Annotated in this window: 105 protein-coding genes, 3 pseudogenes and 1 riboswitch (2 of these 109 only partly in view); of the genes and pseudogenes, 52 read left to right on the plus strand and 56 right to left on the minus strand. The window is 72.0% G+C overall.

Annotated elements, in window-relative coordinates:
- The 3 genes from CLV43_RS27480 to CLV43_RS27490 all read left to right on the plus strand — a co-directional run.
- Positions 1-1,960, plus strand: partial view of a right-handed parallel beta-helix repeat-containing protein gene (locus CLV43_RS27480; protein ID WP_106190364.1) — the 3' portion only. The gene continues 1,358 nt to the left of window position 1, outside the view; only the last 1,960 of its 3,318 coding nucleotides appear in the window; the start codon falls outside the window, past its left edge; it ends in the stop codon at positions 1,958-1,960.
- A 135-nt stretch (positions 1,961-2,095) separates the two neighbouring features.
- Entirely contained in the window at positions 2,096-3,691 is a 1,596-nt protein-coding gene (locus CLV43_RS27485; protein ID WP_106190366.1) for a hypothetical protein, read from the plus strand.
- 216 nt (positions 3,692-3,907) lie between these two features.
- Complete coding sequence (locus CLV43_RS27490; RefSeq protein ID WP_170156034.1) at positions 3,908-6,142, plus strand: ATP-binding protein; 2,235 nt, start codon at positions 3,908-3,910, stop codon at positions 6,140-6,142.
- A gap of 128 nt (positions 6,143-6,270) precedes the next feature.
- Here CLV43_RS27490 and CLV43_RS27495 read toward each other — a convergent pair whose 3' ends face one another.
- The 5 genes from CLV43_RS27495 to CLV43_RS27520 form a co-directional block, all read right to left on the minus strand.
- Entirely contained in the window at positions 6,271-6,492 is a 222-nt protein-coding gene (locus tag CLV43_RS27495) for a hypothetical protein (protein WP_170156035.1), read from the minus strand.
- Between the two features lie 188 nt (positions 6,493-6,680).
- Positions 6,681-8,105, minus strand: a complete 1,425-nt coding sequence (locus CLV43_RS27500; protein WP_245887054.1) for a cytochrome P450 — start codon at positions 8,103-8,105, stop codon at positions 6,681-6,683.
- Between the two features lie 876 nt (positions 8,106-8,981).
- Complete coding sequence (locus CLV43_RS27505) at positions 8,982-9,329, minus strand: hypothetical protein (protein WP_106190374.1); 348 nt, start codon at positions 9,327-9,329, stop codon at positions 8,982-8,984.
- A 766-nt stretch (positions 9,330-10,095) separates the two neighbouring features.
- Positions 10,096-10,677, minus strand: coding sequence for a TetR/AcrR family transcriptional regulator (locus tag CLV43_RS27515; RefSeq protein ID WP_106190376.1), 582 nt, complete (start codon positions 10,675-10,677; stop codon positions 10,096-10,098).
- A gap of 4 nt (positions 10,678-10,681) precedes the next feature.
- Positions 10,682-12,226, minus strand: a complete 1,545-nt coding sequence (locus CLV43_RS27520; protein WP_106190377.1) for an MFS transporter — start codon at positions 12,224-12,226, stop codon at positions 10,682-10,684.
- 129 nt (positions 12,227-12,355) lie between these two features.
- Between CLV43_RS27520 and CLV43_RS27525 the strand changes: the two genes are divergently transcribed.
- The 6 genes and pseudogenes from CLV43_RS27525 to CLV43_RS49475 form a co-directional block, all read left to right on the plus strand.
- A complete protein-coding gene (locus CLV43_RS27525) occupies positions 12,356-12,853 on the plus strand; it encodes an SRPBCC family protein (RefSeq protein ID WP_106190379.1) in 498 nt (165 codons plus the stop codon).
- Positions 12,850-13,698, plus strand: a complete 849-nt coding sequence (locus CLV43_RS27530; protein WP_106190381.1) for a helix-turn-helix transcriptional regulator — start codon at positions 12,850-12,852, stop codon at positions 13,696-13,698. The genes CLV43_RS27525 and CLV43_RS27530 overlap by 4 nt, the downstream gene beginning before the upstream one ends.
- A gap of 336 nt (positions 13,699-14,034) precedes the next feature.
- Positions 14,035-14,472 carry a hypothetical protein gene (locus CLV43_RS27540; protein WP_106190384.1) on the plus strand — a complete coding sequence of 146 codons (438 nt, stop codon included), beginning with the start codon at positions 14,035-14,037 and terminating at the stop codon, positions 14,470-14,472.
- A complete protein-coding gene (locus CLV43_RS27545; protein ID WP_106190385.1) occupies positions 14,472-15,167 on the plus strand; it encodes an alpha/beta fold hydrolase in 696 nt (231 codons plus the stop codon). Before CLV43_RS27540 ends, CLV43_RS27545 begins: the two co-directional genes overlap by 1 nt.
- A 312-nt stretch (positions 15,168-15,479) precedes the next feature.
- Positions 15,480-16,868 carry an alkaline phosphatase gene (locus tag CLV43_RS27550; protein WP_106190387.1) on the plus strand — a complete coding sequence of 463 codons (1,389 nt, stop codon included), beginning with the start codon at positions 15,480-15,482 and terminating at the stop codon, positions 16,866-16,868.
- A 55-nt stretch (positions 16,869-16,923) separates the two neighbouring features.
- Positions 16,924-17,043 (plus strand): annotated as a pseudogene (locus CLV43_RS49475) (IS630 family transposase); the annotation flags it as partial.
- A 15-nt stretch (positions 17,044-17,058) separates the two neighbouring features.
- Here the strand turns inward: CLV43_RS49475 and CLV43_RS47940 are convergent.
- Complete coding sequence (locus tag CLV43_RS47940; protein ID WP_170156010.1) at positions 17,059-17,544, minus strand: hypothetical protein; 486 nt, start codon at positions 17,542-17,544, stop codon at positions 17,059-17,061.
- A gap of 319 nt (positions 17,545-17,863) precedes the next feature.
- Here CLV43_RS47940 and CLV43_RS27560 point away from each other — a divergent pair, with 319 nt between their 5' ends.
- The gene (locus CLV43_RS27560) at positions 17,864-18,010 is read left to right on the plus strand and encodes a tautomerase family protein (protein WP_106190389.1); all 147 of its coding nucleotides are present in this window, start codon (positions 17,864-17,866) and stop codon (positions 18,008-18,010) included.
- Positions 18,011-18,136: 126 nt separating this feature from the next.
- On the opposite strand, the gene CLV43_RS27565 is transcribed toward CLV43_RS27560, so the two are convergent.
- The 6 genes from CLV43_RS27565 to CLV43_RS27590 form a co-directional block, all read right to left on the minus strand.
- On the minus strand, positions 18,137-18,448 hold the full coding sequence (locus CLV43_RS27565; protein WP_245887055.1) for a cupin domain-containing protein: 312 nt from the start codon (positions 18,446-18,448) through the stop codon (positions 18,137-18,139).
- Positions 18,384-19,655 carry an MBL fold metallo-hydrolase gene (locus CLV43_RS27570; RefSeq protein WP_245887039.1) on the minus strand — a complete coding sequence of 424 codons (1,272 nt, stop codon included), beginning with the start codon at positions 19,653-19,655 and terminating at the stop codon, positions 18,384-18,386. Before CLV43_RS27570 ends, CLV43_RS27565 begins: the two co-directional genes overlap by 65 nt.
- A 209-nt stretch (positions 19,656-19,864) precedes the next feature.
- On the minus strand, positions 19,865-20,584 hold the full coding sequence (locus CLV43_RS27575) for a TetR/AcrR family transcriptional regulator (protein ID WP_245887040.1): 720 nt from the start codon (positions 20,582-20,584) through the stop codon (positions 19,865-19,867).
- A 25-nt stretch (positions 20,585-20,609) separates the two neighbouring features.
- Positions 20,610-21,371 (minus strand): SDR family NAD(P)-dependent oxidoreductase, encoded by a 762-nt coding sequence (locus CLV43_RS27580; RefSeq protein ID WP_106190395.1) that lies wholly within the window; start codon positions 21,369-21,371, stop codon positions 20,610-20,612.
- A gap of 50 nt (positions 21,372-21,421) precedes the next feature.
- Positions 21,422-21,853: an ester cyclase gene (locus tag CLV43_RS27585; RefSeq protein ID WP_106190397.1), complete on the minus strand. Its 432-nt coding sequence runs from the start codon at positions 21,851-21,853 to the stop codon at positions 21,422-21,424.
- Between the two features lie 389 nt (positions 21,854-22,242).
- A complete protein-coding gene (locus CLV43_RS27590) occupies positions 22,243-22,899 on the minus strand; it encodes a TetR/AcrR family transcriptional regulator (RefSeq protein WP_106190399.1) in 657 nt (218 codons plus the stop codon).
- Positions 22,900-22,959: 60 nt separating this feature from the next.
- Here CLV43_RS27590 and CLV43_RS27595 point away from each other — a divergent pair, with 60 nt between their 5' ends.
- Positions 22,960-24,165: a cytochrome P450 gene (locus CLV43_RS27595; RefSeq protein WP_106190640.1), complete on the plus strand. Its 1,206-nt coding sequence runs from the start codon at positions 22,960-22,962 to the stop codon at positions 24,163-24,165.
- Positions 24,166-24,202: 37 nt separating this feature from the next.
- Complete coding sequence (locus tag CLV43_RS27600) at positions 24,203-24,397, plus strand: ferredoxin (RefSeq protein WP_106190401.1); 195 nt, start codon at positions 24,203-24,205, stop codon at positions 24,395-24,397.
- Positions 24,398-24,684: 287 nt separating this feature from the next.
- Here the strand turns inward: CLV43_RS27600 and CLV43_RS27605 are convergent, their stop codons facing one another.
- Positions 24,685-25,323: a TetR/AcrR family transcriptional regulator gene (locus CLV43_RS27605; RefSeq protein WP_245887041.1), complete on the minus strand. Its 639-nt coding sequence runs from the start codon at positions 25,321-25,323 to the stop codon at positions 24,685-24,687.
- Between the two features lie 74 nt (positions 25,324-25,397).
- Here CLV43_RS27605 and CLV43_RS27610 point away from each other — a divergent pair, with 74 nt between their 5' ends.
- The 3 genes from CLV43_RS27610 to CLV43_RS27620 all read left to right on the plus strand — a co-directional run bounded on the left by CLV43_RS27610 (position 25,398) and on the right by CLV43_RS27620 (position 30,806).
- Complete coding sequence (locus tag CLV43_RS27610; protein WP_106190405.1) at positions 25,398-26,612, plus strand: cytochrome P450; 1,215 nt, start codon at positions 25,398-25,400, stop codon at positions 26,610-26,612.
- Positions 26,609-26,800, plus strand: a complete 192-nt coding sequence (locus CLV43_RS27615; protein ID WP_106190407.1) for a ferredoxin — start codon at positions 26,609-26,611, stop codon at positions 26,798-26,800. The genes CLV43_RS27610 and CLV43_RS27615 overlap by 4 nt, the downstream gene beginning before the upstream one ends.
- A 277-nt stretch (positions 26,801-27,077) precedes the next feature.
- Entirely contained in the window at positions 27,078-30,806 is a 3,729-nt protein-coding gene (locus CLV43_RS27620; RefSeq protein WP_170156036.1) for an nSTAND1 domain-containing NTPase, read from the plus strand.
- Positions 30,807-31,314: 508 nt separating this feature from the next.
- Here CLV43_RS27620 and CLV43_RS27625 read toward each other — a convergent pair.
- From CLV43_RS27625 to CLV43_RS27635, 3 genes are read right to left on the minus strand one after another with little or no spacing between them, the layout of a single operon-like run.
- A complete protein-coding gene (locus CLV43_RS27625) occupies positions 31,315-31,668 on the minus strand; it encodes a DUF308 domain-containing protein (protein WP_245887042.1) in 354 nt (117 codons plus the stop codon).
- Positions 31,669-31,677: 9 nt separating this feature from the next.
- On the minus strand, positions 31,678-32,334 hold the full coding sequence (locus tag CLV43_RS27630) for a response regulator transcription factor (protein ID WP_106190411.1): 657 nt from the start codon (positions 32,332-32,334) through the stop codon (positions 31,678-31,680).
- Positions 32,331-33,518 (minus strand): sensor histidine kinase, encoded by a 1,188-nt coding sequence (locus CLV43_RS27635; protein ID WP_170156037.1) that lies wholly within the window; start codon positions 33,516-33,518, stop codon positions 32,331-32,333. Before CLV43_RS27635 ends, CLV43_RS27630 begins: the two co-directional genes overlap by 4 nt.
- Positions 33,519-33,633: 115 nt before the next feature.
- On the opposite strand from CLV43_RS27635, the gene CLV43_RS27640 reads away from it, so the two are divergent.
- Complete coding sequence (locus CLV43_RS27640) at positions 33,634-34,602, plus strand: alpha/beta fold hydrolase (protein WP_106190413.1); 969 nt, start codon at positions 33,634-33,636, stop codon at positions 34,600-34,602.
- A gap of 229 nt (positions 34,603-34,831) precedes the next feature.
- Positions 34,832-35,602, plus strand: coding sequence for an aminoglycoside phosphotransferase family protein (locus CLV43_RS27645; protein WP_245887043.1), 771 nt, complete (start codon positions 34,832-34,834; stop codon positions 35,600-35,602).
- Between the two features lie 162 nt (positions 35,603-35,764).
- Here the strand turns inward: CLV43_RS27645 and CLV43_RS27650 are convergent, their stop codons facing one another.
- Positions 35,765-37,267, minus strand: a complete 1,503-nt coding sequence (locus CLV43_RS27650; protein ID WP_106190415.1) for an FAD-dependent monooxygenase — start codon at positions 37,265-37,267, stop codon at positions 35,765-35,767.
- A gap of 81 nt (positions 37,268-37,348) precedes the next feature.
- Between CLV43_RS27650 and CLV43_RS27655 the strand changes: the two genes are divergently transcribed.
- From CLV43_RS27655 to CLV43_RS27675, 6 genes and pseudogenes are all read left to right on the plus strand, one after another.
- Positions 37,349-38,005: a TetR/AcrR family transcriptional regulator gene (locus tag CLV43_RS27655; protein WP_106190417.1), complete on the plus strand. Its 657-nt coding sequence runs from the start codon at positions 37,349-37,351 to the stop codon at positions 38,003-38,005.
- Positions 38,006-38,113: 108 nt separating this feature from the next.
- Positions 38,114-39,139 carry an AsnC family transcriptional regulator gene (locus CLV43_RS27660; protein ID WP_106190419.1) on the plus strand — a complete coding sequence of 342 codons (1,026 nt, stop codon included), beginning with the start codon at positions 38,114-38,116 and terminating at the stop codon, positions 39,137-39,139.
- A gap of 206 nt (positions 39,140-39,345) precedes the next feature.
- Positions 39,346-39,837, plus strand: a pseudogene (locus CLV43_RS49480) (FAD-dependent monooxygenase); the annotation flags it as partial.
- 323 nt (positions 39,838-40,160) lie between these two features.
- Positions 40,161-40,298, plus strand: a pseudogene (locus CLV43_RS49485) (FAD-dependent monooxygenase); the annotation flags it as partial.
- A 30-nt stretch (positions 40,299-40,328) separates the two neighbouring features.
- Complete coding sequence (locus CLV43_RS27670; protein WP_106190423.1) at positions 40,329-40,880, plus strand: aromatic-ring hydroxylase C-terminal domain-containing protein; 552 nt, start codon at positions 40,329-40,331, stop codon at positions 40,878-40,880.
- 44 nt (positions 40,881-40,924) lie between these two features.
- Entirely contained in the window at positions 40,925-42,136 is a 1,212-nt protein-coding gene (locus CLV43_RS27675; RefSeq protein WP_106190424.1) for an FAD-dependent oxidoreductase, read from the plus strand.
- Positions 42,137-42,256: 120 nt separating this feature from the next.
- On the opposite strand, the gene CLV43_RS27680 is transcribed toward CLV43_RS27675, so the two are convergent.
- On the minus strand, positions 42,257-42,997 hold the full coding sequence (locus CLV43_RS27680; RefSeq protein ID WP_106190426.1) for an alpha/beta fold hydrolase: 741 nt from the start codon (positions 42,995-42,997) through the stop codon (positions 42,257-42,259).
- A 107-nt stretch (positions 42,998-43,104) separates the two neighbouring features.
- Positions 43,105-44,304, minus strand: a complete 1,200-nt coding sequence (locus tag CLV43_RS27685) for a cytochrome P450 (protein WP_245887044.1) — start codon at positions 44,302-44,304, stop codon at positions 43,105-43,107.
- A gap of 189 nt (positions 44,305-44,493) precedes the next feature.
- Between CLV43_RS27685 and CLV43_RS27690 the strand changes: the two genes are divergently transcribed.
- From CLV43_RS27690 to CLV43_RS27700, 3 genes are all read left to right on the plus strand, one after another.
- Complete coding sequence (locus CLV43_RS27690; protein ID WP_245887045.1) at positions 44,494-45,060, plus strand: TetR/AcrR family transcriptional regulator; 567 nt, start codon at positions 44,494-44,496, stop codon at positions 45,058-45,060.
- A gap of 138 nt (positions 45,061-45,198) precedes the next feature.
- Positions 45,199-45,954, plus strand: coding sequence for a class I SAM-dependent methyltransferase (locus CLV43_RS27695; protein ID WP_106190430.1), 756 nt, complete (start codon positions 45,199-45,201; stop codon positions 45,952-45,954).
- 262 nt (positions 45,955-46,216) lie between these two features.
- A complete protein-coding gene (locus CLV43_RS27700) occupies positions 46,217-46,519 on the plus strand; it encodes a hypothetical protein (RefSeq protein WP_106190431.1) in 303 nt (100 codons plus the stop codon).
- Between the two features lie 28 nt (positions 46,520-46,547).
- Here the strand turns inward: CLV43_RS27700 and CLV43_RS27705 are convergent, their stop codons facing one another.
- A complete protein-coding gene (locus CLV43_RS27705; protein WP_170156038.1) occupies positions 46,548-46,892 on the minus strand; it encodes a winged helix-turn-helix transcriptional regulator in 345 nt (114 codons plus the stop codon).
- 117 nt (positions 46,893-47,009) lie between these two features.
- Between CLV43_RS27705 and CLV43_RS27710 the strand changes: the two genes are divergently transcribed.
- Entirely contained in the window at positions 47,010-47,948 is a 939-nt protein-coding gene (locus CLV43_RS27710) for an NmrA family NAD(P)-binding protein (protein WP_106190435.1), read from the plus strand.
- A 5-nt stretch (positions 47,949-47,953) separates the two neighbouring features.
- Here the strand turns inward: CLV43_RS27710 and CLV43_RS27715 are convergent, their stop codons facing one another.
- Complete coding sequence (locus CLV43_RS27715) at positions 47,954-48,382, minus strand: Rrf2 family transcriptional regulator (RefSeq protein ID WP_106190436.1); 429 nt, start codon at positions 48,380-48,382, stop codon at positions 47,954-47,956.
- A gap of 81 nt (positions 48,383-48,463) precedes the next feature.
- Here CLV43_RS27715 and CLV43_RS27720 point away from each other — a divergent pair, with 81 nt between their 5' ends.
- The 4 genes from CLV43_RS27720 to CLV43_RS27735 all read left to right on the plus strand — a co-directional run bounded on the left by CLV43_RS27720 (position 48,464) and on the right by CLV43_RS27735 (position 52,512).
- The gene (locus CLV43_RS27720; RefSeq protein WP_106190438.1) at positions 48,464-49,321 is read left to right on the plus strand and encodes an NAD(P)H-binding protein; all 858 of its coding nucleotides are present in this window, start codon (positions 48,464-48,466) and stop codon (positions 49,319-49,321) included.
- Positions 49,318-50,511 carry a multidrug effflux MFS transporter gene (locus CLV43_RS27725; RefSeq protein WP_106190440.1) on the plus strand — a complete coding sequence of 398 codons (1,194 nt, stop codon included), beginning with the start codon at positions 49,318-49,320 and terminating at the stop codon, positions 50,509-50,511. Before CLV43_RS27720 ends, CLV43_RS27725 begins: the two co-directional genes overlap by 4 nt.
- The gene (locus CLV43_RS27730) at positions 50,508-51,263 is read left to right on the plus strand and encodes an MBL fold metallo-hydrolase (protein ID WP_106190441.1); all 756 of its coding nucleotides are present in this window, start codon (positions 50,508-50,510) and stop codon (positions 51,261-51,263) included. Before CLV43_RS27725 ends, CLV43_RS27730 begins: the two co-directional genes overlap by 4 nt.
- A 241-nt stretch (positions 51,264-51,504) precedes the next feature.
- Positions 51,505-52,512: a prenyltransferase/squalene oxidase repeat-containing protein gene (locus CLV43_RS27735; protein WP_106190443.1), complete on the plus strand. Its 1,008-nt coding sequence runs from the start codon at positions 51,505-51,507 to the stop codon at positions 52,510-52,512.
- 19 nt (positions 52,513-52,531) lie between these two features.
- Here the strand turns inward: CLV43_RS27735 and CLV43_RS27740 are convergent, their stop codons facing one another.
- From CLV43_RS27740 to CLV43_RS27770, 7 genes are all read right to left on the minus strand, one after another.
- On the minus strand, positions 52,532-53,362 hold the full coding sequence (locus tag CLV43_RS27740) for an ECF transporter S component family protein (RefSeq protein WP_245887046.1): 831 nt from the start codon (positions 53,360-53,362) through the stop codon (positions 52,532-52,534).
- Positions 53,359-54,966: an ABC transporter ATP-binding protein gene (locus tag CLV43_RS27745; RefSeq protein WP_106190648.1), complete on the minus strand. Its 1,608-nt coding sequence runs from the start codon at positions 54,964-54,966 to the stop codon at positions 53,359-53,361. The genes CLV43_RS27740 and CLV43_RS27745 overlap by 4 nt, the downstream gene beginning before the upstream one ends.
- The gene (locus CLV43_RS27750; protein ID WP_211304595.1) at positions 54,963-55,991 is read right to left on the minus strand and encodes a CbiQ family ECF transporter T component; all 1,029 of its coding nucleotides are present in this window, start codon (positions 55,989-55,991) and stop codon (positions 54,963-54,965) included. Before CLV43_RS27750 ends, CLV43_RS27745 begins: the two co-directional genes overlap by 4 nt.
- A gap of 92 nt (positions 55,992-56,083) precedes the next feature.
- A complete protein-coding gene (locus CLV43_RS48610) occupies positions 56,084-56,929 on the minus strand; it encodes an ABC transporter substrate-binding protein (RefSeq protein ID WP_211304576.1) in 846 nt (281 codons plus the stop codon).
- Positions 56,926-58,329, minus strand: coding sequence for a prenyltransferase/squalene oxidase repeat-containing protein (locus CLV43_RS27760; protein ID WP_106190449.1), 1,404 nt, complete (start codon positions 58,327-58,329; stop codon positions 56,926-56,928). The genes CLV43_RS48610 and CLV43_RS27760 overlap by 4 nt, the downstream gene beginning before the upstream one ends.
- 132 nt (positions 58,330-58,461) lie before the next feature.
- A riboswitch (cobalamin riboswitch) is annotated at positions 58,462-58,540 on the minus strand.
- A gap of 103 nt (positions 58,541-58,643) precedes the next feature.
- On the minus strand, positions 58,644-59,171 hold the full coding sequence (locus CLV43_RS27765) for a flagellar hook-length control protein FliK (RefSeq protein WP_211304577.1): 528 nt from the start codon (positions 59,169-59,171) through the stop codon (positions 58,644-58,646).
- Positions 59,172-59,528: 357 nt separating this feature from the next.
- A complete protein-coding gene (locus CLV43_RS27770; protein ID WP_106190450.1) occupies positions 59,529-61,022 on the minus strand; it encodes a carboxylesterase/lipase family protein in 1,494 nt (497 codons plus the stop codon).
- A 95-nt stretch (positions 61,023-61,117) separates the two neighbouring features.
- Between CLV43_RS27770 and CLV43_RS27775 the strand changes: the two genes are divergently transcribed.
- The 3 genes from CLV43_RS27775 to CLV43_RS49495 all read left to right on the plus strand — a co-directional run bounded on the left by CLV43_RS27775 (position 61,118) and on the right by CLV43_RS49495 (position 63,060).
- Positions 61,118-61,705: a QsdR family transcriptional regulator gene (locus CLV43_RS27775; protein ID WP_106190452.1), complete on the plus strand. Its 588-nt coding sequence runs from the start codon at positions 61,118-61,120 to the stop codon at positions 61,703-61,705.
- 30 nt (positions 61,706-61,735) lie between these two features.
- A complete protein-coding gene (locus tag CLV43_RS49490; RefSeq protein WP_245887047.1) occupies positions 61,736-62,737 on the plus strand; it encodes an NAD-dependent epimerase/dehydratase family protein in 1,002 nt (333 codons plus the stop codon).
- A 65-nt stretch (positions 62,738-62,802) separates the two neighbouring features.
- Positions 62,803-63,060 (plus strand): carboxylesterase family protein, encoded by a 258-nt coding sequence (locus CLV43_RS49495; protein ID WP_146174926.1) that lies wholly within the window; start codon positions 62,803-62,805, stop codon positions 63,058-63,060.
- Between the two features lie 18 nt (positions 63,061-63,078).
- Here the strand turns inward: CLV43_RS49495 and CLV43_RS27790 are convergent, their stop codons facing one another.
- From CLV43_RS27790 to CLV43_RS27825, 8 genes are all read right to left on the minus strand, one after another.
- Positions 63,079-64,092: a ketopantoate reductase family protein gene (locus tag CLV43_RS27790; protein WP_106190455.1), complete on the minus strand. Its 1,014-nt coding sequence runs from the start codon at positions 64,090-64,092 to the stop codon at positions 63,079-63,081.
- Positions 64,089-64,814: an alpha/beta hydrolase gene (locus CLV43_RS27795; RefSeq protein WP_106190457.1), complete on the minus strand. Its 726-nt coding sequence runs from the start codon at positions 64,812-64,814 to the stop codon at positions 64,089-64,091. The genes CLV43_RS27790 and CLV43_RS27795 overlap by 4 nt, the downstream gene beginning before the upstream one ends.
- Before the next feature lie 39 nt (positions 64,815-64,853).
- Positions 64,854-66,203 carry an FAD-binding oxidoreductase gene (locus tag CLV43_RS27800; protein WP_245887048.1) on the minus strand — a complete coding sequence of 450 codons (1,350 nt, stop codon included), beginning with the start codon at positions 66,201-66,203 and terminating at the stop codon, positions 64,854-64,856.
- The gene (locus CLV43_RS27805; RefSeq protein WP_106190654.1) at positions 66,200-67,030 is read right to left on the minus strand and encodes a sulfurtransferase; all 831 of its coding nucleotides are present in this window, start codon (positions 67,028-67,030) and stop codon (positions 66,200-66,202) included. Before CLV43_RS27805 ends, CLV43_RS27800 begins: the two co-directional genes overlap by 4 nt.
- 243 nt (positions 67,031-67,273) lie before the next feature.
- Positions 67,274-68,149, minus strand: a complete 876-nt coding sequence (locus tag CLV43_RS27810; protein ID WP_106190459.1) for a LysR family transcriptional regulator — start codon at positions 68,147-68,149, stop codon at positions 67,274-67,276.
- A 166-nt stretch (positions 68,150-68,315) separates the two neighbouring features.
- On the minus strand, positions 68,316-68,951 hold the full coding sequence (locus tag CLV43_RS27815) for a nuclear transport factor 2 family protein (protein WP_106190460.1): 636 nt from the start codon (positions 68,949-68,951) through the stop codon (positions 68,316-68,318).
- 49 nt (positions 68,952-69,000) lie between these two features.
- On the minus strand, positions 69,001-69,738 hold the full coding sequence (locus tag CLV43_RS27820) for a helix-turn-helix transcriptional regulator (protein WP_342749815.1): 738 nt from the start codon (positions 69,736-69,738) through the stop codon (positions 69,001-69,003).
- Between the two features lie 413 nt (positions 69,739-70,151).
- Complete coding sequence (locus CLV43_RS27825; RefSeq protein WP_106190463.1) at positions 70,152-71,033, minus strand: nucleoside hydrolase; 882 nt, start codon at positions 71,031-71,033, stop codon at positions 70,152-70,154.
- A gap of 39 nt (positions 71,034-71,072) precedes the next feature.
- Here CLV43_RS27825 and CLV43_RS27830 point away from each other — a divergent pair, with 39 nt between their 5' ends.
- The 11 genes from CLV43_RS27830 (at position 71,073) to CLV43_RS27880 (ending at position 82,789) form a co-directional block, all read left to right on the plus strand.
- A complete protein-coding gene (locus CLV43_RS27830) occupies positions 71,073-74,240 on the plus strand; it encodes an AfsR/SARP family transcriptional regulator (RefSeq protein WP_245887056.1) in 3,168 nt (1,055 codons plus the stop codon).
- Positions 74,241-74,431: 191 nt separating this feature from the next.
- Positions 74,432-75,736 carry a sensor histidine kinase gene (locus CLV43_RS27835; protein ID WP_106190466.1) on the plus strand — a complete coding sequence of 435 codons (1,305 nt, stop codon included), beginning with the start codon at positions 74,432-74,434 and terminating at the stop codon, positions 75,734-75,736.
- Entirely contained in the window at positions 75,733-76,410 is a 678-nt protein-coding gene (locus CLV43_RS27840) for a response regulator (RefSeq protein ID WP_106190468.1), read from the plus strand. The genes CLV43_RS27835 and CLV43_RS27840 overlap by 4 nt, the downstream gene beginning before the upstream one ends.
- A 91-nt stretch (positions 76,411-76,501) precedes the next feature.
- Positions 76,502-77,383 carry an ABC transporter ATP-binding protein gene (locus CLV43_RS27845; protein ID WP_106190656.1) on the plus strand — a complete coding sequence of 294 codons (882 nt, stop codon included), beginning with the start codon at positions 76,502-76,504 and terminating at the stop codon, positions 77,381-77,383.
- Positions 77,380-78,447 (plus strand): ABC transporter permease, encoded by a 1,068-nt coding sequence (locus CLV43_RS27850; RefSeq protein WP_106190469.1) that lies wholly within the window; start codon positions 77,380-77,382, stop codon positions 78,445-78,447. Before CLV43_RS27845 ends, CLV43_RS27850 begins: the two co-directional genes overlap by 4 nt.
- A gap of 135 nt (positions 78,448-78,582) precedes the next feature.
- Positions 78,583-79,179 carry an SDR family NAD(P)-dependent oxidoreductase gene (locus CLV43_RS27855; RefSeq protein WP_170156039.1) on the plus strand — a complete coding sequence of 199 codons (597 nt, stop codon included), beginning with the start codon at positions 78,583-78,585 and terminating at the stop codon, positions 79,177-79,179.
- An 89-nt stretch (positions 79,180-79,268) separates the two neighbouring features.
- Entirely contained in the window at positions 79,269-80,030 is a 762-nt protein-coding gene (locus tag CLV43_RS27860; protein WP_106190657.1) for a DinB family protein, read from the plus strand.
- A gap of 108 nt (positions 80,031-80,138) precedes the next feature.
- Positions 80,139-80,726 (plus strand): SRPBCC family protein, encoded by a 588-nt coding sequence (locus tag CLV43_RS27865; RefSeq protein ID WP_106190473.1) that lies wholly within the window; start codon positions 80,139-80,141, stop codon positions 80,724-80,726.
- A gap of 89 nt (positions 80,727-80,815) precedes the next feature.
- The gene (locus CLV43_RS27870) at positions 80,816-81,382 is read left to right on the plus strand and encodes a TetR/AcrR family transcriptional regulator (protein ID WP_106190474.1); all 567 of its coding nucleotides are present in this window, start codon (positions 80,816-80,818) and stop codon (positions 81,380-81,382) included.
- A gap of 122 nt (positions 81,383-81,504) precedes the next feature.
- Complete coding sequence (locus CLV43_RS27875; protein WP_106190476.1) at positions 81,505-81,885, plus strand: hypothetical protein; 381 nt, start codon at positions 81,505-81,507, stop codon at positions 81,883-81,885.
- Between the two features lie 4 nt (positions 81,886-81,889).
- Complete coding sequence (locus CLV43_RS27880; RefSeq protein ID WP_106190478.1) at positions 81,890-82,789, plus strand: pyridoxamine 5'-phosphate oxidase family protein; 900 nt, start codon at positions 81,890-81,892, stop codon at positions 82,787-82,789.
- 67 nt (positions 82,790-82,856) lie between these two features.
- On the opposite strand, the gene CLV43_RS27885 is transcribed toward CLV43_RS27880, so the two are convergent.
- Positions 82,857-84,092: a GDSL-type esterase/lipase family protein gene (locus tag CLV43_RS27885; protein ID WP_106190479.1), complete on the minus strand. Its 1,236-nt coding sequence runs from the start codon at positions 84,090-84,092 to the stop codon at positions 82,857-82,859.
- 290 nt (positions 84,093-84,382) lie between these two features.
- On the opposite strand from CLV43_RS27885, the gene CLV43_RS27895 reads away from it, so the two are divergent.
- Complete coding sequence (locus CLV43_RS27895; RefSeq protein WP_170156040.1) at positions 84,383-87,640, plus strand: DUF7507 domain-containing protein; 3,258 nt, start codon at positions 84,383-84,385, stop codon at positions 87,638-87,640.
- Between the two features lie 46 nt (positions 87,641-87,686).
- Here the strand turns inward: CLV43_RS27895 and CLV43_RS27900 are convergent, their stop codons facing one another.
- Positions 87,687-88,118, minus strand: a complete 432-nt coding sequence (locus CLV43_RS27900) for a hypothetical protein (protein WP_106190482.1) — start codon at positions 88,116-88,118, stop codon at positions 87,687-87,689.
- 46 nt (positions 88,119-88,164) lie between these two features.
- A complete protein-coding gene (locus CLV43_RS27905; protein ID WP_170156041.1) occupies positions 88,165-89,436 on the minus strand; it encodes a COG1470 family protein in 1,272 nt (423 codons plus the stop codon).
- 141 nt (positions 89,437-89,577) lie between these two features.
- Between CLV43_RS27905 and CLV43_RS47945 the strand changes: the two genes are divergently transcribed.
- Positions 89,578-90,195, plus strand: a complete 618-nt coding sequence (locus CLV43_RS47945) for a Pvc16 family protein (RefSeq protein WP_170156042.1) — start codon at positions 89,578-89,580, stop codon at positions 90,193-90,195.
- A 2-nt stretch (positions 90,196-90,197) separates the two neighbouring features.
- Entirely contained in the window at positions 90,198-90,593 is a 396-nt protein-coding gene (locus tag CLV43_RS27915; RefSeq protein WP_106190659.1) for a PAAR domain-containing protein, read from the plus strand.
- Positions 90,594-90,600: 7 nt separating this feature from the next.
- On the opposite strand, the gene CLV43_RS27920 is transcribed toward CLV43_RS27915, so the two are convergent.
- The gene (locus CLV43_RS27920; protein ID WP_106190487.1) at positions 90,601-91,152 is read right to left on the minus strand and encodes a phage tail protein; all 552 of its coding nucleotides are present in this window, start codon (positions 91,150-91,152) and stop codon (positions 90,601-90,603) included.
- Between the two features lie 31 nt (positions 91,153-91,183).
- The gene (locus CLV43_RS47950; protein WP_170156011.1) at positions 91,184-92,092 is read right to left on the minus strand and encodes a discoidin domain-containing protein; all 909 of its coding nucleotides are present in this window, start codon (positions 92,090-92,092) and stop codon (positions 91,184-91,186) included.
- A 38-nt stretch (positions 92,093-92,130) separates the two neighbouring features.
- On the opposite strand from CLV43_RS47950, the gene CLV43_RS48620 reads away from it, so the two are divergent.
- The gene (locus CLV43_RS48620) at positions 92,131-92,448 is read left to right on the plus strand and encodes a hypothetical protein (RefSeq protein WP_211304579.1); all 318 of its coding nucleotides are present in this window, start codon (positions 92,131-92,133) and stop codon (positions 92,446-92,448) included.
- Positions 92,449-92,661: 213 nt separating this feature from the next.
- Here CLV43_RS48620 and CLV43_RS27935 read toward each other — a convergent pair whose 3' ends face one another.
- The 11 genes from CLV43_RS27935 to CLV43_RS27985 form a co-directional block, all read right to left on the minus strand.
- Positions 92,662-94,620, minus strand: coding sequence for a putative baseplate assembly protein (locus CLV43_RS27935; protein ID WP_106190490.1), 1,959 nt, complete (start codon positions 94,618-94,620; stop codon positions 92,662-92,664).
- A 1-nt stretch (position 94,621) separates the two neighbouring features.
- Entirely contained in the window at positions 94,622-95,026 is a 405-nt protein-coding gene (locus CLV43_RS27940) for a GPW/gp25 family protein (protein ID WP_106190491.1), read from the minus strand.
- Positions 95,027-95,036: 10 nt separating this feature from the next.
- Positions 95,037-96,917 carry a VgrG-related protein gene (locus CLV43_RS27945; RefSeq protein ID WP_106190493.1) on the minus strand — a complete coding sequence of 627 codons (1,881 nt, stop codon included), beginning with the start codon at positions 96,915-96,917 and terminating at the stop codon, positions 95,037-95,039.
- Entirely contained in the window at positions 96,914-98,188 is a 1,275-nt protein-coding gene (locus tag CLV43_RS27950) for a phage tail protein (RefSeq protein ID WP_106190495.1), read from the minus strand. The genes CLV43_RS27945 and CLV43_RS27950 overlap by 4 nt, the downstream gene beginning before the upstream one ends.
- Positions 98,185-98,667: a phage tail protein gene (locus CLV43_RS27955; RefSeq protein WP_106190496.1), complete on the minus strand. Its 483-nt coding sequence runs from the start codon at positions 98,665-98,667 to the stop codon at positions 98,185-98,187. The genes CLV43_RS27950 and CLV43_RS27955 overlap by 4 nt, the downstream gene beginning before the upstream one ends.
- Positions 98,664-100,907, minus strand: coding sequence for an eCIS core domain-containing protein (locus tag CLV43_RS27960; protein WP_146174930.1), 2,244 nt, complete (start codon positions 100,905-100,907; stop codon positions 98,664-98,666). Before CLV43_RS27960 ends, CLV43_RS27955 begins: the two co-directional genes overlap by 4 nt.
- Positions 100,908-100,952: 45 nt before the next feature.
- Positions 100,953-101,135 carry a DUF6760 family protein gene (locus tag CLV43_RS50335; RefSeq protein ID WP_106190661.1) on the minus strand — a complete coding sequence of 61 codons (183 nt, stop codon included), beginning with the start codon at positions 101,133-101,135 and terminating at the stop codon, positions 100,953-100,955.
- Positions 101,132-101,533 carry a hypothetical protein gene (locus tag CLV43_RS27970; RefSeq protein WP_106190500.1) on the minus strand — a complete coding sequence of 134 codons (402 nt, stop codon included), beginning with the start codon at positions 101,531-101,533 and terminating at the stop codon, positions 101,132-101,134. Before CLV43_RS27970 ends, CLV43_RS50335 begins: the two co-directional genes overlap by 4 nt.
- Positions 101,534-101,634: 101 nt before the next feature.
- Positions 101,635-102,087, minus strand: coding sequence for a phage tail protein (locus tag CLV43_RS27975; RefSeq protein WP_106190501.1), 453 nt, complete (start codon positions 102,085-102,087; stop codon positions 101,635-101,637).
- A 49-nt stretch (positions 102,088-102,136) separates the two neighbouring features.
- Positions 102,137-102,571 carry a hypothetical protein gene (locus tag CLV43_RS27980; protein ID WP_106190503.1) on the minus strand — a complete coding sequence of 145 codons (435 nt, stop codon included), beginning with the start codon at positions 102,569-102,571 and terminating at the stop codon, positions 102,137-102,139.
- A 3-nt stretch (positions 102,572-102,574) separates the two neighbouring features.
- Complete coding sequence (locus tag CLV43_RS27985) at positions 102,575-104,092, minus strand: phage tail sheath family protein (protein ID WP_106190504.1); 1,518 nt, start codon at positions 104,090-104,092, stop codon at positions 102,575-102,577.
- Between the two features lie 376 nt (positions 104,093-104,468).
- On the opposite strand from CLV43_RS27985, the gene CLV43_RS27990 reads away from it, so the two are divergent.
- Both CLV43_RS27990 and CLV43_RS27995 read left to right on the plus strand, forming a co-directional pair.
- The gene (locus CLV43_RS27990; RefSeq protein WP_106190506.1) at positions 104,469-105,518 is read left to right on the plus strand and encodes a hypothetical protein; all 1,050 of its coding nucleotides are present in this window, start codon (positions 104,469-104,471) and stop codon (positions 105,516-105,518) included.
- A 46-nt stretch (positions 105,519-105,564) separates the two neighbouring features.
- Positions 105,565-107,112, plus strand: coding sequence for a hypothetical protein (locus tag CLV43_RS27995; RefSeq protein WP_146174931.1), 1,548 nt, complete (start codon positions 105,565-105,567; stop codon positions 107,110-107,112).
- Between the two features lie 27 nt (positions 107,113-107,139).
- Here CLV43_RS27995 and CLV43_RS28000 read toward each other — a convergent pair whose 3' ends face one another.
- Complete coding sequence (locus CLV43_RS28000; protein ID WP_106190509.1) at positions 107,140-109,944, minus strand: helix-turn-helix transcriptional regulator; 2,805 nt, start codon at positions 109,942-109,944, stop codon at positions 107,140-107,142.
- Between the two features lie 331 nt (positions 109,945-110,275).
- Here CLV43_RS28000 and CLV43_RS28005 point away from each other — a divergent pair, with 331 nt between their 5' ends.
- Positions 110,276-110,902 (plus strand): response regulator transcription factor, encoded by a 627-nt coding sequence (locus tag CLV43_RS28005; protein WP_146174932.1) that lies wholly within the window; start codon positions 110,276-110,278, stop codon positions 110,900-110,902.
- A 26-nt stretch (positions 110,903-110,928) separates the two neighbouring features.
- On the opposite strand, the gene CLV43_RS28010 is transcribed toward CLV43_RS28005, so the two are convergent.
- The 3 genes from CLV43_RS28010 to CLV43_RS28020 all read right to left on the minus strand — a co-directional run.
- Complete coding sequence (locus CLV43_RS28010) at positions 110,929-111,777, minus strand: NYN domain-containing protein (protein WP_106190512.1); 849 nt, start codon at positions 111,775-111,777, stop codon at positions 110,929-110,931.
- Positions 111,778-111,819: 42 nt separating this feature from the next.
- Complete coding sequence (locus tag CLV43_RS28015; RefSeq protein WP_106190514.1) at positions 111,820-113,391, minus strand: lipase family protein; 1,572 nt, start codon at positions 113,389-113,391, stop codon at positions 111,820-111,822.
- Positions 113,392-113,558: 167 nt separating this feature from the next.
- Positions 113,559-114,373, minus strand: partial view of an ATP-binding cassette domain-containing protein gene (locus CLV43_RS28020; RefSeq protein ID WP_106190516.1) — the 3' portion only. Its footprint extends 1,567 nt past the window's final position; 815 of the gene's 2,382 nt are visible here — the last part of the coding sequence; its start codon lies off the right edge, out of view; it ends in the stop codon at positions 113,559-113,561.

Consider the following 114,373-nt stretch of genomic DNA (forward strand, 5'->3'; position numbering starts at 1 on the left):
ACACGGTGTGCACCTGCTGAGCGGTTCGCGCGGCGATGTGCGTGGTTGCGAGGTCACGGGGAGCGCGGGTGACGGGCTGCTGCTCGACACCGAGGAAGCCGTGACCGTCGTGGACACCACGAGCACCGGGAACGGGGGCAGCCCGGTGCGCAAGGCGGTCGAGCACGAGCGCCTCTCGGTCAGCGGGCTGGTCACGGACCCGGCTCCGCGGCCCCTGACCCGGCCCGGGGCCGCTCCGACGGCGCCGCGGGCGTCCGAGGACGAGCCGACGCTGGGTGGCGCGATGGGAGCCGAACTGGAGGGGCCGCTCGCCGAGCTGGACACGCTGATCGGCCTCGACGGGGTGAAGCGCGAGGTGCTCGGCCTGATCAACCTGATCAAGATGGCCCAGAAGCGCCAGCGGATGGGGTTGCCCATGCCGCCGATGTCGCGGCACCTCGTGTTCGCGGGACCTCCCGGCACCGGCAAGACCACGGTCGCGCGGCTCTACGGTTCCGTGCTCGCCGAACTGGGCATCCTGAAGCGCGGGCACATGATCGAGGTCGCCAGAGCCGACCTGGTGGGCCAGTACATCGGTTCCACGGCCATCAAGACCACCGAAGTCGTCACCAAGGCGATGGGCGGCGTGCTGTTCGTCGATGAGGCGTACACCCTGTCCAGCGGGTCCGGTGGGAGCGGGCCCGACTTCGGGCAGGAGGCCATCGACACGCTGATGAAGATGATGGAGGACCACCGCGACGAGATCGTGGTGATCGTGGCGGGCTACTCCGAGCTGATGGAGCGGTTCCTCGCCTCCAACCCCGGCCTCGCCTCCCGCTTCTCCCGCACGATCGAGTTCCCCAACTACAGCGTCGACGAACTCGTCACGATCACGGCCAACCTGTGCCGGAAGCACTACTACGAGTTGACCGACGACGCGGTGGACACCCTCACCGACTACTTCGAGCGCGTGCCCAAGAACGACACGTTCGGCAACGGCCGCGTGGCGCGCAAGTTGTTCGAGGCCATGGTGAACAACCAGGCGTCGCGGCTGGCGCTGAAACCGCCGGGCAAGGACACCGAGCTGAGCAGGCTGACCGGCAAGGACCTCGCGAGCGAGCTCGTCGCGCTCGGCGAGGTCGCGCCGAGCGCGACGCCGCCGGACGCGAACACCGACCCGGTCGCGGCGGTGCGGGCCACACTGGGATGGCAGCGGTTCGCCGGCCTGTCCGGGTTGGCCGACGTGCGGGAAGCCGCCGGTCGCACCCTGGTCGCCCTGTGCGGCCTCAAGGTGCGCAACAAGGGCATGGGACACCGCGCCAACATCGCGCTGTCCGGCAGGAAGGGCATGGGCAGGCGTGCGGTCGCGGCACTCTACGCGCAGAGCCTGGCCGAGCTCGGACTCGTGCGCGCCGGCCACGTGACCAGGCTGTCGCTCGGACGCGACCTGTGTCCGCGCTGGCCCGGCCAGGCGGTGAGCCTGGTGTCCGCGGCGTTCGACGACGCCACCGGCGGGGTGCTCCTGCTGGACGCCGACGGTGACTGGACGGCCGATCCGGGCGAGCAACGGACGGAAGCCGTGGACGCGCTGACCGAGGCGATGCGGCGCGACCCGGCGGGTCCCGTGGTGCTGCTGTCGGGCGACGACCGTTCGCTGACCAGGGTGTTCGAGGTCTCGGCCGGGCTGGGCGACTGCTTCGCCGAGCGATGGGTCTTCGAGGACTACGACGTGGACCAGCTGACCGCGCTCGCCGTGCGGCAGCTCGCGCGCTGCGGCCACCGGGTGCCGGAGCCTGTGGCGGAGGCCCTGCGCGGGCTGCTGGCCATCGGCGAGAACACCGCCCGTGACGCGCACCAGCTCGCTCAGCGCCTCGCCACCACCGCGGCGTCCCGCACCCTGGCGGAGGCCGACCTGCGCGCGCTGACGATGTCAGCGCTCCCGTCGTTGTCACTGGACGAAGGTCTCGCGTCGGTGAGCTGACCGCCGTCCACGACTACCGGATCGATGGAGCAGACATGGTGGGGGATCAGTACCTGGTCCGATTACCTCTGGGCGCGTCTTCCAGGGGATACGGTCGTGGGCGTTGACCCGGGGTCGTCTGTCGGCGGGAGGGGCATGACCGCGTTGATCCCCCCGGACGGGTCCGACCACCCGCCCTCGCCCTGGGTGGTGCGCCACGGTGGAGCCGCCAGGACCGCGCGTGATCGCCTGGCCGAGAACGCCGAGGGCGAGCGCGTTGTCGGAGCTGCCCGCCGCAGTGCCGTCGTCACCCCCGTCGGTGGTGCGGATGAACTCGTGACGACGCTGGACGCGACGCTCGGGGTGGTGGCGGTGACGAGCGGGACCTTCGGGCGCGTCGTCGGCTACGCCCGCGAAGGCGAACAGCGGCTGGACGTGCACCTGCTCTTCCCGGACCGCACGACGTTCTCACTGGCGCACAAGGCCGTTCGCGTGGACGCGGCCGCTGTGGCCTTCGACGGCGATCGCGTGGTCGTGCGCACCGCTCTGGTGACCGCCGAGCGACGGCACACCGGTGTGCACGTCCGGTTGCCGGGCTCGGACGCGGAGTCGGTGCACGACCTGGCCAGCGGCGAGGTTCGCGCGAGCACCGCGAGCGGGCACCGCGTCACCTCGCGGGTCGAGGCGGACTCGGCGTCGTTGGCGGTCAGCGACGACGTCATGGTGCGGGTGATGGGGGATGACGCGGTGCAAGCACTGCTCGCTGGCGGCCACACGACGCTCCAGCTGGAAGCCGGTGCGCGCCACGTCGAGCTGACCTGTGCCGACGGCACCGCGAGCATCTCCACCGCCGCAGGCGCCGTGATGATCGCCTGCTCGCGCAGTGGTCGGCGGGTGAAGGTCGACCGCGACGAGCTGACCGTCCAGTCCGCGGACGCGAGCGCGGGTGTGCGCTGGGACCGGGGGACGAGCACCTTGTCCGACGGCGGGGACGTGCCGCTCGACGGCCTGCACCTGCGCTGGTCCGATCGCGGCCTGGAGTTCGACCTCGGCGATGGGTTCACCGTCGTGGTCGCCGACCGAGTCCGGATCAGCTGGTGCGGCAAGACCTTCTCCGTCGGACAGGAAGACGTGATCATCGCCGACGAGGAGGAGAACTGGTACGTCGCGGCGGACGGCAGCCTCGGCACGGGCGCCTGCATGGTCACCACGGGACCGACGATCGACGGTTCGACGGAGGTGTTCGTGCGGTCGGTGGACCACGGCTGGTCCGCCTCCATGTGGTCGCACGGGACGTTCGTGGACGACGGCGCTGGTCTGCGGACCGTGCTGGATGAGCACGGAGCGGTGTTCACTCCCGCCTCGAGGACCGACAGCGCGGTGGTGTCCCAGCGTGACGAGAGGCGTCTCGTGGTCAACGCGGCGACCGCACGGGTGGAGATCGGGCACAGCGGGGGAGTCCTGCTGAAGTCGGGTCTCGCCGAGCTGCGTGTGCTCCCCACCTCTGACGGACGTGCGTTGAGGTCGACCATCGCCTGCGGTGACCTGTTCTCGGTGGTCGTGACCGACTGCGAGCGCGACGGGCTGGTGTGGCGGACGACCCACCGGAGCAGTTCGGTCAGCCACCTCGTTCGCGGTGCGGGCGAACTCGTGGTGCGCAACTCGCCCAGCGGGTCGGTGATCACCGCGACGGTCGACGAGGTGCGAGTGGTGCCGTTCGGCGCCAGCACCGAGCACGTCATCACCGTTTGAGGCCTACGCGCACCATTCCACCCCTGCGCGACGTGGCAGCCCGTGCTCGCTTCCACCGGGCGCACTCGCATTGTCCGCTGGGATGTTTCGCGGTGCGGGGAAGTGCCGTCGGTCTCAAATCGCTCGGCGGAACGATTACTCGAACGGGGGAGCTGAGCGGTGAATTCACCTGGGTATACCAGTCGTGTCGATGGGCTCACCGGTTACGTTGGCGTGGTGGAGGAGATCCTGCTGTCGAACTTCGGCGAACTTCTGTTCCAGTATCGAAAACGGGCAGGTCGGAGTCAGCAGGAACTCGCGCGGCTGTCCGGGGTCAGCGTGCGGGCGTTGCGGGAGCTCGAGCACGGGAGGGCGCGAGCGGCCCAGCGCCGGTCAGCGGAAGTGCTGGCGGACGCGCTGGGACTTGAGGGTGGTGACCGGGCCGGTTTCCTGAAGGCCGCGCAGGACGGACGCAGGCGTGGTGTGCAGCCGCCACCCGGCTCGTTGTGGGTCGACCTGCCGCTGTTGCCGGTCGAACAGGTCGGGAGGGACGAGGAGGTCGACCGGCTCCGGCAACTCCTCGCCGTCAGCGCCACCGTGGCGATCGTGGGGCAGCCGGGGGTGGGCAAGACCGTGCTGGCCGTGCTCGCGGCACATCGGTTGCGTCAGCAGTTCCCGGACGGTTGCTTCGCCATCGACCTGCGCGGTGTCGATGACGAGCCACTGCGAGTGCGGATGGTGTTCGACCGCCTGCTCAGGGCGTTCGGGTTGGCGCCTGCCGAGATCCCGGCGACCGAGGCCGAGCAGGCGGGCGTCTACCGGGCGACGCTGGCCAAGCGACGTGTGCTGGTGTTGTTGGACAACGCTTTCAACGAGGCGCAGATCCGGCCCCTGCTCACCTCGGCGTCGGACAGCCGCGTTCTCGTCACGTGTCGTCGCACGCTGGCCGGGCTCGAAGGAGTGCGCTGGTTGCACCTGGGACCGCTGTCCGAACTCTCCGCCCGCGAGCTGCTGCACGCTTTTGTCGGTCAGGACCGGATCGACGCGGAGTCGGAGGAGACGAACGAGCTCGTCGCGTTGTGCGGCAACCTGCCGTTGGCGTTGCGAATCGTCGGCGACCGCCTGGCGACCAGGCTGCAGTGGTCGATCGGCTACCTGGTCGACCAGTTGCGGGACGAGGGCACCAGGCTCACTTCGCTGTCCGCCGGTGACCTCCAGGTCCGACGGGTGTTCGAGGTGTCCTACCGCAGGCTCTCACCCCCCGCGCGCGCCCTGTTCTGCCGACTGGCGGTGGTGCCGGGAACGGACTTCGGCATCGAACTCGTGACGGTGGCCGGCGAGCTGACCGAATGGGACGCGATGGGCGTGCTCGACGAGCTGGTGGACGCGAGCATGTTGCTGACAGGACCGCAAGAGGGCCGGTTCCGGTTCCACGACCTGCTGCGGATCTTCGCGAAGGAGCGGTGGAAGGCGGAGCACGAGTCCGGCGAACGGGACAGGATCACCCGCGCGACGGTGTCCCACCTGCTGGGGGCGGCTTCCGCGGCAGGGATGCGGTTCTACCCGGACCCTCCGCCTGACGAGGTCTTCGACTCGTTCGACCAGGCCCGTGACTGGCTCGACCTCGAAAGGTCCAACTGGCTCGCGGCGGTGCGCAAGGCAGCGCGGATGGGGTGGCACGCCGAGGTTCTCGCGCTGGCCAGGGCGATGCACTGGTACTCCGACTCCTACTGGACGGTGCTGCCGTGGGAAGAGGTCTTCCGGCTCGGGCTGGCCGCGGCCCGTGCGCTGGACGATGCCTCTGCCGAGGCCCAGCAGCTGAACTTCGTGGGCTGGGCGATGCGGAAGGTGCAGGACGACGGGGCGGCGCTCGAGTGCCACCTGGAGGCTTTGCGGGTGGCCACCGAGAACGGCGATCTGCTGGAGCAGACGTGGGCACTTGCCTACGCGGGTACGAATCGCCTGCGCCTCGGCCAGCGCGAGGAGGCGTTGACGGATCTGCGGCGAGCTGTCGAACTGGCCGCGGACTTCGATTTCTGGACCGTCCAGCTACCCGTGGGTCACCGGTACGGCTTCCTCCTGCTGGACAGCGGCCGAGCAGCCGAAGGCCTCGCCGTCCAACAGGGGGTGTACGCGCACGCCGAACGACTTCTGAGCGCCGAGCGGCACGAGGGCCGTTTGCTGATCGCAGCCCAGGTGCTCGAGGGAGTCGCCCAGTGCCAGTACGCGCTGGGGCGGTGGGAGGACGCGGCGGCCGGGCACGCCGCCGCGCGCCACGTCTACGTCGACAGCGGTTCGGATGTTCTTGCCGTGCGCGCCGGACTACGGGAAGGCCAGTGCTGGATCGCGGCGGGCGACCACGAGAAGGCTCACGACGCGTTGGACTTCGCCCTTGTCCTGTCCGAGGAGAAGGCGTTGCCGACTTGGTCTGCCGAGGTGCGTGCCGCGCTCGCGCGGTTGTCGTCCTCGTGACCAGCCCGGTCCTCATGGCCGGGATTGATGCCGCCGATCCTCGCCGTAGGCACGGATCGGCGGCATCAAGGGAGTCCGCTCGGGTGCCGCGATGGATCAGGGCAACCGCGTCGAATGACCAGCCGGGCTCAGTACTCCACCCATAGCTGGACGTAGTCGGGGACGTCGCCGCGGCATTCGTGGTTGTGGCCGGGGTAGCTGTTCTGCGCCTTGTAGTGGCAGGAGAACGTCGCGAGCGCCGCTTCAGTCGCATTGGTCGCCCGCCACGACTGGACGTAGACCCAGATTCCGGCCGCCTGTGCCGATGTCGGAGTCACTGCGGCGAGGCCGGCGAGGACGGACAGGGCCATGGCGATGCTGGTGGCAACTTTTCGCATTCGAACCTTCCAGGGCTTGATGCCGGATGATCTTTCAATTCGGAACGTAACAGCGCCCTTGAGGAGACGGTGAAAAGGAAGTACGCACGGCCATCTTCGTTGCCCGATCCGGCCGAATGGCTCGACACGCGACGTCGACCCGGTAGCTGAACCGTGTCGACTCAACCGGTTTTCGTCGGCACGCACAGCGGGGTGAGCACCGCGCGCAGGGGAGCACTGGGGTAGATCTGGTGCACCCGGCACAGTCGCCCACGTGCGTCGTCGAGCAGTTCCACGTCGAATCGCGTGAGCAGTTCCGCCAGCAAGCCCGCGGTGAGAACCTTGTTGAACTGCTGTGCGACACAGCTGAAGGGACCACGCCCGAACGACGCCGTCCTGGGTGCCGGCTCCTGGAGGTGCCGGTCGGGGTCGTAGTCGTCGGGACGGTCGTGCACGCGCGTGCTGTCGCGGTTGATCACGCCCGGCGCGACGACGACGGACGAGCCCGCGGGCAGGTGGTAGCGCACCCCTTCCCGCTCGAACTCCAGCGGCTTCCGCAGGAAGCGGATCAGCAAGGACACGGGGTTGAGCCGCACCGTCTCCAGCAGGCACCTCGCCAGCAGTTCCCGCCGCGCCGCGGGGGTGTCGGCCCCGTGCACGCGCTCCACCAGCGCCGGTCTGGCAAGCACGTCGACCAGGGTCCAGTAGTTGTAGGTGCCGGGGTACGAGGTGGCGTACCAGATCACGGCCATGAACATCCAGCGCGCGTCGGCGACGCTCAGCGGCTGTCCGTCGACCCGCACCCGGTCGATCGCGGTCAGCAGCGGCGAGCTCGCGCTGTCGAACCGACCCAGTTCGGCGCTCAGCAAGCGGTGCAGTCCGCGCGTGGCGTGGTACTCCGGCATGGCGTAGTGCATCGGCGTCATCGCCAGGGCGGCGCGGAGGACGTCGCTGCCGTCGACGATCTTCCGGTACAGGCCGGTCAGCCGCGGGCCTACCGCGGACCAGAGCTGGTCACCCGCGAAATAGCGGCCGACCACCTCGTACACCAGGGGATGCACGGCTTCGGTCAGGTCGACGGTGCGCGGCCAGGCGGCCACCCGCTGTTCGACCACGTCGGCGATCAGGTCCGGCAACCGGGCTATCCGTTCCTGTGACAGCATTTCGGCGATCGTGCGCCGGGCGATCAGCACGAGGCGCTGCAGTGACTCGGTGTCCCGCCCGGTACGCGGGAACCAGTACCCCATGGTGGGCACCTTGCTCAGCACGGCGCCGAGCGTGGCGTGGTCGGCAGGCAGGTTCATGACCATGGCGTAGGCATCGTCGTACAGCAGGTAGGTCATGTCGTAGAGCTTCGGCACCCTCAACGTGAACATGGCACCGTACTGTTCGGCGTTGCGCCGCACCAGCTCCACCGGATCGGTGAGCACCGAGCGCAGACGCGTGTACAGCCCGTAGACGGGGATGCCATCCCGGCCCGCCAGCGCGAGCGGTGGATGCACGGTCCCGTCGGGAACTCGCACAGGTCTGTTGTGCCACCGCCAGCACGCTGCGGCGGTCCCCATGGCGAGTCCGCCCGCAGCAGTTGCGGCCAGTGCGCCGGCCATCTTCACGTGACCTCCAACGGGAACCAAGATCGTGGTTTCGCGCGGAAACGAGCGAGCAGGCCCGAGTCGCCCGGCCAAGGGAGCCACGGCCCCGCTCGCCCCACCCCGGTTCCTGCCCACCTGCCGGCAAACGTCTCTCCGACCATAGGGGGACGGAACTCGCCGGACGGCCCGGTGCCCGATCACCCCGGAAGTTCGAGTACGCCGGGCAACCTGGTGGTCTTTCCAGCGGGCCTGTGCCTAGGTGGTGGGGGAGCGTGATCAGGTGGAGTGACTTTTCGGCCAGAGTGGACATCGGAGAAGGTCTGGAAGTCGGCAGAGTCCCGCGGATTCAACGGCGCTTCCCACGCCCGGCTGGGCAACCTCGTAGCGGCGCTGGGTGCCGAACCGCGCTCGATCGAGCCAGTGCTTCGAATCGCCGCGACGAGCTCGTCGAAGACCGTGTTCACGCGCATACGTTGGCAGGCGGCATCTCCCGCGATCACGGCGCAGGTGTTCGCCCTCTTGGCCGCGGGTGCGATCGGTGTACCGCCACGTGACGCACTACCCATGACGGTAGTGTCCAGCCTCTGCTGGGCGGGCTTGGAGGTCGCTCTGGGCGCATGTTCACGCCACGGTGAAGTCCTACACGGAGGCACTCACCGCGCTGCACCGGCGGGCGCGCCTGATGTTGTTGAGGAATCGTTGGCACGACCAGGGCGATGAGCACGAAAGGCCGGCAACGGGTGACGGTCGAGGAGAACACGGTCCCGGCCCGCGTGGCGTGAACCCGGCCGCCGGGGTGGAGCGTGTGGCGGGGTGATCGCGACGGCGTGGTGTCCGATGGTGTCCGCGACTGGTGTCGACCTGGAACACCGCGCCGGGCGATCTGGGGCGCTACTGGAACCGGTCGCGGGTCGCGGCCACGATCTCCCCGGCTATGACCGTCTCCAACGCGGTGTACTTGATGGGATCATTCCCGGTCTGCACGGAGAGGCAGCCAGACTCGGTGCCGCGGAACCAGCCACCTTCCCCGCTGTGCGTGGACAGGCAGTCGCGCAGCTCGACCTGCTCCGCGCCGCCCCGCGAGGCGGTCGAGCGACCGAGGTGGACGTGGCTGCCGCCTTCGGACAGGCCAAGGGCACGTGCCCCCTTGCGGGTGGTGGCTCGGTCAACGGTGTAGCTCACCTGGAAGATCCGGTCGTGCGCCGCGCTTGCCTTGCGGATCTCGTCGTCCAGTGTCATCGGGCCTCCCGCTTTGCGCTCATAGATCGTGCATCGCCTCAGCTCAGCGGTCCATTACCGGGCTCGACCAGGTCGCGGACGAGGACGTTGGTGAGCGACAGCGGCGGGGAAAGGGCGGAGCTGATCCGCACCCCGCAGTGAGGTCCCAGGTGGTGAGGTTGGCAGGGAATTGCTGGTCACGCCTCCATCGCGTCGGCGGGACGTCCCGCCGACCTGTGGGCCCTGGCAGACCGTGTACGGATTGTTCCGGCGTTGCAACGCGCCGGGGTCTGGGCGGTGGTCCTGACCGAGTTGCAGGCCCGTGCGGATGTCGCCGGGCTGATCGAGTGGGACGTGAGTGTGGATTCCACGATCATGCGGGCGCACCGGCATGCAGCAGCGTCACGCGGTCGAGTACGGCATCGGTCTGCTCAAGCAGCATCGAGCGGTGGCTGCTCGCTACGACAAATTCGCCGTTCGCTATCAGCCACGGTGCAGGTCGCGGCCATCAATATCTGGCTGCGCTACATCCAGACACGGCCTAGGCGGTGAGCACACCGCTGCCGAGCAACCTGCTCACGGCCGAGGAGGCGGAATGCCGGGCCGGTGTGCGCTGATGCTCACCCACTTCTGGCCGGTACCGATCGGGCCGCTTCTGCGGCGACGGCCCGATCGACGTTGGCCGAGGACGTGCTCATCGCGGACGAAGCACTCGACCCGTCCTGACCCCTGGCTCCGTTCCCGGCCACGGCACGGGCGAGGTGCCCATCTGATCGGACAACCACGGCTAGGGCAGGGCTAGGTGGCTCCACGCGGTGGTGTTGGTGGTGAGGTGCAGGAGGAGGGCTTCGAGGTCGTGGTGGGGCTCGGGGTCCGTGTGGTTCCAGGTGGGGATGATGCTGATGCCGTCGGCCGCGGCGGTGACGAGGGCGGTGATGTGGGGTGGGAGGCCGTCGTCGGCGAGGTCGTCGCGCCAGCGGCGGGTGTCGGCGTGGGCGAGGTCGGTGATCTCGGGGATGGCGGCCAGGTGGCCGATGAGGGGCCCCAGGTCGTGGAAGGTGTCGGGGTCGCGGGAGAGGGCCGCGCTGACCCGGATGTAGGCGCGGGTGAGGCGGCCCGGTGCGAGGTCACCGTGGTCCACCGCGGCGGTGACATCGGCGCGGAAGCGGTCGAACAGGTCTTGGGCGAGCGCCCGGACCAGGTCGTCCTTGGTGGCGAAGTGGTGCAGGAGGCCACCTTTGGACACGCCTGCCTGCTTGGCGATGTGGTCGAGGGTCGCCGCGGCGCCGCGGGCGCGGATGCACACGCCCGCGGCGTCCAGCAGCGCGCGGCGGGTGTCCTCGCGGGTGCGTCCGGCTACGCGCGGCATCAGGTCACTCCTTGGTCCAGGTGGTCGTGGCGGTCCCGGTCTTCCTACCGGAGGGGATGGTGCGCCAGGCGATGAGGGCCGCGATCACGGTGATGCCCGCGGCGACCAGGGAGGTGACCTGCATGGCGGCGGTGAATGCCTCGCGGGCCGCATGGCCCAGTGCGGAGTCGGGGCCGACGCTGTTCACAGCGGAGGCCAGCGAGTCCTCGACGGCGGCGCGGACGGGATCCGGCACGTCGACGGGAAGGTCCAGCGACGCCCGGTAGAAGAGGGTCACCCCGGAGCCGAGCAGGGCGATGCCGAGGGCCCCGCCGAGTTCGTAGGCGGTCTCGGCGATGGCGGAGGCCGCGCCCGCGCGGTGGGTGGGCACCGCGGAGACCACGGCGTCGACGGTCAGGGTCATCGCCACCCCGACGCCCAGGCCGAGCGGGAGCAGCGCGAGGACCAGCCAGAGGTGGTGGTCGGCCCCCTCGGCGGCGGCGATGAGCGCCAGGCCCAGCGCGCCGAACAGCAGGCCTGCGGCCACAGCGCGCCCGGTGCCCAGGCGCGCGACGAGGACGCCGACGACGGCGACGACCAGGATCGACGCGATCGTGGTGGGCAGTTCGACCAGTCCCGCGGACAGCGGGCCAAGACCGCGGACGAGTTGCAGGTACTGGGAGAAGAAGAACAGCAGACCCGTCAACGCGAAGATCGCGACGACGTTGGCCAGCACAGCACCGCTGAACGCCTTGTTGGCGAACAGGCTCACGTCGATCAGCGGTGTGTCCAGTCGGCGCTGACGACGGACGAACAGCGCACCCGACGCCACGCCGACCAGCACGGCCACCACGGCCTGGACGTCGACGCCCGAACCGATCGCGTGCTTGACGGAGTAGACCAGCGGCACGATCGCGGTCATCGACAGCGCCGCGGACAGCAGGTCGAACCGGCCCGGTCGGGGATCGCGTGACTCCGGCAGCAGCAACGCTCCCGACACGAGGAACACCAGCACCACGGGAACGTTGATCAGGAACACCGAACCCCACCAGAAGTTCTCCAACAACGCCCCGCCGACCAGCGGTCCCAACGCCATCCCGCCCCCCGAGGCCGCCGACCAGATCGCGATCGCCCTGGTTCGCTCCGCCCGGTCGGGGAACGTGTTCCGGATGATCGACAGCGTGGAGGGCATGATCGTCGCCCCCGCCACGCCCAGCAGCAGCCGCGCCGCGATCAGCGCCTCCGCGCTGGGCGCGAACGCCGCCAGCGCCGAGGCGACGCCGAACGCGGCCGTCCCCGCCAGCAGCACCCGCTTGCGCCCGAACCGGTCGGCCAGCGTCCCCGTCGTGACCAGCAGGCCCGCCAGCGCCAGGGCGTAGACGTCCCCGATCCACAGGACCTGCGTCGAGCTCGGGGCCAGGTCCGCGGTCAACGAGGGCACCGCCAGGTACAGCACCGTGCCGTCGATGGCGAGCAGCAGCATCGAACCGACCAGCACGCCCAGTGCCGCCCACCTGCGCGGATACGGGATCGTCACCTTCTCGGCCACACGGGCGTCGTCACGGGTCATCCCAGTATTGTACCGGCCGGACGGTACAATAAATCGAGCGCAGGGTCCACCACCCCGTCCGCGAGACCCTCGAAGGTATGTACTGGCAGGTGTCTGCCTTGGGCGGTCACGGCCCGCGATGCTCTTGGCATGACGAAGAAGAGCGTTCCGATCACCGTCTTCGCGCGTGCGACGTCCGGCCCCGCCCACACCCACCGGGTCGTCGTGCCGATCGACCTCACCCTGGTGTTCAAGCCGTGGGGACCGTTTCCCGGCGTCGCGGAGGTGCGCGACCAGACCGGCACCTGGGACCGGCCGGGGACCTCGCGCCAGACCTGGTTCACCGACGGCTCCAGGGCCGACGAGCGGCTCACCGAGATCGTGGACGGACACGGGTTCGCCTACGAGCTCAGCGGTTTCACCAACGTGCTGGCCAAGCTGGTCTCCGGGGTGCGCGGCGAGTGGTCGTTCCTCCCCGACGGCACCGGCACGTCGATCCGGTGGACCTACGACTTCCAGCCGCTGCCCGGCCGCTACTGGATCGTCGCCGGGCCGTTCAAGCCGCTGTGGACCCGATACATGCGCGCCGCGCTCGCCCGGATGGTGACCGTGGTGCAGAACACGCCGGGTGCGACCATGGAGGGGTGAGCGACCTGAGCTTCGGTGCCCTGGTGCGCGGCTGGCGCGACCGCCTCGACCCGGCCGATGCCGGCTACGCCAGGTCGGCTCGACGGCGCGCTCCCGGCCTGCGCCGCGAGGAACTCGCCGAGCTCGCCGGTCTTTCCCACGAGTACGTGCTGCGACTGGAGCAGAGCCGGGCCACCAACCCGTCCGTCCAGGTGGTGTCGGCCTTGGCCCGCGCGCTGCGGCTTTCCCCTGCCGAACGCGACCAGCTCTTCCGCGCCGCAGGTCAGCTCGCGCCCCGCGACCAGACGGTCGGCACCCACGTGCCGCCGAGCATCCGCCGCCTTGTCGACCGCCTCGGCGATCTCCCGATCGGCGTGTTCGCCGCTGATTGGAGCCTGCTGTGGTGGAACGACCTGTGGACGGCTCTGCACGGCGATCCATCCGACCTGCCGCCCGCCGAGCGCAACCTCGTCCGCGCCCTCTTCGGCACGGGCGAGGGCCGCTGGCACCTGCGCCCGGTCACGTCGACCGCCGGACCGCTTGCTTTCGAGACCGCGATCGTCACGGACTTGCGCGAAGCGGTCTCCCGCTACCCGGCCGACCCGGACCTGGCGGCGCTCGTGGACGGCACGCGGGCGTCCTCGCCCCTCTTCGGTGAGCTGTGGTCGGTAGCGGGCATGGGACAGCTCACCGGTGACATCAAGACGATCAGCCATCCCGAGCTGGGTGACATCACCCTGGACTGCGACGTGCTGACCGTGCCCGGCGTCGACCTGCGCATCGTCACCTACACGGCAGCCACGGGAACCAGAGGCGCCGACCAGCTCGACCTCCTGCGGGCGTCCCGGCTCAGCGAGGCACGCTGACGACGCCGACGAGTTCCGGACCGGCACGGCCGGTACCTCGGCAGTTGCCCGCCGCCCCATCGGCGTTCGTCGGCCGCGTCGACGAGCTCGCACAGTTGACCGCGGTACCGGAGCAGTCGGCGTCCGGGATGGTGATGATCTCAGCGTTGGCCGGGACGGGAGGGATCGGCAAGACCTGGCTTGCCCTGCACAGGGCGCGCACCCGCGTCGACCGGTTCCCCGACGGGCAACTGTTCATCGGTTGTCCCGCATGCCTCCTGTGGCTGGTTGACTGATCCGGCGCTACTTGACGCTGGCCGTCAAGTACTTGACACTGGCCGTCAAGGGGGTGGCCCGATGTCGGATGCGCACAGCGCACTGGTCGAGCAGTTGGTCGCCGTGGTGCGGCAGCGACTGCTCGACCCGCTGGAGATCCTGCTGGGCGTCGACCAGCCGGCGGACCGAGTCCTGGCGGCGGCCGAGGACTGGGGGGCGCAGCTGCTCGGCGAGGACCAGGCCGCCGCGGTGATGTGTGCCGCCCGACTGATCGCCGCGCTCTACCCCGGTGATCGCTTCGAGCCGCCGGTCGACTGGTGGGGTACGCCGTTGGGACGGGTTGTCGCGCGGCGGGCCGGCTATCCGGGCGTGGACCACGTCTCCTACAGCGTCGCCGGTGCCATGCTCGGTATCACCCGGCAGGGCGTGCACGACCTCGTGACCAGGGGAAAGCTCGACCGTCACGTCGACGGCGGCGTCACGACGGAGTCCATCGGACATCGGATGAGGAGCCTGTGATGATCGATTTCGGCGGATCGGGACCGCAGGTGCTCCTGCTGCACGGTCTGGGCGGTAGCGCGGAGGACTGGCGTGAGTTCGCGGGCCACCTCACCGACACCCACCATGTGCTCGCCGTTGATCTGCGTGCGGAACTGCCGTGGTCATGGGACATCGCACTGGCCGACATCGAAGCGCTCGACCTGGACAACCCCGCCGTGGTCGGCATGTCCTACGGCGGCATGATCGCCGGCCGATGGGCGGCACGACACCCGGAGTGCCCCGCTGTGATCAGCATCGACGGCCATCGCGGCGGCCTCACCGCACCGGCGAACTACCCCGGCATGGTGTCCACCCGAGTCGAATCGGAACTGGCCGCGCTGCGGACGGTGTTCGAGGCGCAAGCGCAGACCCCCTTCCTGGAGGTCGTGTTCGACGCTTTCGTCGCGGACGACACCATCGACGCCTTCGCCAAGGCGCAATGCCCGACCCTGGTGTTGTTGGCGACGAGGAACATCCAGCAGGCACGGGACTTCGAGGAGTTGATGGCCGCGGGCCGCCGCGGCGTCGAACGCGACCTGACCACCGCGGCCGCGGCGAATCCGAACCTCACCGTCGTGAAGGTCGACGGCACCCACGGCATGGTCACGGCGCAGCCCGCCGCCATCGCCGCCATCGTCCGCGAGTACCTGCCGCCGTCTCGGAACAACCTCTAACCCCACGCGCGACCGACCAGTCGGCGATCATCATTCTGCCCGGTGACCAGCGGTCGACTCGTGCCGGCGGCCGTGCTCGCGGGAACATCGCAGTCCACGCCCAAAACATGGAATGGGCAGCCTGGTCGGGTTTCGGTCAGCGGCGCCAAAACCTCATAAGGTGAGCTGTGCGGTTCGCGCCGATATGAACGATTTGTCGTCATAATCCCTGGTCAGCGGCTCACTGTCACGCAATGGCCTTGTTCCAGCCACTTTTCCGCCATGCATCCGCGCATACCATCCGGGCGGTTCGACATCGGCGAAAGGCAGGACATGAGAAGAAGTGGCGCGATTTCCGCACTGGCCATCGCCGCGGCCGTGGTCGTGACGAGCACGGTCGCGGCCGACGGCTCTCCAGGGCGGGGTGATGACGAACGGGCGGTCGAGCAGGCTCTGCACGACCGGCAGCCCACGAACGTCATCGTGCTGATCGGTGACGGCATGGGCGTCCAGGAGATCACCGCCGCCCGGTACTACCAGGGCGTGCGGAACAAGCTCAACGTGGACCGGTTGCCGTTGACCGGGTTCGACACGACCTGGTCGGTCAAGCCCGCGCCGAAGGCGCCCTACCTCCCCGACTACGACCCCGACTCGGCGTCCACCGGGACGATGTGGGCCACGGGCGTGAAGACCCTCGACGAGCGGATCTCGCAGGGCCCCAGCAGCGCGATCGACGTACCGGGCCGCAACTACGAGTCGGTGATGGAGAAGGCGAAGAAGCGCGGCCAGAAGGTCGGCGACGTCACCACCGCCGAGCTCACCGACGCCACCCCGGCCGTGCAGGGGGCGCACATCTCGCTGCGCGGCTGCCAGGGACCCGCCGACATGACGGCGTGCGCCAAGGAGACCAAGGACGTCGGCGGACTCGGCTCGATCGCCGAGCAGGAGGTCGACAACCACTTCGACGTGCTGTTCGGCGGCGGCCGCAACCGGTTCACCCAGACCGTGACCGGCGGCACGGACAAGGGCAGGACCGTGGTCGACTCGGCCACGCGGCAGGGCTACCAGTACGTCACCGACGCCGCGGGCCTGGGCAAGGTCGACAGCCGCAAGCCGGTGCTCGGCCTGTTCACCCCGAGCACGATGTCGGTGGAGTGGAGTGGCCCGGCCGCGTCCACCGGCAAGGGCAACGCGCCCGCGACGTGCGTGGAGAACCAGCGTCCCGCGAACGAGCCGAGCCTGGCCGACATGACCACCAAGGCCATCAAGCTGCTGGAGAACCGTCGCGGGTTCTTCCTCCAGGTCGAGGGCGCCTCGATCGACAAGCAGGACCACGCCACCAACGCGTGCGGGCAGATCGGCGAGACCGTGGCCTTCGACAAGGCCATTGGCGTCGCGCTGGACTACCAGAAGGCGCACCCCGACACCCTGGTCGTGGTCACCGCGGATCACTCCCACACGAGCCAGATCGTGTCCGAGGACGCGAGCGGGACCGGACTGCCGACCGGCTACTCGACCAACGTCGTCACCAAGGACGGGCAGACCCTGACGCTCGCCTACAACACCGCCGGCTACGGCGGCCCCGGCGCACCGCCGGTGGCCACCCCGCCGAGCCAGCAGCACACCGGTGCGGCCGTTCCCGTCTGGGCCATCGGCCCACGCGCGACCGACGTGCTGGGCACCAACGACCACACGGACCTGTTCCACACCCTGGGCGGCTGAGCCGAGCTGTGCGAAGGGCCGGCGGGACGCCCGCTGGCCCTTCGCCGTGTGCGGAAAGGCGGTCGATCGCACCGCGCCGATCCTGCCCGTGATACCCACCACCCCGGCGCGGATGACCCACGACTACGTGCGCCACGGCACCACCAGCCTGTTCGCCGCCCTGGACCTGTCCAGTTGGCCACGATCGCCATCAATCTTCCACAAGTGCAACTATCGCATCACGGACCGCATGGTAGCGAACCAGTGATAGGCGAATTGGAGATTTTGTCAACCGGTCGTGATGCCAGATGGAAATTTGAAAGTGTTCTGAATTGTCGATGGAGTCGATCTCATGATACATGATCGTGTGTTCGGCAAAAATGGTTTCGATCACTAAGCGATCCTCGTACACTGCGACATGCAAATTTTGATATTGAAAACGCACCCAGCCGATCCAGCCGGTACATCCATCCTCGGCGACCGGTTGCGCGGCAGGTCTTGGCATTTGCCCCACTGGCCTACCGCGGCCCACGAGAACCGGGAGAAACCATCGAAACGTGACGTACAGTGAACTGCATATAATTATGGCAAGACCTGTATTGTCGGGCAGTCCGGTCAGCCCAAAAATAACACATACACCGTAGATGCCAGCAGCAGGTGCAAGGTAGTCCGCTAATCGTCGAACAACTTTACTCATGTATCCCCCTTGGGCGGAATTGTACACCTCTTGAGGTTCTGTTCATGCGCGCAGTCGACATCGGCGCTGCTCACCGACTGGGCATGACCGTCGGAGACCGCCGTCGAATCCAGTGCAGAAACCGATGACCCTCAACATTTACCTGGACGGCATTGTCGAACACACTGCAATACGCTGGCCGTGGGTGCATGACGTCTGCTGGCCGCCGCGCGTCGCGCGAGGTGATGCCGTGTCGACCAGCTGGCCGTCCGCCAACTGCATAGCGTCACCTCAGTGCTGAACAACACCAAGAAAACTCACGACAGACCTAGGGGAAACCATGCCGTTCGCCAACTTCAAGGTCCCTGCCGGCACGATCACACCGGAGCAGAAAAAGCTGAACATCGACCGCACCACCGACCTCTACGGCGAAGCCGCCCGACAGAACGTGCTCGTGCTCGTCGACGAGGTCGTCGACGGCGGCTGAGGCATCGGCGGCACCGTGCTCACCGCCGCCACGCTCAACGGCGACCAGTGACCCGGCCCGGCGGCGGCCGCGACCGCGGAGTCAAGCTGCACTTGCTTCGAAGTCAAGCAAGTCGCGTCCGACACGTCAGCGCGGAGGTCCGAGGACGACGTTGCCGCTCAGCTCGGCGGCTTCGGCGAGCAGCCGCGGCGTGATCTCGAAGCCTTCCGGACGCGGCTCACGCAGGTCGCGGCCCGCGTGGCGGAACATCTTCTCCAGTCCACCGGGTGTGGCGATGAGCAGCAGGTCGGCCTTCTTCGAGGTGATGCGGTAGCTGTGCGGGATGCGTCGCGGCAGGAAGACGATGCCGCCCTCGGCCAGCTCGTGCTCCTCGTCACCGGCCCACACCATGGCCGAACCGGACAGCAGAAGGAAGACCTCGTCCTCGTTGTTGTGCAGGTGAAACGGTGGAGCTTCGCCCTCGCTGACGTCGAACCGGCCGACAGTGAGCTGCCCGCCCGTCGCCTCGGAATCGAGCAGGACGCTGAAGACGCTCCCACCGATCCACTCCAGCTGCTGCTGATCTTCCCGCTGGGCGAGGTAGGGAATGCTCATGCACAGTCCTCGGACTCAGTGGACAGCGGCGCCGTCCTCCTCTCCGCCTACCCTGCCCCGCACGAGCTGCCGATCTCCACCTTCCGCAGTGCTCACCCCTGCTCAAAACTGCCCACGCACCTCGCCAGGCAGGCTGATGTGCGGTACCGGCCTTCCGCGACGAGGTGCTTCGACACGGCCATCCGGGCTGGAAGGCCAGGTGGACGCCGTCCGGTTCGTGGACGATCCGGCCGGCCGTCGGTGGCGGGAAGTGGGTGCCCAGTACGAGCGTGTCGGTTCCGGCGAGCGACTGCAGCAGGGTATGCCGGGTGGCCCTGGCCTGCGCCGGGTCGACGTCGACGCAGCTGGTCACTTCGGGGTCGGCGATCTGCACCGGGTGGTGGACGCAGTCGCCGGTGATCAGGGCCGTCTCGCCGGCGCTCGTCAGCTCGACCGCCACGTGGCCCGGAGTGTGGCCCGGCGTGGGGATCAGCCGCACCCCGTCCGCGACCTCGACGCCGTCCGCGGCGACGTCGACGAGGTCCAGCAGGCCGGCGTTCTCGACGGGGTGAACTGAGTCGCGGAACATCTGCAGCCGTGGTTCGTCCATGTCCTGCGCCGCCCAGTACTCCCGCTCGAGCTTCGAGGTCGCGTAACGCGCGTTCGTGAACAGGGGGACCCATTCGCCGTTCACCTCGTGGGTGTTCCAGCCCACGTGGTCGGTGTGCAGGTGGGTGAGCAGCACGAGGTCCACGGTGCCGGGCTCGACGCCGACGTCCACGAGCCGGTCGTGGTACCCGGTGCGCAGGTTGTGCCACGCGGGGTTGGCGCGCTCCTTGCGGTTGCCGATGCCGGTGTCGATCACGATGCGCCTGCCATCGCTGACGACGACGAAGCTGTGGCTGGCGAGCCGGAGGATGCCGTCCTCGGTGGCGAAGTCGGGCTTGAGCCAGGCGTGGCGGTCCACGACCTCGGGGGTCGCCGCGGGAAGCAACCACGGTCCGGTCTCGGGTGGCAGTTCCGTTTCGTCGATCCGGTGCACAGTCAGGTTTCCCACGCTCCACGAAGGCATTCCGACTCCTTTGAGGACATTCATCCGCGCTGCCGTCACCGTGACGATCTACTCCGGGAAGCGCTCTGCGGGGGAGGGCAGGGTCGGATCGACCGACAACGGGGAGCAACATCGGATGGGCCCCTGCAACATCGTGAACGTCGAGGAAACCCTGCTGGACCCGCCCGTGCGCGTCCACCGAGCACCCGCGCCCGGCACCGCGCCCCGGCTCAACGCCCAACCGGGTGGGAAATGCGTTCCAGCCACTCGCCGAGGAGGCCGCGTTCGTGCTCGGTCAGCGCGGTGGCCCGAGGCAGCAAGGCGTGGAGCGTGACGGCGGCGTTCGCCGGTTCGACCGGACCGGTGTCGTGTCCTTGGTCGGTGGTTATGGCCGTGATCAATGCTTCTCGGTTCGCCGTGGACAGTGCGAGGTCCCGTTGTTCGGCGGGTTGGGCGAGCAGTCCGAGCGCGGTGCCGCAGCCGGCGGTGTGCACCATGAGAGCGGCGAGATCCTCCCTCACCCGCAGCCTTCCGGCTTCGGCGACGCGATGGACGTACTCGCGCAGGACCTTCCGTCCTTCCTCCGCCGCGGCCATGGGCGCGGTGGGGCGGGGGTTGCCCCAGATCAGTGCGTAGAGCGCGGGGTTGGCGAGCGCGAACGACACGTTCAGGTCCCAGCCCGCGCGCAGGTCGTCCACGGGGTCGCTGCTGGGTGCGAGGGTCTTCTTCGCCGTGAGGTGTGCGGTGAATCCGTGTGCTGCGACCGCGTCGAGCAGACCGTTCTTGTCACCGAAGAGGCGGTAGATGACCGGCGCCTGGACGCCGGCGGCGGCGCTCACCGTACGCGTGGAGACGGCGTCGTAACCCTCTCGCGTCAAGATCGCGAACGCCGCTTCGACGATGCGTTCACGGTGGCGTTCAACGGTGCTGCCGGGGCTCTGATCGCTCACCTTGGGCATTGTATGGGCTTTGCGGTCACCGGTTGGCAGGCATGAGGACGTGTTGCCCGCCGTCGACGACGATGTTGGCGCCGGTGACGAACCGGGAGTCGTCGCAGGCCAGGAACAGTGCGACCAGGGCCACGTCCTCGGGTGTGCCGACCCGGCCGAGTGGTGTGCGGTCGGTGTCCTTGTCGGTGATGAACCGGTCGGTCTGGTTCGTGCGGGTCAGGCCGGGGCTGATGGTGTTCACCCGAATCCCCAGCGGGCCGCCCTCGACTGCGAGATGCGGGGCGAACGAGGCGATCGCGCCCTTCCCGATGCCGTGCGCGCTCAGATGTGTGCCGTTCGTCTGGTCGGCGGTGATGGAGGAGGTGCTGATGATCGACCCGCCACCACCTGCCTTCATGTGCGGCCAGACCGCGTGGGTGGGGTAGTAGACGACGTCGACCTCGTTGCGCATGGCGGAGCGCCAGCTCTCGGGGGTCTGGGCCTCGAAGGTCGACGCGGGGCTGAAGCCCGCGTTGTTGTAGAGCACGTCGATGTGCCCGAACCGGGCGATCGCGTCCTGGACCCAGGCCGCGACCTGGTCGGGTTCGGCCAGGTCCAGTGGGGCGGTGGAGTGCATCCGCCCGCCGGACCGTTCGACCAGCGCGACCGTCTCCTTGTCGCGCTCGGCGTTGATGTCGCAGCCGACGATCGTGGCGCCCTCACTCGCGAACAGCAGGGCGGCGGCGCGCCCGATGCCGGAGCCGGTGCCGGTGATCAGGGCTACCTTGTCCTTGAGTCGATCTGTCATGGGTCGATTCCTCCTGGGATTCGTTGTGCCGGCGTCGAACTGGTCGAGGTTCAGGCGTTGAGCTGGTCGAGCAGGCCGTGGAAGTCCTCGAGGTGCCAGGACTCGGCGATTCGGCCGTTCTCGATGCGGTGGAAGTCGTAGGCGCGGTAGGCGACCTTGCGGCCGGTCGGTGCGACGCCGAGGAGGTCGGCGCTGTGGGTGCCGCTGCTGACGGAGCGGACCGCGACCCGGTCTCCGCAGACCACGATGTCCTCGTGGGTGATGGTGAAGTCGGGGAAGACGTGGCGCAGGAAGGCGATGGTGTCCCGGAAGCTTTCGGCGCCGGGTTCGCTGCCCGGTGCGAGCGGGGCGTTCTGCCAAGTGGGTGCGAGCACATTCGTCACGACGTCGTCGATGATCTCGGTGTTTCCGGTGTTCATCGCTTGGTACAGGCGATGAACTGCGGCCTCGGCGGCCTGACTGCTGGCGGTGATGTCCGACATGGGGGCTCCTTGGGTTGCACACCTTGTTTCCACTGATAATCATCCGGTGTTATCAGTGGAAAGTCCACTGTGCTTCCAGTCACACAGTGGCCGGCGGATCGACCTGCACACGGGGAAGGCGGATCCATCACGGTTGCCGTGGCTGGGGTTCGCGGACACTCCTGAGCCGCGAGCCGACGACACTCTGCGACCTCGGCGGACCAGACCTGGCCGCCGGGCTGGACGAATCACTGGCCACGGTCCGTCGATGGTGGACCTGACGTCCGCGGCACCTGGAGCCCGATGGGGCTACTTCTTGCCGTGTCGGGGTTTCCGTTGACGGACTCCTGAAGGGCGTCCGTATCGGTCGGGAGTCCTCGCCGAGGCATGCGACCTCGGGTCGCACGTTGTCACAGCGGGCGGCGCAGCCCGTCCAGCACGAGGGTGATGACGCCGTCGGCCTCGGCCCGCCAACCAGGGCGGTCGTGGCCCGCGCTGATTCCGTGCAGCGCCATCATCACGGCACCGGCGTCCACGTCGTCGCGAACGGTGCCGTCGCGCACGGCGGCGGCCACCAGGTCGATGACAGCCTGCTCCAGCGCCCGGCTGCCTTCGGTGAGGGCGGTCGAGTGGGTGGCCATGAGCGTGGACAGCGTCCGGGCCAGGCCCTTGTGGGTGTCTATGTGGTCGATCATGCCGCGTAGGAAGGTCGCCAAAGCCTCTGCCGCCGGCAGTGCGGCCCGCAACTGGCGGACACGGTCGCACAGCGCGGCGATCTCGCCGTGGTAGACCGCCTCGGCCAGTGCCTCCCTGGTGGGGAAGTGGCGGTACAGCGTGCCCGTGCCCACCCCGGCCAGACGGGCGAAGTCGTCGAAGCGCAGGTCGAAGAAGCCGCCGCCGTCGAAGACTTCCTTCGCCGTGGCGAGCAGGGCGTGGGGTTGCCCGCCGGTGAGGGGGCGGGGCGAGTCTGACTCCGCCGGTGTTGCCGGTCCGGGTAGTTCGTCGCGGCTCCCTGGTCCGCCGCATCCCGCAGCCGAACCCGGTCGCGTCGGTCGACCGCCTGCCATTCACGCATGGCCTTGCTGTCCAGCCTCTACCGCCTGTCCGTGACGTCGTGGAAGGAAGTCATGACCACCACCGAGAAGCACGAGTTCCCCATGGCCCGTACGTGCCCGTTCGCGCCGCCGACGGCCTACGAGGAGATCCGCGAAGAAGAGCCGGTCTCGCTGGTTCGTCTGCCCGACGGCGGGCAGGCCTGGGTGATCAGTCGCCACGAAGACGTGCGAACCGTGTTGAACGACCGGCGGTTCAGCGCCGACCGGCAGCACCCGGACTTCCCCGCGCTGGTCGAGGGCGAGGCGGCGTCCCGGCGGCCGGACGAGGAGCGCTTTCTGATCGCTATGGACCCGCCCGAGCACGGGCCGGCGCGCAAGGCCGTGCTCGGCGAGTTCACGGTGCGCCGGTTGGAGGCGCTGCGGCCGCGGATCCAGGAGATCGTCGATGGGCAGATCGACGCGCTGCTGGCCGGGCCGCGGCCCGGTGACCTGGTGGAAACGCTGTCGCTGCCGGTTCCGTCGCTGGTGATCTGCGAGATGCTGGGTGTGCCGTACGCCGACCACGAGTTCTTCCAGAAGCACACGGTGAAGGTGATCAAGCAGTCGACGCCGCCCGAGGAGCGGTGGGCGGCCACGGCGGCCATCCAGGGCTACATGGCCGACCTCATCGCGGCGAAGGAGGAGAACCCGCCGGACGACCTGCTCGGGCGGCAGATCGTCAAGCTGCGCGCGAACGGCACCTACCGGCGGACGGCACTGGTCGGCATGGGCTTTCTGCTGCTCGTGGCGGGTCACGAGACGACGGCGAACATGATCTCGCTGTCGACCATGGCGTTCCTGCGCAACCCGGAGCAGCTCGCGATGATCAAGGCCGACCCGGCCAAGACGCTCGACGCGGTCGAGGAGATGCTGCGGTACTTCACGATCATCGACGTGGCGACGGCTCGGCTGTGCGTCGAGGACGTCGAGGTCGGCGGGCAGTTGATCCGGGCGGGCGAAGGAGTGCTGGCGCTGGGTTACTCGGCCAACCGGGACCCGCGGGCGTTCGAGAACCCGGACGAGCTCGACATCGAGCGCGGCGCGCGCCACCACGTCGCGTTCGGGTTCGGGCCGCACCAGTGCCTTGGCCAGAACCTGGCTCGGATGGAGCTGCAGATCGTGTTCGACACGCTGTTCCGCCGCGTCCCCGGCCTGAAGCTCGCCGTGGACGTCGACGAGCTGCCGTTCAAGGACGACGCGAACATCTACGGCCTCTACCGGCTCCCGGTGACCTGGTAGAGGACGAACTGCCATCCCGCCTCAGGAGGAGAGGGTCATGAAGATCATCGCGGACACCGGCAAGTGCGTCGGTGCCGGACAGTGCGTGCTCACCGAGCCCGCGCTGTTCGACCAGAGCGAGGACGACGGCACGGTCGTCGTGCTGAACAGGACACCGGAAGGTGAGCTGGTCGAGAAGGCCCGCGAAGCGGCGCACGTGTGCCCCAGCCAGGCCCTCTCCCTGGAGGAGTGAGACTTTCCGGGCAACTGTGCGCCGCGTTGTGCGATCACCTGTCGGTGATCACGTGGTTGCTCCTTTGAGCCGGGCACACCGATCTCGGACGCCGGTCTGGGGAGGGATGTCCGGCTCGAAGGGGCGACTGAGGCAGGCCGACCTAAGCGGCATGCCGTGCTCATCGGCAGCGGCATGATCACGACCGCATCCGCGTGTGGGCCCTCCGGTACTTGCGCGGATGAGGTCTTCGGCAGGCGCAACGTCCGCGGGCCACGTCGAGGCGGTTGGTGAGCCCGCGACTCCGACTACAGCATCTGCGACAGGTCCCGCAACGCCGTGGCGATCTGCTCCCGGTGCCCTTCCAACGTCTCGGTGGTGACCCCGCCGGCGGCGGCCCTGGCCACCTCGTCGGTGGACACCTTGAGCGCAGCGCTCATCGACGCTGCCCGCACGCGAACGTTGATGTCCGAGGCCGGTCGTCCCATGCGTTCGCCGAGGACCTCGGCCAGCGCGTCCTCCGCCCGCTCCCGCAGCATCAGGTAGGCGGCACGCAACGCCCGCTCACTCTGGGTCAGCCGCACGACCGACAGAACAGCGTCGATGTCCTCGTCGGATGCCGTGTCCTCCAGCGGGCTGTAGGCCTCACGCAGGTGGTCGATCAGTTCGACCTCGCGTGGCCAGGCGCGCACGACCGCGCAGAACGCGTCGACCACCTTGGTGAGCAGTGGTTCGACGCAGCTCTCCTTCTGCGGGAAGTGGCGCCAGAAGGTGCGTTCGGAGACGCCCGCGGCCTGCGCTATCTGCTCGCCCGAGGTGGCGGCGACGCCCTGTTCGGAGAACAGGCGGACGGCGTGACGGGAGATGTCGAGGCGCTGGAGTCGACGTTGTTCGTCACTCACCGGCGGGCGGCCACGGCGAGGCTTTTCTGTCGCGACGTCCGTCATCGGCCGATTTAAGCACGACACACGTTCGAGAACAGTTGTTGGCACCATCTGCCAACAACCGCTACGGTCGGTGCATGAGCATTGACGCAGAGCGCCTGAAGCTGCCGCTGGCCAGGCCGAACGTCCTCGAACTCGCTCCGCTCTACGAGGTGCTGCGACGTGAAGCGCCGATCGCGCCCGTGACGACACCGGCGGGGGACCCCGCCTGGCTCGTGACCCGGTTCGAGGAGGTCCGCCTCCTGTTGGGCGACAAGCGCTTCGGCCGGTCGCACCCGGAACCGGACAAGGCCTCCCGCATCTCCACCTCCGCCGTGCAGGACGGCCCGACCGGCGAGTACACGACGGAGGAGGCCGACCACACGCGCATGCGCAGGCTGCTGACGCCTGCGTTCTCCGCCAAGCGGATGCGGATGCTGGGCGACAACATGGAGGAGCTCGTCGACGGCTGCATCGACCGGCTGATCGCCGAGCACGAGAAGACCGGCGTCGTCGACCTGCACCGCGGTCTCGCGTTCCCGTTGCCCGTGGCCATGATCTGCCGGCTGCTCGGTGTGCCGCAGGAGGACAACGAGAAGTTCGCGTCGCTGTCCGAGCGCATGGCGGGCACCGAGATCGGTGAGGACGCGCACAAGGCGCGCGAGGAGTTCTTCGGCTACATGGTCGGGCTCGTCGAGAGCAAGCGCGGCGCGCTCGGCGAGGACGTGATCTCCGACCTCGTGCGCGCACAGGCCGAAGACCCGTCGTTCGACTACGTGCAGATGGTCCGGCTCTGCGTCGGACTGCTGTTCGCGGGCCACGAGACGACGGTCAACCGCATCGGCCTCGGAGTGCTGTTCCTGCTCACCGACCGCTCGCGCTGGGACGCCTTCGTCGCCGACCCCGACGGCCGCGTCGACGCGGTGGTCGAAGAGGTCATGCGCCTGGGTGCCCCCGGCGACCTGGGTCTGCTGCGGTACGCGCGTGAGGACGTCGACATCGCGGGTGTGACCATCCACGCCGGTGACGCGCTGGTGCTCTCCATCAACGCGGCCAACCGCGACAAAACCGTCTACACCGAAGCCGAGAAGTTCGACCCCGACCGTCCGGAGAGGACACACCTCGGGTTCGGCCACGGCGCCCACTTCTGCATCGGCGCCTCACTGGCCCGCACGGAACTGCGCGTCGTGTTCGCCGCGCTGGCCAAGCGCCTGCCGGAGATGAGGCTCGCCAAGGAACTCGACCAGCTGAAGGTCCGCGCGACGCTCACCGGCGGCGTGTCGGAGCTGCCCGTCACCTGGAAGTCGGCATGAACATCGAGGTGGACCAGGGCAAGTGCGTCGGGTCCGGCCAGTGCGTCCTGGCCGCTGACGACGTGTTCGACCAGCGCGACGACGGCCTGGTGGACCTGCTGAACGCGAGTCCACCGCCCGAGCGCCTGACCGACGTCCGGCACGCGGCGGCGGTCTGCCCGTCTGCGGCGATCGCCGTCTCGGAGTGATCCTTGGTGCCGGACCGGTGGGGGTTCACCGGTCCGGCACCACTCCGGCCGCACTTCGTGATCATGTGGCCTGCCGAGCTTCTGCTGGGCCACGGGGATCTTGTCGCGTGGGTCGCGGGCCCGGACGAGTTGTTCGGGTGAGTGGCAGGTCGGTTTCACCGATCGCGACCAGGAGACGGTGTTGAGCCGTACGGGTCAACGTGCAGCGACCTCCGAACAACCCCCTCGCCGCGTGGCTACCGTGTGATGCCTCGACAGGCGAGTGGGTGTGATGGCCATGCGCGACGACGACCCGGATCCCGAGGGCACCAAGAACCCGTTGCACAACGAGGTCAGTGGGATCGTGATGGGCCCGGTGGTGCAGGCGGGCTCCATCACCAACACCCAGATCAACTACGTCTACCGGCGAACGGTGACGGACGGGGTCGCCGCGCCTCCCCTCCTGACGGTGTCCGGTCAGGTCGATTCCCCCTACCGCGGGTTGGCCGCGTTCGACGAACGGGACGCGCCCTTCTACTTCGGACGTGAGGTGATCGCGACCGAGGTACTGGAACGGATGTCGCACCATCTCCGGGATCGGCGGCTCCTGGTCGTGTCGGGCGTGTCGGGTGCGGGCAAGTCGTCATTGCTGCGCGCGGGCGTGCTGCCGAGGATTCGCGGGGAGGGGCTGGCCTCCGCGCCGGGTTCGGAGTCCTGGCCCTGCCTGGTGTTCACCCCTGGCGAGTCTCCGCTGGACGCGCTGGCGGTCCGGACCGCGACCCTGGCGCGGATCGACGCCGCGAGCGTGCTGGAGAAGATGAAGGCGGACCCGGCCGGTTACGCGATCATCGCGCGCCAGGCCGCCCTGGCCCAACCCGGCCCACCCGATCGGCGACTCCTGCTGGTGGTCGACCAGTTCGAGCAGGTGTTGCGGCGGACGGAAGAGGAGCAGCGGGAGTTTGTCACGGCCCTGCACGCCGCCGCGACCACCGGACACGAGGCCGACGGGATCCCCGCCGCCTTGGTGGTGCTGGTCGTGCGCGCCGACTTCGAGGCTCGCTGTGCCGATCACCCCGAACTGACCCAGGCCGTCAAGGACCGCTACCTGGTGACGGCCATGACGCGACGACAACTGCGGATGGCGATCACCGAACCGGCGGCCAAGGTGCGTTCGCGAGTCGAGGACTCCCTCGTGCGGACCCTGTTGGACGAGGTCGGCACCCAGGTCACGGGATCCGCGGTGACCACGAGAGGGGCGGGCGCGCTGCCCTTGGTCTCCCACGCGCTGGACCAGGCATGGCGCGGCAGGGCGGGAAGCACGCTGGCGCTGGCCGACTACGAGCGGATCGGCGGTGTCGAGGGTGCCGTGGCGGGCAGCGCGCAACGTGCGTTCGACCGGCTCACCACCGCCCAGCGGGCAGCGGCCCGGCAGGTCTTCCTGCGCCTCACCACCATCAGCGGGGACGGCGTGACCATCTCCCGCCGCGCGGGTCGCGCCGAACTCCTGCGGAGTCCGCACGACCCGCAAGACGTGGAGGCGGTGCTGGAGTCGTTCGCCGCCGAACGGCTGCTTACCCTCGCCGCCGACACCGTGGAGATCAGCCACGAGGTGCTGTTGACGGCGTGGCCGCTGTTGCGCGACACGTGGCTCGGCGACACCCTGGCCGACCGCCTCGCCCGCACGCGCCTGAGCGCGGCCGCCGCGGAATGGGATCGCCTGGGCCGGGACCAGTCCTCCGTCTACCGGGGCAGCCTGCTGCGCGCGGCCGTGGAGAGCGTCGCCCGCGCCGACGCCGACCCGGACGGCCGGTCCGTCACCGACGTGGAACGGGATTTCGTGCTCGCCGGTCGACGCGTGAGCCGCCGGGCCGTTCGACGGCAGCGGGCTCTCACCGCTTTCCTGGTGGTCGTAGCTCTCGCGTTGGCCACCGCCGCGTACGTCGCCTACCGGGCGCGGGCCGAGGCCGTGCACCAGCGCGACGCCATCGCCTCCGACCAACTGGCGCTGAAGAGCCGGACCGAGAACGACGCCGATCCCGCGCTCGCCAAGGTGGAGAGCGTCGCCGCGTGGCGGATCGCCCCCTCCCCGCGGAGCCGCTCCGCCATGCTCGCGGCCGCCGCCCGACCCGATGTGGCGACCTTCGTCGGGCACAGCGGTTGGGTCTTGGCGGTGGCCTACTCGCCCGACGGGAAGACGGTGGCCAGCGTCGGCGACGACAACACCATCCGGTTGTGGGACGTCGGCACCCGTAGTCAGATCGGCGACCCGTTGGCGGGGGACAACGGCGTCCTGAGCGTGCTGGCCTTCTCACCGGACGGCAGGACCCTGGCGGCCGGTGGGTTCGACTCGGACGACAAGGTGCGGCTGTGGGACGTCGACAGCCGTCGGCAGGTCTCCGCGGTGCCCATCCAGGCGGCCTACACGTCGGGGATCGCGTTCTCGCGCGACGGCGGGACCCTGGCCGTCGCCGAGAACGACGGATCGACCGTGCTGTGGGACATCGCCACCGGCACCCTGGTCGCCCGACTCGGCGGTCACACCGGCGCGGTCATGTCCGTGGAGTACTCCCCGGACGGCCGGACCCTCGCCACCGCGGGTGAGGACGGCACGGTGCGGCTCTGGGACGCGCTCGCCCACGGTCAGATCGGTGACCCCATCGTCACGGGCGCGAAGTCCGTCAACGTCACGACGTTCTCCCCGGACGGCCTGGTGCTCGCCTCCGCCGGGGAAGACCTCGACGTGCGGCTCTGGGACGTCGCCACCCGGACGCTGATCGGCACGCTGTCGACCGACGACGAGACGTCGGTGAGCGCGGTCGTCTTCGCACCCGACGGCAAGACGGTCGCCGCCGCGGGCGCGGCCGGGACGATCCGGCTCTGGGACACCACCTCCAAGAGACCCCTCGGAGCCCGCTTCACCACCAGCAGGCACGTCACGTCGCTGGCTTTTTCCCCGGACGGAGCCACCTTGGCCAGCGCGGACTTCGGTGGAGTGGTCAGGCTGTGGAACACCCGTTCCCAGGCCGCCGCTCCGATCGCCGGTTCGACCAACGCGGTCGTCTACTCGCCGGACGGTCGGGTCGTGGCCACCGTCGGCGACGACGCGGCCGTCAGCCTCTGGGATGCGGCGAGCCACGATCGACTAGCCCTGCTGACCGGGCACACCGGGCCTGTCACGAGTGCCGTGTTCTCCCCGGACGGCAAGCGGTTGGCCACCGCCGGCGTCGACGGTTCGGTGCGCCTCTGGGACACCGATGCCCACCGCCAGACCGCCTCGATCGCCATCCCGCGCGAACGCTACTTCTCGGCGGCCTTCTCGCCGGATGGCAGGACGCTGGCCGTCATCGGTGACGGCCCGGTCCTGCTCTGGGACGTCCTCGCCGACCAGGTGGCACCACTGCCCGACTCGGGGAACTCGATCTACGTGGCCTCACCGGGCAGCCCTCGAGGCGCCGCTGACACGTGGATCGCTTTCGCTCCGGACGGTCGAACCCTGGCCACCGCCCACGGCGATGAGGTGCTGCTGTGGGACACCGCGACCCGACAGCGCACCGGCAAACCCCTGACGGGCCATGTCGGCGCGATCAGATCGGTGGCCTTCTCGCCCGACGGCTCGGTGCTGGCCACGGGGAGCAAGGACCAGACGGCCCGCCTGTGGGACGTCGGCACCCACGACCAGATCGGTGCTCCTCTCACCGGTCATGCCGACGGCGTCTCCGCCCTGTCGTTCTCGCCGGACGGCCGTGCGCTCGCCACCGGGAGCTCGGACGGCGTCCGGCTGTGGGATACCGGGACTCACCTCCAGATCAGCGTCCCGCACACCGATCAGGTCACGTCCCTGGCGTTCGCTCCGGACGGCCGGATCCTCGCCAGCGCGAGCGAGGAGGGTGTCCGGCTGTGGGACGTCTCGTACCTGGCAGACGACCTTCCGCATCGCCTTTGCGCGGAGGCGTCCCGGTCGCTCAGCCAGGACGACTGGACCCGTTACGTGGCGTCCGGGCCCGTCTACCGCACGACATGTCCTTGAGCCTCCCGGTCGCTTGGGCACGACCGGCGCCCGGACACCGACGCAGGGGTGTATTCGTACGACGCGGTCGGACAGGGCGGTGGTGGACATGGCGCCGAGCGCTGTCTTGCACCGCTGCACCGTGGGGGAGCACCGTCCTCGCAGGGGCGGCGGATGAAGTCCTGGACATGCACCGGGAGCATGACTCGCGGTTGTGCAGTCGGCGCACACGCTGCTGGTTCGCCTTGACCTCGACCACGTAATCCCGATCGCGACTCACCATGCTCGCGGGCTGTTCCTGACGGCGTTCGGCATCGGATTCATCATGCTCGGAATCCTGGGCGACGAGTCCTGCGCCCTGCTGGCGAGCCTCCTGGCAGGCCGGACCTGCAGGATGCAGACCGCACGCCGCCGCCTCCATCAGCCAGTGCTGACCCAGTCGACACCACGTCGCCCTGACTGGATTCCGTTCCGGCCAGGTGACGCCTATACCCACGTCTTTGGTTTCCGTTGTGTGCCGAAGACCAACCTAACGACCGCGGTCGTCGCTGGTCCTGTCCTCCTCGTACACCTGCACCGCACCGCGCTTGGCGAACGCCGCCCACAGGTTGAACACGATGATCGCGATGCCGGCCACCAACCACAACCAGAAGAAGCCGCTCGGCGCCTTCGACCCGATCTGCACGACGCCATACACCAGGATCGCCGCACCGAACAGGGCGCCGAAGATCGCGGCGGGTTTCGACGGTCGGATGCGTCCCACGAGGCCTCCCAGTGCTCCGATGATCCACAGGGTTCCCCGGCACGACGAGCGGTCAAACTCCGAGCACGGCCGGCACTTGTCGTGTTCGGAGAAGACTTCCGCCTTCTTGTCGCAGGGCATCCGGCTCAGTCAGACCGGTGGATCGACCAGGCCGGCTTCGTGGGCGAGGACGCCGGCCTGGGTGCGGTTGCGGCAGTCGATCTTCACGAGCATCCGGGACACGTAGCTCTTCACGGTGGCCTCGGACAACGACAGTTCGCGGGCGATGTCCGCATTGGACAGTCCACGACCCAGGCAGATCAACACTTCCAGCTCCCGGTCGGTCAGCGGACGCAGTCGGGCCTTGGTGCCCGCGTCTCGTTGTTGTCCCGCAACCGATGCCGCGACCAGCCGAGCGGTCGCGATGGGTGACAGCACGGTGTGCCCGGCGGCGGCCACCCGGACCAGCTCGACCAGGTCCTGGGGCGCGGTGCTCTTCACCAGGAAACCCGCCGCGCCCGCGCGCAGGGCCGCGAGCACGTGGCTGTCCGCGTCGAAGGTCGTGAGCGCGACGACCGGGGGAGGGGCGGGAAGTCTCCCGATCCGCTCGATGGCGACGAGGCCGTCGACACCGGGCATCCGCAGGTCCATCAGCACGAGGTCGGGACGGTACCGGACGACCGCCTCCACGGCCTCCGCGCCGTCGTGCGCCTCGGCGACCACCTCGATGTCGTCCGCGCCACCGAGGATCACCCGCAGGTGCGCGCACACCATCGGTTCGTCGTCGACGACGACCACCCGGATCATGCGGTGTCCCCCCGTGTCGGCACGTAGGCGGGCAGTATCGCATCGACCTGGTAGCCGCCACCCGGTGTCGGGCCGGTGCGGAGGGTGCCGCCGGTCAGCTCCACCCGCTGTGCGAGACCGAGCAGCCCGGTGCCGGAACCACTGCGGGCCAACGCGCCGTCCGGTGCCCGGCTCGGCGCGCCGTTGGCGACGCGCACGGTGACACCATCGGGCCGGTAGGTCATCGTCACTGCCACCTCCGCGCCGGGGGCGTGCTTGCGCGCGTTCGTCAGCGACTCCTGCACCACCCGGAACGCGGTGCGCAGCACGGTCGGCGCGATCTGCCCGGGGTCACCGTCGACGGCGAACGAGACCGTCTCGCCGACCGCGCGCGCCTCGACGACCAGCGTCCGCGGATCGGGTGCGTCCGGTCGCACGGGTTCGCCCGCCGGCGTCACCTCGGTGTTCCGGAGGACCCCGAGCAGGTCCCGCAACTCGGCCAGCGCCTTGGCACCCGCCTGCCGGATGTCCTCGGCCGCGGCGCGTGCGGCGGGATCGGCCGACTCGGTGCCCAGCGCCCCGGCGTGCAACACCACCAGGGTGAGCTGGTGGGTCACCACGTCGTGCATCTCCTCGGCGAGCCGCCGCCGCTCCTCCGCCCTGGCCCGTTCGGCGAGGAGCACCTGCTCGCGTTCGGCGCGTTCGGCCCGCTCCCGCAGGGAGTCCACCAACTCCCGGCGGGCGCGCAGGTAGAGCACGGCCAGTGCGGGCAGGACGGTGTTGACGATCCCCAGAGGTGTGGTGTCCCAAGCCGGATCCCACGGTCGCGTGCCCAGCACGGCGAGCAGACCGGTCACCACGAACGCGTGGCGCCGGTCGGTCAGCCGCACCAGGTTCACGACGATCGCCGGCGTGGCGTAGGGCAGCGTCGCGTGCGCTGCGGGGTCCACCGGGGTGAACAGGCCGGGTGCGAACTCCTCCGAAACGAGCATGACCACCGCGACGACCAGCGCCCAGGACGCCACCCGCGCCGGGAAGCGGGCGAGGAGCAGCAGCGACACGTCCACCGACAGTTGCAGGAGCAGCGCGGCACGGGGCCCCGCCCAGCCCGTCGTCGGCGGGCTCAGGCCGTAGACGAGCAGGTCCAGACCGCCGAAGACCACGACCGCGACCACCAGCCACAGCAGATCCCGGCTCGCCCTCATCCGGATCACGGTATCGCCCCACACCCGGATGCCGAGCCCCGTGCAACTTTCGTGGACACCGGTGTCCACCTTCTCCGCTTCCGGGGCAACGGCTCACTGCGGTCCACTCGGTGTCATGACGAACACGAGGCATTCCAGGCGCACGGTGTTGCGGGCGGCCGCGGTCGGCGCGGCAGCAGGCGGGCTCACCCTGGCCGGGGGCGGCACGACCGCCCAGGCGCGGCGCGGAAGGGGCGGCACGACGACATTCGTGGTCGTGACCGGCGCGAGCGGCACACCCGGTGGGATCGACGCGCTGTCCTTGCGGGGGCACCGCACCGTCGGGGTGGACCTGCCCGGTCACGGCGCGACCGATGCCCAGTTCGCCCACGACTACCAGTGCCCGCAGGATCCGGCATCGCTGGCGACCCGACCGTCGCCGATGGCGGGTGTCGGACTGGACGCCTACGCCGCGGCGGCGATCCGGACGGTCCGCGCGGTCGCAGAGTTCGGCCCGGTCGTCCTCTACGGCGGCAGCATGGGCGGCGCGACGCTGAACCGGGTCGGCAACGCCGTGCCGCACCTCATCGACCGGATCGTCTACGACACCGCGTTCTGCTGCGTGGACCTGGCCTGCCCGGAGGACTACCTGACCACCCCGGAAGGATCGACGACCCTGGCGGGCACCCTCGCCGCACTGGTCGTCGCCGACCCCGCGGTCATCGGCGCCGTGCGCGCCAACTACCGCACTGCCGACCCGGAAGCACTGGCCGCGTTGAAGGAGGCGCTGATGGCCGGCGCAGGCGACGCCGAGTTCTACTCGACGCTCGCCCACCTGCAACCCGACGAGTCGCTGACCGTGGGCCGGGAGAACTCGCAGGTCCGAGCCGACACCTGGGGCTGCATCCCCCGCACCTACATCCGGCACACTGCGGACCGGATGATCCCCCTCGCACTTCAGGACCGGATGATCACCGAGGCCGACCGCCTGACCCCGCGCAACCACTTCGACGTGCACACTGTGGACGCCGGCCACGCCGCGACCGCCGAGCAGTTCGAGCAGATCGTCGACATCCTCGACCGCCTGCCCGAGTGCGCAGGGTGAGTTCGCCAGACGACATCGTCCCGAAGGTCCCACCGGACTTCCCGAGGTCCCCTGACCACCGCGAGGAGTAGGCATGGGAAGCATCGCTCGCCCGGTGCGAAGGAGGTTGCGGTGTGCGTGTGTGCTGACCGCGTCGCCCATGTCGACAGCCACGACCGCTCGTAGCCGTGTGGTGGCGTAGGAAGAAATCGGTGTGAGGATCACGGCGGCGGTGGCTAGGTTCGCGAGTGTGACGCGAGACGAGGTGTTGCAGGACCGGCCGCATCGGCGGGTGGAGCGGATCGGCGACACCGTCCGCAGGCCCACCTACCCGTGGTCGCCCGCGATCCATGCCCTCCTCCAGCACCTGGAGGCTGTGGGGTTCCGGTACGCACCTCGGGTGTTGGGGCTGGACGAGGACGGTCGTGAGGTCCTGACCTACGTGGAGGGCGAGTCCGGCCCGCAGGGCTGGGCCAAGGTGGTCGACGACGCCGGTCTGGCGAGATTCGCCCGGCTGCTGCGCGACTACCACGACGCGGTGCAGGACTTCGTCCCACCTGACGGGGTCAGCTGGTCCACCGGCAAGGCGGGGGCGGGTGACGACGAGGTGATCTGCCACGGTGACTTCGGCCCGTGGAACGTCGTCTGGCAGGGCGGGCATCCGGTCGGCATCCTCGACTGGGACTACGCCCGTCCCGCGTCGCGGATCCACGACATCGTCTACGCGTTGGAGTACGTCGCGCCGTTCCGCGACGACGCCGAGTGCCTCCGGGCGTTGCGGTACCCCGATCCGCCCGACCGACGGCACCGCGTGGAGTTGTTCGCCGCCACCTACGGCCTGACGTCCACGTCGGGGCTGGTCGATGCCGTGATCGAGGTCCAGCGGGACGGGATCGAGCAGGTCCGCACGTTGGCCGACGCCGGAATGCAGCCCCAGGTCGACTGGATCGCCGAGGGCCACCTCGAGGAGCTGGAGGGCAGGATCTCCTGGAGCCAGGCCAACAGGCACTTGTTCGAGTAGCCGATCGGGACGAGTACCACCCGGCACTCGCGGGTACGCGTTGACCTCCCGGCATTCCCTCGACTGGCGCCGAGCGACCCGGAGGGGGAGCCGGTGCTCGGGATCTAGGTGCCGTGTTGGTCGAGGGTGCGGCCGGTCGACGGATCGCGCGACCTGCGACCTCTAGAAGCCGTGGATGCGGAACGCCTCGGCCAGGCCGGTCAGGTTGGCGTCTGCGGTGGCCCAGGCGACGTACCCGTCCGGCCGGATCAGCAAGGCGGCCAGGGCGTCGTGGGCGGGGCAGCGTGCGGTGACCGTCCGCACCCGGTGGCCTTCGGCGGCGTCGCGGATCTGCGCCGAGCCCGTCAGGTCCACCAGCACCGCTCGGCCGTCGCGCAGCAGGTCCGGCAACGGGGTGGCGCCGGTCAGTTCCAGCGGTGGTGCGAACCGGCCGGTCAGGGGGTGGGCGGATCCCGGCGCGTAGTCGATGTCGGTCCCGTTCACCATCGCGGTGAAGTGGTGCCTGGTCGCCGGGACCGCCAGTGCTTCGCCCAGCACCTCGCGCAACGCGGCGACCTGGGCGCCGGGGCGCATCAGCGCGACCTGGGCGCGGGTGTTGCGCAGCACCCGTTCGCCCACGGGATGCCGCTCGGCGGTGTAGGTGTCCAGCAGGGCTTCGGGTGCCAGGCCGCGGACCACCAGCCCCAGCTTCCAGCCGAGGTTCATCGCGTCCTGCAGGCCCAGGTTCAGGCCTTGCCCGCCGATCGGCGAGTGCACGTGCGCGGCGTCGCCCGCCAAGAGCACTCTGCCCTGGCGGTAGGTGGTCGCCTGCCGCGTGTTGTCGCTGTACCGGACGCCTCCCGCCAGCCGGGTGACCGTCACGTCGACGCCGCTGACCCGGCGGATGCTCGCCTGCATCTCGGCCGCCGTCATCGGCGCGTCCCGTTCGTCCGGGCCGCCGTCGAACTCGATGGTGGCGATCTCCCCCGGCACCAAGGACAGGTTCAGCAGTCCGCGCGGACCGTGCAGCGACGCGGTGACGGCTCCGGGGTCGGCGAGCTCGGCCACGGCGGTGCGGCCGGTCATCGTGGCGGGTGTGCCGGGAAACCCGATTCGGGCTTGCTTGCGCACGGTGCTGCGGCCGCCGTCGCACCCGACCAGGTAGGCCGCGGACACGGAGCTGCCGTCGGCCAGCAGGGCGCGGACCTCGGTCTCCTCGGTCACGACGTCGACGACCCGGCAGCCGGACCGCAGCGGGACGCCCAGTCCGGTGACCCAGTCGACGAGGATCTGTTCGAGCTGGTGCTGCTTGATGAGGAACTGGTCGGCTGTGCCCAGGGGATCGGGCTGGTCCTCCACGAGCGGGAGTCCGCCGAAATGCCCTTTGGCCCGGTGCTCCACCAGCAGTCGCAGCAGTCCGCGGACCTGGTCGGCGCCCGCGGGGCCCTGGTCGGCGGCGAGTCGGTCGAACAGCTCCTCCTGCGCTCTGGCCAGCGGTCCGGTCAGGCCGCGCAGGCGCAACGCCTGGCAGGTGCGGCCGTTGATCCCGCGCAGGCCCAGGCCGCGGAGCTGACGAGCGGGCTCGTCGGCCGCTTCCAGGACGAGCGGATCGGCTCCGGCCAACCTGAGCTCACCGGCCAGCAACAACCCGACCGGCCCTCCACCCACAACGACGACGTCCGGCACGACACCCTCCGCACTACAGCGTAAACGTACGGCGTAAATATGATATTTACGGTGTAAATCTGTCAAGTGGGAGGAGTGGGGATGGCGCGGAGAGAGCCGCTGACCCGCGATCGGATCCTGGCCGCCGCCCTGGCGCTGGTCGACGAGGAAGGCCTGCCCGGCCTGTCCATGCGGAGGCTGGCGAAGGTCCTCGGGGTCGAGGCGATGGCGCTGTACAACCACGTGGCGAACAAGACCGAGATCCTCGACGGCCTCGCGGAGCACGTCTTCGCCGAGATCGAGCGCGCCGACCCCGCCCTGCCGTGGGCCGAACGCGTGCGCGCCACGGTGATGGGCACCTACCGTGCGCTCCGCCGCCACCCGGTGGTACCGCTGGCACTGGCCACCGACCAGGCCAACCCGACCTCGCTGCGCGCCCTGCAACCGCTCGACGACCTCATCGGCGCCCTCACCGAGGCGGGTTTCGACGACGACGGGACACGCCGCGCCCTGGGATCGCTGAACAGCCTCGTCTTCGGCTCGCTGCTGCTGACGACCGCCGGTTTCGCCCGTGACCAGGTCGGTCACGCCGAACAGGAGCAGATGGACGTCTACGTCCGCCGGGTGAACCCCGCCACGCTGCCGAACTTCGCCAGGGTCCTGCCCGCGCTGATGGCCGGTGACCCGGAACAGGACTTCGAGAAGGCGCTGGACATGCTGATGGCGGGCATCGAGGCGGCGGCGCCGTCGCCGGGGTAGAGGTCCCCGGCCCGCTGCCGCTTCGCCGACATACTGGTGGGCGTCGCCGGTCACATCCGCCACCGCCCGGCTTCGCGCGCGGGCGGACCGCGAGCCGAGAGGGAGCACATGTCGAGGGAGCCGGTGGACTTCGACGACGTCGACCGCGGGATCCTGCACGCCCTGCAGGTCGACGCCCGTGCGCCGTTCCGGCGGATCGGTGAGGTGCTCGGGGTGTCCGACCAGACGGTGGCGCGCCGGTACGCGCGGTTGCGCGAGCGGCGGGTGCTGCGGGTGTTGGGCCTGTCGGATCCGGTGGTGGTGAACGAGCAGCAGTGGCTGTTCCAGGTGAAGGTGGCGTCCGAGGCCGCGGCGGAGATCGCCGACGGGCTCGCGGCACGGCCCGACACCTCGTGGGTGGCCCGGTGCGGTGGCGGTTCGTCGATCGTCGGCACGGTGTACGGATCGGGGGCGGAGCGGTTGCTGCTGGAGGTGCTGCCGCGTACCGGTCAGGTGCTCGACGTGTCGGCGGACCGGGTGTTGCGGGTCTTCTACGGCGGGGCGGGGCAGCCGTACTCGAAGCCGGGACCGCTCAGCGACGAGCAGGTGGGTGAGTTGGCGCGGCACGTCCCCGAGCTCGACGCCGTGCCGGACGGCGCGGTCGAGCTCGACGAGGTCGACCACCGGATGTTGGCCGTCCTGCGTGGTGACGGGCGGGCCGCTATCGACCGGCTCGTCGAGGCCACCGGTGCGTCGGTCTCGACGGTGCGCCGCCGGTTGGGCAGTCTGCGGTCCAGCGGTGTGTTGCGGTTCGACGTCGACGTGGACCCGTCGTTGCAGCGGCTGACGACGCGCACCCTCGTGTTCGCGCAGGTCGCTCCCGCGTTCCTGGAGCGGGCGGGGGAGCAGGTCGCCGGCCACGAGGAGGTGGGGTTCGCGGCCGCGGTGACGGGGACCGGGAACCTGTTCGCGAGTGTCTCCACCGCGGATCTTCCGGCGCTCTACGAGTACCTGAGCGTGCGGCTCGGGGAGCTGGAGGGGCTGCGGTCGAGCTCGACGACCCCGGTCCTGCGGACGGTCAAGGCTGCCACCACCCGGTACAGCGCCCGCGTGTCGGGCACGGACGGCAGGTCGGTGGGGGCACGGCGGGCGTGACGGTCCGCCGCACGGGTCCGGCCGATGTCGAATCCCGGTCGCGTGGTGTCCGGTCGTGTCGATAGCCGGTCAGTTCGGCCGTCACGAGGGGTGGTCGACGCGGCTCGAACCGCATTCTGTGCGGGTCCAGGAGATCAAGTCCTGGATTCGGCACAGGAGGACAGATGACTGCGGATGTCGTGATCGTCGGGGCGGGGCCGGTCGGGATGAGCGCGGCGGCGTTGCTCGACGCGGCCGGTGTGGCGGTGGAGCTGGTCGACCTCGCCGCCGGGGTGAACCCCCACTACTCGAGGGCCACCACCGTGCACCCGCGCACGCTGGAGGTGCTGCGCGGGGTTCGGGGCAGCACCTCGGGGTCGATCGTCGAGCGGATGGTCGAGCAGGGGACCCGGCTCCCGATGACCCATTTCGGGCTGCTCACCCGGTTGCTGGACTACCGCGGGCTGGACACCGAGTTCCCGTTCGTGCTGATGATCCCGCAGGCGCGGACCGAGGGCCTGCTAGCCGACCACCTCGGCGAGCGCGGTGTGCCGATCCACCGCGGTGTCGAGGTCGTCGACCTGGAGCAGGACGAGCGGGGCGTCCGGCTGACGACGCGCCGCGGTGGGCGCACGGACTTCCTGGAGGCCCCGTTCGTCGTGGGCGCGGACGGTGCGCGCAGCGCGGTGCGCGGGATTCTCGGGGTGCCGTTCCCCGGCAGCGAACCGTCGATGTGCGGGTTCGTCGCCGACGTGGAGCTCGACCGGCCGCCGTCGCACCCGCACCTGTGGCAGGTCGGGAAGGGCACGCTCAACGCGCTCCCGCTCCCCGACGGCGCGTTCCGGGTGTTCGGAACGGAGGCGCGCGACACCGGTCTGGACCCGCAGACCGTCCGGCGTCGCCGCGACGAGCCCCTGGACATCGACGCGCTGCGCGCGAGCATGCGCCGCATCGCCGGGGATGACTGGGGTGTGCGCGCGATGCGGTGGGATCCCGCAACACCGACACCACCCGCCACGTCGAGCACAACCGGGTGGGGCGGGTGTTCCTGGTCGGCGACGCCGCCCACATCCACCTGCCCGCGGGTGGTCAGGGCCTCAACGTCGGGGTCCAGGACGCGGCGAACCTCGCGTGGAAGCTCGCCGCCGAGGTCCGGGGCTGGGCGCCTGCGCACCTGCGCGTCGGGGCGCACAGCTACGAGGCGGAGCGGTTGCCGGTCGCTCGGCGGCTCGCGGCCAACACGCTGGCCCAGGCCGCGGTGTCGATGACCTTCACCGCCGCGAACGCCGCGTTGCGGGACCTGCTCGGTGAGCTGATCGACCAGCGCGGGGACACCGCGGCGACGTTGACGGGGTGGTTGTCGGGCCTGGAGGTCCACTACCCGGCCTCGCCGGGTGCCCACCCGTCGCAGGGCGACCGGCTGCCCGACCTGCTGACCGGGCGCGGCCGGGTGCACTCGCTGCTCGCGCCCGACCGCTTCCTGCTGGTCGGTCTCGGCGGGCGCGCGCTCGATCCCGCGTTGTCCGGCTTGCTGCCGGACGGTCACCCGCGGCTGGACGTCGTCACCTCCCACGATGGCTGGTCGGACCTGACGGCGGCCCTCGTCCGCCCCGACGGGCATCTGGCGCACGGCTGGAGCGGCCACGACGTGCCCGGTCGCGACGACGTCGCCACCGTCGTCGAGCAGTGGACTACGCCGGGACCGGACGTCCCCGGCGACCTCGTCACCGCGAGTCCCGCGGCCGCCCGTCGGGACGCCTGAGTCCGGGACGTTCCACCACCAGCAGATCGGAAACGGGAACAACCATGTCCATCCTCAAGGTCCTCGTCGTCGGAGCGGGCCTCGGCGGGCTCACCCTCGCGCAGTCGTTGCGCGGCCACGGTATCGACGTCGCCCTGTTCGAGCGCGACCCCGACCCGTGGGACCGCCCGCAGGGCTACCGGCTCCACCTCGACGCCGACGCCCGCAACGCCGCCAGGGAGGTCCTCAGCGACGACCTGTGGGCCGTGTTCGAGGCGACCTCCTACCGCACCGAGACCTTCACGACGATCCTCGGCACCGACCTGTCGGTGATCAAGCGGATCCCCACCGCCGACGAGCTCGACGACCGGGTGTGGCGCAGCCGCGTCACCGGCCACGCCAACGTCGACCGCGCGACCCTGCGCCAGATCCTGCTGCACGGCCTCGACGACGTGGTCCACTTCGGCAAGACCCTGGACCGCTACGACGACACCGGCGACGGGGTCACCGCGTACTTCACCGACGGCACCACCGCGCACGGCGACGTCCTCGTCGGCGCCGACGGCATCCGGTCCGCGGTGCGCCGCCAACGGGCACCCCACGCGGACACCGTCGACGCCGGCATCACCGCCATCTACGGCCGCATCCCGTTGGACGTCGCGACCTCGTTGGTGCCAAAGGAGGTGATCACCGACGTGTTCACGATCTCCTCCGACGACCGCAAGGTGTTCCTCGGCCTGGGCGCCGTGCTGTTCCCGACGCGCCCGACCGAGGCGGCCACCGCGCACGCCCCAGGGCTGGCCATGCGCGAGCAGGACGACTACGTCGTGGCGATCGTCGGCGGCCGCCACCAGTACTTCCCGACCCTCGGGGCACAAGTCCACTCTCCCCGGGAGTTGCAGCACGTCGCCGCCGACGCGCTCGCCGCCTGGCCGAGCGTCGCGGCGGACGTCGTCCGGGCAGGCGATCCCGACTCGTTCTTCCCCGTGGCGATGTACACCAGCGTGCCGTGCACTCTCGACGCACCCTCACGCGTCACCCTGCTCGGCGACGCCATCCACGCCATGACGCCCACGCTCGGCCGGGGCGCCAACGTGGCGATGCGCGACGGTGCGCTGCTCGGTCGTGCGCTTGCCGCTGTTTGGGAGGGGAGGACCGAGTTGCCCACGGCTCTGGCGGCTTACGAGCACGACATGCTGGCCTACGGCTTCGCCGTCGTCACCGCCGCGGCAAGGACAGGACAACAGCGCATGGCCCAGAACCCGCTGCCGGTCTGACGCCCTTGGGTGGTGGCGGACCTCCGCGTGCGCCACCGGTGATCGCACGCGGTGTCGTGCGACATGCCTTGCGAGGTCGACCACGCCGGTCGACCTCGCAAGGCGTCGGGGCTCTGCCGGTCAGTGGTCGAGGCGGCTCCAGAACTTCCTCATCAACTCCACCGCCGCGTCCGGGTCCTGGTGCATCCAGTAGTGCGACTTGCCCGGCAACACCACCAGTTCCGCGGAAAGCCGTTCGGCTGTCTCACGGCTCAAGCGCAGACTGCCGTACGGGTCGTCCTCCGGTGCGACGACCAGTCCTGGCACCGCCGCGGCGGCGGCGAACTGCGGGCCCCAGTCGCGGTAGTGGTACAGGTTGGGTGTCGCGTCCCGGTACAGGTCGTACATCGTGTCGGTCATCGTCTTGTCGGCCACCTCGTCGATCACCGCCATCACCTCCGCGTCGATGCCGCGCGGCACGAGGAACTGCTCGAAGGAGCCGTGGGGTTTGCGCAGGCCCTCCAGGAACTTCGCGCCGTCCGGCGACTGGATGACCTGCGCGCCCTCGTGCCACGTGTAGTCCGGGTGGATCGCCTCGCCCGCGTCGCTGATCCAGGACCGGATCGGCAGGTCGTAGGCGGAGACCACCCGCAACGCCAGGTGGGAGCCCCAGTCGTGGGCGACCAGGTCGATCGGCCCCTCGACGTGGCGCAACCGCTCGGCCAACCACTCGGCGTAGTCGTGGTTGTCGCGCATGGCTGCCGGTCGCGGGCTGCCGAAACCGGGTAGTTGGACCGCGACGCTCTCCTCGTCGAGGCGTTCACGGACGACGTCCCACACCACCGACGTCTCTGGCACACCGTGGACGAACACAATGGTCATGATCTTGCCTCCTCATCGGAGGCTTGAACATATCATTGAGTTATTCAAGTAGTTGTCGCCTGGCTGAGACGGGCTGCCGCACCGCTCCGGATCCGGGAGCCGGACCGTCACCAGGCCACGGGGAGGGAGGTGACGCCGTGGATGGGGGAGGAGGTGCGGAACGCGACCTGGTCGAAAGGCACGGCCAGGCGTAGTGATGGGAAGCGGCGGAGCAGGGCGGGGATGGTCGTCTTCAGTTCGACGCGGGCCAGTTGCTGGCCGAGGCACTGGTGGGCGCCGAAGCCGAAAGCGAGGTGGGGGAGCGGTTTGCGGTGCACGTCGAGGCCGGGGTTGTCGCCGACGAGGGCGGGGTCGTGGTTGGCGGCCATGACGGACAGCGAGAGCCATTCGTCGGTCTTGAGGTGGTGGCCGTTGACCTCGGTCTCCGTCGTGGCGCGCCGGTCGAGGTAGGTGACGATGGACAGGTAGCGCAGCAGTTCCTCGATCGCGGAGGTGGCCACGTCGTGGTCGTCGCGCACGGCGGCCAGCTGGTCGGGGTCGCGCAGCAGGGCCAGGGTGCCCAGCGTGATCATGTTGGCGGTGGTCTCGTGCCCGGCGATGAGCAGCAGGTTGCCGAAGCCGATCAGCTCCTCGTCGGTGATCTCGTCGCCGTGCTTGGTGATCACCTCGCCGAGCACGCCGTCGCCGGGCTCGACGCGCAGCTTCGCGACGAGCCCGGCCATGTAGGCGTGCATCGCGGCGTAGTTGCCGAACTGCTCCTGCTGTGGACGCGAGGTGTCGAGGAGGACGGCGCTGCGGTGCTGGAAGTCGGCGCGGTCGGAGTAGGGGACGCCGAGGAGCTCGCAGATCACGAGCGAGGGGATGGGCAGGGCGAACGCCTGGACGAGGTCGACGCCCGGCCCTGACCGCTCCATGGCGTCGAGGTGGTCGGTCACGACGCTCTCGATCCACGGCCGCAGGTGCTGCAACCGCCGGACGGTGAAGGCGCCGCCGAGCATCCGCCGCAGCCGGGAGTGCTCGGGACCGTCGTAGGCGAGCAGGAAACCGGGCTGGTTGAACAGGGTGCGCGGAGCGTCGGGGTCGGCGTTCATGTCGGCCGCGACGTGCTCGTGCGCGAACACGGCGCGGACATCGTCGTAGCGCGTGACCGCGCGGGCGTCGAACTGGCCGAAGAACGGGTGGAAACGGGGGAAGACGGGCAGGTCGGGTTGCTCGCGCATCGCGTTCACCTCGGCCGAGGGTTCGAACGGGCAGCCTTCCGCGCGGCGGCCGGTCTGCACCACTGGGGGAATCGCGGAATCGGTCACGGACAACACCTCGTCGCTGGTTTTCGAAATGCACGGAGAACCGGTCTGTGCTGTACGGCGAAAGCGCCGGCCCGCCCGGAAGAACGCTCTCGATCCACTGTGTCATCCGCCATTCTATGAGTCAACTGTCTCATAGAATTGAGACGGTGACGTGCGACGGCGGATCGGCGGGCCTCGTACCATGCGGCGGTGACCTACTCGACGGACCCGCGGGCGGTGCGCAGCCGGGAGGCGATGCTCGCCGCGGCCCGGCAGCTGCTGAGGCACGAGGGTCCCGGCGCGGTCACCCACCAGCGGATCGCCCAGGAGGCGGGCGTGGGGCGGGCGACCGTCTACCGGCACTGGCCGCAGTCCGAGAAGCTGCTGGTCGACGCCATGGGCGGCGCGGAGCTGCCGCTGTTCAAGGACCCCGAGCCGCCCGTCCGCGAGTGGCTGCACCGGCAGCTCCGGCGGATGGCCGACGAGCTGGCGGTCCCGACGGTCGCGGCCGCCTCGCTCACCTTGGCGCAGTCGGCGATCTGGGACGCGGAGATCGCGCGGCGGTACGACGAGTCGGTCACGACGATCTCCGACCGGATCCACGCCGCCGTCCGGTCGGCCGTCGAGAGCGGGGAGCTGACCACCGACCTGAACGCGTCGGACCTTGCGGTGGTGCTGGTCGGCCCGATCGTCTACCGCACGGCCATGCAGCGCGGCCTGGTCCCGGACGCCCTCATCGCCCGGCTCGTCACCGGCATCGGGACCTGGCACACCTGACGTCCGACCGAGTAGACGTCGTCGAAGCGGGTCGTCCCCGCTGGTCCGCGGTATCCGGCGTGCTGCGGGCGTCGCCCGTGGTCGATGACGGCGCCCGACCTGCGGGCAACTTTTCGACCGCTCGGGCGTCCTGCCAGCATGACGTCGACTCCGGAGAGCCGTGTGGCTCCTGTTGATCCCGCCGAGCACGCCGGCTACGACAGCATCGCCGAGGGGTACTCGGCCGAGAACGAGAACAGCTTGATGAACGCGTACTACGAGCGGCCCGCGATGTTGGCGCTCGTCGGGGACGTGGCCGGGCGGCGTGTGCTCGACGCGGGGTGCGGTTCGGGGCCGTTGTCCGCCGCGCTGCGCGATCGGGGTGCGGTCGTGACCGGTGTGGACGCCAGCGCCGGCATGCTGGAGCTGGCCCGGCGGCGGCTGGGCGACGACGCGGATCTGCGGGTCGTCGACCTGGCCGACCCCCTGCCCTTCGCCGACGGTGCGTTCGACGTCGTCGTCGCGTCCCTGGTGCTGCACTACCTGCGGGACTGGGGGCCGACGCTGGCCGAGCTGCGCCGCGTGCTGGTGCCAGGTGGGCGGTTGATCGTCTCGGTCGAGCACCCCTTCGTCATCACCCAGTTCCAGCGCGAAGCAGGCGAGAAGCCCGACTACTTCCGGACCCGCGAGCGCACCGAGGAGTGGCAGCTGAGCGGCCAGTCCGCCCGGCTGACCTTCTGGGACCGCCCGCTGCACGCCATGACCGACGCCTTCACCGCGGCGGGCTTCCGCATCGACGTTCTCAGCGAACCACTGCCCGCACCCGAGGCCCGCGAGCTGTTCCCCGAGGACTTCGCCGGGATGACGGGGACCGGCTTCCTGGGCTTCCTCTTCTTCGCGCTGCGGGTCGACTGAGCGGGGGTCGCCGAAGCGGCATCACCCGTGTTTCCGACGACCGCGCACCGCCGGCTCTTCGGGCGCATCGCCGATCGGTCCGGCGAACAGCCGGCGTGGTCAGGGCCGGGCCGCTCGGCGACCGCGCGGGGCCGGTCGTCGAAACGGGTGGGGCGTCGGGAGGTTCTTCGGTGAGTGTGGTGGCAGTGGCGAGGCAGCTCCGCGGCACGTGTGCGGAAGGACGCCCGCCGTCCCGCAACCCCAGAGCCAGGAGGACTTCTCGATGCCCGCGATCCGCGCCGGTCTGCTCAAGCTCGACAAGGACGTCAAGGTCGTCGTGCTGAAGGCGGACCCCAAGGCAGGCCCCGAGGACCTGGTCACCGTCGTGCCGTTCATCAAGAGCAAGCCGAAGAGCGGCGTGCGCTACCACGAGGTGAACACCTTCTACGGGGACATCTGGGTGCTGGTCCGCGATGTCTACAGCACCCGCGCGGCGAACCTGAAGAACCGCTGGTCGCCCCTGGACCACCTCAAGTCCCACCAGTTCGCTCCGCTCAAGGCGGCGGTGGACAAGGCCTCCGAGTAGGCAACGCCAAGCGCCGCACGGAGTCGCGTCACACCTCGGGTGGTGGGAGGTGGCGTTCGCTCCAGTGCGATAGCGGGTGGAGGAGGGTGATGAGTTCTTCGGCGTCGGGGGTGAGGGTGTAGGTGATGTGGACCGGGGTGGTGGGGGTGACGGTGCGGGTGATGAGGCCGCGGGCCTGGAGTTGTTTGAGGCGCAGGGTGAGCTGGGGGTCGGAGATGCCGGGGACGAGGGCGCGGTACTCCTTGTAGCGGCGGGCGCCTCGGGTCGCGGCGATGAGGATCGGGCCGGTCCAGCGGGTGCCGATGATGTCGATGGCGCGCAGGATCTGCCGGCAGGTCTCCTCGTCGACAGGGGTGTGCGGTGGCTTGGTCACTTCTCCAGGGTAAGTAACTTCGGTGACCTTTGCCAGGTCGGAGTGGCGAGCGGAGGCTTGCCGTGGAGGGCGGCAGTCGACGTCCTCGTCCACCGGCACATCAAGGGGCGACGGCAAATGACGACAGTTCTGGTGGCGGGCGCGACGGGCGGTCTGGGCAGCCTGGTCGTGAAGAACCTGCTGGACCGCGGTGCCGACGTGCGGGCGCTGGTCCGAACGTCCTCTGTGGACAAAGTGGCGGCTCATCCGAACCTGACCGTGTGCGTCGGCGACCTGGCGGACGGCGCGGACGCCTTGCGGCAGCACGTCGACGGTGTGGAGGTCGTCGTGTCCGCGGTCCAGGGCGGGCCGGAGGTGATCATCGACGGGCAGCGGGAGCTGTTGCGGGCGGCGGAGCGGGCGGGTGTGCACCGGATGGTCCCGTCGGACTTCTCGATCGACCTGTACGGGTACGGCTACGGCGTCAACATCCTGTCCGACCTCCGCCGGGTGTTCGCGGAGTCGTTCGCGACGTCGACGGTCGCGCGCACGTCGGTGGCGGTCGGCGCGTTCCCGGAGTACTTCCTGGGACCGGTCCACGAGGTGCTGGACCCGGCGGCGGGCACGTTCTCGGTGTGGGGTGACGGCACGCGCCCGATCGACATCACGACGATCCCGGACACCGCGGCGTTCACGGCGGCGATCGCGCTCGACCCCGGCACCGCAGGCCGCGAGGTGCACGTCGTCGGTGAGCGGTTGTCGATGCTGGAGCTGCGGAACGCGGTCGAGGCGGCGTCCGGACGGCGGTGGGCGCTGGTGCGCAAGGGGACGGTGCAGGACCTGAGGGCGGAGGTCGTGCGCAGGCAGTTCGCGGCGTCCAGCATGCTCGAGTACGTGGCCCTGCAGTACCAGGTGGCCATGTTCGACGGGTCGGCCTCGCTGCGGGACGTGCGCAACGCCGACTACCCGGACGTGGTGCCCACCTCGGTGGCGGCGTACCTGGCGGGCTCGGGCGCGGCGCACTTCACCGTGCCCGACCAGGTGCGGCGCCCCGATGAGTGGCCGACGGCGGTCTGACAGGCCTACGGGCTCGTCACCTTCCCCGCCAGCACGTCGTGGACGGTGACCTTCTCCAGCTCGGTCGCGACGGCCCCGGCGACCGCGCGGTCGAGGGCGGTCAGCGACTCCTGCACGCCCCGGCCGACCGCGCACGCCGGGTCGGGGCCGTGCAGGCCGAGCACGGGGTCGGTGCCCTGGAGCAGGTGCCACACGGTGGCGAGGGTGATGTCGTGGGCGGCGGCCGCGAGCTCCCAGCCGCCGTGCACGCCCGGTCGTGACCGGACCAGGCCGGCCTCGCGCAGGGGGCCCAGGACGCGGCGGATGTAGACGGGGTTGGTGTTGGTGCTGGTGGAGAGCTCCTCGGAGCTCACGGGGTGCTCGCCGGTGTCGCCCGCGAGGTAGGTCAGCACGTGCACGGCCACCGCGAACTGGGTGTTCTTCGACCGCGCCATGACCTCATGTTGCCATATCGCAACTGTTGTGACTACGGTTGGGTCAATCCGCAATCACAACAACTACGAATTGGGGCCGCCATGACGATCGCCATCACCGGAGCCTCCGGTGCACTGGGACGGACCACCGCCGACCTCGTGCTGCGGACCGTCGACCCGCGGGAGGTCGTGCTCACGACCCGGCACCCGGAGTCGCTGGCCGACCTCGCGGCCCGCGGTGTCGAGGTGCGGCGGGTCGACTTCGCCGACCAGGGCACTCTCACCACCGCGTTCCAGGGCGTCGACCGGCTGCTGCTCGTCTCCACCGACGCGATCGGCGCCCGGCTCGGCCCGCAGCGAGCGGCCATCGCGGCCGCGGCGGAGGCGGGGGTCGGGCACCTCGTGTACACCTCCGTGCCCGACCCGGTTCCGGCCAACCCGGCGCTGGTGGTCGACGACCACGCGGGCACCGAGTGGGTGCTGGCGAACGCGGGTCCGAAGTGGACGGTGCTGCGCAACAACCTGTACACCCACATGCAGGTGCCGGTCGTCGAGCAGGCCATCGCGTCCGGCACGTTCGTCACCAACGGCGGCGTCGGCACGACCGCCTACGTCACCCGCGAGGACTGCGCCGCCGCGGCCGCCGCCGTCCTGACCCAGGACGGGCACGAGGATCGCGCCTACGACGTCACCGGACCCGAGGCGCTCAGCGCCGCCGACCTGGCGGACCTCGCCCGCGAGATCGGCGGCCGCGAGGTCGAGGTGGTCCACGTCGACGACACGGCGTTCGCGGCCGGGCTGCGGGCCGCCGGGCTCCCGGACGGTGCCGTGGAGCTGGTCACCTCGTTCGGCGCGTCGACCCGCGGCGGCTTCCTGGCCACCACGAGCCCCGTGGTGTCGGACCTGACCGGTCGCGAGCCGACGGCGGTGGCCGACGTGCTGCGGGCAGCGCTGGCATGACCGGCGCGGCCGTCCTGCTGGTGCTCAGCGCACTGGTGGCGCTCGGTCCGCTGTCCACCGACGCCTACGTGCCCGGCCTGCCCCGGCTCACCGAGGACCTGGGCACCTCCGCGTCCGCGGCGCAGCTGACCGTGACGACCTGCCTCGTCGGCCTGGCAGTCGGGCAGCTCGTGGCCGGGCCGATGAGCGACGCGCTGGGCAGGCGGAGGCCGCTGCTGTTCGGGCTCGCGGTGTACACGGCCGCGGGGTTCCTCTGCGCGGTCGCCCCGAACGTCGGCGTCCTCGTCCTGTGCCGCGGTGTCCAGGGCGTCGGCGGCGCGTTCGCCCTCGTCATCGCCTACGCGTGCGTCCGCGACCGCTGCTCCGGCAAGGCGGCCGCCCGCTACTTCTCGCTCCTGCTGCTGGTCACGGGGCTCGCGCCGGTGCTCGCACCCCTTGCGGGCGCCCAGATTCTCCGGTTCTCCGACTGGCGCGGCGTCTTCACCGCCCTCGCCGTGCTCAGCGCCGCCGTGCTGGTCGCCGCTGCCGTCGTGCTACCGGAAAGCCTTGCGCCGCAACGCCGTTCGTCCGGCGGCTTGCGCGCGACCGGTGCGGTGTACCTCCGGTTGCTGGGGGACCGGCGGCTGGTCGGGTACGCGCTGGCCAACGCGTTCGTGTTCGCCGCCGTGTTCGCCTACATCGCGGGTTCGCCCTTCGTGCTCCAGGACGTCCACGGCCTGTCCCCGCAGCGGTACAGCGTGGTGTTCGCCGTCAACGCGGTCGGCCTCGTCGTCGCGGCGCAGGCGAGCGGACGGCTCGTCCGCCAAGTGGACCCGCGGGTGCTGCTGGCCACCGGCGTGGTCGGCTCGGCGGTGGGCGGCGTGGCCGTGCTCGCCGTCGTGGTCAGCGGGGCGGGACTGTGGCCGTTGCTCGCCGCGTTCTTCGTCGTGGTCACGAGCGTAGGGCTGGTGCTGCCGAACGCACCGGCGCTGGTGCTGGAGGACCACGGTTCCCACGCGGGCGCCGCCGCGGCCCTGCTCGGCTTCGCCCAGTTCCTGTTCGGCGGCCTGGCCGCCCCTCTCGTCGGCCACGGCGCCGTGGCCATGGCCGCGGTGATGGCCGGGCTCGGGGTCGCCGCGCTCGTCGTGCTCGTCGTTTCGCACACCCCACAACACGAGCGGCACCTCGCCGCACCAGGAGGTCCAGCATGACCAGCATCAGCTTGCGCCGCCTGGCCTGGGCGGGCGTGGAGATCTGCCTCGAAGGCACCCGCCTGCTGATCGACCCGCTGGAGAACGCCGACCCGCTCGCCCCCGTCATGGGCAAGCCGAGGCAACCTCTCCCCGCCGTCGACACACCCGCCGGGACACACGCCCTGATCACCCACCTGCACCCCGACCACTACGACCACGCCCTGGTCGCCCGGATCACCACCCCCGGCACCCTCGGCTGCCACGCCCTGATCGCACCCGCACTGCGCGAGGCCGGCCTGGATCCCGTCCCGCAGGAGATCGACCAGCCACGGCGGATCGGTCCGTTCACCGTGACCCCGGTGCCCTCGCTGGACTGGCGCGGCCACGACTCGGACCAGGTCGCCTGGGTCGTGGAGGGCGGCGGCCGCCGGATCATCCACTGCGGCGACACCATGTGGCACGGCGACTGGTGGCGGATCGCCCGCGACCACGGCCCGTTCGACGTCGCCTTCGTCCCCGTCAACGGGGTCATCGCGCGGTTCGAGGGCTACGAGGCCAACGTCTCGGTGACCATGACCCCCGAGCACGCCGTCGAGGCCGCCGCCGTGCTCGGCGCCACCGCCGCGTGCGCGATCCACCACGGGCTCTTCCACAACCCGCCCACCTACACCGAGCAGCCCGACATCGGGCAGCGCTTCCGGACGGCCGCGCGGGCACGTGGCATCACCGCTGTGCTCGTGGCCGACGGCGACCCCGTCCCGGTGGGGTGACCGGCGGCGCGGTGCGGGACACCGAAGGCTCGGCGCTTCCGGCCGGGTGGGTGCTTGATCCGGTGGCGGTCGGTGGCAGGCTTGGCCTCGTCAACTGAAGATCGCGCGCGTGCGGGGGAAGTCCGGTGTGAGTCCGGCGCTGACCCGCAACGGTGTGCCGCTGCCCGGCGGCGAGCCCGATCACCCGCACCGCGCGTGCCTCCAGCTCCTGTCGTGGCTCGCGGGAAAGGGATCTCCGTCGATGAGACGCCGTCTGCTCACCGTCGCACTGCTGTGCGTCGTTTCCCTATCAGCACCATCCACCGCCTCCGCAACCCACAACCCCGCGGACGCGGCCGCGGGGTGGCTGGCCCGCCAGCTCGTGGACGGCGATCACGTCGAGGTCGACTTCGGTGGGGTGAAGTACCCCGACCAGGGCGCCACCATCGACGCGGTCTTCGCGTTCGCCGCGGCCCGCGCCTCCGACGACCACACCGACCGCGCCATCGCCTGGCTCGCCCGGCCGGAGATCGCCGCGGGCTACCTGGGAACCGACGGCGAGTCGTACGCGGGCGCCCACGCCAAGCTCCTGCTGGCGGCCCAGGTCACCGGCAAGAACCCTGCCGCCTTCGCCGGCGTCGACCTGCCCGCGGGGCTGCGCGGCCTGCTCACCCCGTCGGGCCGGTTCTCCGACCGCTCGGCATTCGGCGACTTCAGCAACGCCTTCACCCAGTCCCTCGCCCTGCTGGCGCTGGACCGCACGTCCGCGGGCGCGCCGGCGGCCGCGGTCGACTTCCTGGTGGGGACCCAATGCCCCGACGGCGGTTTCCCGCTGTCGTTCGGCGTCACCCCCTGCGTCAGCGACGTCGACTCCACGGCCCTGGTCACGCAGGCGTTGCGCGCCACCGGGAAGAACCTCGACGCCCAGGAAGGCCTCACCTGGCTGACCGGCGTGCAGGCCGCCAACGGCGGGTTCGGTGTCGGCACGGCCGCCCCCAACGCCAACAGCACCGGTCTGGCGGGCCAAGCGCTCAGGTCGGGCGGCCGACTCCTCGCCGCGGCGAAGGCGAAGTCGTTCCTGCGCGGCCTCCAGGTCGGCTGCACCGCCCCGGCCGGGAACCGCGGCGCCATCGCCTACGACGCGTCGGGTTTCGACCCGTCGACGGCCGGACGCGCCACCGCGCAGGGCGTCCTCGGCCTGGCCGGTGTCGGCCTCGCGAACCTGCACGCGGGCGGTCGGCACGACGCCCCTGTCCTCACCTGCCCGTGACGTGCGGACCGGGCGCGGGTCAGCCCCGCGCCCGGTCGGGCACGAAGTCCACGACCGGGTCGAACGCCGCCCGGCGCGCCGCCCGCCGGAACACCGCCAGCACCGCGGGGCCGACCAGCAGGATGGCGACCAGGTTCGTGACCGCCCGCCCGGTGTCCCAGCCCGCCGTCGACGTCAGCAGCGTGAACACCGCGAACCGGTGCAGGTTCTCCAGTACCGGCGCGCCCGCGACGAACGACAGCTGCGTGCCGACCCCGGCGGTGAACGGCCAGAACCACATGTTCATCAGGAACCCGAAGAAGTACGCCGAGAACACCCCGTAGGCGGCGAGCATCGCGATCTCGGCGCGCCCGGACGCCTTGCGCGGCAACAACCCCGCGCCCAGCCCCACCCACGACGAGCACAGCATCTGGAACGGCAGCCACGGCCCGACGCCCGCGGTCAGCAGCGCGGAGGCGAACAGCGACGTGGAGCCGAGCACGAACCCGAACCCCGGCCCGAACACCCGCCCGCTGAGCACCAGCATGAAGAACACCGTCTCGATGCCCGCCGTCCCCGCTCCCAGCGGGCGCAGGGCGGCGTTGATCGCGGACAGCACCCCCAGCATCGCCAACGCCTTGGAGTCGATGCCACCGCCGGAGATCTCGGCGAGCACGATCGCGATCAGCACCGGCAGCGTGACGATGAAGATCAGCGGGGCGTCTGCGGCGTGCCCCAGCGCGGCGGGCTCCGGCGGCGCGAACAGCGGCCAGAAGAACATGGCCAGCCCCGCCAGTGACGCGAGACCCAGCACCAGGGCGGTGCGCGGGGTGATCCGCACCGTGCGCGGGTCGGTGGCGTGGTCGGTCACGGCCGCTCCTCCAGCGCTCGGGCGACTTCGCCGACGGTGAGCCATTCCAACGGGTGCAGCACCTTCGCGACCTGCGGGGCGAACGCGGGGGAGGACACGACCACGTCTGCGGTCGGCCCGTCGGCGACGATCTCGCCCTCGGCGAGCACGACGACCCGGTCGGCCACGTCGGCGACGAACTCCACGTCGTGGGTCGACACCACGACCGCGCGCCCCTCGCGCGTCAGCTCGGCCAGGATGGCGGCGAGGTGGCGCTTCGCCTCGTAGTCCAGGCCGCGGGTCGGCTCGTCCAGCAGCACGATCCGCGGCGCGGCCGCGAGCTGCACGGCCAGCACGAGCGCCAGCCGCTGGCCCTCGGACAGGTCGCGCGGGTGCCGCTCGTCGGGGATGCCCGGCGCGAGGCGGTCGAGCAGCGCGCGGCACGTCCCCGGCTCCGAGTGCGACTCCTGGTCGGCCTGCGCGCACTCGGCGCGGACGGTGTCCAGGTACAGCAGGTCCGTCGGGGTCTGCGGCACCAGCCCGACGAGGCCGCGGGCCACCCGCGGCTTGAGGTCGGCGGGGTCCGCGCCGCCGACGGAGACCGCGCCCGCCTGCCGGGGACCCGATCCCTGCAACGCCCACAGCAGCGACGACTTGCCGGACCCGTTGCGGCCCATGACCGCGACGATCCGCCCCGGCGCCAGGTCGAGGTCCAGGCCGCGGACGGCGACCAGCGTGCCGTACCGCACGACGACCCCGCGCGCGGTCAGCGCCGGGTCGGCCGTGCTCGGCGCGGACGCCGGCCGGGCCAGCCCGGCCAACCGGTCGCGCAGCCCGTGCGCGACCCGCCGCGCGTCGCGGACGGACAGCGGCAGCGGCGACCAGCCCGCGAGCCTGCCGAGCTCGACCACGGGCGGCGCGACCTCGGACACCGCCATGACCTCCCGTGGCGTTCCGCTGACGACCGAGCCGTCACCGGTCAGGTAGAGCATCCGGTCGGCGAAGTGCGCCACGCGTTCCATCCGGTGCTCCGCGACCAGGACGGTGACGCCGAGGTCGTGCACCAGCCGGGTGATGGCGGCCAGCACGTCCTCGGCGGCGGTCGGGTCCAGCGCGGAGGTCGGCTCGTCGAGCACCAGCACCCTCGGGTGCGCGGTGAGCACCGACCCGATGGCCACCCGCTGCTGCTGGCCGCCGGACAACGTCCTGAGTGGACGGTGGCGCAGCTCGGCGATGCCCAGCAGGTCGAGGGTCTCCTCGACGCGCTTGCGCATCACGTCCGGCGGCACCGCCAGCTGCTCCATGACGTAGGCGAGCTCCTCCTCGACGGTGTCGGTGACGAAGCCCGCGAGCGGGTCCTGGCCGACCACGCCGACCACGGCGGCGAAGTCGCGCGGCTTGTGGTCGCGGGTGTCCAGCCCGGCGACGACCACCCGGCCCGCGAGCCGCCCTCCGGTGAAGTGCGGGACGAGCCCGTTGACCGCGCCGAGCAGGGTCGACTTGCCCGCGCCGGTCTTGCCCGCCACCAGGCACAGCTCGCCCTCGTCGACCGTGAGGTCCACTGCGGACAGCGTGGCCCGGTCGGCTCCGGGGTAGGTGACGGTGACGCCCTGGAACTCGATCACCGGTGGGCCTCCGCGGTCGACGGTGGGGGTGGCGCGATCCACGCCGGGAGCAGGCCGACCAGCACGCCGGACGCGGGCAGCGGCGCGAGCTGCGGCCAGCGCAGCGGGCTGAGCGACGGGTAGAGGTTCGCCGCGTCGACCGACGACGTCAGGTACAGCACGGCCGCCGCCGCGATGCCGCAGGCCGCCACCACGACGTCGGCGGCACGCCAGCGGTCCGGCCGGTAGGCGGACTTGGTCACGTTGCGGCCGCCGAGCAGGAACCCGGTCCCGGCCACGACCAGTCCGGCCAGCAGCAGCGGGACGCCGAACGCGCGGGTGGTGCCGTCCATGAGCCCGTACACGCCGACGCACACGCCGAGCAGGCCGGCGACCACCAGGGCACCGGTGGTGCGCCGCAACGCGGTCGGCACGTCGCCGGAGCGGCCGTACCCGCGCACGTCCATCGCCGCGGCCAGCGCGAGCGAGCGGTCCATGGCGTCGGACAGCACCGGGATGATGATCCCGTGCAGCGCCCGCATCCCGCGCTGGCCGCCACCGCGCAGCCGTCGGGCGCGCTTGACCCGCAGCACGCTCTCGGCGAGCTGCGGCGCGACCGACAGGGCGACGACGACCGCCGCGCCGACCTCGTACAGCGCGGAGGGCAGGCCCTTGAGCATCCGCTTCGGGTTGGCCAGCGCGTTCGCCGCACCGACGCAGATCAGCATGGTGGCCAGCCGCAGCCCGTCGTAGAACCCGCCGAGCAGCTCCTCCAGCGTGAACGGGCCGAGCAGCTGGATGCCCGCGGCGACCTCGGGCAACGGGATCACCGGCAGCACCAGCAGCACGTGCTCGCCCTGCGGTCCGCCCAGCAGGACCCGGAACAGCACGCGCATCACGACGACGGCCGCGCCGAGGTAGACGTAGAGCCGGAACGCGAACGCCCACGGCGCGTCACCCCGCCGGTTGACCACCACGAAGGCCACGACGGCGAGCACCATGGCCAGCAGCACCGGGTTCGTGGTGCGGCTGGCCGTCACCGCCATTCCCAGCGCCCACAGCCACCACGCGGCCGGGTGCACCGCGCGGGGCAGGCGGTACCACGACCGGACCGCGCGGGTCGGCTCGACGGACAGGGTCACCGGCCGGCCGCGCGCCTGCGCCGGAAGCCGACCACACCGCCCGCGACTCCCAGCAGCACCACGGCTCCCACCCCGATGAGCGCGCCGACCGGGCTGTCCGACCGCTCTTCTGCCGCGGTGTTGCGGACCTCGCCGGACCACGCCGCGCTGTCCGTTGTGGACGGAGCCGTCGACGACGCTCCGGTCGTGGTGGGCGCGGATGACGACGAGGACGCCGGCGCGGACGACGAGGTCGGCGCCGGTGACGTGGTCGTGGTGGCACCGGTGGGTGCGGTGGGAGGCGCGGGTTTACCGGGGGCGCCAGGCTGGACGGGGACGACCGGTGGCACCACCGGCGGTCTCGTGGTCGTCGGCGCGGCGACCGGACGCACCGGGGCCACGCGCGGCGGCGGGTTGGTCGTCTCGGTCTTGTCCAGGGAGAACGACCAGCCCTCGAAGCCGCCCGCGGCGGGCTTGCGGTTGAGCACTCCCTTGTCGGAGTAGGTCCACGCCCCGCCGTTGGGCGCGTACCAGTACGACCAGTAGGCGCGGGCGGGCGGGGTGTCGACGCAGGCCTCGGAGTTGGCCGCCGGTTTGCCCTCGATGCGGCAGATGAACCCCTCGCCCCACCGCTGGGTGCCGGTGATCCCGATGCCCGCGTTCTTCAACGCCGCCAGACCCGTCGCCTGGTCGCCCGAGGCGCACCGGACGATCGTCGAGCCGCCCAGCTCCTGGAAGTCGACGACCACGGTGATCCCGCCCGCGTCCGGGCAGAACCCCGGTGAACCCTGTGCCACCGCGGGGTTCGGGAAGCCGAAGGTCGTGGCGAGCACGAGCAGGGCGGCCAGTGCGAACCGCGTCATTCCGGACGCCCGGCGCCGCGCCGCCTGCCGAGGAACCACACGACCGCGCCGAGCCCGATCAGCAGCACGGCCAGCCCGGTGATCCCGATGACGGAGGCACCGGTGCTCGCGAGCCCGGACGGCGTCGTGCCGGTGTCGTTGTAAGTGGTCTCGGAGGTCGTGTCGGTGGTGGTGGACTCGGTCGTCGTCCCGCTGGTGGACTCGGTCGTGCTCACCTCCTCCGACGTGGTCGTGGTCGTCGTGGTCGAGGACTTCGTGGTGGTCGTCGTCGTGGACGAGGACGAGGTGGGCGGGTCGGTCTTCTTGCCCAGGTCGCCGAAGGGCACCATCGCGAGACCGAGGACGGCTTGCGCGGTCGCCCGCCGCCACTGGTCGCGGGAGAACTCGGGGATGCCGCCCGCGACCGCCTCGGCGAACGCGTCGTCGTTGTAGGCGATGGCACCGACCTCGGCCGCCGCCTCACCCGCGTTGTCCGCCGTGAGCTGGTGCTCCGCCAGGTACGCGGCGGCCTCGTCGGCGTCGGTCGTGAGCCCGGCCGCGGCGAGCGCCTGACCCGCGAGCCCGGTGCTGTTGGTGTTGGACGGGTCGGTCGGGCCGGACCCGCCGAAGGAGCCGTCCGCGCGCTGGGTCTTCGCGAGCCACGCTGCTCCCTTGGCGGCCGCGGCCTTCGCCCCGGTGGCCCCGGCCGCGTCCGCGGCGAGCAGCGCCTGCACGGCCATGCCGGTGGAGTCGGGGTCGAGCACGGGGTTCGTCGCCTGGTCGCAGGTCGGGGCCGGGGTGCCGAACTGGTCGGGGGAGAGCCGGAACCCACCCGCCGCGCACTGCTGGCGCAGCAGGAAGTCCACGACGTTCTGGGGGACACCGCCCGTGCGGGCCAGTCCGACGACGGCGAGCGACTGGGCGAAGGTGTTGCTGCTGTCCTCGGGTATGCCCTTGTCCCGGACGCGGCCCGCGTTGTCGCCGTCGGCCGCCACCAGGTCCAGGGTCTCCCGCCGCAGGTCGTAGCCGCCGAACTTCGCGGGATCGGACCCGGTCGCGACCGCGGCGACCAGCAGCTTCGCCGTGGCACCCGCGATGCGCACGTCCGGCGTCCCGAAGTCGTCGTAGCTGTTGTAGCTGCGCACGTGCGCGGCCACGGCCTTGGTCACGGCGGAGAGCGCGTCCTGGTCGGCACGGGTGGCCGACAGCGCGAACAGCCCGTCGACGGTGAGTCCCCAGTCCGGGCCCGCGAAGCCCGGCAGGGCCCCGTCGACCAGGTCGCCCGCCAGCCACGACGCGGCCTCCGACGCCTGCGCGGACTTGGCCGCTCCCGCGGGCTGGGCGAGGACCAGGAACCCGGTCGACACCAACGCCACCACGCCGACCACGGCGCTCACCCGCCTGGACAGTGCTGCGCCCACGACGACCCCCTTCGACCACGGAGGTCACGGCGCAGCGCCCGGACGGCCCGCTCCGCCCACGCGGGAGCACGGCCACCACGACACCGACCGCGACCTGCAGACCACGACAGGTTCACGAGTCACCCCGCGGGAAGGTGTTCCGGCTCGCGGCGCGGCGGGTGCCGTGCCGCCTACGGTTGCGGGTCAGCGCCGGACTTCGACCGGCTTCCCCCGCCCGAGGGCTGGTACTCGTCGTGCGGACGGCGGTCGCCGCCCAGCAGACCGACGTTAACGCACGTTCGCGTGTCGGCAAAGACGGCGACCGGGGTCACCCGTCACGGGCGGACCGGCGCCACGTCCGGCGGCGGGTTGTCGTTCGCGCCGTGGTTGAGGGAGAACGACCAGCCCTCGAAGCTGCCCTGCGGGGGCTGGCGGCCGCTCGCGCCCTGCTGGCTGTAGGTCCACGAGCCGCCGTTGGGCGCGTGCCAGTACGACCAGTACGCGGTGGTGGGCGGCGTGTTCACGCACGCCTCGGTGGCCGCGGTCGGCAACCCGTTGACGCGGCAGACGAAGGCCTTGCCCCACCGCTGGGTCCCGGTGACCGCGAAGCCCGCGTTCTCCAGCGCGGCGAGCCCGGTGGCCTGCGCGCCCGGCGCGCAGCGGACCTCGGTCGTGCCGCCGAGCTCCTGGTAGTCGACGACGACCGTGACGCCGGTGGCGGTCGGGCAGTAGCCCGGCGTGCCCACCGACACGGTGACCGGACCGGCCGCAGCCGGTGCCGCCACCGCCGCCGGAACAGGTGAGAACGCCACCACCGCAACGCACAGCGCCGCCAGTCGGCACCGTGGGGACAACCCGTTCATGCCACACCCTCCACCCAGGCGGCACAGGTGGGCGGCCGCACCACAAGGGCGGCCTGTCCACCCGTGATCCGCAGTCCACGACAGCTCACGAGCACCGCTCCCGGCGGGCATTCCGGCTCACGGCGGCGCACGGCCGTCGTCCACGGTTGCGGGTCAGCGCCGGGTTCAGACCGGCTTCCCCCGCTCAGGAGCGAGATGGAGTTGTCCGGCCGCGTCGCGCGACCGCCGGGTCGACGGTAACCCATGTCGGGGTGTCCGGTGTGCGCCTTCGGGGAGGACGCCGTCGTCGAGGGCCCGCCTCGCGGTGCCTTCCGGGCAATAATCGGGCCGCGCCCGCCTGGTCCGCTCGCACGGGGTTCAGCGGACTCCCTCCCACACGGCGCGTTCGTCGCCGGACGGGTCGTCGACCTCGTCGACCTTGTCGGAGAGCAGCGCCGCGGTGCGGGTCCGCGACGTGTACGGGGCCCAGCCGGGGTCGCCGTCGGTGATGAACGAGACCCAGGCGCGGTGCATCGTGTCCGCGACCGCCTGCGAGGGCGTGTCGCCGATGAGCGGGTGCAGCTCGTCGCGGGTGATCGTGTCGAACACGAACGGGATCTCGGTCGCGTGGCAGGCGCCGAACCCGTGGTTGTCGGCGCGGTCGGGGTGGTCGAAGCGGTACACCCAGGTCGTGCCCGCGGCGCGCGCCTCGGCGATGCGGAGGGCGGGGATGCCGTAGAACCAGTCGGTGACGACCGCGGCGAGCACGTCGCCGGGGCTCGCGCCCGGCCGGTTGGCCCGGTAGACCGCGAGGCCTTCGGGGCCCAGGCCGTACGCTCCCGCACCGGCTTCCAGCGCGGCGTCGTCGACGAGGTCGATGGCACCGCCGGGGACCAGGAAGAGCCTGGCCTCGTCGCGGTTCGACCCGATCAGCACCGGCACGCCCGCGCCCTGCCCGTCGGTGAACGCCTCCATCGGCATCCGCGGCAGCACCTCGCCGTCCACGACCGGCGCGAACGGCAGCAGGCTCAGCGCGAGCTCGCGCCACCTGGCCGGGTCCGGCGCGGTCTGGGCCTCGGTGACGAGGTCGGACGCGGTGCGCACCAGCTTGTCGAGCGGGACGGCCGCGATGGCCTCGCGGGTGGGCTCCACGCCGAGCGCGTCGGCGAGGTAGCCGCCGACCATGCGCCCCAGCTCCGGCGTCAGCGTGTTCACGTCGGCGCCGCTCTGCATGATCGCCCGCGCGAACAGGCCGTCCGCCAACGGCATCGACAGCAGCGTGGTGACGCTCATCGCGCCCGCGGACTCCCCGGCGAGGGTGACGCGCGCGGGGTCGCCGCCGAACGCGGAGATGTTGTCCCGGACCCAGCGCAGGGCGGCGACCTGGTCGAGCAGGCCGAGGTTCGCGGTCCCGTCGTCGAGGAAGAGGAACCCGTCGGCGGCCAGCCGGTAGTTGATGGTCACGCACACGACGCCGTCACGGGCGAAGGCCGACCCCTCGTACCCGCCGACCGAGCCGGAGCCGTTCATGAACGACCCGCCGTGCACCCACACCAGCACGGGCAGGCCGGTCGCGTCCGGGTCCGGGGTCCAGACGTTGAGGTTGAGGCAGTCCTCGCCGGGGACGACGACCTCGGGGAACAGCGGCTGGTACTGCGGCGGGTAGTCGCCCTTGGGCGAGGTCGGCCCGTACTCGGTGGCGGCCCGCGTCCCCGACCAGGGCTCCACGGGTCGCGGCGGCCGCATCCGGTTCGCGCCGAACGGTGCCGCCGCGTAGGGGATCCCGAGGAACGACGACACGCCGTCGACCGTTCGCCCTTCGAGAGCGCCGGACTGGACGGTCACCACCGGATGCTGCACCGTTTCGCTCATCTGTCGCTCCATTGCCACATTTTCTTCAGGTGTCGCATACTGTGCTCCCGTTGCGCCGAACGTGTCAACGGAAAGCCCCGTGGGAAGGTGTCGGGATGTGCACCACGCCGTTGCGACGGCAGTTGACGGGCGGGGCCGCGCGCCCGACCGCCCTCGACGCGCTCGACGAGGCGACCCGGATGTTCCTGGCGGGGCAGCGGGTCGACATGCGGGCGCTGGCGGCGACGCTGAAGGTCGACCGGGCGACCCTCTACCGCTGGGTCGGGTCCCGCGAGCAGCTGCTCGCGGAGGTGCTGTGGTCGATGCTGGACAAGACGATCGGCAAGCTGCGCGACTCGGCGTGCGACGGGCCGATCGCCGCCGACGTCGTCACCGGAGCGGCCGTCGCGACCATGGCGAACACCGGGATGCGGACGTTCCTGGAACGCGAGGGCGACCTGGCACTGCGCCTGCTCACCACGAAAGCAAGCGCTTTCCAGCAGCGCCTGGTGGAGCGGGTCGGCGAGGTCGTCGACCAGGACCGCAAGGCCGGGCACCTGCACAGCACGGTGCCCGACGCCGACCTGCCCTACGTGCTGGTGCGGATCATGGAGTCCTACGTCTACCTCAGCCTGATCACCGGCGACGAGCCCGACGCGGCCCGCGCGTCGAGCGTCATCCACGCGCTGCTGCCACCTCGCTGACACCGGCACCGCCTGCCCGTCAGGATGGGGGTGCGACTGCTCGTGCTCGGCGGCACCCACTTCCTGGGCCGCGCGGTGGTGTCGGACGCCCTCGCCCGCGGGTGGGACGTGACGGTCTTCCGCCGCGGCATCTCCGGTGCCGACCCCGAGGGCGTCCGGAGCGTCCGCGGCGACTACACCGGCCCGGACGACGTGGTCCGGCTCGCGTCGGCCGGACCGTGGGACGCGGTCGTGGACACGCTCGCGTACGTGCCCCGCGAGACGCTCGCGGTCGCGTCGGCGTTGCGGGACGCGGTGCGCCGCTACGTCCTGGTGTCCACGCTCTCGGTGTACGCGGGGTGGCCGGTCGACCCGCTCACCGAGGACTCGCCCGTCCTCGACGCCCCGGCCGACGCGGGTCCCGGCTTCGGGTACGACGGCGATCCCGGTCCGTCCACCTACGGCTTCGGCAAGGCGGGCTGCGAGCGGGCGGTCATCGAGGTGTTCGGCGCCGACCGGGCCGCGGTGCTGCGGGTCGGGGTGGTCCTCGGGCCGCACGAGTACGTGGGCCGCGGCCCGTGGTGGCTGCGCCGGGTCCGGCGCGGAGGACGGGTGCTCGCACCGGGCGACCCGCGCCGCCCGATCCAGCCGGTCGACGTCCGCGACGTCGCCGACTTCGCCTTGCGGTGCGCGGAGGGGACGACCGGGGTGTTCAACGTGGCCGGGTCGGGCGACGAGACGTTCGGCGACTTCCTGGCCGCGTGCGCGGACCGCGCCGCGCCGGAGGGCACCGAGGTGGTGTGGGTGCCCGACGAGGTGCTGGTGGCGCGGGAGATCAGGCAGTGGACCGGGCTGCCGATGTGGCGCACCCACCCTGGGACGTGGGCCGCGGACACCGCCCTCGCGCGTGCGGCCGGGCTGGTGACCCGATCTCTTGCCGAGACGGTGTGCGACACCTGGGAGTGGTTGCTGGCCGAGGATCCGGAACCCGCGGCCGGGATGGGCATCACGCCGGACCAGGAGGCCGAGGTGCTGGCGGCGTACCGGCGTTGACGCGGTCGGGTGCCAGGGACGCGACCAGGCCGGGCAGCCCGTGCCCGCGGGTGGGACCATCCTATTTGGACACCCGTTGCGACGACGAGGAATGCCTGCACCTCAACGTGACCGCACCGCGGTCCGGGACCGGGATGTTGGCCATGGTGTGGATCCCCGGCGACGTCACGCTGGTCGGGGTGTCCTCCGGCGCCATGTCCGCGGCGGCGCACCTGGTGTCGGAGAGGTCGAGCGGTCTGTTCCGCAAAGCCGTGCTGCACAGCGCTTTCACCCTGGTCGACCACCCGGCCGAGCACCGGCTCGCGTGCTGGGAGGAGCGGTGACGGCCGGGTGGTCGGCGATCAGGACGCCGGCACCGCCGCCACCGACGGCAGGAGGGCGGCGAGGTCGTCGTCGCCGAGCGACCCGGCGGTGACGCCCGCGGCGACGGCCCGGTTCACCCGGTGCAGGACCGCCTCGTTGAGCGGCGCCGACCCGCCGTGCAGGCGGGCGAGCAGGACGATCTCGCCGTTGAGGAAGTCGGACTCGATGGTGCCGCCCCTGGCGACGCTCTGCCACGTCGAGCTGCCCGGCCGTTCCTTGCCGGGGACCGGCCGCACCGCGAATCCGGACAGGTCGACGGTGCTCTCCGCCCGCGGGTCCGCGACCGGCTGCCCGACCAGCTCGAACACCGCCCTGGCCTCGGCTCGCAGCGCCTCGGCCGCGGCGTCGCGCAGCGGGCTCGGCGCGTACACGGCGGTGAGCGCGTTGGGCAGGATCGCCAGCAGCTTGCCCGCCTTCCACCGGGCGATGTCCGGCACCACCTGCACCGCGAGGTCGGCGGCGGTGAAGTCGGCGGCCAGCCGTTCCAGCGCCGGGTGCGTGCCGGAGGGGTAGGCGCCGACCCAGAAGACGCTCGCGAGCGGGCTCGTCGGGGAGACGACCTCGCCCGGTTCGAGGTGGCTGGCGGCCGACCAGGTCACCGCGCCGAACACGGTCGCGAACCGGCGCAGCGCGGACCGCTCGCTGTCCAGCCCGTTCTGCAGCAGCACGATCGGCAGCACGGCCGCGGCCGCGGCGTCCCGCCCGACGACCGGGCGCCACGACCACGTCGCCAGGACACCTTCGACGTCCTGCGCCTTCGTCGCGACGACCAGCACGTCGTCGTCGGTCAGCTCCAGCTCGTCCGGCCCGCCGACCACCGGGACGGTCACGGCGGTCGTGCCGTGCGGGCGGACGTAGCGCAGCCCGCCCCCGCGCAGCGCCGCCAGGTGGGCGCCGCGCGCCACGAGGACGGTGGACGTGCCCGCCAGGTGCAGCTGGGCGGCCACCGTCGCGCCGACCGCGCCGCCGCCGATCACCACGTACCGGGTCATCGCAGCGGCTCGTCCCGGACGATCTCCGCACCGGTCCGCAGGCTCTCCAGGAACAGCACCACCGTCGCGGCCGCGCTGCGGTGGGTCTGGTTGTTGAGCGCGTCGTGCCCGGTCCCGGCGAGACCGACCAGCCGGGCGACGTCGACCTTCGCGTACCAGTCCCGCACGGCCTCCAGCGGGCTGACCACGTCCTCGGCCCCGTGCACGCCGAGCACCGGGACGTCGAGCGCGGCGGGGTCGGCCTGGCCGAACCAGTCCGACGGCGGCGGGGACCAGAGCGCGCCGCGGCGGACGGACCCGTCGCCGGTCAGCCGGTCGCGGTGGGTCGGGCAGTTCGTGCGCGCGTCCAGCTCACCCTCCCAGTCCGCTGCGGTCGCGGCCGGGCCGGTGACCGGCAGGCCCGCGAGCACCAGCGCGTCGGCGGCGACCGCGCCGGTCGCCACCAGGACGGCGGCGAACAGCGCGCCGGTGTCGCTGCCCGCGAGCACGTGCGGGCCCGGCAGGGTGTCGTCCGCCCGGAGCGCGCGCACCTGCTCGGTCACGCCCTCGGCGTCGAGCGTCGGGTCGCCGACCACCCGCACCCGGTAGGCGTCCGCCCCCAGCCGCGCGCCCAGCCGTTCGTACACGCCGGGGTGCTCACCCCGACCGGGGACGACCACGACCGTCCCGCGCGGGTTCAGCCCCTCGGGGTTGTCCCACACCGCGACCTTGTCCACTGCCACCGCGTTCTCCCTCGTCGTGAGTGGTTCTGACGCCTTCGGTCACCGGTCGGTGATCGCCTTGCCGGGGTTCAGCACGCCCGCCGGGTCGAAGACGGACTTGATCCGGCGCTGGAGGTCGAGGCTGGTCCCGCCGAGCTCGGCGGCGAGCCAGTCGCGCTTGAGCACGCCGATGCCGTGCTCGCCGGTCAGCGTCCCACCCAGGTCCAGCGCCAGGGCGAACAGCGCGTCCACCGCGCCGCCCACCGGCGGCCCGTCGTCCTCCACCAGCACGATCGGGTGCAGGTTGCCGTCACCGGCGTGGGCGAAGGTGAAGATCCGCACGCCGGTGTCGCGCACGATCCGCTCGATCCCGGCGACCGCGTCGGCGAGCCGGGTGGTGGGCACCACGACGTCCTCGATGAGCACGCGCCCGAGCCGTTCGATCGACGGCAGCGCCTGCCTCCGCGTGGCCAGCAGTGCTTCCGCGGCGGCCGCGTCGCCGGAGGTCTCCACGACGGTCGCGGTCGCCTTCAGCACCTCGACCACGGCGGCCATCTCGTCCTCGGCGCCGTAGCCGTCGGTCCGCACCAGCAGGAACGCCCGGCCGCGGGTGCCGAGGTCGCCGCCCTGGGCGTCGTCGATCGCGGTCAGCGTGGCGTGGTCGAGGAACTCGATGGTGGACGGCCGCAAACCGCGGCGGCGCAACCGGGTCACGGCCTCCACGGCCGTCCGCGTGTCCGGGAAGTAGGCGGTGGCGGTCGCGGTGGCGAGGGGGACGGGCAGCAGCTTCACCGTGGCGCCGACGACCACGCCGAGCGTGCCCTCGGAGCCGACGACCAGGCTGGTGAGGTCGTACCCCGTGACGCCCTTGAGGGTGGTGCGCCCGGTGCGCAGCAGGTGACCGGTGCCCGTGACGACGTCGAGGGCCAGCACCGAGTCGCGGGTGACGCCGTACTTCACGCACCGCAGCCCGCCCGCGTTGGTGGCGATGTTGCCGCCGATCGTGGAGAAGGCCGCGCTCGCCGGGTCCGGCGCGTAGCGCAGCCCGTGCTCGGCGGCCGCCCTGTCCAGGTCCGCGGTGATGACGCCGGGCTCGACGACGGCGATCCCGTCGTCGGGGCGGATCTCCACGATCCGGTTCAGCCGCGAGAGGTCGAGGACGATCGTCCCGCTGCCCGCCAGCGCGCCACCGGACACCCCGGAGCCCGCGCCGCGCGGGACGACCGGGATGCCGTGCGCGGCGGCGTGCGAGACGGTGCGCACGACGTCGTCGGTGCCGGTCGCGTGGACCACCACCAGCGGCAGCCCGTCCGGGACCGCCCCCGACCGGTCGACGCCCGCCCGTGCCAGGTCCGCGGGGTCGGTCGACCACGAGGGCAGGCCGGACAGCAGCCCGTCGAGGTCGGTCACGCCGGGGCCTGGCCGGTGGCGGCCGGGCGGTCCGGGTGGTTCGCCCACTGCGACCACGAACCGGGGTACAGCGCGGGCTCGAACCCGGCGAGCGTGAGCGCCACGACGGTGTGCGCGGCCGTGACACCGGAGCCGCAGTAGGCGGCCACCGGCCGGTCGGCGCTCACCCCCAGCGCGGTGAACCGCTCGCGCAGCCGGTCGACGGGCAGGAACGTCCCGTCCCCGGCGAGGTTGTCCGACGTCGGCGCGCTCACCGCGCCGGGGATGTGGCCCGCGCGGGGGTCGACCGGCTCGGTCTCGCCGCGGTAGCGCTCGCCCGCACGGGCGTCGAGCAGCACACCGCCGTCGGGGAACCGCGCCGCGCTGTCGATGTCCAGGACCGCGGACCTGCGCGGGCGCAACGTCACCGAGCCCCGCGCCGGGTGCTCGGGCCCGGTCGCGAGCGGGTACCCGGCCGCCGTCCACGCGGGCAGCGCGCCGTCCAGCAGGCGCACGTCGGCGACCCCGGCGTCGCGCAGCAGCCACCACGTCCGCGCGGCGGCCAGGTTGCCGCCGCCGTCGTAGACCACCGCGGTGTCGCCGTCGTCCAGGCCCCAGCCGCGGGCCGACTCCTGGAGGTCGGCCGGGTCGGGCAGCGGGTGCCGCCCGTCCTCCGGGGCGCCGTGGCGGGCCAGTTCCGAGTCCAGGTCGACGTACACCGCGCCGGGAACGTGGCCCTCCAGGTAGGCGGGCCGCCCGTCGGGGACCGCGAGGGTCCAGCGGACGTCGAGGACGCGGACGGTCGGCAGCACGGCGTGGAGCTCCGCGGCGGAGATGAGGATCGGCACCACGCGAACGTAAGCCGCGCAACGGATCGGCGTCCAAGCGAGATCGGTGATGGATGCCGATCGTGCTCGCTGATGTGTCTCCAGTGGGGTGACCGCGAACCCTTGCCGGGGAGTTCCGTCGTCCAGGCGGTCCCTCGGTTCTGCGCCCCCGCGCCCTCGTACTGGCAGTACGGGGGCGCGGGGGCGCAGAAGCGAGCGAGCGGCTGGGCCCGGAAATGCCCGCCGAGGATTGCGGTCACCGCACTAGCCGGCGAGGCGGGAGACCGGCGCGGTGTCGAAGAAGCCCTCCAGCGCGTGCAGCGCGGTGGTCACCAGCTCGTCGTCCAGGTCCCTGCGGGTGGCCAGGTGCACGCCGATCCCGCCGAGCTCGGGCAGGTCGTGCCGTCGCACGAGCCCGTGCGGCGTCACGCCTGCCGACGGCAGGACGGCCACGCCGAGCCCGGCGCGCGCCGCCGCGATCACCCCTTCCAGACTGGTCGACTCCGCCGCCACCTCGACCCGGTACCCCGCCTCGGCGAGCCGTCGCAGCGCGAGCTGGCGCATGCCGCAGGGCTCCCGGTAGGCGACCAGCGCCAACGACTGCTCGCGCTGGGGGAGCGGTCGCGCCTGCGCCGAGTACCAGTGCAGTGGCAGCTCGCCCACCAGCCGCCCGTGGGTGTCACCGGCGAACCCCAGCAGCACGGCCAGGTCGATCGTGCCCTTGAGCACCGCCTCGGTCATCTGGGTGGAGCGGTCGATGTGGAACCGCACCCCGCGGCCGGGGTACGCGTCCCGCAACGTGGTCAGCAGCCTGGGCAGCACCTGCTCGGCGGCGGTCTCGGTGGACCCGATCACCATCGGCGGCAGGTTCGCCGCGTCCAGCCGCCGCAACGCCTCGTCGTGCGTCGCGATGATCCGCCGCGCCTCGACCAGCAGCCGTTCGCCGGACGCGGTGAACCTGGTGCGCCGCCCGTGCTTCTCGACGAGCACCTGCCGCAGCCGCCGTTCCAGCAGCCGCACGTGCTGGCTCACCGCGGGCTGGCTCAGGTGCAGCGCGGTGGCCGCCCTGCCGAAGCCGCCGTGGTCCGCGATGGCGACGAAGGTCCGGAGCTGCCCGAGGTCCAAGGAGTCGTTCGCCATGCCACCTGCCCACGTCGTCCCGTTGCCCGGTCCACCGGCTCCGCTGCCGACGCACCGAAGCTACGTCCGGTCCCGTGGCCGGTCAACGGTGATCGCATCGTGGGACGCCTCCCGGCGAGGCGTGGCATGATGCCCCGCCCCACCGATGTCCACTGTGGACTCGCGGTCAGTACCGGAAGGGACGGACCCCGGTCAGCGACCACGCGCGGGCGACCCGGCCCTCGCGCACCGCGAACAGGTCCACGCCGCTGACGGCGTCCTCGCCGGTCGTCCGCAGGAGCGCGACGCGCCCCCGGTCGGGGTCGACGACGACCTCCCGGTGCGCGGTGACGGCCAGGTCGAGGTCGTCCGCGGCGGTCCCGCGGAACCGGTCGGCGACCGGTCCGTCCCCCGTCCACCCCAGCGCGAGGTCTTCGAGCACGGCCCGGTCGGCCGCCTCCGGCTCCGGGTCGGCCTGCCCGTCGTGCCGTTCGCCCACGAACGTCCAGTTCTCGTGCACACGCCCGTCCCGCACGACGTTCACGTCCACCCCGGTCAACACCCGACCATCGGCCGTCCGCACGTCCCACAGGTAGGCGAACCGGTCGCCACCGTCGACGAGGACCCTCGGGGTGAACACGTTGACGTGCTCGGCCCGGTAGGCGGTCACGAACTCCTCCTGCTCACGCGGCCCGACCACCGCGTCCAGCCCCGTGGTGTTGCCCGACCACTGCACGCACTCGTCGGTCATCAGGTCGTGCGCCAGCGCCGGGTCCTCGTTCCACATCCGGCACCAGACGGTCATCAGCTTCTCGTTGTCCATGACGACAGCCTGCCGACCACCCGCGACACCGTCCTGTCGGTGTTCCAGGTCACTTCGCCACCGGGTCCGCGGCCAACCGCTCCAGCTCCGCCGCCCACTCCCGCTCCCTGGGCACCACCCGCTCCACCGACATCTCCGCCCCCAGGATCCGATCGAGCTGGAACCCCCGCACCGCCTCCCGCAACCGGCACCACGCCGCCAGGTACCACCCCCGCGGCCCCCACAACAACCCCAACGGCTCCACGTCCCGCACCGTCACGACCCCTTGCCGATCCGCATACCTCAGCCGCAACACCTTCCCGGCCACCATCGCCTCCCCGACAACCTCACCCACCACCCCGCTCTCACTGCCACTCCCATCCCCGTGCTCCCCAACCTTCCCCACCCTCGCCGCCAGCTCCTCCTCCCGCCTCCGCACATCCCCCGGCAACACCGCCAACACCTTCTGCCCAGCCCGCCGCGCCGCCGCCGCGAACGGCGCCCCCGTCGTCCGCAACGCCAAGCTCACCGCCAACGCCTCGACATCCGTCAACGTCACCGGCGGCAACGTCCGCTCCCGATCCACGCTGTACCCACCACCCCGCCCAACCCCACCCAGAATCGGCACCCCCGTCTGCCGCAACGCCTCCAGATCCCGCTCGACCGTCCGCACACTCACCTCGAACCGCCGCGCCAACCACGCCGCACTACGCGACCTGGGCGACACCGCCCGAAGCTCCTCGACCAACGCGTACAAACGATCAGTCCGATTCACTCCCACAGCGTAAAACCAACCCCCACCGTCCACTCCGGACCACTAAGTCAAGTCAACAGGAGACAACGGCCAACAACGCTGGAAGCAAGCACCAGCCCACCAACAACGCTGGAAGCAAACACAAGTCACCCAACAACGCTGGAAGCAACGCAAGTCGCCCAACGACGCTGGAAGCGAGCCCGCTCGTCCGCCAGCGGCCGGCTTGACTTGGGGTTTTTGGGCTTAAACTTGCGGCGGCGGGCAGGCTCTACCACCTGCCCTTTTTCGCCCGACGAAGCCCAAAAAAGGGGCCCCAAGTCAAGCCGGCCGCACCCTCCACGGCGGATGCGACCCCCGCCGATTGCCCCCCCAAGCAACCCCACCGATCCCGCCCCCAAGCAACCCCACAAGCAACCCCGCCCGACCAACCCACAGCCGACCCCCACAAGCCGACCACAACCAACCCCCTACCCACTCAACCTCTCCAACAAAAACCCCCTCAACCCCTCCACATCCACCTCCTCCGCCACCTCCACCCCAAACCCACCACTCACCAACGCCCCCCTCCCCACCCCTTCCGACGTATCCACCCCCAACATCCGCCTCCGAGTCCCCAACATCCCCGGCCGCACCGCCTCCGCCACCGCCACCGCGTCGTGCACCAGGATCCCGTCGATCCCGTTCGCCTCCAGGTAGAACTCCCGGTACCGCGGTGTCAGCCCCGCCAACGTCCTCCCCACCACTCCGGTCAACGACTCCAACCACGCCCCGTCCACCGCGCACCGCCGCGTCAGGTCGATCGGCACCAGGACCGGTCCTTCGGCCAGCACGCGGTGGGCGGCTTCGGCGTCGCTCCAGATGTTGAACTCCGCCGCGGAGGTGACGTTGCCGCCTTCGATCCCCCCGCCCATCACCACCAACCGCCCGATCCGCCCCGCGTGCGTCTCCAGCAGCCGCGCGATGTTCGTCAACGGCCCGATGGCCGCGATGGTCACCGGTTCCGCGCTGCTGTCGATGGTGTCCCGCAGGAACTCCACCGCGTCGCGGGGGTCGATCCGGTCGTTGGCGGGCAGTGTCAGCGCCATCCCGGACAGCCCGTCGTCCCCGTGCACGTGCCGCGCGTCGTGCTGTGGAGAGCTGATCGCCCGCGCGGCACCCCTGGCCACCGGGGCGTCGCTGCCCAGCAGGGCGAGCAGGCGTTGGGCGTTGCGGGTGGTGTGCTCGATCGACACGTTGCCGAACACGGTCGTGACGCCGAGCAGGTCCACCTCGGGGCTGCGGGCGGCGAGCGCCAGTGCGAACGCGTCGTCCACGCCGGGGTCGGTGTCGATGATCAACGGGATCGTCATGGGCCCAGTCTGCGGCACCGCTACGTTGGGGGCGTGCTGATGCGGGTGCTGGGTGTGCTGGAGCTCGTGGACGCCGACGGCGCACGGGTGACGCCCGCGGCGGGCAAGCAGCGGGTCCTGCTGGCGCTGTTGTCGCTGCACGCGGGTGAGTGGGTGCCGGTCGACCGGCTCGTGGACGCGCTCTGGGGCGACGCGCCGCCACCGTCGGCCGCGGGCAACCTCAAGACCTACGTGTGGAAGCTGCGTCGCCTGCTGCCGCCGGGCGCGATCGTCCACGACCGCAACGGCTACCGCGTCCGGGTCGGGCGCGCCGAGCTGGACGTGACCGCCTTCGAGGACCTCGTCGCCGAAGGCGCGCAGGCACCGCCCGAGCGCGCGGTGGACGTGCTGCGCGAGGCGTTGGCGCTGTGGCGCGGCACCCCGTTCGAGGAGCTGTCCGGCGGGGCCGTGGACGCGGTGCGGGCGCGGCTCGGCGAACAGCGGCTCACCGCCCACGAGCACCTGGCGGAGGCACTGGTTGCCCTGGGCCGCCACGACGACGCGATCGCCACCCTGCGCGAGCTCACCGCCGAGCACCCGTTCCGGGAGCACCTGCGCGGCATCCTGATGTCCGCGCTGCACCGGGCGGGCCGCTCGGCGGAGGCGCTGGAGGTCTACGAGGAGGCCAGGGCGGTGCTCGACGCCGAGCTGGGCCTGCTGCCGGGGGCCGAGCTGCGCGGGCTGCACGCCCTCGTGCTGAACGGCGATCCGGGGCCGGACGGGGGACCGGGGCCGGACCACGGCCCCGTCGCCCAGCTGCCCGCCGCCCCCCGCGGTTTCGTCGGCCGCGACGAGGCGCTGCGCGCACTCGACGAGGGCGGGGCGGTGCAGGTCCTGACTGGCACGGCGGGTGTCGGCAAGTCCGCGCTGGCCCTGCACTGGGCGCACCGCGCCCGGTCCCGTTTCCCCGACGGCCAGCTGTTCGTGAACCTGCGCGGCCACAGCGCCGGAGCACCGCTGACCGCGCGGCAGGCCCTGGAGGAGCTGCTGCAGGCGCTCGCCGTCGACCCGACCCGCAGGCCCGCGGGCGTGGACGGCGCGGCGGGCGCCTACCGCTCCGCGCTGGCCGACCGGCGGGTGCTGGTCCTGCTCGACGACGCCGTGGACGTGGCCCAGGTCCGCCCGCTGCTGCCCGGCACCGAGGCCTGCACGGTGCTGGTGACCAGCCGCAACCGGCTCGACGGGCTGGTGGTCCACGAGGGCGCCCGGCAGCAGCGGCTGGCCGCGTTGGACGCCGAGGACGCGCGCGGCGTGCTGGACCGGATTGTCGGCCACCCGCGCGTCGCGGCCGAACCCGAGGCCGCGGCCGAGCTGGTCGCGCTGTGCGGAGGCCTGCCGCTCGCCCTGCGGGTCGCCGCCGCGCACCTGGCCGCCCAGCCGGAGCGCCGGATCGCCGACTACGCCGCCGAGCTGCGCACCGGCGACCGGCTCGCCGCGCTGGAGCTGCACGGCGACCCGACCGCCGCGGTCGGCCCGGCCATCGACCTGTCCTACGCCGCCCGCACCCCGTCGGCGCGGCGGGTGTTCCGGCTGGTCGGGCTCGTGCCCGGCCCGGACACGACGGCGCCCGCCGTCGCCGCGCTCGCGGACACCGATCTCGCGGGTGTCGGGCGTGAGCTGCGGGAGCTGGTCGCGGCGAACCTGCTCGACCAGCCGGCTCCCGGCCGCTACGCCCAGCACGAACTGCTCCGCCTGCACGCCGCGGAGCGCGCCGCCCAGGACGGGCCGGACCCGCTGGAGCGGCTGCTCACCTGGTACGCGGCCACCGCGCAGGCCGCCTCGGAGGCGCTGGACCCCGGACCGACCCGGCTGCCGGGGACCGTGGAGTGGCGCACGCGCGTGCCGCTGTCGTTCGACGACGCCAAGGCCGCCCTGGACTGGTTCACGGCGGAGGCTCCGAACATCGCGGCGGTCGTGGAGCTGGCCACGGCCACCGGTCGCCACCGGCTGGCCTGGCAGGTGGCGGAGACGGCGAAGGGGTTCTTCCTGCGGGGCAACACCGCGCAGTGGGCGACCGTCGTCCGGTCCGCCCTGCGCGCCGCCGAGGCCGACGACCACCCGCACGCCCGGTTCGCGACGAACAACAGCGCCGGGCTGCTCGACCTGGTCCGGGGCGAGCACGACTCGGCGGCCGGGTACTTCCGCACGGCGTTGACGTGGTCGGTGACCGCGCAGTGGCCGCTGGGCACGGCCACGGTGCTGTCCAACCTCGGCCTGCTGCACTTCTACACCGGTCCGCTGGAGGTGGCGTTCGACCACCTGCGCCGAGCCGAGGAGGTCTCGAGCCGCGAGCGGACCTGCCTGACGCAGGAGGGTGTCGTCCTGATCAACCTGGGGAGCACCGCGTTCAAGCTCGGCCGCCCCGCCGAGGCCGTCCGGTACCTCGACAGGGCGCTGGCCGCGCAGGACGCGTCCGGCAACGACCGGACGCGAGGGGAGGCGCTGCTGGCACTGGCCGAGGTGCACCTGCACGTGGGCGACCTCGGGAAGGCGACCGACCTGCTCGACGTGCTGGCCGCGCACGTCCGACGGGTCCCGGTGCACCACGAGACGGCCTGGTACCTGGACCTGCGCGGGCGGCTGGTGTCCCTGCTCGGCGACCACGACCACGCGGCGGACCTGCTCGCCGAGGCGGTGGAGGCGGCCAACGGGCACCACGTCGTCGGGGTCGACGCGCAGAACTCGCTCGCCGCGGTGCTCTCGCTGCGGTCGCGGTTCGCCGAGGCGGAGGCGCTGCACCTGCGCGCCCTCGCGGCCGCCGACCACTCGCGCTACCTCCAGGGCCGGATCGACGCGCTGCTGGGGCTCGTCGCGGTGCACCGCCACCGGGGCGACCTGGCGCGCGCCGGGCAGGACGCGACCGCGGCGCTCGACCTCGCCCGGTACACCGGCCACCGGCACCAGCAGGGGCGGGCGCTGGCCGCCCTCGGCGCGGTCCACCTCGGCCGCGGCGACCACCGGACCGGTGTCGAGCACGTCGAGAGCGCGCGGCGCGTCCACATCGGGACCGGGCACCGCCTCGGCGAGGCCGGGGCGTTGCTGCTGCTGGCCGAGGCCGCTGCCCGCGACGGCGACGCCACGGGCGCCGACCGGCACGTGCTCAACGCCGACCACCTGCTGGCCGCGATCGGCGTCCCGCGCACCACCCGGCTGTCCGCGCCGGGCTGACCCGCCGACGCCGAGGGGCCGCCCGCCCCCGACGGGCGGCCCCCGCACACCCGGCGCGCCCCTCCCCGGACCCGCCGGCCGTTCCAACCCCTCAGTGGAACGACGGGACGAGTGTGCGACGACGGGGTCCACCAGCGGTCCACCGGCCGTCCACCCGCGAACGGCGGCCACGGGTTGTTAGGTTGTGCGGCATGGTCACCACGGCCCCCGTGGAGCCCCGGTGGGCCGAGTGGCGCCGCCCTGGGCCCACCCCAGCCCAGCGGCGCAGCGACGTGTGGGTCGCGCTGTGCGTCGTCCTCGGCGCTCTCGGGATGACCGTGCTGATCAACAGCATGGGCGCGTTCGCGTTCGGCGGTGCGCCGTCGCTGGCCGAGCAGCTGGCCTGGAGCGTCGCGGTGAGCCTGCCGCTGGTCGTGCGCAGGCGCTACCCGCTGGCCGTGCTGCTGGCGGTGGGCGCGCTGTTCATCGCCGCGCAGGCCCGGCAGACCGGCGACAACCTGGGCCCCTCGGTCGCGCTGTTCCTGGCGATCTTCACCGTGGGCGCGTGGGAGCGGAACCGGGTCGTGGCGCGCTGGTCGCGGATCGGCGTCATCGTGGTGATGTTCGCCTGGCTGGGCTTCAGCCTGGTGAAGTTCCTGGTCGGCCCGCCCTACCCGTTCGACGACGCCGCGGGCCCGCTCGACCCGGTGCTGGCCTCGGTGCTGCACGGCCTGGCGATCAACCTCCTGTTCTTCCTGGCCGCGTACCTCTTCGGCGAGATGGCCTGGGTGTCGGCGCGCCGCGAGGCCGAGCTGGGGCACCGCGCCGAGCAGTTGCGGCTGTCGCAGGCGCAGAACACCCGCGGCGCGATCGTCGCCGAACGCATGCGCATCGCCCGCGACCTGCACGACGTGGTCGCCCACCACGTGTCGGTCATGGGCATCCAGGCCGGTGCCGCGCGGCGGGTGCTGGACACCGACCGCGACCTGGCGGGCACGGCGCTGCGGCAGGTCGAGGAGACCGCGCGGGTGTCGATCCGGGAGCTGCGCGGCCTGCTCGGCGTGCTGCGGGCCGACCCCGCGGACCAGGCGTCCGACGCCTCGTCCGACGAGCTGGCCGCGCCCGACCTCGACCGGCTGCCCGAGCTCGTGGCCACCACCCGCGCCACCGGGCTGGAGGTCGAGCACAGCACCTACGGCGACCCGCGGCCGGTGCCCGCCGGTGTCGCGCTGTCGGCGTACCGGGTCGTGCAGGAGGCGCTGACCAACGTGGTCAAGCACGCCGGGGCGCACAAGGTCGACCTCCGCGTCCGCTACCTCGACCGCGCGATCGAGGTCGAGGTGGCCGACGACGGCCGGGGCGGCACCGGCCGTTCCTCCGGCGGCTTCGGCCTGCTCGGCATGAAGGAGCGCGTCGCGGTGCACGGCGGCGATCTGGAGGCCGGACCGCGCCGGGGCGCGGGGTACCTCGTCCGCGCCACCCTGCCCACGACCGACACCGCCGAGGAGCCCGCGTGACCCCCGACCCGCCCGCCGGACCGCTGCGCGTCGTCCTCGCGGACGACCAGGACCTCGTCCGCGCGGGGTTCCGGGTCATCCTCGGGACGGAGGAGGGCATCGAGGTCGTCGGCGAGGCCGGCGACGGCGCCGAGGCCGTGGAGCTGGTCGCCCGGCTCCGCCCCGACGTGGTGCTGATGGACGTGCAGATGCCCAGGGTGGACGGCCTGGAGGCGACCCGGCGCATCCTCGGGTCCGACAGCACCGCCAAGGTCGTCATCCTGACCACGTTCGACCGCGAGGACTACCTGTTCGAGGCGCTGCGGGCGGGCGCGAGCGGGTTCCTGCTGAAGAACGCGTCGCCGGAGGACCTGGTCGAGTCGGTGCGCGTCGTGGCCCGCGGCGACGCGCTGCTCTCGCCCGAGGTCACCCGGCGGGTCATCGCCCGGTTCAACACCCCGGCGGCCCCCGCGCCCGGTCGTCGCCCGCCCGAGCTGACCGACCGGGAGTACGAGGTGCTGGTGGAGCTCGCCAAGGGCGCCAGCAACACCGAGATCGCCCACGCGCTGCACCTGGGGGAGACCACGGTGAAGACGCACGTCTCGCGGGTGCTCAACAAGCTCGGCCTGCGCGACCGCACGCACGCCGTCGTCTACGCATACGAGCAGGGGATCGTCGCTCCCGGCGGCGCCTGACCGACGGCCGTCCTCCGCGCTGCCGTCCTCCGCGCGGAGGAGGTCGTGCGGAGGACTCGGACCAGGGGGTCCGCCGCCTAGCGTGATCGTCATGCTGACAGTCACCAAGATCAGCCGCAGTTTCGGCGACCACCAGGTGCTGCACGACGTGTCGTTCGACGTCCGACCCGGCCGCATGACCGGGTTCCTCGGCGCCAACGGGTCGGGCAAGACCACGACGATGCGCATCGTGCTGGGGGTGCTGGGCGCCGACGGCGGCACGGTGGGCTGGCGCGGCGAGCCGATCACACCCGCCACCCGCCCCCGGTTCGGGTACATGCCGGAGGAACGCGGCCTGTACCCGAAGATGGGCGTCGCCGACCAGGTGACGTGGCTGGCCAGGCTGCACGGCCTCGACCGCGCCGCCGCGCGCGCCAACACCGACCGGCTGCTCGACCAGCTCGGCCTGGCCGACCGGGCCGGTGACCTGCTGGAGTCGCTGTCGCTGGGCAACCAGCAGCGCGTGCAGATCGCCGCCGCCCTCGTGCACGAGCCCGACGTGCTGATCCTCGACGAGCCGTTCTCCGGCCTCGACCCGCTCGCCGTGGAGGTCGTGCTGGAGGTGGTGCGCGGGCACGCCGCCCGCGGCGTCCCGGTGCTGTTCTCCAGCCACCAGCTCGCGCTCGTCGAACAGCTCTGCGACGACGTCGTGATCATCTCCGACGGCCGGGTGACCGCGCACGGCACCCGCGACGAGCTGCGCACCCGCTACGGCACGAGCCGCTTCGAGGTCGTCGTGGACACCGACGCGGGCTGGCTGCGCGACGTGCCGGGCATCCGCGTCGTCGAGCTCGACGGTCCGCGCGCGGTGTTCGAGCTCGACGACGGCGCCCGCGACCAGGACGTGCTGCGCACCGCGCTGGACCGCGGTGCCGTCCGCAGCTTCACCCCCGTGGTCCCCACCCTCGACGAGATCTTCAAGGAGGCGTCGTGAGCATCCCGTTCGGCGCGGCCACCCGACTGGTGGCCGAGCGCGAGGTCAAGGTCCTGGTCCGCACCAAGGGGTTCTGGATCGGCTTCGCCGTCATCCTCATCGGACTGTTCGCGCTCACCGTGCTGCCCAAGGTGTTCGACAGCCCCACGTCGGTGGCCGTCGTCGGCGACAGCGCCACCGAGTCGCTCACCGACGCCGGGTTCGACGTGCGGAGGGTGGACGACCGCGCCGCGGCCGAGGAGCTGGTGCGCGCCGACGACGTGGACGCCGCCGTCGTGCCCGACGGCCCGTCCGGCGTCCGCGTGATCGCCCTGACCGAGCCGCCGAACGAGGTGCTGACCGCGCTGGTCACCGCGCCACCGGTGGACCTGCTGGAGGCCTCCGAGGTCAGCCCCGGCAGGCGCCAGGTCGTGATCATGGTGTTCGCGCTGGTGTTCCTCATGTTCGGCATGGGCGGCGCGGCCATCGCGCAGAGCACGGTGACCGAGAAGCAGACCCGGATCGTCGAGATCCTGGTGTCCACCATCCCGGTGCGCGCCATGCTGGCGGGCAAGATCGCCGGGCACACCCTGCTGACCCTCGGGCAGGTGGCCGTGCTGGCCCTGGCCGCCCCGATAGCCCTGCGCCTGGGCGGCCAGGGCGAGCTGCTGGCCGTCGTGGCGCCCGCGCTCGGCTGGTTCGTCCCGTTCCTGGTGCTCGGGTTCGTGCTGCTGGCCTCGATGTGGGCCGTGGCGGGCTCGCTGGTCAGCCGCCAGGAGGACCTGGGCTCCAGCATGGGGCTGGTCATCATCCTGGTGATGGGCCCGTACTTCGGCGTGATGTTCTTCTCCGACAACGCGACCGTCATGGGCGTGCTGTCCTACGTCCCGTTCTCCGCCGCGGTCGCCATGCCGGTCCGCCTGTTCACCGGCTCGGCCGGGGTGTGGGAGGCCCTGCTGTCGATGGGCGTCCTCGCCGCCTCGGTGGCCGCGATCGTGCTGCTCGCGGGCAGGCTCTACGCGGGCTCGCTGCTGCGCACCGGCGGCAAGGTCGGCCTCGCCAAGGCCTGGGCACGGGCGGACTGACCGGCCGGGCGCGGTCGAGGGGGCCGCGCCGGGCTGTCCAGGGTGCGCGTCGGGCGTACCGCCGGATGCGGACATGGGGACCGATGGGATCTAAGGTTCGGACTGGTCACCGATACACTCGGAGGTGGGTCCCCCGTGACGAGCAGCAAGACCTTCCTGATCGCCGGGGTCGGCGGTGGTCTCGGGCGGGCGTTCGCCGAGCGGGCCGTGAGCGCGGGCCACCGGGTCGTGGGCATCGTCCGCAGGCCCGAGCAGGTGGCGGAGTTCGAGGCGCTGGACCCCGGTCTGGCGTTCGCGCGCGTCCTGGACATCGGGTCGGCCACCGGGATCGAGCCCGCGATCAGGGCCGTCGAGGAGGACATCGCGCCGATCGACGTCCTCGTCGCGGGCACGGACCACGGGGAGTCCACTGTGGACGACCTGCGCAGGCAGCGCGACATCAACGTCTTCGGGACGGTCGCGGTCGTGAAGGCGGTCCTGCCGGGCATGCGCAGGCGCGGCGGGACGATCGTCGTGGTCACCTCCGACGTGATGTCGTCCTACCAGGGCAGCAGGTTCGCGCTGATGGGCATCCTGCTGTCGTTGGCGACGGAGGTCGCCGAGCACGGCGTCCGCATCACGATGGTCGGACCGGAGGCGTTCCGCGCGGCCTGGTCGGACGGCGTCCTGGTGCTGGAGTCCGACGACGGACCGCTCGCGCTGGGCGCCGCCCCGGAGACCCCGTCCCGCTGAACGGCGCGGGGCTCGACCGGGCACCGGTCGCCGAGGATCGCTTCGGGTCGACCGTGGCATTGGCGCGGCGGGTGGACGAGACTGCGTCGATGGTTTCCGAGTACACCCAGAGCGACCTGTTCCGCGGTGCCCGCATCCACCTGAGCGAGTTGGCGGGCCTGGAGATCCGCGACTGCGAGGTGAGCGGGCTGAAGATCGTCGACTGCTACGGCGGCGACGTCCACCTCGGTGGTGATTTCGGCCGCGTCGTCGTCAACGACGTCGACGTGACCGCCTACGTCGAGGCCGAGCTCGACCGCCTGCACCCCCTGCGGGTGCGGGCGCGCGACGTCGAGTCCCCTGAGGACTACCAGGCCACCTGGGCTGCCATCGAGGCCCAGTGGGGCGCGACCGTGGACCGGGCGAGGCTGCTGCCCGAGTCCGCGCCGCACGAGCGGGTCGACGGCGAGTGGTCGTTCGTCGAGACCCACCGGCACCTGCTGTTCGCCTGCGACGCCTGGGTCGGCAGCGCCGTGCTCGAGGAGGACGCGCCCTACCACCCGCTGGGCCTGCCTGCCGGGGGCACGCCGCCCGAGGAGGTGGCGAAGCTCGGGCTCACCCCCGACGCCACCCCGACGCTCGACGAGGTGCTCACGGCGAGGTCCGCCCGCATGGCCGTGATGCGGGACGTCGTCAACGGGCTCACCACGGCCGAGCTCGACCGGGTGTGCGGCCGCAAGCCCGCGGACCCGTACCCCGACCAGGAGTACGTCGTGCGCCGCTGCCTGAGGGTGGTGCTGAAGGAGGAGGCCGAGCACCACCGCTACGCGGTGCGCGACCTCGCTGTGCTCGAAGCGGCCGGGTCCGCCTGACCGGTCGGCTTACAGTGCGAAACTTATGCCCGTTAGCTCTTGCGCCGGTTGTGCTTACAGTCGTAGGGTTACGACTGTAAGCACAACCGATCGCGGAGGACTGGTCTGATGGACGCACGACGGAAGCTCGTTCACGGTGCGGGTGCCGCGGTACTGGGCGCGGTGGTGGTCCTGTCGGCGCAGGCGCCGGCGACGGCCGCCGACACGGCGACGAACGCCGGGGCGCACCAGGTGTGCCGAGGCGTCACGGTCGACCGGACGGCGCCCGTGGTCAGCCGCGCCAGCGTCCTCATCGAGGCGCCGCTTGTCGACGTGTGGCGCCTGCACGCCGACATCGACCACTGGCAGAGCTGGATCCCGGAGATCACCCCCGCCCACAAGGAGACGCCGGGCCCGCTGCGGCCCGGCTCCGTCTTCACCTGGTCGCCGCAGGCCATGCACGTCGAGTCGACGGTCAAGACGGTCGCCCCGCTGCGCTGCACCGCCTGGGGCGCGCCCGTCAACGGCATCACCGGCGTGCACCTGTGGACCTTCAAGCAGACGCGGGACGGCGTCCTGGCGACCGCCGAGGAGTCCTGGGCGGGCCCTCCGGTCGAGGCCGACATCCCCGGCAGTCAGGCCGGTCTGGACCAGGGGCTCAGCGACTGGGCGCATCGGCTGAAGGACACCGCCGAGGCACGGTCCGGCCGCCGCTGAGCGCGGTGACGGCATCGGCCGCGGGTCGGCTCGTGGGGACACGGGCCGACCCGGCGTCCGGTTGACCGAATGTTCGGTAACGTGGGGGGATGGCACGACCACCCTCCATCGACGACGCCGGACTGCTCGACGCGCTCATCGCGGTGTTCCGGGACAAGGGGTTCGACGGCACCGCGATCGGTGACCTGTCGACGGCCTCGGGGTTGCAGCGCGCGAGCCTCTACCACCGGTTCCCCCAGGGCAAGGAGGAGATGGCGGAGGCGGTGCTGGCCGAGGTCGGGCGGCGGTTCCGGTGGATCCTCCAGCCGATGGGGGAGGACGAGGACCTCGCGCGGGGGATGGCGGAGACCGCCCGCAGGCTCGGCGACTTCTACGGCGCGGGCGCGTTGTCGTGCGTGCTGGACACGATGACGCTGGCCGGGGCGCCGGAGAAGGTCCGGGACCAGGCGCGGGCGTTGGCGAAGGCCTGGATCGACGCGATGGCCGAGGCGTCGCGGCGCGCGGGGCGCGAGCCGGACGACGCGTCGCGCGCGGCGAGGGAGGCGTTCCTGCGCATCGAGGGAGCGCTGGTGCTGGGCCGGGTGCTGGGTGACACCGGTGCTTTCGCCGAGAGCGTGGCGCTCATGCCGCGCATCCTGATGCCGGGGGAGGGCTGACTCCCGGATTCGACGGGTAGGACCGGTCGTCGCGGCCGGGTGACCGCGACCACTTTGATTTTTACCGTACGTTCGGTAATTATGGTGGACGTCAGCCTTCCGAACGACCGAGGAGCGCGTCCATGAGCAGCAAGACCGCCGTAGTGGTGCTGTCCGACCCGTCGACCGGCACCGAGGAGGCGCTGGGCCGCGTCTTCAACGCGCTCGCCACCGCGTGGGAGTCCGCGCAGGGCGGCGAGGCGCTGGTGCTCTTCCAGGGCACGGGCACCCGCTGGCCCGCGGTGCTGGCTGACCCGGCCCACCCGGCGCACGAGCTGTACGCCGCGGTGAAGGAGCAGGTCGCCACGGTGGCCTCCGGCGGCTGTGCGGCGGTCTTCGGCGCGACCGGGGGCGTCGACGCCGAGGGCATCAAGCAGATCAGCCAGAACCGGGCTCCCGGCACCTCCGGTGTCGCGAGCGTCGCGGAACTGGTCCGGTCCGGCTACCACGTCCTGACCTTCTGACGCCGTGACGGACTTCGTCGACCGGCTCGCCTTCCACCCCGGCGAGCTCGAAGCGCAACGGGTGGCCGGGACCTCCGAGCAGGCGGAGCGGGTCCGGCCGATCATCTCGGACGCCATCCCCCGCGGCGCCTCCGACTTCCTGGCCCGTCAGCGGATGCTGGTGCTCGGCGCCCGTGACCGCGAAGGACGGCCCTGGGCCACCGCACTGGTGGGGCCGCAGGGGTTCCTGTCGGCGCCCGACCCGCGCACGTTGCGGGCCGACGCCACCGCGGTGCCCACCGACCCGCTCGCGGACGTCCTGCGGGACGGGGCGGACGTGGGCACCCTCGCCATCGACCTGGTGGGGCGCAAGAGGTTGCGGGTCAACGGGCGGTGGCGGCCGACCGCACTGGGCGGCGAGGTGGAGGTGCACCAGGCGTTCGGCAACTGCCCCAAGTACATCCAGGCCCGCGCCATGACCGGCGAACCCGCGGGTTCCCATCCCGTCGCCCGGCGCGGTGACCGGCTCGACACGCGCCAGTCCGTCCTCGTGTCGACCGCCGACACCTTCTTCATCGCGACGTCGGCGGACGTCGGCGCGGACGTCTCGCACCGCGGTGGCAACCCCGGTTTCGTCGAGGTCGTCTCGCCCATCGAGCTGTCCTGGCCGGACTACGCGGGCAACGCCATGATGATGACCGCGGGCAACCTCGGCGTGAACCCGTTGGCGGGACTGCTGTTCCCGGACTGGGAGTCGGGGGCGACCCTGCAGCTGACGGGCACGGCGGAGGTGCGCCGGGCCACCGGACGGAGGAACGGGCCGGCCAACGGCCAGGAGACCGTCTTCCACGTGACCGAGGCGGTCTGGACCGAGAACGCCTTCCCTTCGGCCTGGACGGCCCCCGTGTACTCGCGCTTCAACTGAGCACTTCGGTCCTGAGTGGACGGTGACGGGCGGCCAGGCCCGCCACCGCGGCTCTACTCCGTTCGGATCACCCCGCCGTGGTCCACAGCTGTGCGGCCGTGCCGTTGCAGTCGTAGATCTGCAGGCGGGTCCCGTTGGCGCTGGCGCCTCCGGGCAGGTCCAGGCACCGGCCGGACTGCGGGTTCATCAGGCCTCCCCGCGCTTCGGGGATCCACCGCTGGGCGCCGGTTCCGTTGCAGGTCCACCAGTGCACCGCCGTGTGGTTGGCGGTTCCGCTGCTTTGGACGTCGAGGCAGCCGCCGAGGGCGCGCAGGGTGCCCTCCGGTGCGGCGGTCACCTTCGTCCACTGCTGGTTGGCCGAGCCCGCGCAGTCGTCCAGCTCGATCGGGGTGCCCTCGACGGCGGCCGGTGCGGTCAGGCACTTGCCGGGGAACGCGGATCGGACGGGGCCGGTCGCGGTGATCGCCAGCTCGTCGAGCCTGCGCTCGATCAGCTGAGCGGCGGCCCGCATGCCGTTGGCGTTGGGGTGGTAGCTGGACTTCCCCGAGGCCACCGTGTACTTCTCGACCCAGGGGTCGGCCGCGCAGGCGTCGTGGCCGTGGCTGGCGGAGGCCAGGTCGACCAGCCGGGCACCGGTCGCCGTGGCGGCGTCGCTGGTGGCGGTGGCCAGGCGGGCGGCGATCCCGCGTTCGTAGTCGAGGTGCGCGCTGGTGAGCGGGACCCCGGTGCAGGCCGCGGTGTCGGGGAGGATGGTGAAGTAGCTGACCAGCAGGACGGTCGCCTGCGGTGCCCTGGCCCGGATCCGCTCGACCACGGCGCGCAGACGTCCTGGCAGCTCACCGAAAGTCCGGTCGATCGCGGCGGTGTCCACGGTGCCGCACCCCGAACCCCCGCCGTCCTGGCAGGAGTAGGCGCCGAGGCTGCCCAGGTAGTTGACGTCGTTGCCGCCGATGGTGACGGTGACCAGCTTCGTGGTCGCGGTGACCTGGTCCGCCTGCGGCGGCTGGCCCGCCTGCGAGGTGGTCAGCACGTTCGCCGTGGTGGCGCCGCCGCAGCTCGCGTCGACCAGCGCGGCGCCGAGGTCGCGGGCCAGCACGCTGGGGTAGTTGTTCGTCGACCGCGCGCACCCGCCCGGTGACGAGGGCTGGGCCGAGGGGATTCCGGGACCGGCGGCGAAGGAGCTGCCGATCGCGACGTAGGCCAGCTCGTTCCCGGTCGCGGCGTTCGCCGTGCCCGGCGCCAGCAGCGCCAACCCGAGCGTGGACAGGACGACGGGCAGGACGTGCCAGGGGTTTCGTCGCATCGTTCCTCCGGAACCGTTGACGGCCAACGAGAACTGTTCACCGCGCGAACCCGCCGGGTCAACGGATGACCGCTGTTCTGTCTTGTCGAGGTGATCGGGGAGCACGCGGATCTGCCCGAATTCTTGGCTCTCGGACGGTGGGGGCGGGCCGACCGCCGGAGGCAGACTCGCCTTTGCGCGCGTACCGCGCTCCTCTCGGGCCGAGTGCCCGCCGGTCGACGACAACGGGAAGTGCCATGCCTGCTGGGACCAAGAACCCCTTCCGCCGCCGGCGCCCGGACCGACCTCCCGTGGTGTGGCGCCTCCCGGCCGCGATCGGGGTGGGGCTGCTGATCGCCGCCTCCGCGTTCGCGGGGCCGGGGACCGGCCCGGACATCGCGCTGGCGGCGGGCACGGTCACCGCGGGCTGCAACGGCGGCACTTACACCACCTACGTCGTGCCCGCGGGGGCGACGAGCCTCCAGGTCGACATCACGGGTGCCAAGGGCAACTCCGGTGACGACCGGGCAGGAGGCGGCACCGGCGGTCGGGTCGTCGCCACGATCCCCGTGACCCCGCTGGAGACGCTGCACCTCGTCGTCGGGTGCCAAGGTGGCCAGGGGTACCACTACGGGACCTGGGGTGGCGACGGGGCAGGTGGGCCGGCGGGCTGTTCGAACTACGCGGGCGGTGCGAACGGGGGCGGCAGCAGCGCCGTCCTGCGCCAGGGCACCGTGCTCGTCGAAGCGGGCGGTGGCGGAGGCGGTGGCGGTGACGGCTGTTACGGCCACGGTGGTACCGGCGGTGGTGGTGGTGCTTACGGCGGAGCCGACGGCGGCGGTGTCGGTGCCGGCGGTGGTGGCGGCGCCGGTGGTGTCGAGTCCGGCACCGGCGGCCACGGCGGGAACGCTCGCGGCGGCACCAGCGGTGGTGGTGGCGGCGGTGGCGGCGGCGGGTGCCAAGGCGGGTCGGGCGGCGCCGGTGCCGGTATCGGTGGTGGTGGTGGCGGTGGCGGTGGCGGTGGGACCTCCTGCGCGCCGGGGGCGGTCAAGCAGGCCTACCAGGGTGCGGCGCAGGAGGGGAACGGCCGGGTGATCGTCGACGCCAACGCGCTGGAGGTGACCACCACGGCCGTCGTCGTCGACAGCAACTCGACCGAGCACGACGACATCGGCGACGAGGTCGAGTACACCGTCGAGGTGCGCAACACCGGCAGCCGCAAGGTGTCCGACGTCGCCCTGCTCGCCACGGTCGACCCCGACACCCGGACACCTCTGTCCCTGTCGTGCATGCCGGGGTCGACGACGATGGAGGCGGGTACGAAGCTCACCTGCACCGGCTGGTACGAGCTCCGCGGAGCGGACTTCACCCGCGGCTCGGTCACCAGCTCGGTCACCGCGAGCGGGGCGGTGCCGTCGGTGGACGGCCAGCAGCCGGGTGCGGCGATCAGCGCGACCAACCTGAAGACCGTCGAGCTGGAGGACACCTCCGCGGTGTCCGCGGAGTTCGAGGCCACCTCGGTGACCGACCGCAACGGCAACGGCGTGAACGACGCGGGCGACACCGTCAACTACCGCCTCAGGGCCACCAACAGCGGTAGTTCCACCCTCGCCGACGTCGGGGCCACCGGTGCGGTCGCGGGCGCCACCACGACGCCGCTGGACTTCCGCTGCGACCCCGCGCAGCCCGCCCGGCTCCCCTTGTCCGCGACGATGGTCTGCACGGCCGTGTACACGATCACCGCCGCCGACGTGGACACGCCGAGCGCGACGGTCACCGCCACGGCGTCGGTCACGGGCAAGGGGCGTGCGGGCACCGGCAAGGCGGTCGGCTCGTCACCGGACAGCGTCGAGACCCGGCTGACCCCGCGCCCGAAGCTGGCCACTTCGCTGTCGGTCGCCGGGGTCGTCGACGTGAACACCAACGGGCGCACGGACGTCGGCGACCGGATCGACTACTCGGCGGTGGCGACCAACACCGGCACGGTGACCCTGACCGGGGTGGCCGTGTCCGCCGCGGTGGCCGACCCCGCGGGCCCGGCGCCCGCGCTGACCTGCCAGCCGGTCGCGCCGGCCACGGTGGCGCCGTCCGCGACGATGACCTGCACCGGGTCCTACACCGTGACGCAGGCCGACGTGGACGAAGGCGAGGTCACCGCCACCGCCACCAGCACCGGCCTGGCGCGCGACGGCGAGACCGTGGAGTCGCCGCAGGCACAGGTGGTCACCAAGCTGTCCACGGCCTCGGCGTTGGTGGCCGCCGTGTCGGTCTCCGCTGTCGACGACGCGAACGCCAACGGCAGGGTGGACGCGGGGGAGCGGATCACCTACGCGGTCACGGCGACCAACACCGGTGCCGTCACGCTCGCCGACGTGCGGGTCGCGGGCGAGCTCACCGCGCCCGCGTCCCCGGAGCCGGGGTTGACCTGCTCGCCCACCGAACCGGCCAAGCTCGCGTCCGGCACCGCGATGTCCTGCACCGGCACCTACGTGGTCACCCAGGCCGACGTGGACAGCGGGTCGGTGGTCTACGCGGTGACGGCTACCGGCACGTCTCCGGACCGGGAGTCGGTCGCCTCGGCCAAGGTACCCGTCCGCACCGACCTGGTGCGCGCTTCCGCGCTGGTGGTCACCGCCGCGACCGGCGGGATCGCGGACACCAACGCCAACTCGGTCACCGACGCGGGCGACGTCATCTCCTACTCCGTCGAGGTCACCAACGCCGGTACGGTCTCGCTCGACAAGGTCGCGGCGGTCACGTCGGTGGTCGCCCCCGCCGGACCTGCCCCGGTGCTGGCCTGCTCGGCCGCCGACCCGGTCACGCTGGCACCGAAGGGGAAGCTGACCTGCACGGGTGAGTACACCGTCACCCAGTCCGATGTGGACAGCGGCTCGGTGGTCGTCGCCGCGTCGGCGTCCGCCGTCGACCCGGCGGGGGCACCGGTCACCGTGGGGCCGGCGCAGGTCACCACGGAGATGGTGAAGAAGGGCGCGATGAGCGCGACCGCCTCCGTCAGCTCGATCGAGGACCGCAACTCCAACACCCGCAACGATCCCGGCGACGTCCTGGTGTACTCGGTCGTCGTCACCAACACCGGCGCGCTCACCCTGGACGCCGTCCAGGTGGCGGCCGGGCTCACCGCGCCCGCCGGTCCGGAGCCCGCGCTGTCGTGCCTGCCCGCCGCACCCGGCGTGCTGGCTCCCGCGGCCACGATGACCTGCGGCGGCAGCTACACCATCACCGCGCAGGACGCGGGCGCCGGTGTCGTGGAGAACGTCGTCTCGGTGACCGCGACCACGCCGGACGGGACGCCGGTGGCCGTGGCGGCCTCCGCCGTGCGCACGGCCGTGGAGCAGACCGTCGGTGGGACCGGTCCGGACGGCTCACCCGAAGGCGAGCAGCCCGGTGGGAACCCGGACGGTTCGCCGGGGCGGGCGAACACGCCCGGTGGGCTGGCCTACACCGGTCAGGGCGGGCTCGGACCGCTGCTGGCGCTCGGCGGCGCGACGCTGCTCCTGGGCGGCGCACTGGTCCTGGTCTCCCGCCGGGCGGGCAAGCGCCGGGCCTGACGGGTCGGCTCGCGACCGGCCCCTCCCGGTTTCCGGGTGGGGCCGGTCAGCCGTTCCCGGCCCGGCAGGCGCGCACGTGGTGGCGGATCTCGTCGGACACGGCCCGCCACGACGAGGCCAGCTCCTCGCCGGTGGACGCGTTGCCCGCCGCGACAAGGCGGTCCGCCCAGGCCGACACCCGGTCGGTGATCGCGGCGCAGAAGCCCTCGGCGACCAGGCACGCGGACTCCCGGAGGTCGGTGTCCGCCCGCAGGGCGAGGAACCCGGCCAGCACGTCGACCACGACCAGCGCCAGTCCGACCGCGTCGTCGGGCACCACGCCGTCCGCGCTCTCCGCGCAGTCCAGGTCGGACACCCGTGCCGCGACGAGGACGACCACGTGCTCCAGCAGGGCCCGGCCGACGTGTCCCGCCTCCGCGGCCGTGTGCACCAGTTCGGTCAGCGGGCTCGTCGATCCGGCGTGCTTGGACTGCGGCATGGCTGTCGCTCCCGGTAGGGCGGCGGAAACACCTCGGCGAGTCCGCTCAGGGCTGGAGCATCGCGGAGAACGAGGCCGCGGCCGTGCAGCGCGCGGAGCCCTGGCCGGGGGTCACGCAGTTGACGGCCACCACCAGCTGCTGGCCCGCGGGCACCCGCAGCCTGGTGCTGTAGGCGTAGGTCAGGTCGTGGAAGTTGGCCAGCCCGGTCTCCAGCAGCACCGTCTCGCCGATCAGCACGCGCAGGTAGCCGACGTCACCGCGCGGGTTCTGCAGCACGATGTCGCCGATCTCCAGCGCCTTGCCGCCCGGCGCCGCGTAGCCGAAGCGCTGGAACGACCCGTCGGTCGTCGGCGCCGCGAAGGTGGCGACCCGGAAGCTCAGCGGTGACGGCGTGGGCGGGGGAGTGGTGGAGGTGATCGCGGCGGCCGAGCTCAGGTCGGCGGCGGCGTCCTGGGCCGAGCCGTTGGCCTTGTCCGCCGCGGCGTTGGCGATCGAGGCCGCGAGCGACGCGTCGGCGGCCGCACCGGAGGCCTGCTCGGAGGCGATGGACTTGATGCCGGGCGCCACGACCGTGAACCACAGCGCGCCCAGCGCGACCGCGAGCACCAGCAGGAGCGCCAGCACGGGCAGCACCCAGCCTGGCAACAGCCGCTCTTGGACGAGCTCGCCCTTGACGGTCAGCGGTGTCCACTCGACGTCGGACTCCACCGCGGGCTCCGCGGCCAGCCGGAGCTCGAACGGGTGCGGCCGCGGCTCGCCGCGCAGGAACCTGCGGTAGGGCCGCACCTTCACGGCCACCAGTGCGACGGTGGCCGGGTGGAGCGTGAACGACTCGCGGTTCAGCCTGATGTCGACCAGGTCGTCCTCGGGGTCGAACGGGTCGATCCCGACCCGCATCGGCGTGTTGCCCGAGTTCTCCACCGCCAGCCGGTACCGCGCGCCACGACGGCTCCTGCGCCTGGACGGCAGCAGTTCCGCGTCCAGCTCGGCGAACGCGCCGACCTCGACGACGACCTCCTCCACCGACGAGGAGTCGGGGTCCTCCCGCGACCGGACCCGCACCCCGACGTGGTGCTGACCGGCCAGGACCGCGGTGGAGCGGGGCGGGGAGAACACCACGTCGACCTCGACGTGCCCGTCGGGCAACAGGTTCACCGCGGCCGGCGTGACCTCGGTCCACGCGGCGGCGTCCCCGATGACGTCCACGGTGAACCGGTCGACGACGCCACCCGTGTTGTGCACCCGGATCGTGCGGCGCACCTGCTCGCCGGGGTCGACCGACAGGCTGGGGTCGCCGAGCAGCGTGGTCGTCTTCATGCCTCCACTGTCGGGCCGCGGAGGCCGGTCCGGCACCCGCCATCGGCTAGTCCTTCGCGCACGACTTCCGGCCGCCGACGTGCCCGACTTCCTGGCCCTTTGGGCACGACGACCGGCCGCGCCGCGGGCACACTGGACTCCGTGTTGCACCTCCTCGACGACGCGCTCGGATCCCTGGTGCGGTCGGCGGTCCCCGGCGCGCTCGACGTGCGGGTGGACCCGCCGGACGCGAGCTGGGCGCGGTCCGGCGAGGCCGACGTGGTGGGCCTGTTCCTGCACCGCGTCGTCGAGGACGTGGACGCCCGCGCGGCCTCCTGGACGGACGACGTGGACGACCACGGCCGGGTCACGGCGCGCACCGCGCCCCGGCGCCGGTACCGCTGCTGCTACCTGCTGACCGCGTGGTGCGGCGACCGGCGCGCGGAGCACGCGCTGCTCGGTGCCGTGCTGGAGGCGCTAGCCGCGCACGTCCGCGTGCCGGACGCGCACCTGCCCGACCTCCTGCGTGACCCCGCTACCCCGGTGGAGCTCGACGTGGCCCACCCGGCGCTGCCGTCGGTGACGGCCGAGACGTGGTCCGCGCTGGGCGTCGCCCCGCGCGCGCACCTCGACGTGGTGCTCACCGCCACCGCGACCCCGGCGCGCACGTCCGTCGCCGCGCCGCCCGCCGTGGTGGACCTGGGGGTGCGGCGCGACGCCGACGTCCCGGCACCACGGCGGAACACCCCGCCCCCGCCCAGTCGACGCATCCGGGAGTGACCGTGGGAAAACCCGCCGCCAAGATGGGCGACCAGGTCGTGGGCACCGACGTGCACGTCGTGCTCGTCCCGTCCCCCGGTGGACCGGTGCCGACCCCGATGTCGTTGCCGTTCAGCGGGAAGATCGTCGGCGGGTGCTGCGCGACGGTGCTCGTCGGCGGCAGGCCCGCCGCCACCGCGGGATCCACCGCCGTCAACGCGCCACCGCACGTGCCGCCGTCCGGCAGCTTCAGCGCGCCGCCCACCAACCGCGGCACGGTCCTGGGCGGCAGCCCCACCGTGCTCATCGGCGGCAAGCCCGCCGCCCGCGTCGGCGACCGGGTGATGACGTGCAACGACCCGGCGCCGCTGCCCAACGGGGTGGTCCAGGGCGGCGGCACCGTCCTCATCGGACCGTGACGGCCGATCAGTCCAGAGTGGACTCGACGAGCTCGACGCGGTGCGGGACGTGCGCGGGCTTGACCTGACCCAGCACGTCCTCCAGCTCGGCCAGCTCGTGGTCGGTCATCGTGCCCCGCACGACGCGGACGAGCAGCACCGGGTGGCCCGATCCGACGGGCCGCGCCCCGTCGGGGGAGGACGACCAGGCCACGCCGCCGCTGTCCACCACGCGTGCCCGGCCGTCGGTGAGCAGGTCGAGGTGCCACTGCAGGCCCGCCCGCGTGCCCCGGACCCGGTGCAGCTCGACGGCGTGCCCGATCGCGGCCCGCCTGGTCTCGGTGGACCAGTCGCCGTGCAGCGCGATGCCGACCCACGCGGCCAGCCAGTCCAGGAAGTCCTCGGGTGCCAGCCGCGGGTCCAGGTAGGCGTCCAGGCAGTCCAGGACGGCGAAGACCGGTGCCAGCACGTCGTCCAGCGCCCCGGTCAGCAGGCACGTGGCGGGATCCTCCTGGAACACCGCCGGCATCAGCCCGGCCAGCGGGAACGGGGTGGCCAGGTCCGGCACGAGTCCCCTCACGCGATCACTTCCCCTCGTCCGGCACGGGCGCTCAGCCCACGCCGAAGAACTCGACCTCGGTGAGGGCGACGTCCTGCGCGCCCTCGCTCTCGAACACCTGCAGCACCTGCACCCTGACCACCTTCGCGGCCAGCCCGTTGGTCAGGGCGATCTCCTGCGGTTCCGGGGTGTCGGTCAGGGTGACGGTGTCCGACTTCTCGTTGGAGTAGGCGAACAGCAGGATCGACGGCCGGTCGTGCGCCACGAACGCGTCGCTCGCGCCGCTGGTGACGATCACCTTGGCGAGCGCGGTGACCTTGCCGAGGTCCACCGACACGGCGGGCTGCACACCCCCGCCGCGCTGCCACCCCGCGGCCCAGTAGGTGTTCTTGAACTGGTCGAAGGCGGCCTTCGCCGGGTGTCCTTCCAGTTCGGTGTCGGTCGGCGCGATGCCGGTGGGGCGCACCGGGCTCAACGCGGTCCCCAGCACGGCGGTCGCGGCGGTGCCGACACCGCGTGCCTTGTCCAGGACGAACGTGCGCAGGGGCGGGTAGACGCCGACGACCAGGCCGGACACCAGCACCACGACCACGGTGTAGCGGCGGACGAACGTGCCGATCCTCCGTGCCGGTCGCCGTCGTCCCGCCGTGCCCGCCTTCGGCCGCTTGGCCGCCGGGACGACCTTGGGGCCGCGCCGGGGTGCCAGGCGGCGCCACCACGGCGTGCGGACGACCGCGGCGGAGCGCAGCGACTCGCCGCACCGCCCGCAGAACTTGCGGGTCGCCGCGTTGCCCTCGCCGCACTCGCCGCAGATCAGGTCGCCGGGGCGGACCGCACGGGTCGAGGGGACCCGGCGGACGGGCTTGGGCGCGGGGCGGGCCTCCTGGGGAAGGACCTCCTCGGTCGTGTGCCCGGCGTCCGGTTCGGCCACGTCCACCGCCGCGATCAACGCGCTGCCCACGGGGTCGAGCGCGGTTCTCGGGGCGGGTGGAGGCGGCGGTGGTGGTGGCGGAGGAGGTGGTGGCGCACCGAACCCGGTTGGCGGTGGAGGCGGTGGAGGCGGTGGTGCGGCCGACCTGCCAGGGGGTGGTGGTGGCGGAGGTGGTGGCGGCACAGCGGATCCGCCAGGCGGCGGCGGGGGAGGTGGCGGCGGTGGGGGCGGTGGAGGAGGAGGCGGTGGCGGTGGCGGTGGGGGAGGCGGCGGACCGTTCCCCGGCGCCGCGAAGCCCGCCGGGGCGGTTCCACCGGCGGAAGCCGTTCCGCCGGAACGCTCCTGGTCGACGGGCACACCGTCCACAGTGGTCGGTGGGCCCGTGATCGTCGTGGCCAGCCGTTGCAGCCAGCCCACCCGTTCCGGCGCGTCCTGCTCGACCACCGGGACCACGACGGGCGCGGGCGTCGGAGCGGACCGTTCGCCGGTCCACTCCAGGAACTGCCCGCACGACCCGCAGAAGGAGTCCATGTCCTTGTTGCGCTGCCCGCACTCCCGGCACACGATCACGGCCGGTCCCCCTCTCCCGTTCGATGCCATCAGCGGGTCTCCACCCGCACCTGGTGGTCGAAGGAGAACACCAGGCTGTGCGGGTCCAGGTCGATCCGCGCCGCCTCCTGCCCGCGTTCCCCCGTGACGGGGTTGGCGCTGTAGAGCCGGACGTCCTCCACGAGATCCACCCCCGCCACTTGTTGCAGCACGGCGTGCAGCTCACCCGCCCGCACCGAGCGGCCGAACGGCCAGCCCGCGCCGTCCGGTCCGCCGCCCGGCAGCGGGTTGAGGTGGACCGACAGCGCCCGCACCGCCTCCGCCCTGACCTCGGCGGTCCGGGCCCCGCGGCGGGCGACCAGCCGCGCCACCACGGTCACGCCCCGGTAGCGCGGCGGTTCGACGAGCACCGTGGTGCCCACCAGCCGCACCCGATCGAGGTGGTCGGCCACCGTGGCCAGCACGGCGTCGGGCGGCACCAGGTCGGCCAGCCGGACGCGGCCGTCGTCGCCGATCGCGGCCGACGGCACCACCAGCACCTTCACCGTGCCGGGCGGCAGGTCGGGGCCGGACGCGGGCACGCAGCGGACGCGGGCTACCTCGGGGACCGCCTCGCGGGCCAGCACCTCGTAGTCCTGGGCGGTGACCGCGCGGTCCCTGGTGCGCAGCGCGAGCCCGCCCCGGTCACGGGCCTGCTCCACCGTCTCGGCGTCCTTGCCCCCGGTCGCGGGCCGGACGTTCTCCACGTCGGCCACGAACGGGATCGACGTCCGCAGCGTGCGGATGGTCCTGGCCGCGACGTTGCCGAGCGCGCCACCCCCGGTCGCGTACCGGCGCACGCGCAGCGTGGCACCGTGCGGGGGGACGGCGCCATGCCTGCGCAGCGTCCCGTCCGCGAGCCGCACCACCGGCCCCAGCGAGATCTCGCCCTGTGCCGCGTCCAGGACGAAGTGCCGGTCGTCGGGGCCGCTGGCGGCGAAGTGCTCGACCCTGGTCCACACGTCCCAGCCGGTGTCCGACTCGACCTCCAGCACGACCTCGCCCGCGCCCGCGAGCACCGGGCGTTCGGCGAGCACGAACACCTGGCCCGCGACGCCTTCGGCGGCGTCGAGCACTTCGAGGTCCACGACCTCGGCGTTGACCGCCGACCCGCTCACCCCGACCGTGCACGCCGAGATCCGGTGCACCGTCGGCGAGGCGTGGTAGGTGGCCTGGCCCTCGCGGTGCGCCACGACCCTGGCCCGCAGCCAGGCCGCCCGCTGCCCGTCGAGCAGGCTCGTCCGGTGACCCGCCGGGACGTCGAGCACGACCGCGCCCGCCGTGCTGAGCCCACCGGTCCCGTCGTGCAGCACCCGGCACGGCAGCCACCCCTCGCCGTCGTGGGCCTCCCACACCAGCGGCGGGTCCGTCGGGTCGACGCCGACGCCGTCGAGGTCGCCCTCGACCTCGACGCGCACCGCGCACCGGGGGACGGCGGTGTCCAGCCCCAGCAGCAGGTGGTCGCCGTCACCGGGGACCGCGCCGAAGACCGCGACCGGCAGACCGGTGCGCAGGGCGGACGTCCGGTCCTCACTTGTGTCCTCCGTGGACGTTCCGACCCGCACCGCGGCGAGCTCGCAGGGCAGCGCCACGCAGTCGTCCTCGGTGGTGAACACGATCGACTCGGCGGTCTCGGTCCTGGTCGTGCCGGTCGTGGTGCCCGACGGCACGACCAGCGCGGTCGTGGCGGGCGCCGAGAGCCAGAACGTCACGTCGGTCCGCGCCGGGGTCGGCGGGAAAAGTCGCACCCCGATGAGGTCGAGGAACTTCACGTGCAGCCGGTCCGGCACGCGGTTGAGCCGGTACACCAGCTGGTCGACCATGAACGCGAAAGTCTCGATCAGCGTCACACCGGGGTCGGACGGGTGCTGGTCGTCCCACTGGGGGAACCGGCCGCGCACCATGCGGTGCGCGTCCTCGACCAGGTCGGCGAAGCGGCGGGTGTCGAGATCGGGCGCGGGGAGCGCCATCTCAGTCCTCCTCGTCGTCGGGCAGGCCGTGGAAGGGGAAGACGAGGTTGCCCCGGTCGTCGGTGTCCACGACGGTGTAGTCGATGTCGATCAACAACAGGCTCCGGCGCTCCGGGGCGGGCTCGACCCGCACGCGCTCGATCCGCGCCCGCGGCTCCCACCGGGTCAGCGCGCGCTCGACCTCTGCGGCCAGCTCGGCGCGCACCTCGGTGGTCGGCGGCTGGAACACGAAGTCCCGCAACCGGGACCCGAAGTCCGGGCGCATCCGGCGTTCACCGGGGTAGGTGGTGAGGATCAGCCGCATCGACTGCTCCAGCTTCGTCGTCCCGGACGCGAGGCCGAAGCCCCCGGTGGCGGAAAGCCCCACCGGGAACCCCCAGCCCGTGCCGATGGTGTCCGTGCGCACCCCGGCCCTCCTAGTTCAGCTTGATCGGATGTCCCTTGATCTCCACGGGGCCGCTGCTCTCGATCTTGACCGAGGCCTTGCCCGTGAGGTTGAGCCGAGCGCCGCCGCCGACGTTCACCTCGCCGCCCGCACCCGCGGTCACGTTGACCTTGCCGCCCTTGCCGCTGACGACGTCGATCACGCCGCGGTCGCCGCACTGGATGGTGAGCTTCCCCGGCTTCGCGGGTCTGCCGCCCGACGGCGCGGGGGCGCAGCGCAGCGTCACGGTCCCGGCGACCTGGTCCACCACCAGCGCCAGGTCCGCGCCCGCGGTGCCCAGCACGAAGTCCGAGGCCACCGTCGAGGGTTTCGAGCCCGGTCCCTGCTCGTCGTGGAACGCGAGCCGGTTGCCGGTCGGCGTGACGATCCCGCGCCGCACCACCGAGGCCGCCGACCCGCTCCGCTTGACCGGTGGACCACCGAGGTCGTGCGTGGCCCGGTCGTCGTACAGGCCGCCGAGCACGTACGGCCGCCTCGGGTCGCCGAACTCGAACGCCACGAGCACCTGGTCGCCGACCGCGGGCTGGAGGACGGCACCCCCGCGCGTGCCCGCGCCGGGGTGGGCCACCACCGCCCAGCCGGTCTCGAACTGCGGCGACAGCCACGGCAGCGTGAGGCGCACCCGGCCCTTGCCGTCCGGGTCGCCGACGTTGCTCACGATCCCGCACACCACACCGGGGATCGGCGCGGTCGTCGGCGTGCCGCCGCCCAGTGCCAGCAGGGACCGGGTGTTGGCGCCGCTGATCTCGAAGGCGGTCTTGTAGCGCCCGGCGGTGAAGCGGTGGGTGGTCCTGGTGAGCACCCACCGCCCGCGGAACGGTCCGCCCACCCCGTCGACGTCGACGGCGACGCCGGGGAGCAGGCGGGGGTCGCCCAGTGCCTCGCCCTCGGCCTCGGCCACCGTGGACCCGAGCCGTCGTGCGGCGCCCTGCGCGACCTCGCGGGCGGCGGTGTCGGCGGCGGCGCCGTGGGCGACGGGGGCGCTGGTCACCACGAGCCCCGCGGCCACCGGGTCGGGACCGAAGCCGCGCCCGGCCGCGGCGGGCTTGGGGCCCGCGGCGCGGGGCTGGAACGGCCGCGACAGAGCGGCGGGATCCGCGTCGTCGAGGCGGGTGTTCCCGGCCGCCGTGTCGACGACGGCCGCGACCGCCTTGGCCCGGCGGGGATCCCAGACCCTCACCTCGGTCTGCGGTGCGAGGTTGCCCGCGGTGACCCGCGGGGCGAACCGCAGCAGCGTCGTGGGGAACGACAGCCCCACCGCCTTGGCGGACCGCGCGGACACCGGGCGGGTGAAGCGGAACTTGCCGTCCACCACACCGAACTCGAAGCCGATGGCGTCCGCCCGCGACCGCAGGAACTCCCAGTCGGTCTGGTTGACCTGCCCGACGTGCTCGTGCGCGGTCGTGGTCTGGTCGACCACGCCGATCGCGAGCCCGTGTTCGCGGGCGATCTTCTTCGCGATGTCGGAGTCCTTGGCGTTGAGGAAGGTCCGGGTCCGCCGAGCCCGTTGCAGGCGGTGGTCGCGGGTGTAGCCGCGCACGGTCGTGCTGCTGCACGAGCCGTAGTCGCCCTCGATCGCGGTGATCTCGCCGACGACGAGGTCCGCCGCGGTCTTGTCGGCGACCCCGGCCGACGCCAGTGCGACCTGCGTGCCGATAGCCAGGCCCGCGCGGTCGAGCACCGAGCCGTCCGGGTCGGCGAAGGTGATCTCGAACATGTCCGGCAGGTGCGCGTGCAGGTCCACCACGACGTTCTCGACCAGGTCCTCGACGGACCCGGCCAGCGGGGTCGAGCGCGGGCCGACCAGGATCCGGGGCGTGACCTCGACGAACGCGGGCTGGGGCTTGGTCACCGCTTCCCCCTCGTGAGGCCGGGCCGGAACGGGTCGTCCACTGTGGACGCCGCGCGGGCGGGCGGAGGGGCCGCCGGGGTGTTCCGGCCGCGCGGGCCCGCGGTGCCGCCCTTGCCGAGCGCGTTCTTCCCAGGGGACCGCCCGCCTCCACCGGGCGCGCCGGTGGGTGCCGCACCGTCCTGGGCACGCACGTCCGCGGCCATGACCACCGCCAGGGTCACCACGGCCCGGCACGGCACACCGGCACGGGTGAACCGGGTGTAGCGGATCTCCACCGATCGCAGGTGCACGTCGTCGACGTGGCTCGGTCCCATGCTGATGGTGAGCCGCTTCGCGTTCTGCTGGCCACCGGACGGCGTCGCGCTCCCCTTCTTCGGCTCGCCCTCCGGTTCCAGCCAGTCCCACAGCTTCGTCGCGGTGGTGCGCACGGCGGTGGCGCCCTCGACGGTCAACGCCTGCACCTTGAAGCACAGCCTGTTGTCCATCCGCCACGAGTCCTCGCTGTTGTAGACGTGGTAGCCGCTGTGCGTGAGGCCGTCCAGCTTCTTCTCCAGCGTCACCTCGCGGGGGTTGTACTGGAACTCCAGCCTGTCGTTCGGCCCGTGGGAGATGGTGAAGCGGCCCTTGGTCTGGTCGGACCGCGCGGACTCGTGGTCGCCGAGGCTCCCCTTGCCGAGGAAGCCGCGGTGGACCAGGGTCAGCTTCTCGATCGCGACCCTTCCCGCCTTGTCGGTCAGCATCGGGGCGGACCAGGCGACCGGGAAGGCGTTGGCCAGTTCCCAGGAGCCCAGCAGGCGCTCCCCGTCGTCGCCACCCGGAGAGGTGAACATCGAGATGATCACCGTGGTGCCCGTGTAGAGGGCCTTGGCGGGCTCGCCGCCCTTGGCCGTCGCACCGGACTCCACCAGCCCGGCGCCGCCCTCAGCGCTGTCGTGCCACTCGCGTGCGACGCGCCGCAGCCAGACCTGCACCCGTTCGCTGTCGGCGTGGTCCATGGCGCGTTCGAGGACGATCCTGCCGTGGTTGATCGCCTTGGGGACGAAGTAGGGCGCGTCGTCCTCGCCACCGGACCACACCTCGTCCACGGTGAGCTCGACACCCAGTCCGGAGCAGCCGGACCACCGGCCCAGGTCCTCCGAACCGGTGGGGCGCACCACGACCACCCGGAACCAGGTCGTCGTGCCGTAGCGCGGGTGCGTGCCCGGCCTGCCGGGCTTCCGCTTCGCCGCCCACGCGCCGAGCGGCGGCTGGGTGAGCAGGGGGATGATCATCGCCGGCCTCCGGACTCGTCGTGCAGGAACCCCGAGTGCGCCAGCTCCAACGTCTCGATCACGGGCTTGGTCCCGCCGGACTCGAAGGCGGAGATCGACCAGGAGACCGGGAAGAACTGCTTGAGCTCCCAGGTGATGACCGGGACGCCCGCGAAGTCGAGCAGGTGGATCCCGCCGCTGAGCGGCTCGTGCCTGCGGGACGTGCCGGCCAGCCACCGCTGGACCGTCACCGAGTCCGAGCACGCGGCGCGGGAGAGCTCGACGACCGGGTACGACGAGTCGCCCGGTACGACGACCACGTCGTTGTCCTCACCGGCGCGGTAGTGGTGCCGCTCCCAGCTCACCTTGAGCCCGGACACCCGCGACCAGCTGCCGAGGTCGTACTCGCCGTGGTCCAGGTGCACCACGAACCGGTGGGCCATCGAGACCTGGTCGAACATGAACTCCGCGGCCTTGGTGGGCAGCGTCGAGGGCTTCACCGGTGTCCTCCTGGTCCGGGGTCGGCGAGGGAACCGGTCCGCTCCCGGTCGACGAGCAGTTCGGAGCGCAACCGGGAGCGGATGTGCCCGTAGAGCCGGTCCGCGAGGGAGTCGGCGTCCAGACGGCCCGGCTGGGGCGTCAGGTCGTCCGGCGGGTCGTCACGGCTCGCCTCGCGGTCCCGCCGCAGCGCCGCCAGCGTCGAGCGCAGGTCGGCGATCTGGGTGAACGCCTCCGCCAGCCCGGCGGAGTCAGAACCGGTGTCCTGGTGGTGCGCCGGGGACGACGGTGGTGCCGCTGCGTCCGGACGGTGAGCCTCGGTGAACCCGGTCTCCGGCGTCCAGGACATCGTGGAGCCCACGGGAACCGCGTCGGTGTTCTCGTGGACCGGGGTGGGGGAGTCCGTCGTCGTCGGCTGCGGCGCGCGTTGGAGGGCGTGGGTGGTGATGGGCTGCGTCGTCTGTGCAGTCGTGGTCGCGGGTCGGGTGCGGTGCACCAGCGACACCGGAGCCTGTTCCTCGCCGAGGAACCACCGCTCCGCCGACCTGGCGACGGCTTCCAGCTCCTGGCCGTGCGCGGAGTCCTCGTCGGGCATGTCCGTGTCGAGCACGCGCTGCTGCACGACGTGGACGAGCTCGTGGGCCAGCAGGGCGCGGGTGTCCCCGCGGTCCATCGTCGCGACGGCGTGCGGCAGGTGGACCCGGCCGCCCTGGGTGAACGCGCGGGCTCGCAGTCCGGCCGCCTGCCGGGTGACCGCCCGGCCGCTGTGCACCGGCACGTCGGCGACGTCGACACCGAGGTCCCGCCGGAAGGCGGCGACGACGTCGGAGGGCACCCGAACCTCGACGGACTCGGGTTCGGCGAAGGAGACCGTCCGCTGGAGGACGACCTGCTTGCCGAGCACCGGGACGTCCGCGACGTCGGTGCCCGGCTCGCGCGCGATGGCCGTGACGACTTCGGGTGCGAGGGGTTCGGGGTGATCGTCCACATCGGACTTAAAGGTGGAGGAAGTCGGTCCTTGGCCGATGGGGGCGCGGTGGACCGGGCCGTCCCACCGGACGGTCGGTGCTTCCGCCGCGCGCCGGTGGGGGAGTGGTTCGTGTGCGGCGGAAGGTTGCTGGGGCTGGTGCGGTTGTATGCCGCTGTCCTGAGGTGGGGTCGTCCTCGCGGGTGGTGGGGCCGGCAGTCGAGGTGGGGGTGCGTCGCCGGACGTCGTGGTGGGCCTCGTCTTCGGGGGCGAGGTGAACAGGGGTGGCTGGACCACGGTCCGGCCGGTTCGTCGTTCGTCCGGTCGCCCGTCGCCGTCCTGCTCGTCGTTGTGCACCAACGGGTGTGCCGGTACGGCCGGGAGAGGTGAGGGCTGAGAGGTCGGTGGGATCGAGTGCGGTTCCACGGTGGTGTCGACGTCCGCGTGGGTCGTCGCGGGCGGAATCACGGGCGGTGTCGACCGCTCCGCCGGGGCGTCCGGGACAGGCAGGACGGGCTGGGCGTCCGGGACGGGTGGTTCGCCGGAGTCGTCCCGCGTGGCGGGCGGGATCGGCAGCCCGACTCCGCGCCTCCTGCTCTGGCCGAGCGTCGGACGTGCCCGCGGCCCCCTCGGGGGTCGTACCGCGGGTGTGGGCTCGGGTGGAGGTGGCGGAGCGGCGAACGCGGCGAGTCCCGACGCCTCGCCCAGCCCGAGCATGCCCAGCGCCGTCTCGATGCCCATCGCCTCGTACTGGGCGGCCAGCCGGTCGAGCTCGGTCATGCTGCGGAACGGCGAGTCGGGCTCGACCGGCTCGGACACGAACTCGGCGGAGGCCGTGGTCAGCGCCGGGGTGGCAGGCCGTCGGGGGACGGCCGGGCGGCGCACGGACGGCACGACCGGCAGCACGGGGTCGTCGGACCCGTCCTGGTCGACCAGTGGTGCGGGGTCGTGCTCGGGGAGCGGCGCGGGCGGTTCGGGGCGGACCACCAGCAGTCCGGTGGTCCGCCCGACCACCACGGGTGTGTCCGGCACGAAGTCGTCCACTGTGGACATTTCGTTCGTGCGGCTCCCCGCGGTCGCGGGGAGCTTCCGGCGCCCGCGCAGCCGCAGTTCGGGGAGCACCGACCTGGTGCCCGCGACGTCGGGCATCCGCAGCAGGACCACCGCGGTGCGCGGCAGTCCCGTGACCACCGTGCGCAGCACGGGCAGGCGCCGCCACGCGCGCGTGGGCGCGGGCGGGACGTGGTCGGCGGTCCGGGACCGCTTACCGCGCAATGGCCACCACATCGGTCCTCCGAACGCGGTCGTGACGGGCAGGGGTCAGTACGGGGCGGGCGGGGGCGGGGCGTCCACGCCGTCGAGGCGCTGGTGGATGCGGCCGACCTCGGTGATGACGGCGGTGCGGGAGCGGTGGTCGAGGTCGAGCAGCTCCCCGAACGACCAGTGCAGGTAGTAGGCGACGTACGCGATCTCCTCCCACAGGCGGGGGAGCGCGTACGTCAGCGTTCCCCCGAGGCATCACCGGCGACGTCCACCCCGAACTCGTGGCCGCAGGCCGGGCAGGCGACGTCGGCCTCGGTGTGGCCGTCCTGGTTGATCCGCCGGTAGAGGTCCTGCAGGAACGCCAGGTCCGAGGCGAACAGGCACTCCACCACCAGCGCGTCGACCACCGGCACCGAGCCCAGCCGCACCAGCGTGCGCTCCAGCAGCAGCACCGTCAGGTACGCCGGGTTCTGCCGCACCCGCGGGTCGGTCTGGGTGGTGATCTCGTCGCGTGCCGTGGCGAGCCGCATCACGCCCTCGCGGTGCGCGACGCCCCGTTCGTCGACGAAACCCCTTGGCAGCACGAAGGGGTACTCCGTCCGCAGCGCGCCCGGTGGAGCGGTCAGGCCTTGCGTCATCGGGATGTCCTTCCAAGTCTGCGGTCGGCACCCCGTGCGGTGCCGACGGTGTCCACCGGTCGCGCGTCCCGGTCGGCGGTCGCGCGGGATCGGTTAGGGCTCTAGGGCTTGACCTCGATGAGCTCGCAGGTGACCTTGCACTCGATGGTGGCCACGGCGGAGTCGCCCGCCTTCAGGCCGCTGATCAGGATCTCGGAGCACCAGGCGTTGTGCAGCACGTAGGTGATGGCTTCCTTGCCGGAGGCGTCCATCACCTTGAGGGTGCCGTCGCCGCGGGCCTTGGGGTCTCCGATGCGCGCCATCGCGTGCCACGCCATCAGCTTGGTGTTGCCCGCCGCGTCCAGCCCGCGCTTGAGCTGGATCACCGGCGGCTCGGTCTTGCCGAACTGCTTGGTGTGGATGGTGTTGCCCTTGTCGTCGTTGTAGATGTACTCCTGCGCGCCGACCTTGGACGAGATGCCGCCCAGCTCGGAGAAGGCGATCGTGCCCAGGTTGCTGAAGGACAGGTAGAACCGCGCGGCGGACACCACCTGGCTCTGCGTGGTCGCGGTCATGGCAGGACTCCTCTTCCTCGTTGGTCGGTGTTCGTCCGGCGGTCGCCGGTCAGGCGAGGATGATCGAGTCGCACTCGATGGTCGCCTTCATCATCACGACGTTCGACGACCCGGCGGTCGCCGCGTCCAGTTCGAGCCTGGCGCACCAGGCGTTCTCCAGCAGGCAGGAGGCGGTGATCCCGCCGCTCGCGTCCATGATCATGAACGCGGCGGGCACCTTCGCCAACGGGTTGTTCATCCGCGCCAGCGCGTGCCAGGCGAAGATCTGGCCGAAGCCCGCGGCGTCGAGCGCCCGCTTCAACGTGATCGACGGCGGCCTGGCCCGCCCGAACTGCTTGGTGTGGATGTTGCCGATCCTGTTGTTGTAGGAGTACTCCTGGTGCTCCACGGCGGAGGTGAACCCCGCCAGCTCGGAGAAACCCAGGCCCACCGCCCACCCCTCGCAGTTCACGACGAACCGCGCGGCACTGACATACTGGTCCACGACTCACTCCTGCAGTGCCGCGCCCTCGGAGTACTGCGCCAGGCGGAACACCACGAACTCGGCGGGCTTCACCGGGGCGATGCCGATGTCGACGGTGAGGATGCCCGCGTCGCGGTTCTCCTCGGGGTTGTTCTCCTCGTCGCACTTGACGTAGAACGCTTGGTCCGGCGTGCTGCCGAACAGGGCTCCGCTGCGCCACACCCGGCGGAGGAACATGTTGATCGTCCGGTGCACCGAGCCCCACAGGTACTGGTCGTTGGGCTCGAACACCACCCAGTTCGTCCCGTTGAGGATCGACTTCTCCACGTAGTTGAACAGCCTGCGCACGTTGAGGTAGCGCCATTCCGGATCGCTGGACAGCGTGCGGGCGCCCCAGATCCGGGTCCCCTGTCCGGGGAACGAGCGGATGCAGTTGACCCCGACCGGGTTGAGCGCGTCGTGCTCGCCCCGCGTCAGCCCGGACCGCAGGCCGATCACCCCGCGCACCACCTCGTTCGCCGGCGCCTTGTGCACACCGCGCGTGTCGTCGTTGCGCGCCCACACGCCCGCGACGTGCCCGCTGGGCGGCACGGAGAGCTTCTTGCCGTCGGGCGCCACGACGTCGAGCCACGGCCAGTAGAGCGTCGCGTACTTCGAGTCGTAGCCCGCCTCGTCCACCCGCCACGTCCGCAGCGCCTGCGGCCTGAGGTCCGGCAGCGGGTCGAGGATGGCGACCCGGTCGGACATCAGCTCGCAGTGCGCGATCATGGCGAGCTGCACGGCCTTGACCCCGTCGCGGTCGATGGCACCGCGCTGGTAGGCGCTCATCAGGTCGGGCACGCACAGCATGGTGACGTCGTCCACGGCCTCCAGCCCGGCGAACCCGGTGCGGTCGCCGGAGTCGCCCACGTAGTCGGACGCCCGCACCGGCCCCACCGCGGCGACCTCACCACCGCTCAGGACGGTCCGGGTGCCCTTGCTGGGCAGCGCCACCGCGCTCTGCCCCTTGACGTCCTCGACCGCCACCAACTTGGACTGGCGCAGCGCGGTCACGACGTGGGAGGGCCCGCGCCGCACGGTGACGTTGTCGTAGACCTCCTCCACGTCCCCCTTGCGCACCACGAGCTTCACCGCGTCGTCGCCCGGCTCGGAGGCGTCCTGCACGTCGATCGACACCCCGTTGCCCGCCGTGCCCGGCTCGACCGCCCTGACCACGACCGGCCGACCCGACCCGACCCCGGCGATCTCCGCGCGCGCCGCCGCCGTCCCGTCCCCCGTCCCGCCGCCGATGCGCACCACGTACGCCGCGCCGCCGCCGTTGAGGAAGTACCCGTACACGGCGTGCGCCAGGTAGCCGTCGTCGAGGAACCCGCCGAACGACTGGGTGAACTGGGTCCAGTTGGTCACCAGCACCGGTTCGTCGGTCGGACCGCGCTCGGCGAACCCGACGAACGCGGCGACGGCGGTGCCGACCCCCTCGATGGGTTTGGAACCGGACGACACCTCCTCGGTGTACACGCCGGGTGAAAGGTAGCTCGCCATACCGTCCTCCGCTGTTGTGCCTGACTCGTCCACTCTGACCGGGCACGCCGCCGGGCCCCAGAAGAGATCGGCCCGGATTTCGCGCACCGCGTTGCACCATCGGGAAACCCGGCGGACGAAGGGGCCGACCGGGAGGGCAGGACCTCGCGCGCCCCGGCCGTCCGACCAGCTCACCGGGCTCGTGCCCTTCCGTGAGGTGCGGTCGCCCGCGCACCTACCCGAAGGGGAACTCCCGCTGCCTCCTTTCTTGATCGGCGGGTGCTGTGCCGGTCGCGCGATCCGGATGACAGTGGTGGCCGCCGACGAGGTCGTTCCGCGATCGGACGCGGCCGCACCCCGCGGCCCGATGGCGCCCCGAGGATTGGGTTGATGGTGGATGAAGGAAGACGACATCAAGGCAGCGCTGGCTGCCGCCGGTCTGACCGACGAGACCCTGGCCGAGAAGTGGTTCGACGCGATCCGCGAGACGCGGTCGAACGCGGATGACTCGTGGAGCTCCTTCAAGGAGGAGCTGAGCTCGAACGCGCGCGAGTTCGACTTCGCCTTCGACGACAACTTCGTCGCGGAGTTCCACCGGAAGGTCGAGGACTCGCTCACCGACCCGCTGGCCGCTGTCGAAGCGATGGCGGAGACCGAGAACCAAGAGCTGCTCACGACGTTCAAGGGACTGCGGGCGGCGGAGGAACGATCCCGGTCGGGCGTCCAAGGGCTGACCTGGGTCACCGGCACGCAGCAGGACCGGTTGCGCGGCACGTTGGGCGAAGGCTGGAAGGACGTCGTCCGCGGCAGGCTCGACAAGGAGTGGTCCGGCTGGAAGGCCGCGACGGAGGACCAGCTGGTCACGTTCCTGGACCAGTGGATGCCCACGATCCTCGGGCAGGCGACGCCGGCGCCCGCCGACGACGTCACCGCGCTGCTCTGGACGACCGGCACCCAGCGGGAGCGGCTGCACTCCGCACTCGGCGACGCCTGGGGCACAGTCGTCCGCGGCACGCTCGACAAGGAGTGGTCCGGCTGGAAGGCCGCGACCAAGGACCAGCTGGTCACGTTCCTGGACCAGTGGATGCCGACCATCCTCGCGCAGGCCGCGCCCGCCGTCGACGTCACGGCGCTGCACTGGACGACCGGCTCGCAGCGGCAACAGCTCCTCGCCGGGTTGGGCGACGCCTGGCCCGACGGCGTCCGCGCCACCCTCGACAAGGAGTGGTCCGGGTGGAAGAGCGCGACCGACGGCCAGCTGGTCACGTTCCTGGACCAGTGGATGCACGTCGTCCTCGCCCCGGCACGGACACCGGCGGCGCCGATCGGGGAAGTGCTGAGCCACGACGCGGCGGTGGTCGCGCAGAACCCCGAGTTCGAGAAGATCGCGCCGCGGCGGCGCCAGGAACTGATCAACGAGGTGCTCGCGGAGCAGGTCGCCGTCTGAGCTCGAACCCCACCCCTACACCGCATCCAACGAAAGGTCGGAGAACGTGACCTCGGCACTGCAGGAAGAGTTCAAGGAAGCGGTCCGGCGACACCTGAGGGCGACCGTGGCACCGTCGACGGCTGCTGGACGCGCCCTCTACGTGGGGCACGGCGCACAGCAGCGGCGCTACACGTCGAAGGAGCTCGGGGCCCTGGTGGACTCGCTGATGACAGCGGGGTCGGCGACGGCCAAGACGGCCGAGAGCCTGTTCCCGGCACTCCACGCCGGTGCGCGGCGCGGGCGCGTCGAGAAGGCGATCTACGACTTCTACGACGACGGCAGGCACTTCGACGACATGAAGGTGCTGGCCGGCGCGGTGGCCGATCGGCTTGCCCACCTGAAGAGGGTCGAGGACACCACCTGGAGCGAAGGCACGGACGACGAGCGCGAAGCGGACGGCTTCGCCACGCACCCGGAAGTAGGCGACCACCCGGACCACGCGAAGTTCACCGCCGTCCTGGCGGGCTTCCTGGAACCGGGGGCGGTGGAGGAGCTCTGGCAGCTCACCCTGAAGGGAGTCGACTGGGCCAGACAACCGGGTCGCACCGAGGAGGAACTGAAGAAGAACCCGGTCTACCCCGAACTGGCCAGGAAGTTCAGGACGGCCCTGACGATCCCGAGGGGGGAACGCCTGGCGCTGTGGTCGGGTGGCTACGACGTCCGGATGTACGCGAGCGAGCGGCGCTTCGTCACGCTGGAGACCACGCGGGCGGGCCACCTGTACAACCAGCTCTCGCTGTTCGACGACTGGAGCGTGCTCGGCGGGCTGTGGAAGGCGATCTCCCGTGAGTTCGCGGGCCAGGCGCCTTCGGAGGTGCACGTGTTCGTGCGGTACTACAACCCCGACTCCATCCTGTTCGGTGAGGAGCTGCCGCAGCTCCTGCGACTGCAGACGATCACCTCCCTCCGCTGGCACCTGGTGACCGGCGACAGCCTGAAGGACATGTCCGACGTGGACGACAGCGGTCGCCGCGTGACGAGCTTCACCTTCGGCAGCTACCACGACATGGTGGCGGTGATGTCCTCCGACAAGATGAACAACAACAAGCTGGGCGCGAACAGGGCCTCGAAGAACCTGACAGCGGAGGAGAAGGAGCAGAACAGGCTGCTGTTCCAGCAGCAGATCAAGGACGACGTGGCCGCGGCGCAAAAGGCCGGCGCGGACGCCGTGGCGTCGCTCCGGGAGGACGTGAAGCAGCTCGTCTCGACCCTCCAGCTCGACGAGTCCTACAACGACAACCCGGCGGAGCTGCGGGACAAGCAGGAGGCCGTCGGGCGCATCGTCGACCCGGTGGTCGCCAGGGTCCGCAACGGTCTGGTGTACGACCGGACGCTGGCGGACTCGGTGTCGACGGACCTCAACGCGCTGGCCCAAGAAATGGACCGCCAGTACATCCGCAAGTCGTTGGCCGTAGAGCTCAGGCGCCATGCCGAGACCGTCACGGGCAAGAAGGACGGCCTTGAGGAGGCGATCGGCATCGCGATCGAGAGGGTGAAGGAGGGCATGTCCCTGGAGAACGCCAAGCTGGAGCTCGGGCAGATGCTGCGGTAGTCGGCCGCCCCTTGGCGCACCCGGCGATCAGCCGCTCGGCGGGACGGCGGTCATGCGGGTGACGAGCTGGGTCCTGGACCGGACGCCGAGCTTGCGGAACGTGCTGCTCAGGTGCGCCTCGACGGTCTTCTCGCTGACGAAGAGGCGTTCGGCGATCTCGCGGTTGGTCAGCGCGTCGGCCGCGAGCTTCGCGACGCGGCGTTCGGACGGCGTCAGGGCGTGCAGGCCGGTGAGGCGCAACCGCGGCAGCCGACCGCCGACCGCCGCCAGCCCGGCGCGCAACCGCTCGGCCAGGTCGTCCGCGTGGCACTCCGCCGCCAGCTCGGCCGCCCGCCGGACCGTCGTCCTGGCCTTCTCGCGGTCGCCGTCCCGTTGCTGCGCCGCGCCGAGGTCCACCAGGACGTGGACGAGCTCCAGCCTGCCCGGTCCGCCGCGCAGCAGGTCGGCGGCCTCCGCCAACTGCCCGCGCTGCTCGGCCGGGGCGGCGGAGGCGGCCGTGGCGCGCAGCGCGACCGCGATGTGCCGCGGCACGGCGAAGTCGCGCGCCAGGCGCAGCTGCTCGTGCGCCAGGGCGGAGGCCTCCTGGTGGTTCCCGGCGAGGCGGTGGGCCTGCGCCGCCAACAACCGCCAGTGGACGTCCCAGATCCCGCCCACGCCCCAGTTCTCGAGCAACCGTCCACACGCGACCGCGTCGGCGAGCGCGGCGACGTGGTCGCCCTGGGCCAGCCGCAGGCGGACACGCGCCTCCAGGAGCCACAGGTGCACCGACGACCGCGCGGGCCGGTCACCCGACAGCACGCTGCCGGCGAGCACGGCCTCGGCCTCGACGAGACGTCCCCGTTCGACGAGCAGGTGGATCGCCGTCGCGTCGAGCGCGGGCAGGCCGATGTTCGGTCGCGGGGACGCCGCCGTGCCGAGCTCGACGTGCTCGGCCGCCTGCGCGAGATCGCCGCGGAGCAGAGCGATCCTGGCCAGGTGGCACCGGATGATGCCCATCGGGAAGAGCAGGCCCCGGTCGACCGCGGTGTCCAGCGCCCGCTGCGTCCGCCGCTCCACCTCGTCGAGCCGGTCCGCGACGATCATGGTGTGCACCGCGGACCACAGCCCGCACCGCTCCGGGGTGAGCGCGTCGCCCGCGAGCGCCGACCGGGCGAGCCGGACCGCCTCGTCCGCCGGGCGGCCGGCGAGCACGGCCTCCAGCCCCCACTGGGAGTCGAGCACCGCCTTCGGGCGGCCGGGCCTGCGGTCGAAGGAGTCGAGGTGCCGCAACAGCAGGGAACGGCTCGCGAGATCGGCACGCGCCATGCCCACCAGCTCGGCCTCGACCTCCAGCAGCAGTCCGGGGTCGTCCACGCCCTCCAGGTCGCCCAACGCCTGGACGAGCAGCGGGATGGCCTCTTGGGGGTCGCCGCAACCGTTGAGGAACCGGGCGAGGCTGTACGCGCAGAGCGCCCGCTGCCTGCCGCCGTCGGCCAGGGCAAGCGCTTCCCGCAGCCGTGTTCCGGCGTCGTCGAGGGCCAGGTGGTGGGCCTGGCAGTTGCCCAGCTGCCTGCTGATCTCGGCCCGCAGCGCGGGCGGTGGCGGTTCGGCCCTGGCGCGCAGCAGGAACACCGCGGCGGTCTCCGGGGACCCGTGCTGGAAGGCCTGGCTCGCCGCCGCGGCCAGCGTCGAGATCCGGTCGGGCGTCCCGGCGGGCGCGGTCCGCAACAGGTGCGAGGCGACCTGGCCGACCGGCTTGTCCGCGCGCAGCAGCACGGTCGCGGCCCGCTCGTGCTCGGCGGCGCGCTCCTCCACCGGGATCAGCGACAGCGCCACGTCCCGGACCACCGCGTGGACGAACGCGGGCGGGTCGGCGTGCTCGAAGATCCCCTGGCCCGCCAACCGCCGTGCGGCGCCCGCCGCCTGCGCCCAGGTCAGCTGCGCCTGGGCCGCGACCACCGCGAGGTCCGAGTCGTTGCCGAGCACCGCGACGGCCCTCGCCACCGCCTGCACGGCCGCGGACTGGCGGCGCAACCGGGCGGCGACGTACCAGTGGACCGCGCCCGGCCCGGCCGCGGTGACGGCGGCGGCGTGCTCGGCGTCCGGCCGCACCCCGTCGGCGACCAGCACCCGCAGCAGTTCGCGGACGAACAGCGGGTTGCCGCCGGTGACCGCGTCGCAGGCGGCGCAGAACTCCTCGTGCGCGTCCGGCCCGAACTGCTGCCGCACCAGGTCGGCGACGCCCCGCGCGCTGAGGTTCCTGGGGCGCAGCAACGTGAGGTCGTCGGTGGCCAGGAGGTCGTCGACCAGCTCGTCGTCCCCGTGCTCGGTGGACCGGATCGTCACGGTCACCAGGATCCCGATCGAGTCGAGCCGCCGGGCCAGGAAACCCAGGAACCGCAAGGAAGGCTGGTCGGCCCACTGGGCGTCGTCCACCAGCACGGCCAGCGGCGCCCGCTCGGCGAGGTTGACCAGCAACCAGTACAGGCCGTTCAGCAGCGGGAACGGCGACCCCGGAGCGGCCTGCCCGTCACCGGCGCCGAACAGGCTCTCGGTGATGCGGGCGGCGCCGCGGAACACCTGCCGCCGCTCCTCGTCGTCGCGCGGCAGGACGGGTTCGAGCAGCTGGCGCACCACGCCGAAGGCGAACTCCCGCTCCAGTTCGGCGCCGCGGGCCGACAGCACGACGCACCCCTGGTCCGCCGCGAGCCCGCGCAGGTGGCGCAGCAGGGCCGTCTTGCCGAGACCGGGCCCCGCCTCCAGCACCGCGAGGCCGCCGTGACCGGCCTTCACCCGGACCATGAGCTCCCGGAGGGAGCGCACCTCGGCGTCCCGTTCCACGAGCCCCGTCACCGGACGTCCGCACTCCGCTCGGTCAGCACGCTGATGTGGTGAACATCGTTGAGCCGCTCATGTTCTGTCATCCTAGCGACTCCGGGACCGCCGGGTGTGCCGGGCATGCCCGTGCCGGAGCCGGCGCGGCGATCGGCCCACACCCCCTTGCGGAGGATGGCCCACGGCCTGCCACGACTCCGCCGATCAGCCCGCGCCCACCCGGTGCCGTGGCGCGGCGGCGGCCGAAACCCTAGGGAAAACCTTGGGGTTTTCCCCAACAGACGAACGGCTCCGGGTGCCGGACCCTGGTAGCGCTGGGGAACACGGTGAGCCACCTGGGGGTACGGCCATGGGCGAAAGAGTGAGAGTGCACGTCGAGGCCACCGACTCGGTGACGCGGTTCGGGGTGATCGCCCAGCTCGGCCAGTCCCCGGAGCTGGAGGTGGTCCCGCGCTCGGCGGTCGGCCAGGGCACGGTGGTCGTCCTGGCGGCCGACGCGGTCACCGACGAGGTCCTTGTCCAGGCCCGCGAACTGGGCCGGACCGGCTGCACCCACTTCATCCTGCTCACCTCCTCGCTCGACGACGCCGAGCTGCGCGCCGCCGTGAAGCTGGGCGTGTGCGGAGTGCTGGAGCGCCGGGACACCACCCCGGCGAAGCTCGCGCGGATGGTCCTGCGGGCCACCCAGGGCGAGGCCGCTCTGCCCGCCGCGATGCTCAACCGGCTGTTCCAGCAGGTGGCCACCCTCGAGGTCGGCGCGGTCGCGCCCTACCGGCCCGCGTTCACCGGGCTGACCGCCCGCGAGTCGCAGGTCCTGCGGTTGATCGCGGAAGGCCTGGACACCGACGAGATCGCGACCAAGCTGGCGTACTCCTCCCGGACCGTGAAGAACATCGTCCACGCCGTCACGACCCGGTTCTGCCTGCGCAACCGCTCCCACGCGGTCGCGTACGCCATGCGCGAGGGACTGATCTGACATCCGGCCCACGGCCGCGAACCGCGCTACTCCGGGCGGATCTCGTAGGCGCGCGGGTACTTCCGGCCCCCGCCGGGAACGGGGGAGCCGGTGAACGACACCGGTGTGCCGTTGGGGAGGCCCGCGCGGCCGTCGGGGAGGTCGTCGCGCGAGACGAACCACGAGCTGCCGCGGCTGTCGGTGATGAACCCGTGCGGCTGCCCCGCCTTCCACCCGGTCACCGTGCCGCGGCGGCGGCCGCGCGGCGAGCCCGCGGGGGAGGCGACGGCCTCGGTGGAGCGCACGAACGCGCGCCGCAGCGGGTAGTCGTCGCGGTCGGAGGGGGCGAACAGCTCGTCGAACGCGGGGGTCGCCGTCGCCGCGGCCCGCAGCGGTGCGGCGGTGCGCGGCGTCCAGGCGGGCGGTGGGGAACCGGAGGAGAACCGCGCGTCCACCACGGGCACGACCACGTGCACGCCGCGACCGGTCAGCCTGGTCGCCAGCGGGGTGAAGTCGGCGTCGCCGGTGACCAGCACGACCCACTGCAACGGCACGGTGGTCGCCCGGTCCCACACCTCGAGTGCGAAGTGGACGTCGACGCCCTTCTCCTTGCCCCCGTGCAGGGGCAGGTCGTGCCGGGTGATCTCGGCCGCGGCCAGCACCGCGTCGAACGACCTCGCGGGTGTCTCGATGCGACCGCGCACGTAGTGCGCCTCGTGCACCACGCAGTCCTCGAGCGCGCGTCCCGTCTCGTTGTGGACGTACCAGCGCAGCGCGTCGTGGAAGCCGTCGAGCGCGATCCGGGCGGCCCTCGGGTGGGCGGTGGCGTAGAAGTCGCTGACGTAGGCGAACCACGTGCCGTCGTAGAACACGCCGATGCGCACGATCTCCCCCACCCGCAGGACCTTACCCGAGCCGCACGGGGTGGTCCCGTCGCCTCAGGACCGCCCGAACAGCCAGTGACCGGGCCTGCCCGGCGCGGGGTCAAGGCAGAAGTCGCGCACCACGTCCACGATCTCCGCGACCGACACGACGCCGTCGTGGTCGCGGTCGACCGCGGCGAGGGTGGTGCGGGCCTCGTCGGGGGACAGCCCGCACGCGCGCAGCACGCGGGTGAGCTCGGCGGCGTCGACGACGCCGCTGCCGTCGGTGTCCACCAGTCGCACCACGGCCTCGGCCAAGGGGCGGACGTTGCGGTCGAACCCGTCGTCGCGCGTGGTGGTGCCCAGCCAGCGGACGTACTCGGGCCCGCTGACGGCGCCGTCGAGGTCCTGGTCGGACCTGGCCGCGAGCGCCCGCCACAGGTCGCGGTACCGGTGGCGGACGGTGAGCGCGGAGGGGGAGCCCGGCGACCGGCCGAGCGCCTGGACGAGCCGCAGGGCGAAGACCTCGAAGTCGTCCTCGGTGAGGCGCCCGTCGCCGTCGGCGTCCAGGGCGGTGAACCGCTTCGGGGGCTGTGGGTCGTCGCACCGGCCCAGGGTCGTGCTCCAGGCGATGACGCTGTCGTGGCCCGCCGCCAGGACGTCGGCGTGCGTCGCGCCGGGGTGGCGGTCGTAGCGGACCGGTGTGCCGGTGGCGCGCAGGTCCGCGACGAACCGCTCCACCACGGCGACCGGCACGACCTCGTCGGCGTCGCCCGCGGTGAGGTACACCGGCCGGTCCATCCTGGCGACGGGCACGCGGCAGGCGTGCAGCACCGGGTCGATGCCGGGACGGGCGCGGATGCCGGTGGTGCCCGCGGTGTCGTTGGTCTGACCGCCGATCGCGCGGAACATGTCGACCAGCGTCGCGGTGGACGCCACGTCGACCAGCCTGCCGCCCACGTCAGTCAGGAACGGCCGCGCGTCGAAGTCGGGGTGCGAGGTGCGCAGACCCGCCAGCAGGAACGGCAGCAGGATGGAGACGGGGCGGGTGCCGTCGCCGGTCAGGACGTCGACGAGCAGCGGGAGGTGCACCAGCGGCGCGAGCGCGACGGTGCCGCGGAAGTCGAGGTCGGGGGCGTAGCGGCTGGCCATCAGGCCGACGAACAGCGCCGCGTGCGCGCCCTGGGAGAAGCCCGCGACCAGCCACGACGCGCTCGCCCGGTCGTGCAGTCGGCGGGTGGCGCGGACGATGTCGACCACGTCGTCGGCCACGGCCTCGCCGTTGAAGTACGGGTGGGGTCCCGCGCTGGACAGGCCCTCGTAGTCGGTCGCGGCCACCACGTGCCCCGCCGCCAGCCAGCGCGCCACGTGCTCGCGTTCCAGCCTGCTCAGCCCGGTGCGGGACGGTGCACAGCGGTCGGAGAGGCCCGTGGTGCCGTGGGCGAACGCCACCACCGGCCAGCCGCCGGGCGGAGGTTCGCCGATGGGCAGGAAAACCGACCCGCTGACGGCCCGGCTCGCGCCGTCGTAGCCGACGCCCTGGTAGAGGACGCGGGTCGCCTCGGCGGTGTGGGACGGCCAGTACGCGCTGGGGAGGGGTTCGTGTCCGAGGAGGGTGCCCGGTTCGGGGACGTCGTGCGGATCCACTGGACCCCGTCCTCTCCTCGGTGCGGGCCGGGGGAAATGTAGCCGGGTGGTCGCCGGGGTGGGCCGGAGATCACCCGGTGGTGTGGTGTGCGTTCACCCGGTGGGGCAAGCGGGACCTGTCGTCGGTGGACGGTCGCCGCGGGTGTCCCGCGGCGACCGTCCGGTCCTCAGCCGACGTAGGCCGCGAGGTGCTCCCCGGTGAGGGTGGAGCGGGCGGCCACCAGGTCGGCGGGGGTGCCCTCGAAGACGACGCTGCCGCCGTCGTGGCCCGCGCCGGGGCCGAGGTCGATGATCCAGTCGGCGTGCGCCATGACGGCCTGGTGGTGCTCGACGACGATGACGGACTTGCCGGAGTCGACCAGCCGGTCGAGCAGGCCCAGCAGCTGCTCCACGTCGGCGAGGTGCAGGCCCGCGGTCGGCTCGTCGAGGACGTAGACGCCGCCCTGCTCGGCCATGCGGGTGGCGAGCTTGATCCGCTGGCGTTCACCGCCGGACAACGTGGTGAGCGGCTGGCCGAGGGTGAGGTAGCCCAGACCGACGTCCACCAGGTTGACCAGGATCTTGTGCGCCACGGGGGTTTTCGCCTCGCCGTCGCCGAAGAACTCCTCGGCCTCGCGGACCGGCATCGCGAGCACCTCGCTGATGTCGCGGCCGCCGAACCGGTAGTCGAGCACCTCGGCCTGGAAGCGCTTCCCGTCGCACACCTCGCAGGGGTTGGCCACCCCGGCCATCATCCCGAGGTCGGTGTACACGACCCCCGCGCCGTTGCAGTTGGGGCAGGCGCCCTCCGAGTTCGAGCTGAACAGCGCGGGCTTCACCCCGTTGGCCTTGGCGAAGGCCTTGCGGATCGGCTCCAGCATCCCGGTGTAGGTCGCGGGGTTGCTGCGCCGCGACCCGCGGATCCCCGTCTGGTCCACCGAGACCACACCGTCCCGACCGGACACCGACCCGTGCACCAGTGAGCTCTTGCCCGACCCGGCCA

Source organism: Umezawaea tangerina, from assembly GCF_003002815.1.
In the GTDB taxonomy this organism is placed as follows: Bacteria; Actinomycetota; Actinomycetes; order Mycobacteriales; family Pseudonocardiaceae; genus Umezawaea; species Umezawaea tangerina.

Excerpts from the sequence above, each read along its gene's own strand:
- CLV43_RS27695 (WP_106190430.1), top strand. The coding sequence starts at position 45,199 with ATGACGTCGACTCCGGAGAGCCGTGTGGCTCCTGTTGATCCCGCCGAG.
- CLV43_RS27725 (WP_106190440.1), top strand. The coding sequence starts at position 49,318 with ATGACCGGCGCGGCCGTCCTGCTGGTGCTCAGCGCACTGGTGGCGCTC.
- CLV43_RS27860 (WP_106190657.1), top strand. The coding sequence starts at position 79,269 with ATGGTTTCCGAGTACACCCAGAGCGACCTGTTCCGCGGTGCCCGCATC.
- CLV43_RS27570 (WP_245887039.1), bottom strand. The coding sequence starts at position 19,655 with ATGCCTTCGTGGAGCGTGGGAAACCTGACTGTGCACCGGATCGACGAA.
- CLV43_RS27590 (WP_106190399.1), bottom strand. The coding sequence starts at position 22,899 with ATGGCAGGCGGTCGACCGACGCGACCGGGTTCGGCTGCGGGATGCGGC.
- CLV43_RS27905 (WP_170156041.1), bottom strand. The coding sequence starts at position 89,436 with ATGAAGACGACCACGCTGCTCGGCGACCCCAGCCTGTCGGTCGACCCC.
- CLV43_RS27830 (WP_245887056.1), top strand. The coding sequence starts at position 71,073 with ATGCGGGTGCTGGGTGTGCTGGAGCTCGTGGACGCCGACGGCGCACGG.
- CLV43_RS27975 (WP_106190501.1), bottom strand. The coding sequence starts at position 102,087 with ATGACCGCGACCACGCAGAGCCAGGTGGTGTCCGCCGCGCGGTTCTAC.
- CLV43_RS27495 (WP_170156035.1), bottom strand. The coding sequence starts at position 6,492 with ATGGCCCTGTCCGTCCTCGCCGGCCTCGCCGCAGTGACTCCGACATCG.
- CLV43_RS27865 (WP_106190473.1), top strand. The coding sequence starts at position 80,139 with ATGGACGCACGACGGAAGCTCGTTCACGGTGCGGGTGCCGCGGTACTG.
- CLV43_RS27630 (WP_106190411.1), bottom strand. The coding sequence starts at position 32,334 with ATGATCCGGGTGGTCGTCGTCGACGACGAACCGATGGTGTGCGCGCAC.
- CLV43_RS27710 (WP_106190435.1), top strand. The coding sequence starts at position 47,010 with ATGACGACAGTTCTGGTGGCGGGCGCGACGGGCGGTCTGGGCAGCCTG.
- CLV43_RS27550 (WP_106190387.1), top strand. The coding sequence starts at position 15,480 with ATGAGAAGAAGTGGCGCGATTTCCGCACTGGCCATCGCCGCGGCCGTG.
- CLV43_RS27625 (WP_245887042.1), bottom strand. The coding sequence starts at position 31,668 with ATGCCCTGCGACAAGAAGGCGGAAGTCTTCTCCGAACACGACAAGTGC.
- CLV43_RS27515 (WP_106190376.1), bottom strand. The coding sequence starts at position 10,677 with ATGCCGCGCGTAGCCGGACGCACCCGCGAGGACACCCGCCGCGCGCTG.
- CLV43_RS27735 (WP_106190443.1), top strand. The coding sequence starts at position 51,505 with ATGAGACGCCGTCTGCTCACCGTCGCACTGCTGTGCGTCGTTTCCCTA.
- CLV43_RS27730 (WP_106190441.1), top strand. The coding sequence starts at position 50,508 with ATGACCAGCATCAGCTTGCGCCGCCTGGCCTGGGCGGGCGTGGAGATC.
- CLV43_RS27580 (WP_106190395.1), bottom strand. The coding sequence starts at position 21,371 with ATGACAGATCGACTCAAGGACAAGGTAGCCCTGATCACCGGCACCGGC.
- CLV43_RS27520 (WP_106190377.1), bottom strand. The coding sequence starts at position 12,226 with ATGACCCGTGACGACGCCCGTGTGGCCGAGAAGGTGACGATCCCGTAT.
- CLV43_RS48610 (WP_211304576.1), bottom strand. The coding sequence starts at position 56,929 with ATGACGCGGTTCGCACTGGCCGCCCTGCTCGTGCTCGCCACGACCTTC.
- CLV43_RS27700 (WP_106190431.1), top strand. The coding sequence starts at position 46,217 with ATGCCCGCGATCCGCGCCGGTCTGCTCAAGCTCGACAAGGACGTCAAG.
- CLV43_RS27950 (WP_106190495.1), bottom strand. The coding sequence starts at position 98,188 with ATGATCATCCCCCTGCTCACCCAGCCGCCGCTCGGCGCGTGGGCGGCG.
- CLV43_RS27560 (WP_106190389.1), top strand. The coding sequence starts at position 17,864 with ATGCCGTTCGCCAACTTCAAGGTCCCTGCCGGCACGATCACACCGGAG.
- CLV43_RS27870 (WP_106190474.1), top strand. The coding sequence starts at position 80,816 with ATGGCACGACCACCCTCCATCGACGACGCCGGACTGCTCGACGCGCTC.
- CLV43_RS27655 (WP_106190417.1), top strand. The coding sequence starts at position 37,349 with ATGGCGCGGAGAGAGCCGCTGACCCGCGATCGGATCCTGGCCGCCGCC.
- CLV43_RS27835 (WP_106190466.1), top strand. The coding sequence starts at position 74,432 with ATGGTCACCACGGCCCCCGTGGAGCCCCGGTGGGCCGAGTGGCGCCGC.
- CLV43_RS27680 (WP_106190426.1), bottom strand. The coding sequence starts at position 42,997 with ATGACCATTGTGTTCGTCCACGGTGTGCCAGAGACGTCGGTGGTGTGG.
- CLV43_RS27810 (WP_106190459.1), bottom strand. The coding sequence starts at position 68,149 with ATGGCGAACGACTCCTTGGACCTCGGGCAGCTCCGGACCTTCGTCGCC.
- CLV43_RS27640 (WP_106190413.1), top strand. The coding sequence starts at position 33,634 with ATGACGAACACGAGGCATTCCAGGCGCACGGTGTTGCGGGCGGCCGCG.
- CLV43_RS27505 (WP_106190374.1), bottom strand. The coding sequence starts at position 9,329 with ATGACACTGGACGACGAGATCCGCAAGGCAAGCGCGGCGCACGACCGG.
- CLV43_RS27500 (WP_245887054.1), bottom strand. The coding sequence starts at position 8,105 with ATGGCCGGCGCACTGGCCGCAACTGCTGCGGGCGGACTCGCCATGGGG.
- CLV43_RS27935 (WP_106190490.1), bottom strand. The coding sequence starts at position 94,620 with ATGGCGCTCCCCGCGCCCGATCTCGACACCCGCCGCTTCGCCGACCTG.
- CLV43_RS27675 (WP_106190424.1), top strand. The coding sequence starts at position 40,925 with ATGTCCATCCTCAAGGTCCTCGTCGTCGGAGCGGGCCTCGGCGGGCTC.
- CLV43_RS27485 (WP_106190366.1), top strand. The coding sequence starts at position 2,096 with ATGACCGCGTTGATCCCCCCGGACGGGTCCGACCACCCGCCCTCGCCC.
- CLV43_RS27985 (WP_106190504.1), bottom strand. The coding sequence starts at position 104,092 with ATGGCGAGCTACCTTTCACCCGGCGTGTACACCGAGGAGGTGTCGTCC.
- CLV43_RS27750 (WP_211304595.1), bottom strand. The coding sequence starts at position 55,991 with ATGGCGGTGACGGCCAGCCGCACCACGAACCCGGTGCTGCTGGCCATG.
- CLV43_RS28005 (WP_146174932.1), top strand. The coding sequence starts at position 110,276 with ATGGGCGAAAGAGTGAGAGTGCACGTCGAGGCCACCGACTCGGTGACG.
- CLV43_RS27585 (WP_106190397.1), bottom strand. The coding sequence starts at position 21,853 with ATGTCGGACATCACCGCCAGCAGTCAGGCCGCCGAGGCCGCAGTTCAT.
- CLV43_RS27620 (WP_170156036.1), top strand. The coding sequence starts at position 27,078 with ATGCGCGACGACGACCCGGATCCCGAGGGCACCAAGAACCCGTTGCAC.
- CLV43_RS27970 (WP_106190500.1), bottom strand. The coding sequence starts at position 101,533 with ATGACGCAAGGCCTGACCGCTCCACCGGGCGCGCTGCGGACGGAGTAC.
- CLV43_RS27715 (WP_106190436.1), bottom strand. The coding sequence starts at position 48,382 with ATGGCGCGGTCGAAGAACACCCAGTTCGCGGTGGCCGTGCACGTGCTG.
- CLV43_RS27990 (WP_106190506.1), top strand. The coding sequence starts at position 104,469 with ATGAAGGAAGACGACATCAAGGCAGCGCTGGCTGCCGCCGGTCTGACC.
- CLV43_RS27545 (WP_106190385.1), top strand. The coding sequence starts at position 14,472 with ATGATCGATTTCGGCGGATCGGGACCGCAGGTGCTCCTGCTGCACGGT.
- CLV43_RS27720 (WP_106190438.1), top strand. The coding sequence starts at position 48,464 with ATGACGATCGCCATCACCGGAGCCTCCGGTGCACTGGGACGGACCACC.
- CLV43_RS47940 (WP_170156010.1), bottom strand. The coding sequence starts at position 17,544 with ATGAGTAAAGTTGTTCGACGATTAGCGGACTACCTTGCACCTGCTGCT.
- CLV43_RS27875 (WP_106190476.1), top strand. The coding sequence starts at position 81,505 with ATGAGCAGCAAGACCGCCGTAGTGGTGCTGTCCGACCCGTCGACCGGC.
- CLV43_RS27540 (WP_106190384.1), top strand. The coding sequence starts at position 14,035 with ATGTCGGATGCGCACAGCGCACTGGTCGAGCAGTTGGTCGCCGTGGTG.
- CLV43_RS27885 (WP_106190479.1), bottom strand. The coding sequence starts at position 84,092 with ATGCGACGAAACCCCTGGCACGTCCTGCCCGTCGTCCTGTCCACGCTC.
- CLV43_RS27900 (WP_106190482.1), bottom strand. The coding sequence starts at position 88,118 with ATGCCGCAGTCCAAGCACGCCGGATCGACGAGCCCGCTGACCGAACTG.
- CLV43_RS27815 (WP_106190460.1), bottom strand. The coding sequence starts at position 68,951 with ATGGACAACGAGAAGCTGATGACCGTCTGGTGCCGGATGTGGAACGAG.
- CLV43_RS27600 (WP_106190401.1), top strand. The coding sequence starts at position 24,203 with ATGAAGATCATCGCGGACACCGGCAAGTGCGTCGGTGCCGGACAGTGC.
- CLV43_RS27610 (WP_106190405.1), top strand. The coding sequence starts at position 25,398 with ATGAGCATTGACGCAGAGCGCCTGAAGCTGCCGCTGGCCAGGCCGAAC.
- CLV43_RS27605 (WP_245887041.1), bottom strand. The coding sequence starts at position 25,323 with ATGACGGACGTCGCGACAGAAAAGCCTCGCCGTGGCCGCCCGCCGGTG.
- CLV43_RS27765 (WP_211304577.1), bottom strand. The coding sequence starts at position 59,171 with ATGAACGGGTTGTCCCCACGGTGCCGACTGGCGGCGCTGTGCGTTGCG.
- CLV43_RS27660 (WP_106190419.1), top strand. The coding sequence starts at position 38,114 with ATGTCGAGGGAGCCGGTGGACTTCGACGACGTCGACCGCGGGATCCTG.
- CLV43_RS27790 (WP_106190455.1), bottom strand. The coding sequence starts at position 64,092 with ATGACCCGGTACGTGGTGATCGGCGGCGGCGCGGTCGGCGCGACGGTG.
- CLV43_RS27525 (WP_106190379.1), top strand. The coding sequence starts at position 12,356 with ATGACGAAGAAGAGCGTTCCGATCACCGTCTTCGCGCGTGCGACGTCC.
- CLV43_RS27825 (WP_106190463.1), bottom strand. The coding sequence starts at position 71,033 with ATGACGATCCCGTTGATCATCGACACCGACCCCGGCGTGGACGACGCG.
- CLV43_RS27770 (WP_106190450.1), bottom strand. The coding sequence starts at position 61,022 with ATGAGCGAAACGGTGCAGCATCCGGTGGTGACCGTCCAGTCCGGCGCT.
- CLV43_RS27775 (WP_106190452.1), top strand. The coding sequence starts at position 61,118 with ATGTGCACCACGCCGTTGCGACGGCAGTTGACGGGCGGGGCCGCGCGC.
- CLV43_RS27845 (WP_106190656.1), top strand. The coding sequence starts at position 76,502 with ATGCTGACAGTCACCAAGATCAGCCGCAGTTTCGGCGACCACCAGGTG.
- CLV43_RS27635 (WP_170156037.1), bottom strand. The coding sequence starts at position 33,518 with ATGAGGGCGAGCCGGGATCTGCTGTGGCTGGTGGTCGCGGTCGTGGTC.
- CLV43_RS27595 (WP_106190640.1), top strand. The coding sequence starts at position 22,960 with ATGACCACCACCGAGAAGCACGAGTTCCCCATGGCCCGTACGTGCCCG.
- CLV43_RS27615 (WP_106190407.1), top strand. The coding sequence starts at position 26,609 with ATGAACATCGAGGTGGACCAGGGCAAGTGCGTCGGGTCCGGCCAGTGC.